91 protein-coding genes, 4 tRNA genes and 2 pseudogenes (1 of these 97 cut by a window edge) are annotated in these 115,343 nt (G+C 36.1%); 21 read left to right on the top strand and 76 right to left on the bottom strand.

The features are described from left to right. Positions 1 to 642 carry the 3' portion of an RsmE family RNA methyltransferase gene (locus AC3WV0_RS08610; protein ID WP_488845716.1) on the top strand. Its footprint begins 66 nt before the window's first position, so the window shows 642 of its 708 coding nt (coding positions 67-708); its start codon lies off the left edge, out of view; it ends in the stop codon at positions 640 to 642. A 46-nt stretch (positions 643 to 688) separates the two neighbouring features. Here AC3WV0_RS08610 and AC3WV0_RS08605 read toward each other — a convergent pair whose 3' ends face one another. The 22 genes and pseudogenes from AC3WV0_RS08605 to AC3WV0_RS08500 all read right to left on the bottom strand — a co-directional run bounded on the left by AC3WV0_RS08605 (position 689) and on the right by AC3WV0_RS08500 (position 20,779). Further along, positions 689 to 1,054, bottom strand: a complete 366-nt coding sequence (locus tag AC3WV0_RS08605; protein WP_488845714.1) for an RHS repeat domain-containing protein — start codon at positions 1,052 to 1,054, stop codon at positions 689 to 691. Between the two features lie 368 nt (positions 1,055 to 1,422). Further along, on the bottom strand, positions 1,423 to 2,427 hold the full coding sequence (locus tag AC3WV0_RS08600) for an RHS repeat-associated core domain-containing protein (protein ID WP_488845712.1): 1,005 nt from the start codon (positions 2,425 to 2,427) through the stop codon (positions 1,423 to 1,425). Positions 2,428 to 2,598: 171 nt separating this feature from the next. Continuing rightward, on the bottom strand, positions 2,599 to 2,964 hold the full coding sequence (locus AC3WV0_RS08595) for a hypothetical protein (protein ID WP_488845710.1): 366 nt from the start codon (positions 2,962 to 2,964) through the stop codon (positions 2,599 to 2,601). A gap of 735 nt (positions 2,965 to 3,699) precedes the next feature. Beyond that, positions 3,700 to 4,069 (bottom strand): annotated as a pseudogene (locus tag AC3WV0_RS08590) (RHS repeat-associated core domain-containing protein); the annotation flags it as partial. Between the two features lie 182 nt (positions 4,070 to 4,251). Further along, positions 4,252 to 4,683, bottom strand: a complete 432-nt coding sequence (locus tag AC3WV0_RS08585) for a hypothetical protein (RefSeq protein WP_488845708.1) — start codon at positions 4,681 to 4,683, stop codon at positions 4,252 to 4,254. Further along, positions 4,665 to 5,345, bottom strand: a complete 681-nt coding sequence (locus AC3WV0_RS08580) for a hypothetical protein (protein ID WP_488845706.1) — start codon at positions 5,343 to 5,345, stop codon at positions 4,665 to 4,667. The genes AC3WV0_RS08585 and AC3WV0_RS08580 overlap by 19 nt, the downstream gene beginning before the upstream one ends. Before the next feature lie 7 nt (positions 5,346 to 5,352). Further along, on the bottom strand, positions 5,353 to 5,625 hold the full coding sequence (locus AC3WV0_RS08575) for an RHS repeat-associated core domain-containing protein (protein ID WP_488845793.1): 273 nt from the start codon (positions 5,623 to 5,625) through the stop codon (positions 5,353 to 5,355). Positions 5,626 to 5,627: 2 nt separating this feature from the next. After that, the gene (locus AC3WV0_RS08570) at positions 5,628 to 5,966 is read right to left on the bottom strand and encodes a hypothetical protein (protein WP_488845704.1); all 339 of its coding nucleotides are present in this window, start codon (positions 5,964 to 5,966) and stop codon (positions 5,628 to 5,630) included. Between the two features lie 136 nt (positions 5,967 to 6,102). After that, positions 6,103 to 6,600 (bottom strand): hypothetical protein, encoded by a 498-nt coding sequence (locus AC3WV0_RS08565; protein ID WP_488845702.1) that lies wholly within the window; start codon positions 6,598 to 6,600, stop codon positions 6,103 to 6,105. 3 nt (positions 6,601 to 6,603) lie between these two features. Next, entirely contained in the window at positions 6,604 to 7,077 is a 474-nt protein-coding gene (locus AC3WV0_RS08560) for a hypothetical protein (RefSeq protein ID WP_488845700.1), read from the bottom strand. Continuing rightward, positions 7,074 to 7,571: a hypothetical protein gene (locus AC3WV0_RS08555; RefSeq protein ID WP_488845698.1), complete on the bottom strand. Its 498-nt coding sequence runs from the start codon at positions 7,569 to 7,571 to the stop codon at positions 7,074 to 7,076. The genes AC3WV0_RS08560 and AC3WV0_RS08555 overlap by 4 nt, the downstream gene beginning before the upstream one ends. Before the next feature lie 3 nt (positions 7,572 to 7,574). Continuing rightward, on the bottom strand, positions 7,575 to 8,042 hold the full coding sequence (locus AC3WV0_RS08550) for a hypothetical protein (RefSeq protein WP_488845696.1): 468 nt from the start codon (positions 8,040 to 8,042) through the stop codon (positions 7,575 to 7,577). Between the two features lie 2 nt (positions 8,043 to 8,044). Next, on the bottom strand, positions 8,045 to 8,473 hold the full coding sequence (locus tag AC3WV0_RS08545; RefSeq protein WP_488845694.1) for a hypothetical protein: 429 nt from the start codon (positions 8,471 to 8,473) through the stop codon (positions 8,045 to 8,047). A 26-nt stretch (positions 8,474 to 8,499) separates the two neighbouring features. After that, on the bottom strand, positions 8,500 to 9,144 hold the full coding sequence (locus tag AC3WV0_RS08540) for an RHS repeat-associated core domain-containing protein (RefSeq protein WP_488845792.1): 645 nt from the start codon (positions 9,142 to 9,144) through the stop codon (positions 8,500 to 8,502). A 73-nt stretch (positions 9,145 to 9,217) separates the two neighbouring features. Further along, a complete protein-coding gene (locus tag AC3WV0_RS08535; RefSeq protein ID WP_488845692.1) occupies positions 9,218 to 9,613 on the bottom strand; it encodes a hypothetical protein in 396 nt (131 codons plus the stop codon). Between the two features lies 1 nt (position 9,614). Next, positions 9,615 to 10,427: a hypothetical protein gene (locus AC3WV0_RS08530; RefSeq protein WP_488845690.1), complete on the bottom strand. Its 813-nt coding sequence runs from the start codon at positions 10,425 to 10,427 to the stop codon at positions 9,615 to 9,617. A 196-nt stretch (positions 10,428 to 10,623) separates the two neighbouring features. After that, the gene (locus AC3WV0_RS08525) at positions 10,624 to 11,034 is read right to left on the bottom strand and encodes a hypothetical protein (RefSeq protein ID WP_488845688.1); all 411 of its coding nucleotides are present in this window, start codon (positions 11,032 to 11,034) and stop codon (positions 10,624 to 10,626) included. Positions 11,035 to 11,037: 3 nt separating this feature from the next. Then, the gene (locus AC3WV0_RS08520) at positions 11,038 to 11,862 is read right to left on the bottom strand and encodes a hypothetical protein (RefSeq protein WP_488845686.1); all 825 of its coding nucleotides are present in this window, start codon (positions 11,860 to 11,862) and stop codon (positions 11,038 to 11,040) included. 46 nt (positions 11,863 to 11,908) lie between these two features. Continuing rightward, the gene (locus AC3WV0_RS08515) at positions 11,909 to 12,304 is read right to left on the bottom strand and encodes a hypothetical protein (protein ID WP_488845684.1); all 396 of its coding nucleotides are present in this window, start codon (positions 12,302 to 12,304) and stop codon (positions 11,909 to 11,911) included. Positions 12,305 to 12,312: 8 nt separating this feature from the next. Continuing rightward, complete coding sequence (locus tag AC3WV0_RS08510) at positions 12,313 to 16,011, bottom strand: DUF6443 domain-containing protein (protein WP_488845682.1); 3,699 nt, start codon at positions 16,009 to 16,011, stop codon at positions 12,313 to 12,315. A 21-nt stretch (positions 16,012 to 16,032) separates the two neighbouring features. Then, positions 16,033 to 18,978 carry a hypothetical protein gene (locus tag AC3WV0_RS08505; protein ID WP_488845680.1) on the bottom strand — a complete coding sequence of 982 codons (2,946 nt, stop codon included), beginning with the start codon at positions 18,976 to 18,978 and terminating at the stop codon, positions 16,033 to 16,035. 4 nt (positions 18,979 to 18,982) lie between these two features. After that, positions 18,983 to 20,779: a T9SS type A sorting domain-containing protein gene (locus AC3WV0_RS08500; protein ID WP_488845678.1), complete on the bottom strand. Its 1,797-nt coding sequence runs from the start codon at positions 20,777 to 20,779 to the stop codon at positions 18,983 to 18,985. A gap of 478 nt (positions 20,780 to 21,257) precedes the next feature. On the opposite strand from AC3WV0_RS08500, the gene AC3WV0_RS08495 reads away from it, so the two are divergent. Next, entirely contained in the window at positions 21,258 to 21,428 is a 171-nt protein-coding gene (locus AC3WV0_RS08495; protein WP_488845676.1) for a hypothetical protein, read from the top strand. 121 nt (positions 21,429 to 21,549) lie between these two features. On the opposite strand, the gene AC3WV0_RS08490 is transcribed toward AC3WV0_RS08495, so the two are convergent. Beyond that, positions 21,550 to 22,230 carry a TrmH family RNA methyltransferase gene (locus tag AC3WV0_RS08490; protein WP_488845675.1) on the bottom strand — a complete coding sequence of 227 codons (681 nt, stop codon included), beginning with the start codon at positions 22,228 to 22,230 and terminating at the stop codon, positions 21,550 to 21,552. A gap of 80 nt (positions 22,231 to 22,310) precedes the next feature. On the opposite strand from AC3WV0_RS08490, the gene AC3WV0_RS08485 reads away from it, so the two are divergent. Then, complete coding sequence (locus AC3WV0_RS08485) at positions 22,311 to 23,327, top strand: asparaginase (protein WP_488845673.1); 1,017 nt, start codon at positions 22,311 to 22,313, stop codon at positions 23,325 to 23,327. A 54-nt stretch (positions 23,328 to 23,381) separates the two neighbouring features. Continuing rightward, positions 23,382 to 23,468: transfer RNA gene (locus tag AC3WV0_RS08480), tRNA-Ser, on the top strand. A gap of 390 nt (positions 23,469 to 23,858) precedes the next feature. Here the strand turns inward: AC3WV0_RS08480 and AC3WV0_RS08475 are convergent. The 17 genes and pseudogenes from AC3WV0_RS08475 to AC3WV0_RS08395 form a co-directional block, all read right to left on the bottom strand. Continuing rightward, positions 23,859 to 24,554, bottom strand: coding sequence for a hypothetical protein (locus AC3WV0_RS08475; protein WP_488845671.1), 696 nt, complete (start codon positions 24,552 to 24,554; stop codon positions 23,859 to 23,861). A gap of 416 nt (positions 24,555 to 24,970) precedes the next feature. Continuing rightward, the gene (locus AC3WV0_RS08470) at positions 24,971 to 26,506 is read right to left on the bottom strand and encodes a M20/M25/M40 family metallo-hydrolase (RefSeq protein ID WP_488845670.1); all 1,536 of its coding nucleotides are present in this window, start codon (positions 26,504 to 26,506) and stop codon (positions 24,971 to 24,973) included. Between the two features lie 473 nt (positions 26,507 to 26,979). Continuing rightward, positions 26,980 to 27,729, bottom strand: a complete 750-nt coding sequence (locus tag AC3WV0_RS08465; RefSeq protein WP_488845668.1) for a hypothetical protein — start codon at positions 27,727 to 27,729, stop codon at positions 26,980 to 26,982. A 245-nt stretch (positions 27,730 to 27,974) separates the two neighbouring features. Continuing rightward, positions 27,975 to 29,518, bottom strand: a pseudogene (locus tag AC3WV0_RS08460) (IS1182 family transposase). A gap of 104 nt (positions 29,519 to 29,622) precedes the next feature. Continuing rightward, positions 29,623 to 30,213, bottom strand: a complete 591-nt coding sequence (locus tag AC3WV0_RS08455) for a hypothetical protein (RefSeq protein ID WP_488845666.1) — start codon at positions 30,211 to 30,213, stop codon at positions 29,623 to 29,625. A 12-nt stretch (positions 30,214 to 30,225) separates the two neighbouring features. Then, a complete protein-coding gene (locus AC3WV0_RS08450) occupies positions 30,226 to 37,086 on the bottom strand; it encodes an RHS repeat-associated core domain-containing protein (RefSeq protein ID WP_488845664.1) in 6,861 nt (2,286 codons plus the stop codon). Positions 37,087 to 37,112: 26 nt separating this feature from the next. Continuing rightward, complete coding sequence (locus AC3WV0_RS08445; protein WP_488845662.1) at positions 37,113 to 37,586, bottom strand: T9SS type A sorting domain-containing protein; 474 nt, start codon at positions 37,584 to 37,586, stop codon at positions 37,113 to 37,115. 5 nt (positions 37,587 to 37,591) lie between these two features. Further along, positions 37,592 to 38,824, bottom strand: coding sequence for a hypothetical protein (locus tag AC3WV0_RS08440; RefSeq protein ID WP_488845660.1), 1,233 nt, complete (start codon positions 38,822 to 38,824; stop codon positions 37,592 to 37,594). A 585-nt stretch (positions 38,825 to 39,409) separates the two neighbouring features. Then, a complete protein-coding gene (locus AC3WV0_RS08435; RefSeq protein WP_488845658.1) occupies positions 39,410 to 39,694 on the bottom strand; it encodes a hypothetical protein in 285 nt (94 codons plus the stop codon). A gap of 430 nt (positions 39,695 to 40,124) precedes the next feature. Beyond that, positions 40,125 to 47,066 carry an RHS repeat-associated core domain-containing protein gene (locus AC3WV0_RS08430; protein ID WP_488845656.1) on the bottom strand — a complete coding sequence of 2,314 codons (6,942 nt, stop codon included), beginning with the start codon at positions 47,064 to 47,066 and terminating at the stop codon, positions 40,125 to 40,127. Between the two features lie 26 nt (positions 47,067 to 47,092). Continuing rightward, complete coding sequence (locus AC3WV0_RS08425; RefSeq protein WP_488845654.1) at positions 47,093 to 47,566, bottom strand: T9SS type A sorting domain-containing protein; 474 nt, start codon at positions 47,564 to 47,566, stop codon at positions 47,093 to 47,095. A 5-nt stretch (positions 47,567 to 47,571) separates the two neighbouring features. After that, the gene (locus AC3WV0_RS08420) at positions 47,572 to 48,423 is read right to left on the bottom strand and encodes a cell wall anchor protein (protein WP_488845652.1); all 852 of its coding nucleotides are present in this window, start codon (positions 48,421 to 48,423) and stop codon (positions 47,572 to 47,574) included. 311 nt (positions 48,424 to 48,734) lie between these two features. Further along, positions 48,735 to 50,402, bottom strand: a complete 1,668-nt coding sequence (locus AC3WV0_RS08415) for a helix-turn-helix domain-containing protein (protein ID WP_488845650.1) — start codon at positions 50,400 to 50,402, stop codon at positions 48,735 to 48,737. Between the two features lie 614 nt (positions 50,403 to 51,016). Then, complete coding sequence (locus tag AC3WV0_RS08410) at positions 51,017 to 52,459, bottom strand: TolC family protein (protein WP_488845648.1); 1,443 nt, start codon at positions 52,457 to 52,459, stop codon at positions 51,017 to 51,019. Next, positions 52,446 to 55,640 carry an efflux RND transporter permease subunit gene (locus AC3WV0_RS08405; RefSeq protein ID WP_488845646.1) on the bottom strand — a complete coding sequence of 1,065 codons (3,195 nt, stop codon included), beginning with the start codon at positions 55,638 to 55,640 and terminating at the stop codon, positions 52,446 to 52,448. Before AC3WV0_RS08405 ends, AC3WV0_RS08410 begins: the two co-directional genes overlap by 14 nt. Before the next feature lie 89 nt (positions 55,641 to 55,729). Next, a complete protein-coding gene (locus AC3WV0_RS08400; protein ID WP_488845644.1) occupies positions 55,730 to 56,809 on the bottom strand; it encodes an efflux RND transporter periplasmic adaptor subunit in 1,080 nt (359 codons plus the stop codon). A 136-nt stretch (positions 56,810 to 56,945) separates the two neighbouring features. Then, complete coding sequence (locus tag AC3WV0_RS08395; RefSeq protein WP_488845642.1) at positions 56,946 to 57,338, bottom strand: hypothetical protein; 393 nt, start codon at positions 57,336 to 57,338, stop codon at positions 56,946 to 56,948. A 507-nt stretch (positions 57,339 to 57,845) separates the two neighbouring features. Here AC3WV0_RS08395 and AC3WV0_RS08390 point away from each other — a divergent pair. Beyond that, positions 57,846 to 58,244, top strand: coding sequence for a hypothetical protein (locus tag AC3WV0_RS08390; RefSeq protein WP_488845640.1), 399 nt, complete (start codon positions 57,846 to 57,848; stop codon positions 58,242 to 58,244). 84 nt (positions 58,245 to 58,328) lie between these two features. On the opposite strand, the gene AC3WV0_RS08385 is transcribed toward AC3WV0_RS08390, so the two are convergent. From AC3WV0_RS08385 to AC3WV0_RS08345, 9 genes are all read right to left on the bottom strand, one after another. Beyond that, positions 58,329 to 58,589, bottom strand: a complete 261-nt coding sequence (locus AC3WV0_RS08385; protein ID WP_090000320.1) for a SemiSWEET transporter — start codon at positions 58,587 to 58,589, stop codon at positions 58,329 to 58,331. A 54-nt stretch (positions 58,590 to 58,643) separates the two neighbouring features. Then, positions 58,644 to 59,684, bottom strand: a complete 1,041-nt coding sequence (locus AC3WV0_RS08380; RefSeq protein ID WP_488845638.1) for an NAD(P)/FAD-dependent oxidoreductase — start codon at positions 59,682 to 59,684, stop codon at positions 58,644 to 58,646. Between the two features lie 55 nt (positions 59,685 to 59,739). Beyond that, positions 59,740 to 60,678, bottom strand: coding sequence for a type IX secretion system ring subunit PorN/GldN (porN, locus tag AC3WV0_RS08375; protein WP_488845636.1), 939 nt, complete (start codon positions 60,676 to 60,678; stop codon positions 59,740 to 59,742). Between the two features lie 16 nt (positions 60,679 to 60,694). Beyond that, positions 60,695 to 62,287: a type IX secretion system motor protein PorM/GldM gene (gene porM, locus AC3WV0_RS08370; protein WP_488845634.1), complete on the bottom strand. Its 1,593-nt coding sequence runs from the start codon at positions 62,285 to 62,287 to the stop codon at positions 60,695 to 60,697. A gap of 51 nt (positions 62,288 to 62,338) precedes the next feature. Beyond that, positions 62,339 to 63,031 carry a type IX secretion system motor protein PorL/GldL gene (porL, locus tag AC3WV0_RS08365; RefSeq protein ID WP_488845632.1) on the bottom strand — a complete coding sequence of 231 codons (693 nt, stop codon included), beginning with the start codon at positions 63,029 to 63,031 and terminating at the stop codon, positions 62,339 to 62,341. 58 nt (positions 63,032 to 63,089) lie between these two features. Continuing rightward, a complete protein-coding gene (porK, locus tag AC3WV0_RS08360; protein ID WP_488845630.1) occupies positions 63,090 to 64,508 on the bottom strand; it encodes a T9SS ring complex lipoprotein PorK/GldK in 1,419 nt (472 codons plus the stop codon). A 108-nt stretch (positions 64,509 to 64,616) separates the two neighbouring features. Next, a complete protein-coding gene (glmS, locus tag AC3WV0_RS08355) occupies positions 64,617 to 66,470 on the bottom strand; it encodes a glutamine--fructose-6-phosphate transaminase (isomerizing) (protein ID WP_488845628.1) in 1,854 nt (617 codons plus the stop codon). Between the two features lie 42 nt (positions 66,471 to 66,512). Beyond that, positions 66,513 to 68,084: a DUF4270 family protein gene (locus AC3WV0_RS08350; protein WP_488845626.1), complete on the bottom strand. Its 1,572-nt coding sequence runs from the start codon at positions 68,082 to 68,084 to the stop codon at positions 66,513 to 66,515. Between the two features lie 15 nt (positions 68,085 to 68,099). Next, complete coding sequence (locus AC3WV0_RS08345; protein ID WP_488845624.1) at positions 68,100 to 68,870, bottom strand: glycogen/starch synthase; 771 nt, start codon at positions 68,868 to 68,870, stop codon at positions 68,100 to 68,102. Between the two features lie 181 nt (positions 68,871 to 69,051). Here AC3WV0_RS08345 and panC point away from each other — a divergent pair, with 181 nt between their 5' ends. Continuing rightward, a complete protein-coding gene (gene panC, locus AC3WV0_RS08340; protein WP_488845622.1) occupies positions 69,052 to 69,900 on the top strand; it encodes a pantoate--beta-alanine ligase in 849 nt (282 codons plus the stop codon). A gap of 202 nt (positions 69,901 to 70,102) precedes the next feature. Here the strand turns inward: panC and AC3WV0_RS08335 are convergent. The 3 genes from AC3WV0_RS08335 to AC3WV0_RS08325 form a co-directional block, all read right to left on the bottom strand. Beyond that, positions 70,103 to 70,175 (bottom strand) — tRNA-Lys (locus tag AC3WV0_RS08335). A gap of 73 nt (positions 70,176 to 70,248) precedes the next feature. Then, a tRNA-Leu gene (locus AC3WV0_RS08330) sits at positions 70,249 to 70,331 on the bottom strand. Positions 70,332 to 70,366: 35 nt separating this feature from the next. Next, a tRNA-Lys gene (locus tag AC3WV0_RS08325) sits at positions 70,367 to 70,439 on the bottom strand. Between the two features lie 114 nt (positions 70,440 to 70,553). Between AC3WV0_RS08325 and AC3WV0_RS08320 the strand changes: the two genes are divergently transcribed. After that, a complete protein-coding gene (locus AC3WV0_RS08320) occupies positions 70,554 to 71,069 on the top strand; it encodes a shikimate kinase (protein WP_488845620.1) in 516 nt (171 codons plus the stop codon). Positions 71,070 to 71,082: 13 nt separating this feature from the next. Here AC3WV0_RS08320 and AC3WV0_RS08315 read toward each other — a convergent pair whose 3' ends face one another. After that, positions 71,083 to 71,520, bottom strand: coding sequence for an RNA-binding S4 domain-containing protein (locus AC3WV0_RS08315; RefSeq protein WP_090000310.1), 438 nt, complete (start codon positions 71,518 to 71,520; stop codon positions 71,083 to 71,085). A 54-nt stretch (positions 71,521 to 71,574) separates the two neighbouring features. Here AC3WV0_RS08315 and AC3WV0_RS08310 point away from each other — a divergent pair, with 54 nt between their 5' ends. Continuing rightward, entirely contained in the window at positions 71,575 to 72,336 is a 762-nt protein-coding gene (locus tag AC3WV0_RS08310) for a hypothetical protein (RefSeq protein WP_488845617.1), read from the top strand. Positions 72,337 to 72,374: 38 nt separating this feature from the next. Here AC3WV0_RS08310 and AC3WV0_RS08305 read toward each other — a convergent pair whose 3' ends face one another. The 4 genes from AC3WV0_RS08305 to AC3WV0_RS08290 all read right to left on the bottom strand — a co-directional run bounded on the left by AC3WV0_RS08305 (position 72,375) and on the right by AC3WV0_RS08290 (position 78,543). Then, positions 72,375 to 73,892 carry an FMN-binding glutamate synthase family protein gene (locus AC3WV0_RS08305; RefSeq protein WP_488845615.1) on the bottom strand — a complete coding sequence of 506 codons (1,518 nt, stop codon included), beginning with the start codon at positions 73,890 to 73,892 and terminating at the stop codon, positions 72,375 to 72,377. A 53-nt stretch (positions 73,893 to 73,945) separates the two neighbouring features. Then, positions 73,946 to 75,292 (bottom strand): tRNA (N(6)-L-threonylcarbamoyladenosine(37)-C(2))-methylthiotransferase MtaB, encoded by a 1,347-nt coding sequence (gene mtaB / locus AC3WV0_RS08300; RefSeq protein ID WP_488845613.1) that lies wholly within the window; start codon positions 75,290 to 75,292, stop codon positions 73,946 to 73,948. Positions 75,293 to 75,521: 229 nt separating this feature from the next. After that, entirely contained in the window at positions 75,522 to 77,615 is a 2,094-nt protein-coding gene (locus AC3WV0_RS08295) for a T9SS type B sorting domain-containing protein (protein ID WP_488845611.1), read from the bottom strand. Between the two features lie 130 nt (positions 77,616 to 77,745). Further along, positions 77,746 to 78,543, bottom strand: coding sequence for a hypothetical protein (locus AC3WV0_RS08290; RefSeq protein WP_488845609.1), 798 nt, complete (start codon positions 78,541 to 78,543; stop codon positions 77,746 to 77,748). A 199-nt stretch (positions 78,544 to 78,742) separates the two neighbouring features. Here AC3WV0_RS08290 and glgP point away from each other — a divergent pair, with 199 nt between their 5' ends. After that, a complete protein-coding gene (gene glgP, locus AC3WV0_RS08285; RefSeq protein WP_488845607.1) occupies positions 78,743 to 80,407 on the top strand; it encodes an alpha-glucan family phosphorylase in 1,665 nt (554 codons plus the stop codon). 42 nt (positions 80,408 to 80,449) lie between these two features. Here glgP and AC3WV0_RS08280 read toward each other — a convergent pair whose 3' ends face one another. Together AC3WV0_RS08280 and AC3WV0_RS08275 are read right to left on the bottom strand one after the other, a co-directional pair. Then, entirely contained in the window at positions 80,450 to 80,641 is a 192-nt protein-coding gene (locus AC3WV0_RS08280; protein ID WP_488845605.1) for a DUF6496 domain-containing protein, read from the bottom strand. A gap of 12 nt (positions 80,642 to 80,653) precedes the next feature. Beyond that, positions 80,654 to 81,127, bottom strand: coding sequence for a hypothetical protein (locus AC3WV0_RS08275; protein ID WP_488845603.1), 474 nt, complete (start codon positions 81,125 to 81,127; stop codon positions 80,654 to 80,656). 118 nt (positions 81,128 to 81,245) lie between these two features. On the opposite strand from AC3WV0_RS08275, the gene AC3WV0_RS08270 reads away from it, so the two are divergent. Then, positions 81,246 to 83,375, top strand: a complete 2,130-nt coding sequence (locus AC3WV0_RS08270) for a S9 family peptidase (RefSeq protein WP_488845601.1) — start codon at positions 81,246 to 81,248, stop codon at positions 83,373 to 83,375. A gap of 118 nt (positions 83,376 to 83,493) precedes the next feature. On the opposite strand, the gene AC3WV0_RS08265 is transcribed toward AC3WV0_RS08270, so the two are convergent. Both AC3WV0_RS08265 and AC3WV0_RS08260 read right to left on the bottom strand, forming a co-directional pair. Further along, positions 83,494 to 83,733, bottom strand: coding sequence for a type II toxin-antitoxin system RelE/ParE family toxin (locus AC3WV0_RS08265; RefSeq protein ID WP_488845599.1), 240 nt, complete (start codon positions 83,731 to 83,733; stop codon positions 83,494 to 83,496). Then, positions 83,723 to 83,977 carry a hypothetical protein gene (locus tag AC3WV0_RS08260; RefSeq protein WP_488845597.1) on the bottom strand — a complete coding sequence of 85 codons (255 nt, stop codon included), beginning with the start codon at positions 83,975 to 83,977 and terminating at the stop codon, positions 83,723 to 83,725. The genes AC3WV0_RS08265 and AC3WV0_RS08260 overlap by 11 nt, the downstream gene beginning before the upstream one ends. Positions 83,978 to 84,042: 65 nt before the next feature. Here AC3WV0_RS08260 and AC3WV0_RS08255 point away from each other — a divergent pair, with 65 nt between their 5' ends. The 5 genes from AC3WV0_RS08255 to recG all read left to right on the top strand — a co-directional run bounded on the left by AC3WV0_RS08255 (position 84,043) and on the right by recG (position 91,971). Continuing rightward, on the top strand, positions 84,043 to 85,698 hold the full coding sequence (locus AC3WV0_RS08255) for a peptide MFS transporter (RefSeq protein WP_488845595.1): 1,656 nt from the start codon (positions 84,043 to 84,045) through the stop codon (positions 85,696 to 85,698). A 134-nt stretch (positions 85,699 to 85,832) separates the two neighbouring features. After that, positions 85,833 to 87,587: a peptide MFS transporter gene (locus tag AC3WV0_RS08250; RefSeq protein WP_488845593.1), complete on the top strand. Its 1,755-nt coding sequence runs from the start codon at positions 85,833 to 85,835 to the stop codon at positions 87,585 to 87,587. Between the two features lie 140 nt (positions 87,588 to 87,727). Beyond that, positions 87,728 to 89,239, top strand: a complete 1,512-nt coding sequence (locus tag AC3WV0_RS08245; RefSeq protein WP_488845591.1) for a peptide MFS transporter — start codon at positions 87,728 to 87,730, stop codon at positions 89,237 to 89,239. Between the two features lie 40 nt (positions 89,240 to 89,279). Then, the gene (locus AC3WV0_RS08240; RefSeq protein WP_488845589.1) at positions 89,280 to 89,813 is read left to right on the top strand and encodes a thioredoxin family protein; all 534 of its coding nucleotides are present in this window, start codon (positions 89,280 to 89,282) and stop codon (positions 89,811 to 89,813) included. A gap of 73 nt (positions 89,814 to 89,886) precedes the next feature. Further along, positions 89,887 to 91,971 (top strand): ATP-dependent DNA helicase RecG, encoded by a 2,085-nt coding sequence (recG, locus tag AC3WV0_RS08235; protein ID WP_488845587.1) that lies wholly within the window; start codon positions 89,887 to 89,889, stop codon positions 91,969 to 91,971. 501 nt (positions 91,972 to 92,472) lie between these two features. Here recG and AC3WV0_RS08230 read toward each other — a convergent pair. The 4 genes from AC3WV0_RS08230 to dapA form a co-directional block, all read right to left on the bottom strand. After that, positions 92,473 to 92,916, bottom strand: coding sequence for a response regulator (locus tag AC3WV0_RS08230; protein WP_488845585.1), 444 nt, complete (start codon positions 92,914 to 92,916; stop codon positions 92,473 to 92,475). Further along, on the bottom strand, positions 92,913 to 93,485 hold the full coding sequence (locus AC3WV0_RS08225) for a helix-turn-helix domain-containing protein (protein WP_488845583.1): 573 nt from the start codon (positions 93,483 to 93,485) through the stop codon (positions 92,913 to 92,915). Before AC3WV0_RS08225 ends, AC3WV0_RS08230 begins: the two co-directional genes overlap by 4 nt. Before the next feature lie 295 nt (positions 93,486 to 93,780). Then, positions 93,781 to 94,287 (bottom strand): GNAT family N-acetyltransferase, encoded by a 507-nt coding sequence (locus AC3WV0_RS08220; protein WP_488845581.1) that lies wholly within the window; start codon positions 94,285 to 94,287, stop codon positions 93,781 to 93,783. A 133-nt stretch (positions 94,288 to 94,420) separates the two neighbouring features. Next, complete coding sequence (gene dapA / locus AC3WV0_RS08215) at positions 94,421 to 95,293, bottom strand: 4-hydroxy-tetrahydrodipicolinate synthase (protein WP_488845579.1); 873 nt, start codon at positions 95,291 to 95,293, stop codon at positions 94,421 to 94,423. Between the two features lie 182 nt (positions 95,294 to 95,475). On the opposite strand from dapA, the gene AC3WV0_RS08210 reads away from it, so the two are divergent. From AC3WV0_RS08210 to recO, 4 genes are read left to right on the top strand one after another with little or no spacing between them, the layout of a single operon-like run. Beyond that, positions 95,476 to 96,234, top strand: coding sequence for a 5'-nucleotidase C-terminal domain-containing protein (locus AC3WV0_RS08210; protein WP_488845577.1), 759 nt, complete (start codon positions 95,476 to 95,478; stop codon positions 96,232 to 96,234). Beyond that, positions 96,234 to 97,184, top strand: a complete 951-nt coding sequence (locus AC3WV0_RS08205; protein ID WP_488845575.1) for a bifunctional metallophosphatase/5'-nucleotidase — start codon at positions 96,234 to 96,236, stop codon at positions 97,182 to 97,184. The genes AC3WV0_RS08210 and AC3WV0_RS08205 overlap by 1 nt, the downstream gene beginning before the upstream one ends. Before the next feature lie 2 nt (positions 97,185 to 97,186). After that, entirely contained in the window at positions 97,187 to 99,472 is a 2,286-nt protein-coding gene (gene porZ, locus AC3WV0_RS08200; protein ID WP_488845573.1) for a type IX secretion system anionic LPS delivery protein PorZ, read from the top strand. After that, the gene (recO, locus tag AC3WV0_RS08195; RefSeq protein WP_488845571.1) at positions 99,472 to 100,158 is read left to right on the top strand and encodes a DNA repair protein RecO; all 687 of its coding nucleotides are present in this window, start codon (positions 99,472 to 99,474) and stop codon (positions 100,156 to 100,158) included. The genes porZ and recO overlap by 1 nt, the downstream gene beginning before the upstream one ends. Before the next feature lie 234 nt (positions 100,159 to 100,392). On the opposite strand, the gene AC3WV0_RS08190 is transcribed toward recO, so the two are convergent. From AC3WV0_RS08190 to AC3WV0_RS08160, 7 genes are all read right to left on the bottom strand, one after another. Further along, positions 100,393 to 103,050, bottom strand: a complete 2,658-nt coding sequence (locus AC3WV0_RS08190) for an MGH1-like glycoside hydrolase domain-containing protein (protein WP_488845569.1) — start codon at positions 103,048 to 103,050, stop codon at positions 100,393 to 100,395. A 730-nt stretch (positions 103,051 to 103,780) separates the two neighbouring features. Beyond that, entirely contained in the window at positions 103,781 to 104,590 is an 810-nt protein-coding gene (locus AC3WV0_RS08185) for a glucose 1-dehydrogenase (RefSeq protein ID WP_488845567.1), read from the bottom strand. Positions 104,591 to 105,033: 443 nt separating this feature from the next. Further along, positions 105,034 to 105,507 carry a GNAT family N-acetyltransferase gene (locus AC3WV0_RS08180; protein WP_488845565.1) on the bottom strand — a complete coding sequence of 158 codons (474 nt, stop codon included), beginning with the start codon at positions 105,505 to 105,507 and terminating at the stop codon, positions 105,034 to 105,036. Positions 105,508 to 105,510: 3 nt separating this feature from the next. Continuing rightward, positions 105,511 to 106,125, bottom strand: coding sequence for a DUF1684 domain-containing protein (locus AC3WV0_RS08175; protein WP_488845563.1), 615 nt, complete (start codon positions 106,123 to 106,125; stop codon positions 105,511 to 105,513). 225 nt (positions 106,126 to 106,350) lie between these two features. Next, positions 106,351 to 106,755, bottom strand: a complete 405-nt coding sequence (locus tag AC3WV0_RS08170; protein WP_090000279.1) for a hypothetical protein — start codon at positions 106,753 to 106,755, stop codon at positions 106,351 to 106,353. Between the two features lie 82 nt (positions 106,756 to 106,837). Next, entirely contained in the window at positions 106,838 to 108,343 is a 1,506-nt protein-coding gene (mqo, locus tag AC3WV0_RS08165; protein ID WP_488845560.1) for a malate dehydrogenase (quinone), read from the bottom strand. A 221-nt stretch (positions 108,344 to 108,564) separates the two neighbouring features. Further along, the gene (locus tag AC3WV0_RS08160) at positions 108,565 to 109,602 is read right to left on the bottom strand and encodes an NAD(P)H-dependent glycerol-3-phosphate dehydrogenase (protein WP_488845558.1); all 1,038 of its coding nucleotides are present in this window, start codon (positions 109,600 to 109,602) and stop codon (positions 108,565 to 108,567) included. A 227-nt stretch (positions 109,603 to 109,829) separates the two neighbouring features. Here AC3WV0_RS08160 and AC3WV0_RS08155 point away from each other — a divergent pair, with 227 nt between their 5' ends. Further along, positions 109,830 to 110,831 (top strand): M23 family metallopeptidase, encoded by a 1,002-nt coding sequence (locus AC3WV0_RS08155; protein WP_488845556.1) that lies wholly within the window; start codon positions 109,830 to 109,832, stop codon positions 110,829 to 110,831. A gap of 71 nt (positions 110,832 to 110,902) precedes the next feature. Here AC3WV0_RS08155 and AC3WV0_RS08150 read toward each other — a convergent pair whose 3' ends face one another. The 4 genes from AC3WV0_RS08150 to bamJ all read right to left on the bottom strand — a co-directional run bounded on the left by AC3WV0_RS08150 (position 110,903) and on the right by bamJ (position 113,768). Continuing rightward, positions 110,903 to 111,553, bottom strand: a complete 651-nt coding sequence (locus tag AC3WV0_RS08150; protein ID WP_488845554.1) for an NAD(P)-dependent oxidoreductase — start codon at positions 111,551 to 111,553, stop codon at positions 110,903 to 110,905. A gap of 59 nt (positions 111,554 to 111,612) precedes the next feature. Then, a complete protein-coding gene (locus AC3WV0_RS08145; protein ID WP_488845553.1) occupies positions 111,613 to 112,023 on the bottom strand; it encodes an Rrf2 family transcriptional regulator in 411 nt (136 codons plus the stop codon). Positions 112,024 to 112,266: 243 nt separating this feature from the next. After that, positions 112,267 to 113,217 carry a hypothetical protein gene (locus AC3WV0_RS08140; RefSeq protein ID WP_488845551.1) on the bottom strand — a complete coding sequence of 317 codons (951 nt, stop codon included), beginning with the start codon at positions 113,215 to 113,217 and terminating at the stop codon, positions 112,267 to 112,269. 116 nt (positions 113,218 to 113,333) lie between these two features. Further along, positions 113,334 to 113,768 (bottom strand): BamJ family beta-barrel-assembly machinery protein, encoded by a 435-nt coding sequence (bamJ, locus tag AC3WV0_RS08135; protein ID WP_090000270.1) that lies wholly within the window; start codon positions 113,766 to 113,768, stop codon positions 113,334 to 113,336. Positions 113,769 to 114,108: 340 nt separating this feature from the next. Between bamJ and AC3WV0_RS08130 the strand changes: the two genes are divergently transcribed. After that, entirely contained in the window at positions 114,109 to 115,110 is a 1,002-nt protein-coding gene (locus AC3WV0_RS08130) for a catalase family protein (protein WP_488845549.1), read from the top strand. Positions 115,111 to 115,343 lie beyond the last annotated feature (233 nt).

Raw genomic sequence — 115,343 nt, 5'->3', positions numbered from 1 at the left:
ATTGTAAAAGTTCTTCGGATGAAGGAAGGTGAAGAAATTCACGTAACCGACGGAAAAGGAAATCTCGCTTCCGGAAAACTGATGATTGAAGGCAAAAAAGCAAATATTGCTGTAGATCACATCAAAACCGATTTGCCAAACTTTCATCCTGCATTACATATTGCGATTGCTCCTACTAAAAATATCGACCGTATCGAATTTTTTATTGAAAAAGCGGTGGAAATGGGCATTTCAGAAATTACCATTTTACAGACTGAAAAAACAGAGCGCAAAAACCTGAATATCGATAAACTGAGAAAACAGGCAATAGCTGCTTCCAAGCAAAGTTTGAGATTTCATTTTCCGGTCATTAATGACAGCATTAAAATTCAGGATTTCTTAAAAAGCATCACTCCCGAAAATACTTTTGTAGCGCATTGTCATGAAAATCTTCATAGAATCACATTAAAGGAAATCCCCACACTCAACCACATCACTTTCCTTATCGGCCCTGAAGGCGATTTTTCCGAAAAGGAAATTATGCTCCTGGCTGACCGTCATGTAAAAGCAGTTTCTCTAGGAAATCAAAGATTGAGAACGGAAACTGCGGGCATTTTTGTTGCGGCGTGGAATTATTATAATTTGGATGTAAATGATAAGTAAGAATATATAGTATTTTTGTCAATTCCATCAAGCTATCACCTAATATTTACAATATTGAAACTCCACCACCATGGTTTTCAGCTAAAAAATCATCCCTTTCATCAAGTGAACTTCCATAGGCAAACCAGAAAGAATTTGAATTCTGAGCAAAAGAATCTCCCATAAAAGGAGACATAGCTTTTCTTCCGTCAGGATCTATAAAGCTAACAGGGTTATTTAAAGCATAGTTGTAAGGACTAAACCTTCTCGAGGTCTCTGCCAGTGGATCAATAACGCCCCATCTTGCGATATCCGACATATACATTCTCGCTCCATAATCGCTCCAGCCTGCTTCCTTCTGCAATTCCTTGCCATTATAAGCGTAATTATAGGCTGGATTTCCCGGCTGAGCATTGTATCCTTCATGCTTCAACCCAAAAGGATAATAATTGTTTTCTTCAAGAACTTCTGCGCTGCCACTGGTGTTTTTAAATTAACCACTAGTTATTTTACCATACTTTTATAGATAAAGTAATAATTAAACAATTTACTATTATAAGAATACCTATTAAAACTTGATTAATAATATTTCTCCTGTTTAAAAATCCATTAGCAAAAAGTGACATGATGAGAAAAAAATACACTAAGGATTTAATTTCTGGCATTTTATAATTAAATAAATTATAAATATTTTTAAAAATATTATTATTCGATGAACTATAAAAAATCCTAAAAGCAAAAATGATTAATGCTGTTATTGTATGTGATAAATATAATATTTTAATTTTCATTTTAATCTTATTATTTTCTATGGACAATTTGTCCCCCACTTAAATATCTGTGTGTAGATATATCAAATATAGAAATGTTAGTATATCCTCCTCCATTTGTCCCAATGATTACATTAACATTGACAGTTACACCTTTATCAAACATTGGATTGTGTTTATGTAGCTGATCATATCGATAATCAGCATTTTTATAAATATCCATTATTTGACCAAATCTATCGCCTTCTAAATTGATTGAAGTTCCAACGACACCTACTATTGCACCTACTACTGATCCTAAACTTGGATTAAATGCTTTAAATTTTTCAACAATATCTTTTACTGTTTTTAAATTATCAATAGCAAAACTACCGTAGCCAGCCCCTCCTAAATTATCACCTGCAGAGTCAAAGTATTCTTTCAGATTTCCTAAAAACTCCATTGTCCCTTGATATTCATCAGTCCAGTTTGCATGATCTAATTGATATTGATCTACACTTTCAATCGCTCCAAAATAAGAATTGGTTGTTTGTTGAAGATATTTTCTTTTCGGTGTTGGATCAATATTTCCAAACTTTGAAAAATCAATTCCTTGAAAATAGTCTGGTTCTGCAAGATAAGCCATGATGTCTTTGTACCATTGTGTTTCTCCGAAGGTGCCACTTGTTCCAGCCATTAAATTTCTAAATTCCTGCGTTTGCCCAAAAAGAGAAGATGTTGAAACTCCGCCACCATGGTTTTCAGATAAGAATTTTATCCCTTTCATCAACTGAACTTCCATAGGTAAACAGAAAGAATTTGAATTCTGAGCAAAAGAATCTCCCATAACAGGAGATGTAGCTTTTCTTCCATCAGGATCTATAAAGCTAACAGGGTTATTTAAAGCATAGTTGTAAGGACTAAACCTTCTCGAGGTTTCTGCCAGTGGGTCAATAATGCCCCATCTTCCGATATCCGACATATACATTCTCACAGGCTTCTCATCACCACCAAATCCCGAAAAATCAGATTGCGCAAAATCATACTCAGGGTTCACCACCTGCTGAAGGATATCATATGCTTCCTTCCCGGAATAAGTTTCGGGTGCTAATTCTGTATTATAAGAGCCTCTATCGCCACTTCCTGAAAGACCTCATCGTAAAATTTATGTACGGCTGTAATTTCCATCATATGATTTAAAGTCAAGAAGTATAACTCGACAAGATTTTTATTTACTTATATCTAGATTATTAAGTCTTTTATTATTAATAATCTCTTTAAATTTATCGATTGTCAGTTCCCTATATAAAATATTTTTATTAACATCATATATGTAATAAATTAAATCAGATTTATTAATCTTATTGGGTGTCATAGAATAAGTTGTATCTTTCGAAAAAACAATAAAATCACTATTGAATTTAAAGTCTACAGCTCCACTGTCTATGATTAGCTTGTTATTTTGCATAACTCTATTTTGACTGCCTCCTTCTGAAATAAATACATAATTTCTAGGAGCATTTTTATTTGAATCTGAATTATTGCAGCTATTACAAATAAGTAATAAGAGATAAAAAAAAATTATATTTTTCATATTTAAAATTTATGGGTAAACTCTTGTGGGTTTTAGTTGATGAATTATTGTATTACTTCCTTTGAAATTTATTTGGTATTGTATCCCGTCTCCAGCTTTCCATTTACCAAATACTGTTGCTGCATTTCTTATTGGACTGTCAAAAAAATCTCCATGTTGTTCAAAATTGTAAGTATCAGGAAAAATGATAACTTTATTATTTCCTAAGTATTTCATTGTTATATTACCTAATACACGGCCTTCACCAGAACTAAATAAGGTTTGAACAGTGTGTATTTCATCTTTTTTCCAACTTGAAGTATCAATAAAGTTTAAATCTAATTTACTTGCGTCTAAAGTTATAGGCTTACCTTTCCCATTTCGATACCAATTATTTGCTTCTTTTAAATTTATTCTTCCATCACCATCTAAGTCCCATTGTTCTTTTTGTTTTTTTTGCAAAGGTTCTTTCTCATCATTTCCAAATCCTGAAAAATCAATTCCTTGGAAATATGATGGTTGTGCAAGATAAGCCATGATATCTTTATACGTCTGTGTTTCTCCGAAAGTACCACTTGTTCCAGCCATTAAATTTCTAAATTCCTGCGTTTGTCTAAAAAGAGAAGATGTTGAAACTCCACCACCATGGTTTTCAGATAAGAATTTATCCCTTTCATCAAGTGAACTTCCATAGGCAAACCAGAAAGAATTTGAATTCTGAGCAAAAGAATCTCCCATAACAGGAGACATAGCTTTTCTTCCATCAGGATCTATAAAGCTAACTGGGTTATTTAAAGCATAGTTGTAAGGACTAAACCTTCTCGATGTCTCTGCCAGTGGGTCAATAACGCCCCAACGTCCGATATCAGCCATATACATTCTGGCACCGTAGTCACTCCAGCCGGTTTCCTTCTGTAATTCCTTGCCATTATAAGCGTAATTATAGGCTGGGTTTCCCGGTTGGGCATTGTATCCTTCATGCTTCAACCCAAAAGGATAATAATTGTTTTCTTCAAGAACTTCTGCGCTGCCATTGGTGTTTTTAAAGTAGCTAACTCTGATATTTCCTAAATGGTCTGTATAGCTGTAAATATATTGTTTTTCCAAAATCGTAGTAGCCTGCGGAAATCACTAACTTTGATACACACAGGAATGATTCTCAATCATTTGCATATGTTTTTATCGACAAAAAAAACCAAGAGTAGGGAATACCTACTCTTAATCTATATTAATTTATTATTGATTTTCAATAGGTTAATAATTGAAGACTATGCCATCACTAACTTTGATACACGACCCACGACCAGATTATTTTTTATTTATAAAATCTTTAAGCTGTTTCGGAACAGGAGGAAGCTTCTTGTAATTGTCAATGAAAACTCCTCCGTTTTGCTTTAGAATGAAAACGTTTGTTTCCTGATAATCTACATTATAGAACCATACTTGACCTTGATTATCAACATAAATAGCCCATTTCATATAATTGCTAATGGAATTATTAATATTTCTTTGATATAAAAGCTTATTATAATAATCAAAAATTCCATAAACAATAGTATTATCTTTAAATTCCTTTACAACAATACTAATATCCCTAAAATAATATATTCCAGGAGAAGATATAAATGTATTTTTTTTTACAAATACTGCTCTATCTTTATTAGTATTTCTGGTCAAATTAGAATTTTTATTACAACTAATAGCCAGAAATAAAATTATGATTAATGTAATTCTTCCCATTCTTTACTTTTTATTATAATTGTTTGAGTCCATTTAATTGTTATCCAATAATCTTTAGGGTGTGCAACTGCTCTTGTGAAACTATTAAAAGCTCTGTCTAATAAAACATTTTTATTATGATTTATTTGATCAGTCCATTTTAAATTATATTCAAAAATATATGAGTCACTCTTTTTATCATAAGTTCCATTTAATACATAACTAAAATATTTAGTCCCATGTAGCAAGCCATATCCTGTATTATATGTATTATCTATTTCAAAATGAAAATTACCAGATGTTTCAGAATATGTGCCTTTCTTCTCAGAGTACATCATATAGCTTCTTGCTAAAGCCCGTTTATATAATTCGTCCTTTATAAATCCATTTTTACTCATATAATTAGTCCAACTTTTATCATATGAAAAACTTAAATATTTCCCCGACCCTTCTAACCAATGATTCATTAATTGTTCTCCTTTCTTATCAAAATACCAAAAAGCTGCTGGATTTTCATGATTGCTTGTTCCTCCTCCAAACTGCGAAAAATCAATCCCTTCGAAGTAATCTGGTTGTGTAAGATAAGCCATGATGTCTTTGTACATTTGAGTCTGTCCAAAAGTAGCGTAGCCGCCAAAATCCGTACTCCAACCTGAGCCAGTGTTCCCGAAATAAGAATTCATTTCATTACTAAACACTTCCTCCGCCTGCAAAATAACTGGCCAGACCACCGCCGCCGCCGCTGTTTCTCCAGGCTCTATGCTCTGCTTCTAATTCTCTCAAATCGTTGCCTGCCCATTTTCTGCCATCGGGATCGGTTCTCATCACGGGGTTATTGCCTACATACGCATATGGCGAGAAAGAAGAATACATTTCAGAGAGTTGATCCATCCCAAACCATCTTCCGATGTCGCTCATATAGCTTCGCCATCCGTAATCATAAAACCCGGTTTCCTTAGCGATTTTTATTTATTAAGTCTAGGCAAAAGATCTATATAACACAAACCGTTTAAATTTGAAGTTTTATACAAGCCATACACTTTGGTTTTAGTAACATTACCAGATGGATCATGGATAACCTCCTTACAAACTTTAGTAGAATTGTCTAAATTTATACAGCTTGGAGTTAAATCTAAATAATTAATAACATTAAAGGCTTTTGCTCTTCTCTTATATTCTTCTTCATCAATTAACGGCTGAAACATAAAAGAAGGATATCTTTCACCTGCTTTTATAATATTATAACTGCATGCCGATTTCTCGGAAACTACTTTATAATATTCTTTTTCATAAGAAACATACACAAGATAATAATTGTTTACGGAATCTATTTTTTCTACTAAATATGATTAACTGATTCTCTATCCGCTATAATTACATTTTTATGTGTTTTGCAACTTAACAAGAAGCATAATATTAATAGGCTGAAAAAAATATGTTTCATGGTCGTTCCTGTATTTTCAAAGGAGGCAGGAAAAATTTGCCCTGTTTCTCTTCAGGTAATTTTTCATAACATAAACCTCTCAGGTTTTTGGTTTTGTATATATTATCCAGTCCCACGTCTCTGCAAACTTCTGTCTTTTCATCATCCATTTTAATGCAGTCGGGAACGTAATGCATTGAACCTATTTCATTATATATGTATTTCCCGGGTAAATAACTTTCTTTAATTATTAATTTTTCTAAGACAAACTCTGGATAACCTTTTCCAACCTCTATTTTATTACAATCAGATGTTTTTTCTTTTTTGGAAACGATCTTATACTTTGCGTCTCCTCCCTTTATATAGACAATATAATAATTGTTTATAGAATCTATACTGGATACTTTGTAATATTCGTTCCAAGCTGTTTTTCCTGCTAATTTCCATGTTTTGCAGGAAAAGAGCAGGAGTACAAATGCATTTAATGATAATAATTTAAGTATTTTCAGCGTCATCTTTTATTTATTAAGTCTAGGCATAAGATCTATGTAACACAAACCGTTTAAATTTGAAGTTTTATACAAACCATACACTTTGGTTTTAGTAACATTACCAGATGGATCATGAATAACCTCCTTACAAACTTTAGTAGAATTGTCTAAATTTATACAGCTTGGAGTTAAATAAGTGAGGTCATTAAAAGCTTTTGCTCTTCTCTTATATTCTTCTTCATCAATTAACGGCTGAAACATAAAAGAAGAATACCTTTTACTCGCTTGTATGATGTTAAAATTGCACGGTGATTTCTCAGAAATTACTTTATAGTATTTTTTCTCATAAGAAACATACACAAGATAATAATTGTTTATAGAATCTATTTTTTCTACTAAATATGGATTAACTGATTCTCTATCTGCTATAATTACATTTTTATATGTTTTGCAACTTAACAAGAAGTATAATATTAATAGGCTGAAAAAAATATGTTTCATGGTCGTTCCTGTATTTTCAAAGGAGGCAGGAAAAATTTGCTTTGTTTTTCTTCTGGTAATTTTTCATAACACAATCCTTTTAGGTTTTTGGTTTTGTATATATTGTCCAATCCCACATCCCTACAAATCTCTGTCTTTTCATCATCCATTTTAATGCAGTCTGGAACGAATCTTAATGGATCCGAAACTTTAAATATATAGTTCCTTGGAATATAATTTTCTTTAAGTATTAATTTTTCCAAAACAAACTCTGGATAGCCTTTTCCAACCTCTATTTTATTACAACCAGACGTTTTATCTTTTTTCGAAACAATCTTGTATTTTGTGTCTCCTCCTTTTATATAGATAATATAGTAATTGTTAACAGAATCTATACTGGTTACTTTATAATATTCGTCCCAAGCTGTTTTTCCTGCTAATTTCCATGTTTTGCAGGAAAAGAGCAGGAGTACAAATGCACTTAATGATAATAATTTAAGTATTTTCAGCGTCATCTTTTATTTATTAAGTCTAGGCATAAGATCTATGTAACACAAACCGTTTAAATTTGAAGTTTTATACAAACCATACACTTTGGTTTTCATTACATCACCCGAAGGATCGTCTACGGCTTCCTTACATACTTCAGTGGAATCATTTAATTTCAGACATCTTGGAACAAGATCTATATGGGGAGAGTTAATTATTGATTTGTAATCTGTTTCACTAATTAATGACTGAAATATAAAAGATGGATATCTTTCACCTGCTTTTATAATATTATAACTGCATGCCGATTTCTCGGAAACTACTTTATAATATTCTTTTTCATAAGAAACATACACAAGATAATAATTGTTTACAGAATCTATCTTTTCTACTAAATATGGATTAACTGATTCTCTATCTGCTATAATTACATTTTTATGTGTTTTGCAACTTAATACTAGGCATACTATTAGTATGCAGAAAAATATATTTTTCATGATTATTCTATTGTCAATATTGTTTTTCCGTTTGAGATATAGTAAACCTTAACGGCATCTGTAGGATGATTTAGCCAATTACTGGGAACAATAAGACCGTTTCTGTCCATAACATATTCATTTATTGCACCTGATTGAGGCCAAGCTTTATCATGTGATTGAAGATAAACAGAACCTGGATCTCCTGATTTGGGTGAAGATACTCCTGCACTTATTGATAGTAAAGCTCCTCTCAAGGCTTCATCCAGCTCATGCACGGCATCGTCTCCGTTTTTGCCATTAGCAGCAGACAGTTTTGCCAAAACCTCCGGGTTTACTTCCTGGTAGGCTTCTGCGGTATTTCCTGTTACTTTGTTACCCATAAATGCACCTCCTTTAAAAACATCTCCGGTAGAAGTTTTAAAGGTATTATTTGCTAAAACTTTTACCATCACAGAATGTTCGTCTATGGCGGCAACTATTCTTGCGGTAGCTCCGGTAAGCGGCCGCTTACATTTTTGGTATAGGTAAGATTTCCTGTTTCTTCATCATAATGCAGGGTAATACTGCTGCCTGCAGCAGCCTGCAACTGTGCTACATAAGCCTTTGCCAAATCACCTTTTATGTTTACATCTTTTACACCAGAAAGTGCACCCACAGAGAGCGTTCCCGAAGACTTTCCAAAACTGCTTCCAGTGCCCCAACCTGAGCCAGTGTTTCCAAAATAAGAATTCATTTCATTACTAAAACCTCTTCCTCCACTGGCAAAATAACTGGCAAGACCACCGCCGCCGCCACTGTTTCTCCAGGCTCTATGCTCCGCTTCTAATTCTCTCAAATCGTTGCCTGCCCATTTTCTTCCGTCGGGATCTGTTCTCATGATGGGGTTGTTGCCCACATAAGCATAGGGCGAGAAAGAAGCGTAATTTTCCGAGAGCTGATCCATCCCAAACCATCTTCCGATATCGCTCATATAGTTTCGCCATCCGTAATCATAAAAACCGGTTTCCTGAAGTTCCTTTCCATTATACTTAAAGTTATACAGGCTGTTTGTCCCAAAGACCGCTTTCTCTTCCCTTGGGATATTCATCCCAAAAGGGTAATAATCATTCTGGTCGGTAATCTCAATTCCGCTGTCTCCTTTTTGTATTACTAATTTCTAATTCGAAGTTACTCTTAATCATGCTCTAATATTTTTAATAATCATATTTTATTGCAAAAACCCAAAATAAAATACATAGGAATACAAAAATTAATACAATCCTTCTTGACTCTTTTACTATGTCTTTATTTGCATAAAAAGCATTTATTTTATCCGTTAAGTCATCATCGCCTATTAACCAAGAATCAAAATATAAATGACTATAAGCAATTGCTATCAATATAACATACATCCATTTTCCAATTTCAAATTTATTTCCAAAGAAAATTACAGCCGGGAAGATTGCCAAAAATCCTAGAACTCCTCCAAGAGTCATACCTGAATAAAAGTTTTTATTCTTATGTTCTTTATAATAAATATGTGTTTGAAGATAACATTCGTAATAAGCGTAGAGGTAAGCATTTTTAAGCTTATAAATTAAATTTTTCATATTACTCTTCAGGGTTTAAATAATCATAATGGTTACTTCCTCTATACATCGCTCCCCAAGTCCATATATTCCAATAATTTACATTGGTATTATCAATTCCTAAAGAAACTCCGGGTCCAACATAGGGAATAAAACCAGATGCAAAGCTAGCAATACCTCTAGTTATATAACCAGGGTGATGCGATACTCTAAATTGTTCAAATGAAATTAACAATCCCGCATAGGCAACTCCTTTTACTACTTTAGAATTATTTAATGCATTAATGGCTTTTACATTTTTTAAAAATTTCGTTCCCGATATATATTTATTACCATTCAAATAACCATTGCTCCTGTATAAATTATAAGTCTGGAAAATATTAGGTGCTTTTATCATCTTTCCTGCTTTTACAAGGTCATTAGATACTTGGGCGGTAGTTCCTAAGGTAATTCCAATTCCATTTGTTGCGTAAGATTGGAAAGTACTTGCGTTATTTAGTAATCCCCAATAACCAGATCCAATGTCATCTATATTCTCACTAGAATACGTCAGAGAATGCAGCACTCCAAAGTCTGAATCTGTATAGATCTCGTCTCCAATTCTGTAGTGTGTTTGGGTAATAGATCCCGACCACCATTTTATGGTATTCGATGCAAAAGAAGGAGCCGACATTGCCTGATAAAAATTCATTTTGGCATTTCCTGTTCCAAAATAAGAATTCATATCGCTGCTAAAGCCACTTCTTCCGCCTGCGAAGTAAGAGGCAAAACCGCCACCGCCTCCACTTTGGCTATCGCTTTTTAAGCTCCTCAGCACATCTTCCATCTCCTTCATATTCTCGTTATAAACAATCTTTCTTCCGTCGGGTCATTTGAATTCTGCACCAAAGCATTCGAATTTTCGAATGCTTTGATATAGAATCTCTTACATTATTTTAACTTTTGTAACTGTCTTCTTTTCAGAAGCTTGGTTGTTTCTCAAAGCCCTCTGTTTTTCATAGGGTTAATAGAGGGAGCCATCCTAATTTCTATTAATATGTCCCAAAATTAATTTTATGTAAATAGAATGTGGAAAAGAAAAAACTTGCCGTTATAAATAATATTATTATCCATACAATAATTCCACCAATTATATTTTTTCTTTTAGGCAATTCATCAAATTCTTTTTTATATCTTTTCCAAACACTGTCATAATAATCTAATGATATATAATTTGAGATTATAATAGCTAAACCCATTATATATAATAAATTTGAGTTTGATTCTGAACCACTTCCGTTAAGTATTTCATAGCAATTTTGAATTGTGAAAATAATCCAAAGTTCAAGAGCTATAAGTGCCAAGCTTGCTCTGAACTTACTGAAGAAATTTTCAAAAGGTGATGATGTCCATAACATTATTTTATATAATTTATAGAAAAAATAATAATACGCTTTTTTCATAATTTAAAATTTTTGTGATCCATAAGGGAAAATATATTGTCTAGGCATTTCTGGATTAGCATTGATAATACGGTCAAATTCTGCCTGTCTTCTTTCTGTATCTTTTATTGCTCCAGGATGCTCTGCATCACCTGCCCATCCACCTGGATAAAAAGCATCTACACCGAAGTACATCATCGCCGGTATTGCACCCACAGGAGTTAAACCATAAGCTCCCATTGCAGTATTAAAAATAAATTTTTCTCCTGAAATTTTTCCTTGTTTATAGGCATTATAGTCTAAAAATACAGCTAAACCAAAAGAAAACCTTCCAATTACACCCGCTACATGTGAGCCCTTAATAAAAGTTCTCCCGTTACCGTAAAATTTCGATCCTAAAAAATTTACAGGTGCATTAGGTCTTGCTGTTCCTATGTAAAATCTATTCACAAATGTATCAATTCCAGTTCCAGCAGCTCCAATGAACCAATTTATTTTTCCTGCATTAGAATACCAGTTTTTCGTAAAATCCTGCCATGCTGAGATCCCCACCGTATTCTCAATAGAATACGTCAGAGAATGCAGTATTCCAAAGTCTGCATCTGTATGGATCTCGTCGCCAACTCTGTAGTGTGTTTGGGTAATTGATCCTGACCACCATTTTATGGTATTCGATGCAAAAGAAGGAGCCGACATTGCCTGATAAAAATTCATTGTGGCATTTCCTGTTCCAAAATAAGAATTCATTTCATTACTAAACCCTCTTCCTCCACTGGCAAAATAACTCGCAAACCCACCGCCGCCACCGTTGCTTCTCCAGGCTCTATGCTCTGCTTCTAATTCTCTCAAATCGTTGCCTGCCCATTTTCTGGTCGTTTCTCATAAGGTTTTATAATTAAAAAGTATTTTTTAATGATCCTAAATAAAGACTAAAAAAAATAAACCCTAACAACGAGATAGTAGCATAAATAATTAATAGAATATCAGCTATCATTTTTGTCGTTTTACTTAAATTTTGTACCCTTTCTTTAATCTCTTCGTAAGAAGTAAATTTCCAATATCTTAATCCCATCAATAAAATAAAGGGTAAAGCATATGCTAATACAAAATATTTATTTGATGGTAAAGTCTTTGTACCACAAAAATGATCTAAAATCATTAATATAAACACTAAATTCAAAAATGGCAAACCAAGAGTCATTACAATTCCATATCCTTTTTCGGCTCCATCTTTATTGAAATGTTTATAAAAATTAACTATTTGGTAATATAAGTAATCAATAAATATCATATATAATTTTAATAGCCCATGGCCGCATTAAATTTTCTTTGCTCTTCTGCTCTCACACCATCGTTGTAGTATTGATTTACTGCCCCTTCAATATGTTGGCCAATATCTTTTCCTGTTACTAATGTTGTAATACCATTGGCTAGAAAATAGGTTCCAGCAATAGCTTGTCCCCAGCCTGTTGGTGAGACAGCCAATACCGACATTACAAGGTCTAATGAGTTAGATGTAGTTACTCCATTATTTTTAATATCATTTCCTGCTAAAGCTATTCCTGCTATACCTAATGCCGCCCCCGCAACTCTAGTCCCTACCGCTAATCTCTGCGCATTTTTAACACTCACTTCCATTATTGGAACATATATTTTTCTGGATCCTAATATCTTTGGTAGCGCTTTTTCAAAAACCAAATTAGTAGTAGAATAAGCTTCACCTGCTCCATATAATACCGCTCTTTCCGCAGCAGGCTGGAAAACAAACTTATTTGCAGAAAAAGCATAACCCGACCATGTTCTAAGTGTTTGAGAAGTTTTATGCATTTCGGAATCATAATTATAGCTTCCTATCAATTTAATCCAATCCATGTTTTCACTAGAATACGTCAGAGAATGCAGTATTCCAAAGTCTGCATCTGTATGGATCTCGTCTCCAATTCTGTAGTGTGTTTGGGTAACAGATCCCGACCACCATTTTATGGTATTCGATGCAAAAGAAGGAGCCGACATTGCCTGATAAAAATTCATTGTGGCATTTCCTGTTCCAAAGTAAGAATTCATTTCTGCAGAAAAACCACTTCCTCCGCCTGCAAAATAACTCGCAAACCCACCGCCGCCACCGCTGTTTCTCCAGGTTCTGTACTCAGTTTCCAACGCCTGCATATCGTTGCCTGCCCATTTTCTTCCATCGGGATCTGTTCTCATCACGGGATTATTGCCTACATACGCATACGGCGAGAAAGAAGAATATGCCTCAGAAAGCTGATCCATCCCAAACCATCTTCCGATATCGCTCATATAGTTTCGCCATCCGTAATCATAAAACCCGGTTTCCTGAAGTTCCTTTCCATTATACTTAAAGTTATACAGGCTGTTTGTGCCAAAGACCGCTTTCTCTTCCCTTGGGATATTCATCCCAAAAGGATAATAATCATTCTGGTCGGTAATCTCAATGCCGCTGTCTCCTTTTTTATAGCTTACCCGTACGTTTCCTAAATGGTCTTTATACTGATAAATGTACTCCTTTTTTTCATAATCATAAAACCCTTCAGCAGTAGGAAAAAAGCTCAGCTTAGGAGCAGGATTATCGGGTGCCGTATACTTAATGAAAGATTCCTGTTCGTAGGCGTATTCTATAGGATCAAGCTCATTGGGTTTGTTTCCTGCTGTGCTCAGGTACTGGAATCCGTCCAGGTAATCTGTAATGGTAGTATATACCGAGCCGTCCTTTTTCAGGAAGTTAAATGTCTTTCTCAGCTTAGTTCCATCGGCACGGTAAAGGTAGATCATCTGTTTTTTATTTTCTTCTATTCTAAACGCATTGGGAAGGTTAAGATAATTGTATCCGATATTATGAATTTTCTTGTCCGGCATGGTTTTCATATTCCCGTTGGCATCATATTCTATAGGATTGCCACCTCCCTCATAGCCTGTAGGGTTACCACTCTCGTCGATAACACGGTTCAACCGGTTCCCCGAATATTCGTAATTCAGATCATCTATCACTTCTGCGGTGCCACTGTACAGACTCCTGGCATTCCTTTTGAGACGCGTAATATTCCCATTGATATCATAATTTACGGTTTCATTATTCCATTTGTTTTCAGGTTCGGCATTATCAGGATTTAAAAAGATCCCTTTTGTAAGACGGTTCAGCGCATCATATTGGTAGGCATATCTCTTTAGTATTCCGTTTGAAGCGGTCTTCCAGCTTACTTCAGAGATGTTTCCATTATACCTTTTGGGAGACACCTCAGCGTTTGTGGGATTCTGGTAACGGATATCGTAGCCGAAAAGCTTATTATCCATGGATGCTGTTGCCTCCAGGTTGATGCCAGTCATCCAGCCCCGGATGTTGTAGGCATAATCAATGCTCTGAAGATCATTTCCAACTTTTTTATTGATGAGCTGCCCTTTTTCGTCATAGCTGTTTTGAGCCAATAACTCTTCAGGATTATCATCTACCTGGTGATAGTGCTTCAAAAGCATATTCCGGGCATTATAAACAAAGCGCTGTTTTATCTGAACTTCTTCAGCGCCCTCTCTGGAATGATAGGTATTGGTTTTTTGTGGTACACCGGTGAAGTCTAGTAAGATTTCTGTCTTGGTATATCCACCCAAATGGTTGATGCTGTGGGTTCCTATTACTCTGCCTTGGGTATCATACCAAATATAATTTCTAGTCCATTCATCGTTTTCTATATTTTTGATGTAGGAAGCAGTAGGCAGATTTTTAGTAGTGATATTGGAATTCTGAGCCATTACAGCCTGTTCTAGAATCTGAGAAGGCAATGTGGGGCTTTCCGGAGGATAGGTATCATAATAATTGACAGAGAGAATATGAATAATATTAGTAGGATAAGCCGTATTTGTATAATATAATTCCGTATTGCTATAAGTAAGGAAATTAGTGCTTCTGTTTTCATTATTCTGAGTGTTAGAGGTGTTTGCGTAAACTGCCTGCTGCACAGAATTCCTGTCGCCACCTGTAGTAATGCCCGTATAAGCTATCCTTCCGAATTTATCATATTTCGTGAAAAGCCATAGGTTGCTTCCCCAGTTAATGGCTCCGTTTTTCATATTGGTATCCTGGGTCATGATCAGCCGATCCTGCTGATCGTATACAAAATATTCCCACCCTTTTCCGGGAAGCTTTTTTTCCACCAATTTCCCCCAGGCATCATAGCGGTACTGGTAGCAGAGGGCATCCAGCGTAGAGGAAGATAAGGTTTGAGAAAGTGAAGCAAGGGGCGGGACAATAAGTACCTGCTGTCCAAATTCGTTATATATGTAATAAGTGTCTACATTTTGGGATCCGTTATATTTTCGGGTCAGGATTATTTGCCCCAGCGTATTTGTAAATTCAACCGTTGTATTTCCATCTTCATCGGTTACCGTGTTTTTAGTAAGAGTGTTTGCGGGATGGTTTCCAGATGGAGTAATAGCATCACTTGTCCTGTTCTCAATCCATGTAGTGGTTACAGTATATTTTTTTACGGCATCACTATCAGTATTGGTTTCATATGCAAAAGTTACCGGTTTACCATTCCAGTCATTGCCCGTTCCATAACTCTGTTTGACCCTCTGAAGCGGAGAGTTTTCTATAATTTTTTCAGAATATATTTTTTCCGCTCCGTAATGAGTAGAAGCATTAGAGAGTGGAGAGGTATAGACCGCTCCGTTTTGCGTTCCGTTTTGAGGAATAGGAAGAAAAGTCTTTACCTGTCTGCCCAGCGCATCATATTCAAAATACTGCACCACATCTTTACCCTGAGGCGAAGCTTTTACTGCTATGGTCTGTTTGGGGCGTCCTAATCCGTCAAGATACTGCACGGTTTCAGCAACCTTGGGGGTGGGAAGCGTAGGATCTGAAAGATAAGTTTTGGTATATACATAATTCTCTATAGTACTGGGGAGAGTTTGAGACAAAGCCTTTCCACCACAAAAAGAAAGGATAAAGAGTGTTATATATCTAAATTTTCTGTCTGTTTGCATTTTTTTATTTTTTTTAAATCATTATGGTGTTTGTATGTTATACTTTGTTTCGCGTAAGATTTTTCCGGCAGCATCATGAATGGCTTTCAGGCGATTACTTTCATCATATTTGTAATATTCCCGGATTCCCGACGGAGAGGTGACGGAGGTTACACCCACCATAGGATCGTATGTATAAGTCGTGATTCGGAAATCTCTAAGAGCGGGATTACTCCTAAAAGTATCCAGAGCACTGATGAGCGTATTTTCTGATGTGGCATCTATATCTGTATCAGACTTGGATATGATATCCGCTGCAAGAGAGCCAACATCCGAAATTCTCGCCCCTTCAATCCTGGCGATCGGCAGAGTCTGGTTATAGCCCCAGATCACAGTGGTAGAAAACCCTTTACCAGATGTATCGATATTAGCTGTAAACTGTTGCAGATTTCCTTTGGAGTCATAGCTGTCATATCGTACAGCTGTTTTTACCGATCCGTTGATGGGATTGGTAAGGATCTGCGAAGACGGCAGGAACTGGTTGGTAACATCATATTTAGTCTCCGTTTTTCCCATCGCTTTTCCGTTGATCTTATTTTCCGTCTCCAAAGGGATACTTACTATATTGGCATTAATTAAACCTAGATTTCCTTTATCATGGGCGTATTTTGTAAACTGCTCGGTGATGTTTCCTCCCGATGATGTAGTTTTAGATGACAAAGGCGCATAATTAAGAGAACTATAGGTATTTTCCGTTTTGGTTTCAATATAAGTTTGGGTGGTGGTATTATATAGCCTGTCGGTTAATTTATCATACTTCAGCCATGCCGGTTTTGAAGTGTAAGTACTGGAAATACCATATCCATTATTTTCAGACAAGGTATATTCAGGAGCTGATGTTAGCGTTTCATATTCATTCTCAAATAATTTTGCATTCACGAGATTATTCTGCAGGTCATAAGTTTCCATCTTATCCAATACCCCTGCTTTAGTAAGATTATAATAAGGGATGTTTTGGACTGCAGATCCTGCGGAAATAAAATCCTGCGGAGCTTTAAAATAATATTTAGTGTACCCTTTGCCTATTTGCGTTACCTTTACATTCTTATAGAGAACTTGCTCCGGGCTGTCATCCGCTAATGCTCCATCCTCAACATACTCTTTTAGCATAAACTGCCCGCTGGAGTTTTGAGAATTCCCAAAATCATTATACTCATATATTGTTTTGCTTTGAACAGCTCCGCCGTATTTTTTTTCATACGTAGTAATGCTTTTTATCCTTACCCCCATATTCTCCATGCTGCTTGCATTCTTATATGGTGGCGAGATGTTTTCTACAGCATAAATATCCATATCGCCTTCTACGAAGCCTGCGTCTGTATTAATACGAAGCATATAAGCACCAGGGTATAGAGTGACGTATTTTGTGCCTAGCAAACAGCTTGTAAGATAGCCAACAAATGCATTCTGAGTAGAACTGATGGTATAGAAATTAAAATTGGGAGGATCTGCTAATATAGGATCTCCTGAAGAACCATGATGGGGATTGGTGGGTGAGGGCCCGGTAATAGCCCCTTGGAAATATACTTTCTTCGGTACTCCGGGAGTTCCGGTTACCTGAAAAGTATAATCTCGTGTCTGATAGCTGTCAAAATGAATATGTTTGATGTTTTTAAGGTACTGTATTTCAGGATCTGCAATATCGCCTGAAAGAGAATTAAGTCCCGACAAATAATCCGGTGTGTTTTTGTTGACGTAATGCTGGTTTGCCTCGTAGCTGTATTCTGTAAAACCTCCGGTGGGCAGATGAACTGCCTTCAAAACCCCTCTGCTTTTCATTTTCGGATTTATCACAACAGGAGGATGCGCCGGATCGTAGTCGTGGCTACAAAGATAATCTCCGAATGGCTCGGACGAGGGTGCATATTCTGTATCAGATCCTGTTATATCATACTCAAAGTTTGTAACTTCCGCCTTAGTACTAGTGCCTTCATATTTTGCTATGTATGATAAGATTCTCTTATTCTGTATTTCTCCGGGATAATGAAAATCTGTAGAGCCGTAAGTAAATATATATTTTGCGATTTGTCTGTTTTGAGTGTTCTGTATAATGATTCTGCTGAGACTGTAAGGATCATTCATAAGTTCTTCCAGATTGCTGTAGCTGTAATCCAGCTGTACAGAGCCGCATCCAATGGCATTTATTGTTTTTAGCTTACAACTTTTATACAGTAATCTTGAATTATTAGGCGCATATCTTGGATCTTTCTGATAGGTAAAATTAACCAATTCAAGACCTGACGGATTAATAATCTTTGATAGGAAAAAGGCAGATTTATATTCTTTTGAGAATTGATCGATCGAACCATATTCTCTGGTTGAAACACTATAATCATTAAAAATATATCTGTAACCTCTTCCGTCGGTTAAAGTAAAAGATGCAGGAATAAGGGTTGCTGCATTGTTTTCGCGTGTATATTCTATTTTGATATTATCAGGGGTAAATTTTTCTATACTAAAAGTATTGTTGGTAACATCCCTTACAAATCGAAATTTTCCGGAACCTCCCTGAAAGTTATAGTAATAGAAATCATCAAATGTATTTTTCTGATAGTCCGGTTTTGAGGTATCATCAAACCATTCGTCCACCCATGATGAAATCTGTCTGGAAATCACTCCGCCTGTAACGAGTGTCCATCCTGCTCCTACATCGCTTGCGGCTTCATATCTTCCGGTATTTCCAGCATGATAGCTTAATCCAAGACTTATTTTTATATTATTATCATAAGTCGGAATGTCTGCCAAAGGAAAACCAATTTCAGGGATTCCGGTTGCTAGAGAAGAAGGAGTATCTATATAAGTAGATAGAGAAGAGACCGATGGTACTGGTTTGGGCTGTTCTCCAAAATTGATCCCATGAATAGTTTGTGCGGATATGATGTTACATAAGGAAAGCAACATTACTGCTGTTATTATATTTTTCTTCATTCGTTTATTTCTTAATCAGTTTAGCATTTGCTGTTTTATTATCATTAGTTTTTACAGTGACCAGATACGCCCCTTGAATCAAGTTTAGCGTATTAATTTTGGTGACTTTATTCTTCGTTTTCAGACTTTGCAGCTGCCTTCCGCCCATATCATACACGGCAATCTCCGCTTCAAACTCTATGGAGACCTCTGAGCTTGGAGAAGAGGTTCCGATCTCTACATACGCATAATAACTCACCGGATTCGGATAAATCTTAATATCCTGCTTCTCGATCAGCTGATCGATCTGTTTATCACCCAGCTTCACAATCTTCCAGTTCTCTTTTCCTAATTCTTCAGCACTCGTTCCTGCCAACACAATTGAACCATCCCTGTTAAGTTTAATATCCGAAAGCCTTTCCTCCTTTTTCTTTGATTCTCCCTTCACATGCTTTCTCCACTGCTCATTTCCATTCTGATCCAGGTACAGCATCCAGAATGTCTCATCGTCACTTTCTATTCTTCCTTCCGCCTGCGTGTAACCGCCCAGCAAAATGCCTTTAGACTTCCCGTTGATCACACTCATTCCCATCAGCACATCCCGGTTTTTAAAATTGTACGACTTCTGCCAGATTTCTTCGCCTCTTTCATCGAGTGAAATCAACCAAAGATCCGTTCCTTCTTCAATGCCGACGGTTTTATTTCCTGATCTCTCTGATCTTGATTCTCCTCCGATTAAGTATCCGGTAGAAGTCAACGCCAACGTTCTTAAATGATCATCTCCTTTTCCTCCGAAATTCTTTTCCCATTCTACCTTTCCATCTTTATTTAGCTTAATAATCCAATAATCCCCCTCACCGAAATTGCCGGTAGCTTTAGCATGATTGATAATTGATAATTGATGATTGATTCCTGAATTAGAATTTGTGTTCTGAGAACCATCATTCATCATTGATTGCTTATCATTTATCGTTACCGCACTGCTTCTTGAATACACACCCAATAAGGCACCACCATCTTTCGTTGGAATCATTTTCTCCACCTCATCCAATCCATTTCCACCCAAAACCAGTTGTGATAACTCCTTTCCGTTTTTATCCAGTCGTACCACCAAAACATCCTTTGACCCGTAACCTCTCGTTCCCTGCGTCCCAGACGTTCCCTGAGGCTCTCGAAGGGAACCTTGTGCCGTTCCCTGAGCGGAGTCGAAGGGAAGAGAGCCGAAGGCAGTATTCCCCGCCACAAAAAATCCCATATCGGTAGTCTGAATCACTGCTCTGGCTTCTTCATCCGAAACGCCGCCAATGGTTTTCTGCCACAGCTCATCACCATATTCATTGATCCGGATCAGCCAGATATCAGATCCGCCTTTGGAGTCTTCTTTTTTATCCAGACCTTTCCCACTGAAACTCGTGCCCGCCAGGAGAAACCCACCTTCCTGAGTATTTACGGTTGCAGAAAGAAAATCATGGTTCTGTCCAGAGAAATATTTCTCCCAGACCTCTTCACCTTGCTGATTTAATTTAACCAAATGGAAATCGTAACCGTTGTTCTGTTTTTCCTGAGATTGCCCCGGCCACTGAGCCAGTTTACCCTGAGCGGAGCCGAAGGGAAGGGTGCCTCCTGCTTTCGAAAGGGCGGTCCCTGAGGTTCTCGAAGGGATGCTGCTTCCGGTTATCAGATACTGCTGATCAATGGTTGTGGTAATCTGAGAAAGAAAATCCTGCGTGGAAGATTTAATGTCTTTCTGCCAGATGACTTCTTGGGCAGAAACGCTCAGAATAGAGCATAAAGCCAATGCGCTGGAATAGAGTCTTTTCATACGTTTGTGTTTAAATAATTATGTTATTGTTGTGTTTATGGTATTTATTTTAAGTAAACAGGGATTTGTTTATTCTTAAGAAGTAGAACAATCAAGAGAAATTGCCTGAATAGAATAGTTGTCATCATGGTTTTGTTTTAATATTTTTTAAATTCTTGTTTTTAATAATACCTATAAATTAATCCTTACAGATAATAAAAATTCGCATTAAAATATAAGTTAATATTTTTCTTCAGATTGAAAAATTATTCTTTATGAGCGAAATTATAAAAAAATAGGATACCAAAATCACAGATTACAAAGAATTTACAGTAACAACAGAATGCTTAAAAAAAAGACCTTGTGAATAATATTTACAGCTTAGCATCAGCAGATTATTTTTATTCTTATTCAAGTGACTTTTAACAAAAATTAATCTCTCATAAAGCCATTTCAATAAAAACAGACCAACGAAAAAAATTATAAAAATTTTCAAAAGATGATCATATTTCTTCGACAATCCTTCGGAAGCTCTTCGGAAGCTCTTCGGAAAAAGTACCGTTTTTCCGAAGCCGACCCGAAGGTGATCCGAAGAAGACCCGAAGAAAGCACCTTTAAAATACGTCAAATCCCGTCAAAACGCATCAAATCCCGTCATAGTTTTCATTAGTGATTGAAAATGGGAAATTTCATTCTATCTTCGTTTAGTAATCTTAAAACGCAATAAGAATGAAAAAGGAACACAATAGAAAGAGAATCTCAGAGAGTTGTAGAGAAAAACAAGAAAAAAGTTATTCAAAAATTTCAGAAAGCTGATGATCCTTCAGATACTTCTCAAAGATCTCCTGCCCGCTTCGTATGGAATTGACAGCCCATCGAATTTTCATTTTCAGCAGCTTCTCTTCATTGAGTTTATAATCGAGATCAGATTTTATAAGCTTTTGTTTCAATTCGTACATACAGATGGACGCAGCAACCGAAACATTAAAACTTCTGGTAAAACCATACATCGGAATAGCCAGAGTTTCATCCGCAAAATCAAGAATTTCCTGGGAGACGCCTTCCATTTCGGTTCCGAAAACCAAGGCAACAGGCTCAGTAATTTGATAGTCAGGAAGCATGGTTGCATTATTCTCCAGTGAAACAGCCAATATTTTATACCCTCTATCCTTAATTTTCTGAAAAGATTCCATATTTCTGGGAAGCTTTTCCACTTCAACCCAGGTATCGGCACCTTTTGTAACACGAAGATTCGGCTCAAAACTGTATTCTTCCTGTAAAGCAACCACTTTATGAAAACCGCACGCCTCTACAGAACGCACAATGGCGGCTGCATTTCGGAACTGATAAATATCTTCTACCACAGGCAGCACAAAATCTGAGCTTTCACGGGAAAAATATTCAATCTTTCTCAATCTTTCTTCCGTTAAAAACTGTTTTAAATATTCAAAAGTTTTTGCTAAATCTTCCATTCATTTTCAAATCTTTGCAAATTAACGTAATTTTGAGGAATCATCCTGAAAGAGGTATGAAATTCTAATAAAATTCATATATGAAACGAAAAGTCCTTTTGATCTATACCGGCGGAACCATCGGTATGGAGAAAGATTATGAAACCGGAAGCCTGCGCGCATTTGATTTTGGAAATATCTTTGAAAAAATGCCTGAAATGACGCTGATGGAATGTGAAGTTTTCGTTCATCCTTTTTCAAAACCATTGGATTCCTCTGATATGGGTCCAGAGGAATGGAAAATCATTGCTCATTATATTCATAAAAACTACAATAATTATGATGGTTTTCTGATACTTCACGGAACAGACACCATGTCTTATACCGCTTCAGCACTGAGTTTTATGTTGAAAGGACTTAAAAAACCGGTTATCCTTACGGGTTCACAGCTCCCGATCGGAGATCTTCGTACCGATGCCAAAGAAAATCTGCTGACAAGCCTGTATTATGCCAGCCTGTATGAAAATGATGAAGCCGTTATCCAGGAAGTTGCGATTTATTTTGAATATAAATTATTGAGAGGAAACCGTACCCTTAAATATTCTGCGGAGTATTTTGATGCGTATGCCAGTCCGAATTATCCTATTCTTGGACAATCCGGGGTTCATTTAAATATTATAAAAGAGAATCTTCACCGTGCTGATCCTGAAATTGATTTCCATGTTGATGATCATATTTCGGAAGATATTATTTTCTGGAGAATTTTTCCGGGAATGAATCTTAGCCATTTTAAAGAAATTTCAACAATGAAAGTTCTGATTCTTCAGGTGTTTGGATCGGGAACTATTTTCAGCAGTGAAAAAACGGTGGAAACTCTTCAACAAATCAGGAATAGCGGAACAGAAATCGTCGTCGTAAGTCAGTGTATTTCAGGAGGTATATCATTCGGAAAGTATGAAAACAGCAATATTTTTTCCAGAATAGGTGCTATCAGCGGAAGAGATATGACGGCTGAAAGTGCTATTACCAAAGCCATGCACCTCATCGATAACCCGAATTACAAAGGGAATTTCGCGGATAATTTCAGCAGAAGCCTTTGCGGAGAAATTTCATACTAATTTCATTATTAATTTGGAAATTCAATAAATTCCGTTATTTTTGCAGTCTCAAATAGAGAGGTGTCCGAGTGGTTGAAGGAGCTACCCTGGAAAGGTAGTATACGGGTAACTGTATCGAGGGTTCGAATCCCTTCCTCTCTGCAAAGAAAAAGCGTTGATTATTTCAATGCTTTTTTTTATTTATCTAGATTATAATCGTAATGATTCAATAAAAAAGGCTGTCCAAAAAATTTGGATAGTCTCTTTATTAAGACTTTCCAGTTTTTAGTAATAGTTTTATAGCATACCGCTTGACGTAATACCAGAAATCCTTTTGGAAGTCTATCTTAACATAGCACACCTACGGCGTGCTTACGATATTGTATTATTTTTTTGCTACACAGATATTGCTCCTCCGGAGCATAAAAAATACTTGTTCATTTTCGTTGACGAAAAAGAGGCTGTCCAAACATTTAGGTCAGCCTCTTGCGTTTGAAAAGTCTCAACCCCTTTTCAAACTATAATTTAGCTATATGATGTTGGTGTATTAGTTCAATTGCAAATGGTAAGGAACTGATGGTTCATCTGTATTTTGAATTTAGCATCAGATTTCAGCTTTGAATAGATTGTGCTGTCGAAGGCGTATACTTCTTTTAATTTATGATCGATATATTCTGCGATCTGAACGATTGAGAATAGAAAATCTCTGTAAACGGCCATATTAACTGTTTGCCCGTAAACAGGAAGATAGGCTTTCAGGAAGGGCAGCGTCGACTGATGTTGGCTGTAATTCACGCAATATCCAGCACCTTCTCTGGAAGTAATGACATCATAATTATTGATTAAACTCATGACATCTTTATCTTTTTTATCCTTGTTTGCGGAAATATGTCTGCTGATCTTGTCTAAAATGTGCTGGGCATATTCCATCATGGTAATGGTTTTCCATTCAAACACATGATTCATATTTTTAGAGGTCTTCGGAGATTTACTATTATCACAACCTGTACAGAAAGAAAGTCCGATTTTGTCATAAGAAGGAAAAAAGCAGTCTTTGATCTGAATGGAAGCGTCTGCCTGAAGTCTGTCATTCGCAAAATTATAATACAGATACGGGCTGTACAATGCTGCAAGTGCTTTCAGGTAATCCGTTTCGGATGTATTATGATATTCTTCAAACCATTTTTCAAGGTTGTCGTAATAGTGATTTTCAAATTCATTAAAACTTAAATATAATGGCAGTTCCATAGCTTCATTGTTTTGATATGACAAAGCTAATTGGGTAATGCGTCAAAACTTGACGTATTATTTTTTATTGAAAAACTTTTTTTTAAGTGGTTTGTTTTGAACGCAAAGGAGCGCTAAGCTTTTCTTTTAAATGATTGAGGATATTTTCGTTCGCAAAGGCGCTTCACTCAGCAAAGGCCGTGAAAATACTTTTGTCGCACTCAAACAGTGGGATTTTCTTTATGTTCATAAAATTATTTTTCCTTAATGCTCAGCTTTCTATGTTAGTTTTAGAGTGTGTTATTGTTTGAGATCCTTCGACTGCTGTACGCTCAGGATGACATGTTGCTAATACTAACTGTGTTATTTATTATTTATCATTCACTACTTATTGCTTATTGCTCATTACTTATTGCTCATTGCTTATTACCCATCATCTACTGTTTATCATAGTTTCTCATGATGTATTCAAAGTAGTGGATCATTTTCATGTAATTTTCGATGCTGAGATATTCGTTGGTGCTGTGGATGGATTGTTTTTCGGCGTTATTTATTTTGATGGGCATGAACCGATAGATGTTTTTGCTCACAATCTGATATTTGTATGCATCTGTTGCGCCAACGGTGAGGTAAGGGGTAGCAACTGCCGATGGATGAATTTCTTTAATGGCAGATTCTATTAATCTGAAGCCCTGTGTATTGGTTGGCGAAACGGCAGAAGCTTCTTTAACAGTATCAATTTCCTCTATTTCGACATCAAATCCTTTGGTGGCTTCGGCAATATGCTGTTTAACGTCTTTTACGGTATTCCCGGGAAGCAGCCTGAAATTAACGACAAATTCGACTTCAGGAGAAAGGACATTGGGAGCATCACTGCCTTTCATCATGGTGAGGACGGTCGTGGTACGTACCAACGCATTGGTGGAATTATTTTTGATGAGCTGGGAAAGAAGGATGGGCTTCAACAACCATTGGTTGGCGATGGCCATCCTGTTGACGAAAGACATTGATCCGCCAACGTTGGTGAAGAACTGATTAATAAGTGGTGTCACGGTCGGCTTCATCTGGTCTTTTTCAAGACGCTGCATGATGATCGCCGCTTTTCCGATGGCGCTTTCTGTGGGAGGCATTGAGGAATGTCCACCGAGACCTTTGACTTTTATTTTAACAGAAAGGAAACCTTTTTCTGCACACCCGATCACGGCGACATCTGAGTTGATTCCATTGACACTCCCCTTTTCAAGAATTAAACCACCTTCGTCATATATTGCATCAAACTCAATATTTTTATTTTTAAAGTGCTCAGCTATTTTCACAGCGCCTTGCTGTCCGCCTACTTCCTCATCAAATCCGAAGGCAAGGTAGATATCTCTTTGAGGATTATGTTTGGTTTTAATTAAGTTATTCATCGATTCCAGAAGGGAGAAGAGCATTCCTTTCATATCGATGGAACCTCTTCCATAGATCCTTCCATTGGCTACTGCGCCAGAGAAGGGTCCGAAATCCCATTCTTCGGAGACTTCTGATACGGCAGGCAAAGGCTTATCATCAGGTCTGAAAATATTTTCACTTTTATCTTTCACCTCAGCATCTCCGGGAGGAACAACATCGGTGTGGGAAAGGAACAAGATGGGGTTAAGGGAAGGATTGCTGCCTTTCAGTCGGAATACCAAGCCGTAAGTATTTACTTCTACAAATTCTGTATTCTGATAAATGAGTGGATAAGAAGCTTTCAGATATTCTTTAATGGTATCGAAGGGTGAGTAATTAAAATCTCCCAACTCACCAGATGAAACCGACGGAATCTTCAGTCCACCTGATAATCTCTGAATAGCGGAATCGTCTTTTACCATTTTCCATCCGCTGGAAGTATTGGCATTAATTTTTTTAAAGGGATAGGTAAATGTTTTGATTAAAATAATAATGATGAGGAGAAGAATAATGCCGACTATGATGAAGATGAGTTTTTTCATGGAAATTCCGGATTTGGTTATTTTAATTATATAATACCTTTTCTGTTGTGTAGTTTAATAGTTTTGAACAAAGCTTATCAAGCTTTTGATTTCAGCTTCTAAATTATCAAATTACTGAACAATATTCTAAAAGGTATTCTTCAAGTTGATTACATTTAAAACAAAGTTCAAAACATTTTACCTGAAGTTGCTAAAATACTAACCGCAGTTCTTAAAATCATAAACAAAGTTGCTCACATTTAAATTAAAGTTAAGAAAAGTATAACCGAAGTCGTTCACATCACACTTACAGTTACAAGAATATTCATCGCAGTTGCTCATATTATACTTAAAGTTGCTCGTTTTGATCACAAAGTTTGAAAAATATAATTCGAAGTTGACCATATATACTTTGAAGTTGCCATAAACAATAATTCCTGTCTGAAAATTATTTTCATGACAGGAATTGGTTCGCGGATCTTTAAATTTTAGATTTATGATTTTACCTTAGTGAATAAGATGCCGGAGATCTGTTTATACTGGGGGCTTGTGGCTCCGAAAACTGATTTTACATACTGCTTTACTTCCTTTGCAATCTGACAAAGGCCTGTAAGATTATTATATAATACCTGATCTCTGGATAACCTTGCATTAGAATATTCTGTGTTGGCATGAATAAGAGCAGTGTTCTTGCCTTTCATATCTGCCAACTTATCCTTTAAAGCAGTGGTTTTTAATTCCTCTTCATTCGGATTGTAGGCAGCGCTTTGCTCAAGCACCTGAATTAAATTGGAGAAATGATTGATCTTGCTGTCGTAGCTTTGTTGGGAAGTCGAGATGGTTCTTGTTGGATTTTCGGTTTCTTCTTCTGATTTCCCGGTTTCCTGTTTTACTTTTGTTCTCCCCTGCAGCTTTTTGTTGTAAGATTTAGCATTGTTGAGCATTAGCGGATTTGTTTCTGAGACAGCCAATGCATTAACCACTTTTGTTGCCAGCGGATTCAATTCTTTAAAGACTTCGGCGCGCTGATTGGTCGCATTGTCAAACAGCGTTTTTTTAGTTTGTGCTTCGTTTAATTTTAACAGAGCATCTTCATAGAGTGCTTCCAGACTGGAGATTTTTAATTCTTCTTTTACGGGATTGTATTTGTCGCCATAGGCTGTACAAAAAGAGATAAGATCCTGAAGGTTAGCGATGTTTTTGGAGTGTCCTGTTTCGCTTACAGAGCTTTTTGTGTTTTTCATATTTATGTTTTAAGTTACTGTACAAATATATATTTTTATTTTATTATTTTACGGAAAACGAAAATTAATCGTTTGATTTACAGATTCATATAAAATATTTAATCTTTTATTTCAATTTAAAGAATTGTTTTCATGGGAATTGAAAAGAAGCCGTCTCATTTCACGAGTCGGCTTCATTTTTTCATATTATAGTTCTACTTAAATTATTTTGGAAATTTTTCTTTACGATATTTGAAAATGTCTTATTATGCCACTCTCTTTCTTAAATTGTGGGCTAAAGCATGTAATCCGAACTCAATTTCTACTTTTTTGAGAGATTTTAGCATAAATCTCTTAAAATGATGATTATGTTTGAGATGGGCAAACACAGGTTCTACATCGTAACATCTTTTTTTACGCTTTTCTATGCCTTCTTCACTTTTTAAGCGTTTTTTGACAATTTCTTTATGACGCTCCAGGTTATGATTGCGCTCTATCACCCGATTATCTTTAGATTGATGACAGACACCCCGCAGTGGACAACCTTCACAGTTTTTTGCCCGGTAATGGGATTGCTTTTGTTTAAAACCGTTTTTTGTGCTCGTGGTACTTTCGTAGCTTTTTTCCATTCTTTGTCCCATCGGACAAACGTAAAAATCCCGCTCCTGATTGTAATGCAGATGCTCTTTGCTAAAGGTTTTATGCTTGTTTTGATAATGCAGGTCCTGCTCTTTATCAAAGGTATTGTACTTTACGAAAGCTTCTATCTCAAGCTCTTCTAACAATTGATAATTTTCTTCACTCCCATAGCCCGCATCTGCGGTCAGAGATTCTATTGCAGAGAATTTTTCTTCGCCAATATTTTTTTTAAATTCTTCTAAATGCGAAACTAAAGTCGTGGTATCCGTGGGATTTTGATGAAGCGTATAATTGAGAATAAATTGATTTTCAGTAGAGATTTGTGCGTTATAAGCCGGCTTTAATTGCCCATTCTTCATATGATCCTCTTTCATTCTCATAAACGTTGCATCTTCATCCGTTTTGCTGTAAGAGCCTCTTTCTTTCAAGATTTCTTCTTGTCGTTCGTATTTTTCAAGGTTTTTTTCAAAATTGTTTTTGATATAATTGAGTTTTGCTTTTGCCTTGGTTTTGCCTTTGTCCGAACTGGTATTTCCAGAAAGTTTTCGGTTGATATTTTCAACGGTTTGCTGGATCTTTTCTTTGCTGATTTCCTTAAATTCTGGCGGCTCAGGATCTTTATCCTCATCAGAGGCTACACTCTGTGCATAATTCCAGAGCTCTTCCAACTGCTTTAGCATTTTTTGTTTGTTGGTTTTGATGGATTTTCCCCAAACAAAGGTGTAGCGATTTGCTTGCGCTTCTATCTTGGTTCCGTCTGTATAAACCTGTTTTAAAGTGATTAATCCTTCTTCTGCTAAAAGCAAAACCACTTGTGTAAATATATCTTTAAATGCAGACTGTAATTTCTGGCTTCTGAATCTTGCAATAGTGTTATGGTCGGCAATATTCATATTAGAGAGCCACATGAAGAGTACATTTTCACGCATCGCTTTTTCTATTTTTCTGGAAGAATAAATATTTTCCATATACGCAAAAACCATCACCTTAAGCATCATCAGAGGATGATAGCTGGGATTTCCTTCTTTACGATAAGCCTTAACTAAAGTGCTGATATTTACTTTATCAATCACATTATTCACGATTCGACCGGATGATCCCTGGAAATCAAATCATCAAAAGTGTGCGGAAACAAAACCAGCTGATTTTGATTATAATGTCCAAATCCCATATATACTACTGATTATCAATTAAATATACAAAATTCTCACAAATATTACAACTTTTTTAATATAAAAAAACCGCCTCAGTTGTGAGACGGCTTCCTTTTTATTTTTATTCCCATTTACCGGTTTCAACCCATTTGTCTGTTTTCTTTTTCTGATTATAATATTCTTCATTATCTTCTCCATATTTCAGATAAAAAAACTTTTCCCTTCTAAATCCTTCTTTGCTCCCAAATATAAAATTTGGAAATGTTGAATAATATTTGTTAAAATCTAGAACCTTAGCATTATATTCATCAACAAGCTTATTTAGCTTTTCTGCATTTGAATTCAAAGAATCAATTTGAGCTTTGTTACTCGATTGCTCTTTTAAACAATTTTCTAAAGTTAAATAAGCTTTATTGGTAGCGTATTCTAAATTCCATAATTCGTCTATTTTATTTAGATTTCTTCTACTTTTATTTTCAACAATAATACTGTCAATTGAAATTTTATCACAATCTGAAAGGTTCTTAATGTTTTCAATCATCAATAATCTATCCGAACTTTTCTTATATAATAAACCCCACATTTCTTCAATATGGTCATCCTTTTGTCTTAATTCCCTTAAAACTGAAGTTTTGTATCCAAAAAATACGACAAAACAAATTGTTAAAAATAAAACAATGGCTAAAAGAAATATTAACAATTTTTTTTTCATTTTTCTATTATTTTACCATTTCCCTTTTGCTCCACCACCTCCAAAACCTGAATATCGAACAGGAGGACGTATATATTCATAATAAACACTTTTACTTAAATATTGGATTCTATATTCTAAAAACAAATTCCTTGCTTGTAAACTAAGTACATCTGCTCCCAAACCAACAGCAATTTTTGCTTTAACAATATCAAAACTTTTGCTTGATTTATTAGCTATATCAAAACTTTTTCCGACAAGTTTTTTACTAGCTTCGCCAAACACATCACCTACTGTAGAATAGATTTCATTTAACCTTTGTACATCGTGGTCTCCATATGTGGCTAAGACTTTTTCCCTTACCGCTTTCAAAGTGAATTCTCCTACTTCTGTTGATTCTAAAAGTGTTTCCGCAACCAAGCTTTCAACTACCATACGATCTTCATTAAATTTATACTCTTTAGCAAGTTTTCTAGCCTTAGCATCATCACCTGGTCCACTAATCTTATGCATCAAGTCATTCAATCCCGCAATAATACCTCCAATCACAGCGCCCTGCCAGAAATTTCCTCCGGAAAGCTCGGCACCAACCCCTCCAGAAAATGCACCGAAGAGTACGGTTCCTAAAGTGCTGTTAGCAGCATCTCCAGCAATTTTGCCAAAAGCTGATGCCCCTAACCCCCCTAAAAAACCTGAAGCCGCAGCAGTTAAGAACCCTTCACCCTGTACAGCGCTTAAGATACCCTGCGCTATCGCGTGAGTTCCTGCCTTTACCATTATAAGTCCTCCCTCACCAATAGTATTCTTAAGAAATGTGCCCAGCTGGGTAAACCCGCTAGCACTCGAAAATAAACTTCCTATTCCGAAAGTAACCGCTCCCGAGACGGCCCCTGTAAAGGTTGCCTTGAAGGCTCCCAATAAGTTCCATTGGTCAAAATTACCTGTTACTGCAAGACTTACTGTATACGCTGCCAATCCGATTGCTGCACCAATAATGATAGCCTTAACGATCGCTGCCATAGTGATCCCCAATAATGTCACAGGCTCTTCGCCTGTCGGATCATTAAACATCAATGGATTATTCATTACATATCCATATTTGTTGTAATTCTGTGTATTGGTAGGATCCGATATATTTTCATCTGCATTTAAGAATCTTCTAAGTAACGGATCATACAATCTTCCGTTCATATGAATGATGCCTACTTCTGAAAAATGTTCATGGCTGGTGTACCCTCTTTCTACTAATAACGAGGAATTATCAATAATATTTTTATCCGTAATAATTGCCCCAGAGCCTATCTGGAGGTGAGTAAAATTACCCCAAGCATCAAAATGTCTTTGTTCCAGCTTATTTCCTGCTTCGTCACTAATGGCTAAGATACTTCCTAAATAATCTTTATGCAAGAATTTATATGTACCAGCCGTCTCATTATAATTTTTCAGGTAAATAATATTACTTTCATACGGGGTTCCTCCAATGTAAAGAATATGCTTTTCTTTTCCTGAAGTATTGTCTTTGATAACCTCAAAGCTTCCATCTTCACTATAAAACTTAGTAAATTTCCCATCTTTATCCGCATCAAAATTCCCTCCATAGGTAACTCTTTGTCTCATGCTTGTAAGCCCATATTGGAAAGCTACATCACCTTTTTCACCATTTATAAAAACAGGATCATTATTTTCATTATAGACAATGCTTTGTATAAGATCATTGTTATAATTCTGGGTTCCGGCTGCATTAAGCGTCATTCCTGTTGGCTGATAGATCTTAGCAGTGTTTTCATATTTTATGGTACCTACCTGATCATTCTCAAGAATCCGTCCTTTGGCATCATAAACATTTCTGTTGGCCGGTTTATCTCCGGTTACAGGGTTTGTCCAGCTCACCAATCTGTTGTTATTGTCATAATCAAACTTCTCGATGATGTTGAAATCTCCCATGGTTGTCCTGGTCTTCAACTCATTCTTAACTCCATCGAATGTGTAGCCTATGTCAAGAATTCCTGCTTTCACCTGTGAGGAATGGTTCACTTTTGTTAAAAAGCCACTGTTGTCATACGTATTTGTAATGGCAGCTGCTCCTAACTTTGCATTAAGAATCAATCCTTTAGCATTGGTATTCTGAAGTTCCCATAGTACCTTCCCTGAATTCTTGTCCTTTACCCTATATAATTCCCCACTCCATTCGCTGTAAACGTTTTCCACATTGACTTTAGTAAGAACCCCTGATGAATATAAGCTTTTTTCATAGGAAATAACTCTTCCTTTGTCATCATAAGTGATCCCTTTCTGGATAAAGTACCTGTCATTACTGCTTTCAGAAGATGACAATACTCTTCCCTGCTGATCAAAAGAAGTATTTGAGCTGTATGTTTTTCCTTTAGAGGTTCCATTTTTCGAGGTAAGCCTGCCTTTGTTATCATACGTATAAGTAATGGTTTTATCAGTTGCCTGACCTCCATCCAGAGTAGAAAGTTCTTTTTGAGTAATAATCTGCCCCAGATTATTATAAACAAATTCTTTTGTTCCTTTAGGACTGATTATTTTCTTAGGCTGACCGAATCCATTATATTCATATTTATACAATCCGTTGGAAGGATCATTAAATTCTGATTTTCTACCCCATGTATCATATTTAGTTGTTACAATGTTCTCAGCATATTGAGCCTTAATTTGCTCTCCTGCTGCATTATAGGAAAATTGTATCGTTCCTCCTTTATCTGTTGTAGTAACTACATTTCCTAAAGCATCAGTGGTTTTGGTCGTAATTCTTCCATATCCGTTAACTTCTTTTACCGAAGTTACATTTCCTGATATGTAAGACTCCATTTTTTTACCTATAAATGATGTGATAAGTCCCTGCCCATCTATTTTCGCCAAGCCTGTGGTGGTTACTTTAGTAGGATAAACACTATCATCATAGGTATTAACATTCCACTGAATATCGCTTGGCAATTCTTCTGTAGCCTGATCAAAGTAAGGTTCAGTTTCACGGACTTTTCTTCCTAATTTATCATATACAGAATATTTGGCAATGTAGGTGCTCTGGCCAAAACCTTTAGTCACGACTTTATAGTCCTGTCCTAATCTGTTGGTGTACTTTTTTGTTATATTTCCATTAGGATTATATTGGATCAAGGTTATATTGGAATTAGAATCTCTTATATACTGATAAGTGGTAGTACCTTCTAAATTTGTTTTGGATTTTAAAAGTTTGCCCCAAGCATCATAGGTATTGTCAAGGGTATTTCCTAAAGGATCAGTCTGAAGCTTTATCTGCCCGAAATCGTTGTAAACAATATTGATTTCAAGTCCAAGATTGTCTATTTTCTTTACAACAAATCGTCCTTTTGTATCATATAGAGCAGTTATTGTCTGTGTTAATGCATCAATACTATTGCTGGTGACTGTTTTTACGATATTACCAAATCCGTCATAATCGTATGTATCTAAAACATAACCTGTATTATCCCTGTTCCATGTTTTCTGGGTTTTTATCAGATTCCCATCATAAGTATATTCTACTTTTCCTGCTTTTGTATCTCCATAGGCCTGGATAGTCTCGATCTTTGATTTCAGACGGCCAATGAAATAATCTGATCCGACACCTGCAGGGTTATGATTATATCCGAGAACTGAAGTTGTTATACTATAATTGTTATTAACTTTTGAAACAGTCTGCTGTGGCAGATAGTAATCTCCATAAGTAATCGTGCTTGCTGTGGTTGTACCCGTTAAGAATTCTTTTGCAATTGTGGATATTGGAAGCATTGCCGTTACAATTTTCGCCTTATCTACCCCATTTGTGGTTGTAAGAACCTGCCCATTTAACAATTCATCCTTTTTATATACTATTGATTTGAAGTTTAAAAGTTCGGTGTTGTTTTCAGAAATATTGGCAGGAAAAACCTTATTATCGTCATTGGTTTTGATAGACCATTCTTTAAGAGTTACTCCTTCATTTAACGGATCTATTTCTGCCCCTGACCATATTTTTGTATTTTCAAAACCATCTGCATACCATGTAGAACGTGCGGTCTGCCTGTATCCGATAACTCCCTTACCATGTAGATTAATAACCAAATCACGGTATTTAAAGTCCTGCTTTCTACCCTCTTCCCTAAGCTGGGTAACAATAAAGTTTTGTGGCATATGCTCCACCTGAACATATGGATACGTTTGGATGGTGGTTGGTTTATAAAAATTAGCTGTTGCCGGATCGTTTGCATCAAGCTCATTATATTGGATCTCCGTTTTTATACCTCCCTGATTGATGGCATAAATTCTTTCTCTACTTTTTATATCATAATAGCTGTAACGTGACAGGTGGTTATCAACCTTCACAAAAAAGACATTATCTTCCTTATTGATCCGTAGTGAAACGTTCATCGGAATCCAGTGTGCTCCGATCTGAGAATACATTCCCCACGGATCTTCCTCATACTTGGTTTCAAATTTAATATTCCCATTGCTGTCGACCCCTGCAGATTCCATCACCTTGAAGCCTCTTCTTGAATCTAAGTCTTTACAACATTTATGAGCTTTAAAAATCTGGGATTCGAAACGAACGAGATCACTTTTCCCGTCTCCATTCAAATCTTTAGCAAAATGCCAGATGGCAACCTGTCTTTGATAGGTATTATCAACGATAACAGGATCTTTGGTATAATAAGAGAAGTTATTAAGATTCTGTATTATGAATGTCGGTGCACTACTTCCCGGAGCAAGTGTTTTGCCTGGGTTTATATACAATTTCCAATTGGATGTATCGGTACCCTGAGGGACCATGTAATCCATCTTGCCGTCTCCATTGAAATCTCCAAAAACAATCCCTTCCTTTACGCCACTGAAACCGTAATAATTAGTTTGCATGACATATTTATTCTCTTCATTAACAATAAAGAAATTACTATTAACCCAATTACCTGTAACTTCTATCAGATTTTCTTTACCATCTCCCTCAAAATCCATCGTTATTCCTTCTTTTAAGAGATCTCGTGGACCAGAACCAACTAAATAGGCGTCATTTACTGAAGTATTTGGGTTTAGAATATAAAAATCATAGTGTGAGTAAGATATCGGTTGATTAGTACTAGGGTCAGGAAATCCTATTAACCCTGTATCCGGATCTACGACAGGACCTGTATCCGGATACATCGTTGTCATATTTTCTACAGAAAACATAACCTCCGAAAGACCATCTCCATTCACATCCACTTCTCTGAACTCCCGAACGTATGACTTTATTGCATAATAAGCATCTGTAGGATGCTCTTTAGGCTGAGTATATGTTTTGTCATACAATGATGATGGAACAGTTTTAGTCTGACTGAGAATATATTGACTATTTTCAAGAACATACTTATCAAATTTGATTTGATTCGTTTCTGTTTTATGGGTATACAGCGACTTCACAGGTCTCATCTTATCATTTACCAGTGTGGCATTAATAGCTAATGCACCGGTAAGATTGAGGTCTGAAACTTTCACCGAATTAGGTCCGAAGAAATTGTTATAAGTAATGTATGTACCGGCCAGAGTAGGTTCCACATAATCTCCCTGCATCTCACAATTTCCATAATCGTCATAATCCAAACATTCGTAATGACCATCGGTAGCTGTCTGATAATACAATAAATCGAGATTTCCATCTCCATCGAAATCAGAAATATTTTTATTATCTAAATTCAAATTATTAGAAATGGTACTTGACTTTATTGTTGAATTATCAATCTTCCTGTCAAATTTGATAGGATTTGCTGATTCTCCATTAGCGTTTGTTTCGGTAATGGTATCAACAAACTGATAGTTTGTATTATTGTTGGTATAGGCTATCTTATAACTTTTAAAAACAGATGAATTTGCTTTGACAATTATTTCAGTCAAAAGTTTATCCTGAGTGTAATAATACCCCTGATGATACGAAAGTTCTTTAATAGTTCTGTCCAGATTATAGTTAAATTGAATTTCATTAAAATGAGGTTTGTTTAATTTTTCATTGCCTCCCCATTTAATTGTTTTAATTTTTGTAACCTCTCCTGACGTTGCAGTTAATGATGTTATGACGGCATTTTTTTCATATTCATAAGTAATATAATTACCTTGAACATCCATCCATTTTACCATATTGTATTCCATGGTAGTTCTTCCTGCGCTAACATGTGCCGGATCATTGGATACGGTATCTCCGTACCATGCCTGGGAGCCATCTTCAAACGTTATATGGAAAAGCATAGGTCCCTGAATATCATTTCGGGTACCCATTGACTTAATTTTAATATTTGAATATTTTTCAGTGACATATTCTGCCCCGTCTTTACCATATTCTCCGGATTTCAAAATCAATCTTTGACCATTCAAGCTATAATAATCTGAATAATCCATTTTAATTTCCCGAGCTTCTTTGTCTCTGTCAATATTTTTCCCCATTCTGGAAACAGAGGTTATCCCCATTAAACTCCACCCATATCCTGCAATTCCATTCCCACTACCACTAGAGTATATAAGATTTAATTGGGGAGCTACTGTTTTTACACCTGGAGGCAATGCAATGGGTAAAGTAAATTGCACTTGACCAGCTCCCGTTATCTCAATATTTCCTTTTGTATCATGGAATTTTTGGTCTGCCGAAGATGTTGTCGTTCCCGAAGGATTACTCGCTCCCGCGTTTGAATTCGTCGGTCCGCCACCCGGGTTTTCCGTTCCGGGGCCAATCTTTGCCACAAAGGGATTCGATACACTCCCTGATGCCTGAAATCCCTGTGCCAAAACGACCGTCTGCGGATCCTGAACTGTTCGGGTGGTTGTTTCTGCCTGATACAGAATGGTCTGTGAAAAGCCCATGACTGCACACAAGGACAGTATAAATGATGAAAATAATTTCATTTTCATTGTTAGTAATAATTTGGTTAAAAGTTTTATCGTTTGGTAATATTTTTACTGAATGACCTTCCGTCTTTTAGCGTAAAGCGTATTACATATACTCCCCATTCATAACCAGTCATGTTGATTTTTAATTTCCTGTTAAGATCAGGGATATTCTGCTGCTGGAATTTCCAGTGTACGGTACTATGCTGATAGAGGGAGACGGATTCGATAAGGCCATCCACCTCTTCTGTCCAGTCTACAGTAAGGTAGTCATTAACCGGAACCGGATATAATCTGATCTGCTTCCAGAAAGATTTCTCATCCATTAAGGGCTGCTGTTTCGCAACACTTGCTGTTTTTGCTTCTTCTACTTTTTTTACTTCAGTGGATGCTGTTTTGCCAGCTGAGTTTGTTCCTCTGTATCTCTGGTTTCCGGCTTCATCGTATTTAAAATACACTTCCGTTTGTGAATATCCCAGAAATCCTATCAGTAAAGAAGATAGAGACAGTATTTTCTTTTTCATACCTATTATTTTTTTGCAGATATTAATTGCTGTACTTGTTTTTTAAGTTCTGTGATCTCATCAAATTTTGATTTTAACTCCTTATTTTCTTCATTAAGTTGCTTGATTCTTTTATCCTGCTCAATCGTATACAAAGTAAGCTCTTCAATCTTCTGCAGAAGTTTAATTTGGAATTCACCTACATTTACCCCTTCTTTTTCCATTTCTTTGGCAGAAGCAATTTCCGGAAGGTGTTTTTTCTCTTTAATGTGTTTTTCTACCTCTTCAAGTTTTGGGAGATTGTAATCATTTTCAAAAACAAAATCGGCTGTTGGAGTAAGGGTTACCTTTATTTCTTTGGCTTCAAACTTTCCCTGAAGAGCAGCATTGCCTGCAGTTGTTATTTTCATCACCTCAGTCATCGTTACCGGAGAATTGATTGCTGTCGATTGTTGATTTGCTGATAAAAAAGAAAAACCTCCGTTGCCCATTGTCATCGCGAGTCTGCTGTTCAGAGATGCGTCGCTGGATAACCAACCGTTAGAAACCGTATTGTCGGCTTTTACTCCGAAACTCATAAACGTGGCAGAAGAGCTTCTTAATGAGCCCCAATTGTTCAATGATCCACTGCCATAACGAATCGACAATGCGTTAATACCTTCTGTGGAATTGGTGCTTCCCGTACGAAGACTTCCTAAGACATCAAGCTTCTCTGTCGGAGTATTAACTCCAATTCCTGTATTGCCGCTTACAAACATCTGTCCGTCATGTCGTAATGAGAAAGTAGTATTCTCAGTTCCGGTTCCGGAAGTAATATTTTTCATAAAATAATGATCTGTATTGCTGCTAAGATTTGTTCTTAACTCAAACTGGTTTGATCCCGAAACTCCACCTGTATTATTATATACAATAAGCTTACCTGTTGATGGCCATTTTCCTATTTCTACGGCTCCTCCATTGGTTTCCATTACCACTCTTTTCCAGTCTTGTGTAGCATTTCCATTTGCTTTTCTGAACCATAAATCCTGATCGTCAAAACGCCCTGCAAACTGCATTGCGAAAATACTACTGACAGTATGCCTTACATCAAGGAGATGCCACCAGCCTCCGCCTCCGGGATAATTGACAGGATTACTTGTTTGGAAAAATCCACTTTGATTTGTTACAGCACCAGCATCATCTCTTGTCATTGTGTTTATGGTTTGGGCATAAAAAAAGGCACTTGATAGCAGACCTATTAAGAATAGTTGTTTTTTCATTTCTTAGTTATTATAATTTAAATTGTATAGAAGTAAATAAAGTTTTTATTACTGAGCCTGATTCAAAAGAATATGTCAATTTCTATCCAAAAACAGACTTATAAAACAGGTAAATACTGACTTATTATGTTGGGATTGTTGTAAATAGAATAAATAATGCACTGAAGGCAAAAAAGATTTTTTCATATTTTGAATTTTCACATTATTAGTTTATCACACTTGGGTGCAAAGATATTATTTTTTTTAAAACCGACTTTTTGATAATTGTTTATATTGAACAAAATTATATAATTGACACAAAGCATATGTCGAATTAACTTTTAATTGACGTAAAATTAATTCTACATGACGTCAAATCTTGTCGTGTTATTTTAAAATAAATCATATAAAAAGTTATAATGGATAAAATAAAAGATGAGATTACTATAGTAATAGGATTTTTGCTATATGAGTTTATAAATTGTTAAATAGATTAAAAACCACTACATTTTTTGCAGTGGTTTTGTTTTGACTTAGACGAGCGAGACGCTTGCGCTAGCGTGGAGAGTATAAAGTATAATCTTTTTATCTCAAAAAAACTTTGTTCTATTTTAATTTAAAATGCTTTATAATAAAATAAATTCCCGGAGCACAAGCTAATAAAAAAAATAAATAAAAGCTCATGCCCAAATCTAAAATAATAGATGTTATTAAGCTTAAAAGAGGAAGTATTAAAAACAAAAACCCATTCACTAAATAATTAGGTGTTTTATTAAAAAAGGGTGTTTTATTTTTAAATCTATACTCATCACTATATTTGCGAGAATGCCAGTCTTCAAAGTCATCTATGAAATCATTCTCTTCACTATCCTTACAATCTTTATTATCCATTTCTAAATATTTAATTTTTTAGCAATCACATTAGAAAACACTAGTAAAAATAGAGAAATAATTATACTAATAATTTTATTGAACATATTAAAATCAATCTTAAAAACAGAAAAGATGCTATTTATCAGGGAAACCCCTGTCATAAAAATAATATAGTAGGAACAAAGAATAATTGACATTCTAAAAATTTCCGAATCATTTAAATAATTCTTTTTTTTGAAAAAAATTCTATCTACCAAACTATTGCTGAATTTAAACAATAGAAAAACTATCAATAAATTTATACAGAGATATAGAAATACATTCATTATCCAATTTCCCATTAAAAATGAGTTGTATATCTTTTCAGGAATTATAGATACACTATCTACAAAAAGTTTTACAGCAATAAAATAAATGCTTGTTTTTAATAAATCTCGATATATCATGTTTATTTATATATAGGATATTGATTGAGGTTATTTGCATCACTTCCAAAATGATAGTTATAGCTGGTTGTTCGTGGAAAAGGAGCTCCAACTCCATAACCAGGTAGATTAAATGTATATCCTGCCTTAATTCTAACATTTACACTGCTGGTTCTTGGAGGAAGAGTATATTTAGCAGACCCAATTTCTCTATATCCACTTTCAATTGCACTGTATCCATAAGATCTAGATAAAGACATTGTAACATCAAATGTTGTAAGTCCATACGGACTACTTCCAACTATATTAACTTCTCCAAAAAAGTATGGACTAATTTGGGTATTTGTTACAGAACCAATAGCTGATACTGTTAACTCGTTCCCTGTGAGGGTCATAGTACCTTTTACCGTATATACATCAAGATCTATTGTACTTCTACTATCTTGCTGAATAAATAATGCAGCACTCTGTTCTACTTTGAAATTCACAGTTCTTTTTATTTTAACATTCGCACCTTTCTTTGCTTTGGACTTAGAATCATCTCCTGGCTCGCCATCCATTTTATGCAATCCGTGATTCAATCCCGCAACAACACCTCCAATAACCGCACCCTGCCAGAAATTACCTCCGGTAAGTTCAGACGCTACCCCTCCTAAAACCATACCAGACATTACTGTTCCTGCGGTACTGTTGGCAAAACTACCAGCAAGGCCTCCGAATAAAGAAGCACCCCAACTTCCGGAAGCACCACTTGCAAACCCTTGAGTAAAATTTGTTCCTTGCATCATCGATAATACACCTTGCGAAAAACCATGTACTAATCCCTGAGCCATAGCACTTGCCACCTTATCTGTTAAAGTAAGTGCCGTTCCAGCGGCGGGAGTAAATGCACTTCCTATTCCAAAGGTAACAGCACCGCTAACACCTCCCCAGAACATCGATTTAAGAGCTCCTCCCAATTGCCACTTTCCTCCACTTATAGCCACTCCTAAAGAATATGCAGCCAAGCCAACAGCTGTACCAATAATTGCTGCTGTAATTACTCCACCCCAAAAAAGGCTAACTCCCCACGCAGCCACAAATGCAAAAACAAACTCGCCACTCGGGTCATTAAACATCAGGGGATTATTCAATACATACCCATACTTGTTGTAATTCTGGGTATTGTAAGGATCCTGAATATTTTCATCTGCATTCAAGAATCTTCTTAATAACGGATCATACAATCTTCCGTTCATATGAATGATGCCTACTTCTGCAAAATGTTCATGGCTGGTGAATCCTCTTTCTAATAATAACGAAGAATTATCAATTATATTTTTATCTGTAATAATTGCTCCGTTTCCTATCTGTAAGTGAGTGAAATTACCCCAGGCATCAAAATGTCTCTGTTCTAATTTATTTCCGGCTTCATCACTGATGGCTAAGATACTGCCGATGTAATCTTTATGCAAAAATTTATAAGAACCACTGCTCTCTGTAAAGTTCTTTAAATATATAATATTACTTTCATAAGGATTTCCACCAATATATAAAATGTGTTTTTCTTTTCCTGTCGTATTGTCTTTTATAATTTCAAAGCTTCCGTCCTCACTGTAAAACTTAGTGAATTTTCCTTCTCCATCACTACTGAAATTCCCTCCGTAGGTTACTCTCTGTCTCATTGAAGTTAAACCATACTGGAATGCCACATCTCCTTTCATTCCATCAATGAAGACAGGATCATTATTTTCATTATAACTAATACTTTGGATTAGATCATTGTTGTAATTCTGGGTTCCAGCGGCATTTAAGGTCATTCCGGTTGGCTGATATATCTTAGAAGAATTTTCAAATTTGATGGTTCCCACCTGATCGTTTTCCATGATCCTGCCTTTAAGATCATAGACGTTTCTATTGGTGGATGGTTTAATACCTGTAACCGGATTTGTCCAATTTACTAGCCGGTTATTGTCATCATAGTCGAATGATTCTACAATATTAAAATCACCTCCAGTAGTTCTGGTCTTCAATTCATTCTTAATCGCATCAAAAGAATAGGAAAGCTGAAGAATACTCGGTTTAATAGCTGATGAATGGTTGACATTCGTTAAGAAACCAGTAAAGTCATAGGTATTGGTAATATCTACTGCACCTAATTTAGCTTTTAGTACCTGGCCATGAGCATTAATTTCTTTCAATTCCCAAAGGCTCTTGCCTGATATTTTGTCTTTTACTTGGGTAAGTTCTCCATTCCAGGCACTGTACACATTTTCTATTTGTACTTTAGTGAGTACGCCAGAAGAATATAATTGTTTTTCGTAAGAAATTATTCTTCCTTTATCATCATAAGTGATCCCTTTCTGGATAAAGTATTTTCCGTTGCTACTTTCGGAGTTGGATAATATTCTTCCTTGAGAATCATAAGAGATATTTGAACTGTAAGCTTTACCTTTTGATGTTCCTGCTTTTGAAATGATCCTTCCTTTATTATCATAAGTAAAGGAAATTAATTTATTAGTTGCTTCACCACCATCTGCTGTGGAAAGTTCATTTTGAGAAATTAGTTGTCCTAAATTATTATATGTGTAATCTTTAGTTCCTTTAGGACTGATAATCTTCTTAGTTTGTCCAAATCCATCATATTCATATTTATAGATTCCATTGGATGGATCATTGAATTCTGATTTTCTTCCCCAGGCATCATATTTTGTTGTCACAATATTCTCTGCATATTGAGCTTTGATTTGTTCTCCTGCCGCATTATAAAAAAATTGTATTGTTCCTCCTTTATCCGTGGAAGAAACCACATTACCTAATGCATCTGCTGTTTTAGAAGTTGTTCTCTGATAACCGTTGAGCTCTTTTATTGTAGTTGTTAAACCTGAAGCTGTTGTTTCTAATTTAATACCCTTATATGAGGTGGCAGTTACCTTTGTAGGGAATACTGTATCATCATAAGCAATGACATTCCAAGGACCACCTAAACCATCAGGACTAAATGTAGGTTCGGATTCAGAAGTTTTTCTTCCCAAAGCATCATATAAAATAGCTTTGGTAAGATATTGTCCTTGCCCAAAAGCTTTAGTTGAAGCTTTATATTCCTGTCCAAATTTATTAGTGAACTTTTTCGAAATATCTCCATCAGGATCGTTTTGAGTAACAATAATATTAGAGTTATTATCTCTTTCGTACTGATATGTGGTTGTCCCTTTTAAATTAGTTTTTGAAGTTAATATTTTACCCCAGCCATCATAGGTATTGATAAGAATATTTCCTAAAGGATCAGTTTGCGTTAAAATCTGTCCCCAATTGTTATAAATGATTGAAGTCTCTAATCCCAGATTATCAGTTTTCTTTATGACAAACCTACCTTTAGGGTCATATTGACTTGTAGTGACTTGGGTTTGAGAATCAACACTATTGCTTATTGTTTTTCCAGTGACATTTCCAAATCCGTCATAGTTATAGCTTTCCTGCAAATATCCTGTATTATCCCTGTTCCATATTTTTAGAGTCTTTACAAGATTATTTTCATAAGTGTACTCTTCCTTTGTTGATTTGGTATCTCCATATGCCTGCACTTCGTCAATCTTTGATTTTGGACGCCCTATATAATAGTCTGCTCCAGCTCCTGAAGAATTGTGAATATATTCAGAAATTGATGTTGTTACAGCATATCCATTATTAACATTCGATACACTTTGTGCCGGGAGATAGTAATTCCCATAGGTTATGGTGCTTTCAGTAATTATACCTGTTAAAAAGTCTTTGATTTTGCTGGTTTTAGGGACAACAGCGGTTACTATCTTTGGCTTATCAGAGTCTGTAACTGTAGTCACCACCTGCCCATTTAACAGTTTATCTATTTGGTAATTAGTAGATTTAAAGCTCAAAAGCTGTGTATTGTTCTCTGAAATATCCGCAGGGAATATTTTTGATTCATCATTAGTCCTTATTGACCATTCTTTTACCGGAACCCCTTCCTGTAGAGGATCCATCTCTGTTCCTGACCATATTTTTGTATTTTCAAAGCCATCAGCATATGATGAAGAACGAGCAACCTGACGAAATCCGATTACTCCTTTCCCATGCAAATTAGCAATGTAACCTCTGTATCGGAAATCTTGTTTTCGAACAGTCTGTCCATCGGTTTGGTGAATTTGAGAAACCCCAAAAGTTTGAGATAGTCTGTCCATTTCAACAAATGGATATTGCTCTTTCTTTACAGGAGCATAAATTGTAGCATTAACAGCAGGATCAAGTTCTGTATAATCTATATAATAATTTTGTGATCCCTGTAATATTAATGAGACGTTTTTATCAGGATTGAGGCTATAATGCTTGTAGCTTATAATTTTTCTTTCATTATTGCCATTAATACCTTTTACTAAGAATAGTATTTTAGAAGAAAAATTACCCATTCTAAAATCTCCAAATAAAGGACTTACCACTACCTCATTCCTTGTGGAGCTGTAAATAGTTTTCTGAACGAATGACCATTTGAACTGAGAGTTATTAGGATCATAGGCTGCTTCACTATAACTTTCTACATTCCATTTAGAATGATAAGAGCCATTGCTTGGAATAACATCCGGACCAAATGACACTTGCGAATTGATAATTTCACTTTTACCATCATTATCTAAGTCAATTAATTTAGCATTGGTGTATGAATAATTATCCGTAGCTGCGGCATTATAAGGTATATAAGACATTAACCCTTGAATACTTTCTTCCAACCCATTACCTGTGTTTAAATAAATAGACCACCCTTGAATAGTATTCATCGTAGGCTGGCGTACAGGGAGCAAAATTTCTATATTTTTGTCTCCATTCAGATCACCAAACTGTAATCCGTCTGCCATTCCTTTTACAGGAAATATTTTTTTTAATTCAATTGTATAATTATTATTTGTCTTTTTTAATTCATACTGGTTAAGATTATTTAATGGAGTATCACCACCCACTTGTATAACCGTAGAAGAACTGCCTGTATTAATCGTTTTTGTATAATATGTAATATTAACATTTGAATTAGCAGGATCAATAAACATAATATCCTGCTTTCCATCATTGTCAAAATCTATAATTCCTCCTTTGCTTAGAATATTTTTAGATGTCGTATTAGGAATAATATGAACTGTATTATTCTGTATATCATTCTGATCTACTACAACATACCTATACCCTAATGTGGTACATCTCCATATTGTTTTAAGAGGATCCGGAACAATGACCTGACTAAAACATTTAGCATCTTGCACAGCGAATAATAGTTCTGATATTCCATCAGAATCTATATCAACTTCTTTAATATTTTGAAGAGCTGATCTATTTGCTATTCCATTATAGTCATAAGTAGGACTAGGTACAGGCGGATATATAGAGGTATTAAATACATAACTAGAAGATGGAATGGTTTTAGAATATTCAAGAACTAGCGGATTATTGAATGTATTTAATACTGTGGCATCACTTTTTATAGAATAGTATTGTAGTTCTATATTTCCTGTTGACGGTGGATTATAACCTGTGTTATCTTTCGTTATAACAAGCCCTTGCTTTGGTTTAATATAATTATCAGAAGATTTTATATTGAAAGAAGTTAAAGACTTAGTTGGGAAATATGTTGTTGAAGCCCCTAGATATACGAACGATGGACTGCTGTTATTAATAGCATCGAAATAAATATAATATCCCTCTGGTCTTCCATTTTGAGCAGGCTGCATCACAACAAAATCCACTAGTCCATCGCCATTATAATCCCCAGTTGTAATAATATTATTATAATCACCAAAATCAAACTCATTAGAGCTGGTAAGCATTGAATTTGTTGAGAAAATAATAGGGTTAGCTTCTTCTCCTGATGAATTTATCTCAGTAATTTTTTCAACAAAATCGTAATTAATTTTATTGTTTACATTATTATTAATAATATTTTGGGTTGTTGTATATTGTATTGAATAGCTTTTGAAGGCTATCCCATCAACCTTTACCTTTATTAAATCTAAGATCTTATCCTGTTTGAATAACATTCCTTTAAGATAAGATGTTTCAATAATCTTTCTGGGTGAATAAGTAAATTCAATGGTGTTAAAATGAGATTTACTCAAAGTTTCATTTCCACCCCAATTTATACTTGAAATTACTGCCACATTATTAGAAGTATTCTGAATGTAATTATAAGTAATATAATTGCCTTGAGCATCTTTCCATTTAACAATATTATACTCCAAAGGCGTTCTAGCTAAACTGTTTCCCGAAGCTGTAGACCCATACCACGATTGAGAGCCATCTTCAAATGTCACTTCCCAATATTGAGGGCCTTGCCACGTTTGTCCAGTTATAGTTCCAATGGATTTAATCTTTATGTTAGAATATTTCTCTGTCACATATTCAGCTCCATCTCCTCCATATTCTCCTGATTTCAAAATTAGTCTCTGTCCGTTGAAACTGTAATAATCAGTATAGTCTAACTGAATCCCTTTAACTTCTCCATCTTTTTCAATAGTTTTTCCAATTCTAGAGATAGATGTTGTTCCTGAAATATTCCATCCGTATCCAGCGATACCGTTGTTGGAGCCGCTTGTATAAACTAAATTTATTTGTGGTGCAACGCTTTTCACTCCCGGAGGCAAAGCAATGGGTAAGGTAAACTGTAATTGCCCAGCTCCGTTTACTTCAATATTTCCTTTTGTATCGTGAAATTTTTGGTCTGCTGAAGACGTTGTCGTACCCCACGGATTATTTGCTCCCGCATTTGAATCCGTAGGTCCGCCGCCCGGGTTTTCCGTTCCGGGGCCAATCTTTGCCACAAAGGGATTCGATACACTTCCTGATGCCTGAAATCCCTGAGCCAATACAACCGTCTGCGGATCCTGAACCGTTCGGGTGGTTGTTTCTGCCTGATACAGAATGGTCTGTGAAAAGCCCATGACTGCACACAAGGACAGTATAAATGATGAAAATAATTTCATTTTCATTGTTAGTAATAATTTGGTTAAAAGTTTTATCGTTTGGTAATATTTTTACTGAATGACCTTCCGTCTTTTAGCGTAAAGCGTACTACATATACTCCCCATTCATAACCAGTCATGTTGATTTTTAATTTCCTGTTAAGATCAGGGATATTCTGCTGCTGGAATTTCCAGTGTACGGTACTATGCTGATAGAGGGAGACGGATTCGATAAGGCCATCGACTTCTTCTGTCCAGTCTACAGTAAGATAATCATTAACCGGAACCGGATATAATCTGATCTGCTTCCAGAAAGATTTCTCATCCATTAAGGGCTGCTGTTTCGCAACACTTGTTGTTTTTGCTTCTTCTACTTTTTTTACTTCAGTGGATGCCGTTTTGCCCGCTGAGTTTGTTCCTCTGTATCTCTGGTTTCCGGCTTCATCATATTTAAAATATACTTCCGTTTGTGAATATCCCAGAAATCCTATCAGTAAAGAAGATAGAGATAGTATTTTCTTTTTCATAGCTATTATTTTTTTGCAGATATTAATTGCTGAACCTGTTTTTTAAGGTCTGTAATTTCATCAGCCTGCTTTTGTAATTGTTTGTTCTGTTCTATAGAATAAAGCGTTAGCTCTTCAATTTTTTCTAAAAGTTTAGCATCCATCTCTCCAAGATTAATTCCATTTTTTTCAACTTCTCCAGCAGATGGAATGTTGGGTAAATGACCTTTTTCCTGGATATGTTTTTCAACTTCAACCAGAGTTCTCAATTTGTAATCTTTTTTAAATACATAATCTGCCCAACCATTAGCTGCAGGATTTTCTACTTTAATCTGTTCAGCTTTAATTCCTTTTCTAACATATAAAATAAAATTAGGATCGTTATCATATTGATCTGTACCCACAGTTACTTTCCCCATGTTATTGACAGTAAGTATATTATTGTGAACTCCATCCGTAAACTTTATTCTAGTAATTCCAGAAGAATTTGGAGTACTTGTATCTATATTTGGATCCGCTGAATTGTTATTCCCCATTAAAAACTCAAGATTTCTCATTCCTCTGGTTTTAGCAACAAAATCTCCCGGTGATGCCCAGCTTGAAGCACACCCCTGACAAAGAATACTCACCAATTCTAATCTCGCTCCTCCAGTAGCATATCCATCTGTTTGGTTTCCAATTGAAATACCATTAACATATGGACCTCCAAAAATTCTAAGTCTTTCTTTATTATTGGTTTTAAAGATCATATCTTTATCATCAACAGTTCCCAAAAAGTTAGTTGGAGCACTTGTACCTGTATTACCAGTTAAGTTCCAAGTTTGTGCAAATGTAAATGTTGAAGCCAGCATGGCTAACGATAATAATGTTGTTTTCATAAAATATTTAAAAGTTAAAATATGTTAAAATCAAATAAGCTGCAAAAGTATATTTTTTATTTCACTTTTAAAAGATTTAATTATTATGCTTATGTGAAATTTATCTCCTTATTGTGTTTTTAAAGTTTAATTATTCTATTGATACATGATAAATAGTATTGTTTAAAACGAAAATATGATAAAATTTGTAATTAAATACTTTGTATTTATTGATATTAATTGTAACAAATACAAAAAAGGATAACCATGTTAACATTAAAAATAATTAACATTGCTTTAAAAACTCACAGTAACAAATATCAGAATCAAAATTAATTATTCTTGTTTTCAATTTCCTGCATCCTTTTTTTAATAAAATCTGTAGGGCGTATTCCGTTGATTTCATAGAAGAGATCGGAGAAGTTTTGGCGGGAAGCAATTCCGCATTCCTTGGCGAGGGTTTCTATATTATATTTGAGATATTTTTTGTCTTCAAACAACAAATTGGTGATATAATTGATGCGAAGCTGACTGAGATATTTATTGAAATTTCCACCTTTGTGTTCATTAATTACCTGGGAAAGATAGCTGGAATTAGTACCCAACTGTGCCGCTAATTTACTAATGGTAAGTCCTTTTTGAGTAAAGCCTTTTTTATTTTCAAAAGTTTTCAGCTTGCGTAGAATTTCTTCGACCTTTTTTTCGTGAAGATTTACTTTTTTCTCTTCTATGAAAATATGGGGTACTTCTAAAGTATTGGGTACTACGTCATGATTATCTTTTACAAATTTTTCTTCAAGCAAAATATATTGCTGCTTTATTTCCTTTGCCTTTTTTTGCTTTTTTGCAAAGAGCATAATGAGACCAATAGCCCAGATGATGAGAAGAATAATAATTACCGTAACCAGATAATTGATTTTCTGAAGCTTGTTTTTTTCTTCCAGCAGTGTTTTTGTATCGTAATCTTTATGGATCTTCGGCGAGAGGTAGCTGAAATCTTTTGCCATGATACTGTCGGCTTTCAGCAACTGGCTTGTATAATACAGCTGTTTTGCCTGATCATTATGCTTTTTGCTGTAGTTGATAAGGATTTCATAATTTTCCCTGAGCTCGGGTAAAATAAACTGATGCTTATTGAAAATAGAATCAATCTTTTTGAAGTAAATAACGGACTGTTTAGAATCTTCGAGTGCGAGGTAACTTTTCCCTATGAAAAAATAATTAACTGAAAGCCGTGCAAAATCCCTGCTGTCCCTGATTGAAGGAAGAGATTGAGTAAGATCTGATAAAGCCAGATGGAACTGTTTGTTGGTATACTCTGCAATGCCTTTTGAGAGTAGAAAATACGCTTTTTCCTGAGCATATTCAGGATTATTTCCCACTTCTGAAAGCCCCTGCCGGATTGCAGCATCCAATTCCTTATATTTTCCTGAATGCCTGTAGCAGATCATCAGCTGATGGAGACTGTTGAGATAGCCTTTTTTATTGTTGTATATTTCATTAGGATGAAGTTTTAATCTGGATTTTTCTCTGTAGTAAACCAAACATTTATCGAATAATTCAGCAGCTTCATCATAATATCCCAAATAACTTTTTACTACACCAATATGATATAGATTTTGGTATTTAAGATAATCATTTGTTGTATTTTTTGAATATTGGTAGGCTTCCAGATATTCGTTAAGCGCCAACTGGTATTTCTTATAATTGTAGTAATAGATGACCCCTTTATCAATATGGGCAATAATAAGAAGATCTTTATCATGGGAAAGATTGGCAGCCCATACCATACTATCTGCATATTTCAGCTTTTGATCGTCAAGAAAAGAATAAAAAACAGCATCCTTATATCCCTGAACCAGTTTTTCATAGTTTTTCTCTTTCTTGGCTTTATTGATGTATGGCTGAATATAAGGAAAAGCCTTACTGTCATTTTCCGCGAAGTCTTCGTATTTATTTCTCAGATGATAATAGTCGCTATATAATTCCTGCGCAAGCATGAATTGAAATCCTATAGTACATAGTATAAGAAATATTTTTTTGACCACCTTAGTATAATTGGTTATAAGACTGGTCAAAAGTACAAAAAATGACTGGTATTTCTCAAACAAGTTTGAATTAATATTCAATATCGAACTATTTCTATTTTACAAATATAAAAACTGACAATCAATACATTAAACTTATTTTGTTTTTAAATTAAGCGGTCATAATTTACGAATAGAGACAACAAACATTTTTATATCTGAGTTGAAGCTTATAATTTTGAGCTCAGAACTAACAAAGAAAATAAAAAACCAAAACCATAAAACATACGCTACAGGGTAAAACTAATAACCGACAAAAAACATGATGATTCAATAATCTTTACCACCTTCCTTTAACAGGGAAATTACTTTTAAGGAAGGTTGGTTTTTTAAAATTTAATTTCGGGCTAATAACCATTTTCTTAAACTAATAACCATATCATACAATTAACTGCCCCATATCCTGCAGGTGAATTAAGAGGTTCTTCGTGAACCTTTTTTTAATAATTAACGTTTCAATTTAAATCGAAAAGAGACTGTTCCATTGCGGGCAGTCTCTTTTCTTTTAAAACATTAAAGATCTATAATCACTTCCAGCCTCCGCCTAAGCTCTTATAAATATCCACAACTGTACTCAGCTGTTTTTGTTTAGCTTCTACCAGTTCCATTTTGGCATCTAAGGCATCTCTTTGGTTCAGAAGAACTTCCAGATAATCTGCCCTTGAGTTTCTGAATAACTGATTCGCTATATCTATTGATTGTTCCAAAGCCTTGGTTTCTTCAGACTTTAGTTTATAATACTGATCTATATTCTTTACTTTAGACATGAGGTTGGCAACATCCAGGTACGCATTCAGAATGGTTTTATCGTATTCATACAAAGACTGGATTTGTCTTGCATCAGCGGTCTGAAAATTGGCTTTAATCGCACTTTTGTTAATAAGCGGACCCGCAAGCTCACCAACCAGGCTGGCAGCCATTGATTCCGGTAATTTAACGAGATAAGAAGGCTTAAATGCTTCCAATCCTAATGTTGCAGAGATTTCCAGTGAAGGATAAAATTCTTTTCGGGCAGCTTCTACATCTAGTTTTGCTGATTTTAATTCCAATTCAGCCTGTTTGATATCCGGACGATTGGCCAAAAGCTGTGAAGGAATTCCTGTATATACCGTTTGCGGAATCATCGTCATGAAATCTCCTTTTGATCTTATGATAGGCTGTGGATATCGTCCGCATAGCGCATTGATTTCATTTTCTTTTTCAGTAATTTCCTGGCGGATGGTGTATTCTGTAGCTTTTGATTTTGCTAATTCAGCTTCGAACTTTTTCACAGCCAGCTCAGTTGCCGCCGCAGCTTCTTTCTGAATTTTGGAAATTTCCAACGCTTTTTGCTGTAATTTAATATACTGCTGAATAATATCAAGCTGATTATCCAAAGCCAACAATTCGTAATAATTATCCGCAACTTCTTCAATTAAATTAGAAAGAACAAAATTCTTTCCTTCCACTGTTGAAAGATAATGGGCTATTGCCGATTCCTTTTCCGTTCTCAGCTTTTTCCAGATATCGACTTCCCAGTTGGCCATTAATCCTCCTTCAAAATTTCCCAGCGGATCAGGCATTTCTTTTCCGGGTTCGATTTCTGTAGTAGCATCTCCGGCCCCCTCACTGGTGTAGCGTCCTGCCTTTTTTACACCAGCACCAATTCCTGCAGAAACAGTAGGTGTTAATCTTCCTTTTTTAGCCAAAACACCACTTTTTGCAATTTCTATTTCCTGCAAAGTGATCATCAGCTCCTGATTGTTTTTTAAAGCTGTTTCAATTAAAGAAACAAGATTAGGGTCAGTAAAAAACTGTCTCCAGGGTGTTGTTCCGCTGTTATTATTTGCGTCACCCTGGTCTTCCTGATTAAAGTTCTGAGGTACATTTTCTTTTACCTCGTCTTTTATTACGGTCGCCATAGGCGCCTTACAACTTGCCAAAACAAGCGATACGGCGATGGCTGCTATATATTTATTATAAATCTTCATGTTTGTCATCGTGTTGGTACGGTTCTGTTTGTTCTGTTAAAGGATTTTCTTCTTCATATCTTGCCAGTCTCGACTTTTCAGCAATCGTTCCGAAGATGTAATACAATCCAGGGATAATCATCAATCCGAAAATGGTTCCGATTAACATCCCCCCTGCTGCGGCTGTACCGATCGTCCGGTTTCCGATAGCTCCCGGTCCTGTGGCCATCACCAATGGAATCAAACCTGCAATGAATGCAAATGATGTCATCAAAATCGGACGGAAACGGATCGCCGCTCCTTCGATTGCTGCCTGAGCAACAGGAATACCTTCCTCGGCCTTCTTCTGTACGGCAAATTCTACGATCAATACGGCATTTTTACCTAAAAGACCAATCAACATAACCATGGCCACCTGAGCGTAAATGTTGTTTTCTAATCCTAATAATTTTAAACATAGGAAAGCTCCGAAAATACCCGTTGGTAACGATAAAATTACCGGCAATGGGAGAATAAAACTTTCATACTGTGCGGAAAGAATCAGGTAAACGAATCCTAAACAGACTAAGAAAATAAAAATTGCTTCGTTTCCTCTGCTTACTTCGTCCTTTGAAATACCCGCCCAATCGATACCGAAACCTCTCGGAAGTGTTTTATCCGCAACTTCTTTGATGGCTGCAATGGCTTGTCCGGAACTATATCCCGGCGCAGGAGTTCCACTTACTTCGGCAGAATTGTACATATTATGTCTGGTGATCTCAGAGAGTCCATATACCTTTTCCAAATGCATGAAATCTGAATACGGAACCATCTGTTCTTTGTCATTTTTAACATAAAGCTTTAATAAATCACTCGGTAACGCACGATACTGCGGCCCTGCCTGAACAATTACTTTATAAGGCCTGTCAAAGCGGATGAAACTCGTTTCATAATTGGATCCGATCAATGTGGATAAATTATCCATCGCATTTTCAATGGTGACCCCTTTTTGCTCTGCAAGGTCGTTATCCACTCTCAGCATATACTGAGGGAAACTCGCGGAATAAAAAGTAAATGCAGATCCCAGCTCCGGACGTTTTTTTAATTCCCTTACGAAATCATTACTTACCTGCTCCATCTTGTGATAATCACCACTTCCTGCTTTATCTAAAAGACGAAGTTCGAAACCACCTGCTGCACCATAACCAGGAATTGACGGCGGTTGGAAAAATTCAATATTCGCTCCCGGAATATTTTTAGCTTTTTCTTCAAGTTTTTCAATAATTTCGGCAGCAGATTCTTTACGATCTTCCCAGCTTTTAAGGTTAATTAAGCAAGTACCGGAATTGGAACCTGTACCTTCTGTCAGAATTTCATATCCTGCTAATGAAGAAACAGATTGTACGCCGTCAATATCTTCGGACTCCCTTAATAATTCCCTGGCAATCTGATTGGTTCTCTCCAGTGTAGAGCCCGGCGGAGTCTGGATAATCGCATAAATCATCCCCTGATCTTCTGCCGGAATAAATCCTGAAGGAAGTGAATTACTTAAGAAGAAGGTACAGGCACAGAACGCTAATAATAAAGGTAAAGTGATTGTTTTTTTCTTCACCGTTTTATTAAGCATTCCCTCGTATTTATTTGCTCCTTTTGTGAATAATCCGTTGAATTTATCCAGGAAAATAGTAATCGGCGTTCTTCTTTTCGGTTTTCCGTGGTTGTTTTTTAAAATTAAAGCACATAAAGCCGGTGTCAACGTTAAAGCTACAACCCCTGAAAGAATAATTGCAGAAGCCATTGTAATGGAGAACTGACGATAGAAAACCCCAACCGGTCCGGACATAAACGCAATCGGAATAAATACAGAAGCCATTACCAAAGTGATTGCAATGATCGCTCCGCTGATTTCATGCATCGCTTCTTCTGTTGCTTTTAATGGAGATAAATGCTTTTCTTCCATCTTGGCATGAACGGCTTCAATTACCACAATCGCGTCATCTACCACAACTCCGATTGCCATTACGAGGGCAAAAAGTGAGATCATGTTTAAAGTAATTCCAAATGCGGACATGACAGCAAATGTTCCTACCAACGATACAGGCACCGCCAATGCCGGAATTAACGTTGAACGCCAGTCACCTAAGAAAAGGAATACTACAATTGCCACCAAAATGAAAGCTTCAAATAAGGTATGAACAACTTTTTCAATAGAAGCATCCAGGAATCTTGATACGTCATAACTGATGTCATAATGCATTCCTTTTGGGAAAGTAGTTTTCTGCAATTCAGCCATCAAAGATTTTACGTTTTTGATAACGTCACTTGCATTGGAACCATATGATTGCTTCACTGTAATCGCGGCAGAAGGTTTACCATTCAATGTAGAATAAATATCGTACATCGAAGAACCAAACTCAATATCTGCGACATCTTTCAGCCTGATAAATTCTCCGTCTGGCTTCGCTTTAAGAATGATATTTCCGTAGTCTTTTTCATTATTAAAACGACCAGGATATTTTAAAATATATTCAAATGACTGAGATCTTTTACCTGAACTTTCTCCCGTTTTACCAGGAGATGCTTCCAAACTCTGCTGATTCAGGGATTCCATTACTTCATCTGCTGAAATACTGTATGCCGTCAGACGGTCAGGCTTCAGCCAGATACGCATTGCATATTCTCTGGTTCCAAGGATATCTGCGAAACCAACCCCACTTACTCTTCTCAATTCAGACATCACGTTGATATCTGCATAGTTAAAAAGGAACTTTTGGTCGGCCTTAGGATCGTCACTATACAAGTTAATATACATCAACATGTTTGGTTCCTCACGAGTGATTTTCACTCCTTCACGAACTACCAATGGCGGCAATTTATTTACAACCGAAGATACACGGTTTTGAACGTTTACGGCTGCTACGTTAGGATCGGTTCCCAAATCGAAAACCACCTGAATAGAAGCTTCCCCATCGTTTCCGGCATCGGAAGTCATATATTTCATCCCAGGCACACCATTTAACCCTCTTTCCAATGGAATAACTACTGATTTGATCAGCAATTCGTTATTAGCTCCCGGATATTCTGCAGTGATATTTACTTTTGGAGGAGAAATAGAGGGAAATTGTGTGATGGGTAATTTTAGCAAGGATAAAACTCCCATAAATACGATAATCAAAGAGATTACGATAGACAGAACAGGTCTGCGAATGAATTTCTTAAACATGTAATATTATATTTTTTAGAAAATAGATAATAGACGAAAAGATGGTAGATAGCGAGTCAGCATCATTATCGCTTATCAGTTATCGTATTTTACTCTGCTTTTAATTTTAATGAATGAAGAACTTTTTTCGGATCCTGGAACTTCGTCTGAACTTTCTGATCGTCTTTCACTTTCTGTACCCCTTCCAATAAGATCTTATCTCCGGTAGACAATCCTGAGCCCACTACATAAACATCAGGAAGCTCATAGGCCACTTTGATGTTTTTAGATCTCACCACCCCATTTTTATCAACGACAAAAACGTATTTCTGGTCCTGGATTTCATAGGTTGCTTTTTGAGGAATAATCAAAGCATTTCTAAGCGGCAAAGTCATTCTCACCTTTCCTGTTTCACCGTTTCTTAAGAGTTTATCAGGATTTGGAAATTTTGCCCTGAAAGCGATATTCCCTGTTTCACTGTCGAATTCTCCTTCAATAGTCTGAACTTCACCTTTCTGCGGAAATATATCACCATTGGCCATAACCAGATCAACCAGCTTACTTCCTCTTGAAGCCACATTTCGCTGATAATTTAGATATTCCGGTTCTGATACATTAAAATAAGTGTACACATTATTGTTGTCTGAAAGGGAAGTCAATAGATCTCCCTCATCAACCAAACTTCCCAGTTTTAATGGAATTCTGTCAATAATTCCTGAGAAAGGAGCTTTTATATCTGTGAAAGACAGGTGAATCTGGGCTAATTTGGCTTCAGCATTTGCAGCGTCAAGCTTTGCCTTAGCCATTGCTCTTTCGTTTTTGGAAACAATGTTGTTGGTAGCCAATGTACTGGCATTTTTCAATTCAATCGTGGCCTGGGCAACTTCTGCCTGAGCTTTCAGCAATTCCGCCTGATACAATTTGGGCATAATCCTGAATAATGTCTGTCCCTGATGCACGAACTGACCTTCATCCACAAAAATTTTCTCAAGGAAACCTTTTTCCTGTGCACGAACTTCAATGTTCTTTACAGATCTGATCTGAGCTACATACTCTTTGTCAATCACAGTATCCATGACCACCGGCGAGGTTACGGGATAAACTGCAGCTTCTTCTTTCTCTTCTTTTTTCTTGTTACAGCTGAACAATAAAAGACTGCTTAGCGCAATGCTTGCGACAACTCTTTTCATAATTTTAGAGTTTATATAAATCGTTAATGTTTTAATAGGAAGTGGTAATAAGAGTGTACACGATGTATGATTACCAGCAATACAACGCAAAATATTTCCCGCAAATAAATGCAGAAAATACATCGGAAAATGAAATTTAAATTCTGATAGAACGAATCAGAATGAATCTTTTATTATTGAAAAGGTCAGAAAGAAAGCCATGAATGACAGGCTTTGATTTTTTATAACTCTCTAAACCATATATATATATTAGCGTAAAAACACAAGCTAATACTACAACCGAATGTAAATTATCTGAAAATTGAAAATCCTCTTCTGCAAGCTCGAACGAGTAAATATCACTGATATCATCGAAACCTTGCTGTATAGAAAGTTTTTCATAGGTTTGGTTTAACCGATTGGCTCTTTTAGGAAGTTTTTGAGAAGAATGAGAGGTGTAATTGCTGTTCAGTGTTCTGACGTTAATTTTACTTTCTACTACGAATAATAGAAAGAGGGCCGTCAAAAAATACACTATATAATTTCTCATGATTTTCAAGGCACAAATGTATACTATTACACGGATTATTTATCAGAAGAAAATAATAATAGTTCTATTTGTTAACAATATTTAACACTCCTTTAATTTAGCTGAATTGTAGCAAACTCACTAAACCATCATGAATTAATTAACTAATTTTCATTGTTTTATATTACAATATACAATATTTTTCACTTCATGGTATCAAATTTGATTAAAGTAGAAACATTATAAATCAAGTTAAAATGTTAATAAATCATAATTTTAATAAATTACTTAACAATCATTAAAAAGTTGAAATAGTGAATTGTGTAAAATATTGCTTATTTAAAGCTCTGGAATCTTTTATTGATCATGTTAATTTAAATTATAATAAAATTCCACAAATGTTGAGTTATTTATTCAGCCGTAATTATTATCAATATTTTATAATTAATTAACAGATTATTTTTAATTTAATCGTACATTTATAGGTAATTAACACCACATAAATGAATTGCACTAAAATCACATCCTATGAAAAAGTTACTTTACATTATCACCATTTTTATGGTTTTTACCTTAACAGCATGTAGTCATCAACCTAAAGAGGAAGAGGTAAATCTTGAAAATATCAGTGAAAAAGTTAACGCTCCTAAGGATAAAATTACTAAAGATGTTTTTACAGATGACTTTGGTGATCAGCTCGAAGTTGCCGTTAATGAAACACAAAATACCGTTATCATACGATTAGACGGAAAAACTTATGAATTGAAAAAAAGTCATGAATTACCGGAATATACTGCTACTGACGCAGATTATCAATATTCTGATGTGAGAGGAGAAGTAACTTTTCTCAGAAAAGGTTATAATATTGTTTTATTTCACCATAAAAAAAATAAAATTTCATCCGGTACAAAAATGGCATCCTATTAGTCTTCTGGAAGATTTAATCAAAAGAATAAATAACACATTACCATAAATGAGAACACTTTTGCGTTTTGCAAAAGTGTTCGTTTTTTATGATTTCTTTTTGTAGATCATGCAGCATATAAGCAAAATGACATTGACAATAACAGCAAAAGCATTAGAAAGTATTATAGGCAGCTCATTTTTTAAAAATCCATACCATACCCACAGTGAAAGTCCCGAAATGAGTACCAAGATCATAGTCCAGGAAAGATCTTCAGCATTTTTCTCTTTTAGCACTTTAACCAACTGCGGAATCATGGAAACGGAGGTAAGAATTCCCGCAACAATTCCCAGAATATTCTCGTTCATAATTTATCTTTTATTCAAGATAAGAAATTTTGCACAGTCATACAATGATTTGAATTATTTGCTCACAAATCTCTCGAGGGATACTTCCTCCGGTAAAGGAATATTTTTTTCAATATAATCGAATAAGCTTTTTGAAAAATAACAGCCATTGAGAATTCCCCGTGCTCCAAGCCCGTTAAAAACATACATATTCTGGAATTCACGATGTTTTCCAATAATAGGGCGGCGGTCCTTAACTGTCGGTCTGAAGCCGAAGTTTATTTCTGCAATACTAAAATCATAAGGGTAAAATTCATTCAATCCTTTTTTTAATTGCTCTACTGCAGAATCATCAATCTCGTGATGAAGCTGTTCTCTATCATAGGTTCCTCCATAAAAATATATTTTCTCATTTAGAGGGAAAAGAAAATGTTTCTTTTTAATAGTAATATTCTGAGGGATTGATTGAGAAAGATTTACTTTAATATGATGCCCTTTATTTGCATTAACAGGGATATCCGAAAAAAACGGATTTTGCTGCACTCCCATACCTTCGCAGAAAAGTATATTTTTATAGTTAAAATCTTTATAAGTATTTACAGAACTATCCAGATCAGAATATCTGAATTTTTGTGTAATGATGCAGCCTTGATTTTCTAAAAAATCAAATAGACCCGTGAAAAATCCATTAACATCAAGCCTTGCTGATTGATTGACCTTTCCTGTAGAAAAGTCATTTTTTACCACCTTTAAATGATCAAAATTTTTATCTAAAAAAAATTTCAGTTCATCATTTTCTGATTTTTTGAGCCAGAGTTCCTTTTCTTTTTCATCATGGAAAATTCTGTGGATCGGGGTATCAATTAAATAGTTTTGTCCGGTATAGCTTTCGATCTCATGTAAAGTTTGCTTTAAAAAATCGATTTGTTCCTGAGCCTTCCAGAAGGTAGTAAACTTTTTAAGAACTACAGGATTGATAATACCTGCGGATATTTGAGAAGCACTCTTTTTTTGTTCTGAAAACAGTATGAATGATTTGTTATTTTTTATAAGCTGGTGAGCAAAAAAAAGGGCAGCATAGCCATCTCCTACAATGATATAATCTACATTTTTCATAATAAAAAAACCTGAGTAAAAATACTCAGGTTTTCTATAATTATCAAGTGAAATCTTAGTAATTCCACATATCATTTTCCATTTGAAGAATCTGCGCTTTGATTCTGTCGCTTTCTTCCATCTGCTCATCGGCATCTCTTGGGATATAGTCTTTGATAACTCCGTCGCCAAGACCGGTAGAAGATTTGAAGATCACAGAAGAAAATCTTCTTGCATTAATTAAATCATCAAAAGAAAGGTCTGCAGATGTATTTTTTCTGTTGTATACATAGTTATTAGCCAAAATCTCTCTTGCATTCGGATAATACACCCAGAAAAGATCAATAAGATCATTTGCACCCTCGATAGGCTGTCCGTCAGGACCAACTCTACCAATCATCTGTGGATCAGGACCCATTGCAGCAATCCCGAGAGGTCTGTACTTTAACTGTCCATCTCTCTTATCAATAAACCACATTCCGAATACTTTTAAAACTTTCACCTTATCGGTAGTTGTTTCATAAATGTCGGTAAGCTCTTTTTTCTCCTGCTCAGTCAATTGACGTCCGCTATTGAGGATGTTTACAGCTTCATCATCAACACGAACACTTACCAATCTATCCTTGATTTGCTGAGGAGTAAGTCTTACAACGAAATTCTCATCATCATAAACTTCAGTGATATCACCATTCATCGCACCATCCAGCAAAAGCTTATATAAAGATTTTGTTTCGGTAGATAATAACCCGTCCGGATTATTGTAATAGAAAGGCTGATTGATTTTATCATTCATATCAATAACCTCCCAAACAAACATGCTTTTAAGGATATCTTTTTCATCAACATAACCATATTCCAAAGGTTTTACTTTTTTGTCGATAACAGTATCTCCTACTTTCATTTTGTTCTCAGCTCTCATTTTTCTGAATTCTTCCGGAGAAGAAGCATTCAGGATAGTCTGGGAGAATGCGAATCCCGAAACTAATACTAAAAAACTGCTAATATATTTTTTCATAATGATCGAATTAATTTTATTGGACATTAATTAATACAGGTGAGATATTTCCAACTTTATAATCTCCTAAGCCAACAGCCGTAGCCTTAATATCAAAGATATATACACCATCACCAGGTCGTAAGTTTCTGAATAATCCTGCTGCTTCTTTCAGAGAGTTACCCTGAACCTGCAACGCAGCTCTACCCGGAATTCTTACCATGAATGAAGTCACATTAAATGATACCGGGAAATCAAAGTCAGGAATAACTGCCTGAAGCTGTTGATTTTCAACCGAAGTAGCCGGCATTGGTAATGAATTTTTACCTCTGATCTGGCCTTGCGGAGGAGGAATATTCTTGATCCTATACTCAAATACCTGAGAAATTGATTTTCCATAAGGATCAGTTCCTGATAAAGTAAGTTTAAGAACATTTCCTGCACCCGGTTTTACATTCCACTTGCCAGGACCAGTACTTCTAACAGCTGCTCCAGGAGCAGATAATGAAAGCTTGGCATTGTCAGCACCTAAAATAGATCCTGAAACAGGGTTCTCAAGACCTCTGTACATTACATTCATTTTATCCGCTGAAAGCAATAAACCTTTCTGAAGTTTCACTTCCTGAGGACCAGCGATTACGTTATATGTATGCGTAAACGGATAGTTTGTAACTTTACCAGTAGCATCAGCTAGAGAAATACTTCCACTTAAAGTGTGAGGACCTATTCCGCTTGTATTTAAAGTTGCATATCCTTTACCATTTTCCTGTCTTCCTACACCTGAAATACTGATCTTATTACTGTTTGAATAGTTTCCTAACATTACAACCGCTTCAGCAGGTTTTCCTGCAACAACATCAACTGGTGCTGATACAATAGCTTCGTAGCTTGTAAATTTAATGTTTGCATCCACTTTTTCCTGTAATAATAATGCTAATGCATCAGACTGAACATTTCTTGCATCATTCTGAATAATCTCAAGATTAGACAACGCTGCAATAAGTGGCTGATGATAGAATTTATTCTGGAGCCATGTTTTATTATTAGGAGACTGTCCTTTAGGATATTCAGCGATTAATGATTTATTTGCTCTGTCAATTAAATCTTTAAGCTGAGAGTTTCCTCCGAAAGTCGCATTAATAAAATTCCTTACATCATCAATCTTAGCTTTTAAATCTTTAGCTCCTTTAGACGCAGAATTTTCGTCACCGTCTTTAAAGAAGTATTTCGTGGTCGCTTCATTGTTATTCAATGCAGAGAAATTTTCGCTAACATCAACTAATTTTTTTGTTTTAGGATCTCTCTCTACAAATTCAGATTCTTTTTTTAGTTTATCTTTTATTTGATCTGCATGTTGAACCAAAGCATTGATTTTCTCTTTCAGCTGCTGATACTGTTGCCAAGGCTGAGCATAGGTATCAGGTACCTGCTGAGCTTTAGCTTCAAGAGTTTTCTCGAAAATATCTTCGTTTTTCCTTTCTGTTAATAATCGAGTTTCCTTTAAAGCCACTGTAGAGTCATAATATGATCTTATGATTTCCGCATCAATATTTAGAGCCATCATCGCGATGAACACCAAATACATCAGGTTGATCATCTTCTGACGAGGTGTCTGTTTTCCTTGTGCCATTCTTTTCTTTTTGTTTTAGATTAAGTAGTTAAATTTAGAAATGGTTAAGGATTAAGACTTCATAGCAGTCAACATACCACCATAAACTCTGTTTAAGTTATTTAAGTTAGATGTTAAACCTTGTAATTCTTGGTTGAATTTTTCTGAATGTTCAACAGATTTTTGCATATCTTCTACATACTTTTTAGCAAAATCAGACTGTCTTTGTCCGTTTTCCAATTGCATTGCATAAAGTGCATTCATACTTTCCATATGTTGAGCTGCTCTGTTCAATTGCTCATTATATTTGTGCGTAGAAGCAGAAACGTCTACCGTTTGGTTGATCTGATCTACAGAACTTGAGAATTTATCGATTCCTGTTCTCAATCTTTCGAATAACTGAACATCCAATTTAGCATCCTGAAGCATTTTATCTAATTTTCCTGAAAGAGAATTTTCAAGTTCAGCAAAATGATCTACTGTATTTTTTGAAGATACATTAGAATGTAAAGGATTCGGGTTTGCATGTTTATCTAATAATTCCGGATATACGTTTTCCCAAGCATAAGATTCTTCAGTTTTTGGCGGGTCGAAAGCGAAGATAATGAAGATGATCGCTTCTGTAATAAGTCCCACTGTAAGAGCAACGTTACCAGTAATCGGTCCAATGTTGATGTGAGTAATTTTAAGCCAAGCTCCAAGAATTACAATTGCAGCACCGAATGAATAAAAGAAATTCATCCAAGCATCTTTAGTCTTAAACATATAAGTTAGTTTTTTTTAATGTTAAATAAAAAATATTGAAAAATAAGGGTTTGATAAATTATCTGTTAACTTTTCTTGGCTTAACAGCAGCTTCAGGAATATCCTGTACAGTTCTGAATCCTATATAGCTTCTTGCTGAATCTTTTCTTTCCCAGTCTCTGGCACCAGTCATCAGCATATATCCTACATCTTTCCAAGAACCACCTCTGACTGATTTTTTCATATCAGCTAAATCTTTTGTAGAAGGATTTAATGTAGATGAGAACCCGTATGAAGAGTTGTTGTAAGCAGATAATGTCCATTCAGAAACGTTTCCAGCCATATCATATAATCCATAACCGTTTTTCTTAAATTTCTTTACCGGAGCAGTATATGTGTAAGTACCTTTTTTGTTGTCTTCCATGTAATCACCTCTCTTAGGTTTAAAGTTTGCCAGGTAGCAACCTCTGTCGTCCATTAAATATGGTCCTCCCCAAGGATAAGTAGCATTTTGCATTCCACCTCTTGCAGCGTATTCCCATTCTACTTCTGTTGGAAGTCTGAATTGCAATGGTCTTTGCTTTCTTCTTTTTAAACTTTCGTTATAATCAGATTTCAGTTTTGATCTGAAGTTACAGTAAGCTCTTGCCTGATCCCAGGTAACTCCAACTACCGGATAATCTTTGTAAGCTTTGTGCCAGAAATATTGTTCAAACAATGGTTCGTTATAAGCAAAATGGAAATCTTTTACCCAAACGGTAGTATCAGGATAGATTGCGATGCTTTCGCTTCTGAGGTAATTTACCCCTCTTTCTTTTTCAGCAAGAGCAATATCCATATCTCCCCATCTGTAAGTGTACTTAAGTTTACTAACATCAAGGATTCTTTCATTACCAACTCTTGAAGAAGCAGGTAAATACATTGACTCAAGAACTTCTGCATATTCTACGTCTGGATATTTAGACGTATTCCAATGCAATGGAACTTTCCAGTCAATTTTTTTGGTAGGATCGAAAGAGCTTTCATCACCTCCACCCTGTGCTTCTAAATATTCCTGATATGGTGTTAAGTTTTCTTCTTTTTGAGCAAGATATGCATAATCTCCTATGCTTGTTCCTCTTCCTTTACCTTCACCACCTTCTCCGGCAGCTTCAGCAAGCAGCGTTCTTGCGATAGAATCTCTTACATAATTAATAAATACTCTATACTCAGCATTAGTAGTTTCTGCCTCATCCATGAAGAAAGAAGAAACAGTAACAGTTTTAGCCTGAGCTTTTTCAGGACTGTCTGTAAAATCCTGATCAGTTAGCCCCGCAACAAATGATCCTGCAGGAATTGCAACCATGCCGTATGGTCTTTCCGCAACAAATGATTTTGTTTTTTCTCTTGGTATCAACTCTCCTTTTGTTCCTGGTTTCCCCACAGAAGAAGTACCACCACCTGAACAAGATACCGACGCTACTGACGCAGACAATAATAAAAGAAATATCCTTTTCATGTTAATTTTTATAATTAAGCCGTAAATATATAATTTTTTTAAGAAACTTTTAAGATTTTTTTTGAAATAACGAAAGAAATCTAAATTTATTTTATTTACAAGTATTTTTTATTCCACAGTTACAGATTTAGCAAGGTTTCTCGGCTGGTCAACATTTGCTCCTCTGTATACCGCAATGTAGTATGCTAACAGCTGTAATGGCACAGATGCGACGATCGGTGAAAAACATTCTGAAGTCTCAGGAATCTCGATAACATAATCTGCCATTTCGCTTACCTGAACATCTCCTCTGTTTACCACAGCGATTACTTTTCCTTTTCTTGCCTTGATTTCCTGAACATTGCTCACAATTTTATCGTAATGTCCTTTTTTTGGTGCAATGATAACGATTGGCATATTTTCGTCAATCAGAGCAATCGGACCATGCTTCATCTCAGCTGCAGGATAACCTTCAGCGTGAATATATGAAATTTCTTTTAGCTTTAAAGCTCCCTCAAGCGCTGCCGGATAGTTGTACCCTCTTCCTAAGTATAAGAAATTTGTTGCCTGTACGAAATCTTTAGCTATATTTTGTACAAGCTCATGGGTAGCGTCTAATACATCTTCGATTTTTTTAGGAATAGCATCTAATTCTGCAATCAAGCTCATGAAATCTGCATTTCCTAAATTTCCGTTATGTTTACCTAATTTAAATGCAATTAAAGTAAGAATAGTGAGCTGTGCAGTGAAAGCTTTTGTTGAAGCAACACCAATTTCCGGACCTGCGTGCGTATAAGATCCAGCATCGGTAATTCTTGCAATAGAAGAATCTACTACGTTGCAAATACCATAAATGAATGCGCCTTTTTCTTTTGCCAGTTTCAAAGCGGCCATTGTATCTGCCGTTTCTCCTGACTGAGAAATTGCGATTACAACATCTTTATCTGTAATAATTGGATTTCTGTATCTGAATTCAGAAGCATATTCTACTTCCACCGGAATTCTTGCGTATTCCTCAATAAGATATTCTCCAATTAATCCTGCATGCCATGATGTGCCACACGCAATAATAATGATTCTGTTGGCATTTTTGAATTTTTCGATATGATCCCAGATTCCGGCCATTTTGATAACGCCTTCTTCAACCAGCAATCTTCCTCTCATCGTATCATGAACAGATTTTGGCTGTTCAAAGATTTCTTTCAACATAAAATGCTCATATCCGCTTTTTTCAATTTGCTCAAGACTTAATTTAAGCTTCTGGATTTCAGGCACTATTTTAGAATTTTCAGTAATAGTTCTGATATCTACCCCATTTTCCAATGAAATAGTTGCCATATGCCCCTCTTCAAGATAAATAGCTTCTTTTGTAAATTCTACGAAAGGAGAAGCATCTGAAGCAATAAAATATTCTTTATCGCCGATTCCGATGGCTAAAGGAGAGCCTAATCTACCAACAACCAATACCCCAGGATAGTCTTGATGCATTACTGTAATAGCATACGCACCATAAACTTCGTTCAAAGCATATCTTACAGCAGTAGGAAAATCTGTTTCGGCATTAAGATCCATAAAATACTGAATAAGGTTGACCAACACTTCAGTATCCGTTTCAGATTTGAAAGTAAATCCTTTTTCCGTAAGCATTGTTTTAATGGTATCATAGTTTTCAATGATCCCGTTATGAATGATAGCCAGCTTACCGTTATTAGACAAATGCGGGTGAGAATTTCTGTCACTTGGAACACCATGGGTGGCCCAGCGTGTATGTCCCATTCCGATTTTAGCTTTACCTTTCAACTGACTGGAAATATTGACAAGATCTTCTACCTTACCTTTGGTTTTTTCAACTTCCAGCTTATTATTTCCATCTTCCAAAACGATTCCGGCACTGTCGTACCCTCTGTATTCTAGTCTTCTAAGACCGTTAATTACTATATCGTAAGCGTCTTGAAAACCTGTATATCCAACGATTCCGCACATAATTATATCAAGTGTTTAAGTGTTTCTTTAAGTGTGTAAGTATTATTTTGTTCCGTAAGTAACCAAAAGCTGAACCCTATTAGGATTGTTGATATTCGCAGCATCATTAATGAACACTGCTCTGACTGTATTATAGGAAGCTGACGTAAATTTGTATCCGGCCAGTGATGTCTGATCGGAATTTAATTCAAAACTTCCTAAATCTATTTTAAAATATTTAGTTTCAGTTTTATCAGTATCTAATTTGCTATTAGGCTCAATCAGCTCTTTTATTGATTGTGTGACTGAAAAATCATAGTATGTTTTATCTGCACCATTATCATATGCTTTGAAGATTGTAAATCCAGGAACTCCTCCAAGTTTTAACAGATCATTGGTAAAGCCCGCTCTCACCTTCGTAGGCCCCGTAGTACTTGGGTCTACATATTTACGCAGTAAAGTAAATTCTTTAGGCTTTGGATAATTCGTGTTATACCAAGTAGGATCAAGGTAAAGTCTTATTTTAGCACTGATGATACCTGCCTTTTCTGTTTGATATAATTCTTTAAGTTTAATAATGGTCGATTCTGGAATCTTAATCCCTATGGAAGGACCTCCCATACCCTGGGCATAAAGCCGCATATTGCCAGCAAGATTACTTTTGAACGAATTTCCTCTTTGATACTGATACTGACCAATATGCGCATTTCCAGATCCCATTACAAATGAGTAAGAGGTTTGCGTTTTCGTCGTACTGCCCGTAGTTTCATATTTATAATACATGATCATCTCCATATCGTTCGGAGAAAATTGGAAAAGATATCCATCATTTTCAGCAACAGAAATTCTTAAGCCTTTTAGATATCTGATAAAATTTGATGCATCCGAAAGTTCAGTCTGATCTTTTTTAGCAATAATCTTATCCTGAAAAAATTGCTTATCCAATGGAATTCTGATACCCGGAGTGGATGCCGTAAACAAGGCAGTTCCCCCATCATCTTTTGTAATTGCGACTGAACTAACATTACCGTTAAATACTTTTGAACCAAGTTCTCTTGTGTTATCAAACTCAAACGAAGCATTGGATTTTACCGTATCTGAAGCTGATTTTAGGAACGTAGTAACTTCATGTACTTTGATGGTCAAATTTCTTTTTGCCTTTCCGAATTTTAAGGCAGGATAAGTATTTACGACTTTCTTCGCATTTACTGCACCATCAGCTGCAGTAGTATATGTATAGTTATCATCTACCGTATTTGTAGTCACAGAATCACTGGCGAATCGTGGCTTTATAACCAAAACTACAGAATCAACCACTGCGTTTGTCCCGAAATCCGGATCGTAGGTTGAAAGTTTTACCTGTGTTAAATATGATGCTTTCTGCATTCCAAACTGACTTTCATCGAAAGCTCCCAGCACGCCATACGCAAGTTTAGCCGCATCGGTTCGGATTGTATCGTTGTTATCAATATTATAAGCAATTACAGGGAAAGCTTCCTCTTTGCCCTGCGCTGCACCATTCAGAAACAGTTGTTCTCCAAGGCTGTCCGGATCCGGCTCACAGTTATAAAGCAATACACTTCCCAAAATCACCAGACATAATGCTGTGATTGTCTTTTTAATAGTATGAGTCATTAAAAATGTGTTTTTTTAATAAAGTTGATTAATAGAATCTACGTCAAGGTATTCCGACTTTGAGGTGGATGTTTCGTTAAAAGCCTTATCCAGGTCTTCGTCAAGGAATTCGTCTCCTTTTACGACCATATCCACATAGTCCATACTTTCGATAACAAAAGTTTTTACACTTGGATTATCTAACGCTTTTAATCCTGAAATATTATCAAATTTCAGCTTTTCGTCAATATTTGCAGCTAAAGCAGCATCCTTTTCATTGTATAAAGAAAGGACAATTTTTGCATCTTTGAAATAGGTATCTGATTCGTAATACGTTTTAAGATAAACAGGAACAAAAGAAGACATCCAGCCGTTTAAATGAATCACGTCCGGAACCCAGTTTAATTTTTTGATGGTTTCGATTACACCTCTGGCAAAGAAAATCGCTCTCTCGTCATTATCCTCAAAAGGTTTTCCTTCATCGTCAAAATAATATTGTTTTCTTTTGAAATATTCTTCGTTATCAATAAAGTAAACCTGAAGTCTTTCCCCCGGAAGAGACGCTACCTTAATGATAAGAGGCTGATCAAGATCATTAATAATAATATTCATTCCGGACAGACGGATCACCTCATGAAGCTGGAATTTCCTTTCACTTATTTGTCCAAATCTTGGCATAAAAACTCTTACATCATTGCCTTCATTGTGCATCTTAAGTGCCATTTTGTTTACCACTGCAGCCATATTTGTATCTTCCTGATATGGATACATCTCTGTAGTAATGTACAGTATTTTTTGATTCGGCATAAACTTCTATCTAATTTTTGTAAAAATGCTTTAATGCGCAAAATTACGAAAAAACATTCAACATTAGTTTAATTAACATTTTTTTACGATAATTAGCGTGCTGAAATTATTAAAACAGTCTCTAAGTGTATCATTACTATATGATATTTTTAGTATTTTTGAATTACTATTAAAATAAACTATGGAAGTTTTAAAAAGCAAGAAGATTCTTCAGGATTTCATTGAAAGACAGAAGGAAATGGGAAAGAAGATAGGTTTTGCACCTACGATGGGAGCTCTTCACAATGGCCATCTATCGCTTTATAAAAATGCAAGAGAAGAAAATGATTTAGTGATTTCATCAATTTTTGTTAATCCTACCCAATTTAATAATCCGGAAGATCTTGAAAAATATCCGAGAGATATCAATAGAGACATTTCAATTCTTGAAAAATCAGGACTTGTAGATGCGGTCTATATTCCTGAAGTAACCGATATTTATCCTGAAAAAACGGAAAGCCAACATTATAATTTCGACGGACTGGAGGATGAAATGGAAGGCAAATCCCGGCCAGGACATTTCGATGGCGTAGGAACAGTTGTAGAAGAACTTTTCCGACAGGTAAAACCCGACAATGCCTATTTTGGCGAAAAAGATTTTCAGCAGTTGGCTATTATCAGAAAAATGGTTGAAAAGAAAAAACTTCCGGTCAAAATAAAAGGTGTTCCAATTTACAGAGCAGAAAACGGATTAGCTTTAAGTTCCAGAAATCAAAGGCTTGATTCAGATCGGCGAGAAGCATCAAAAGTTATCTATGAAACCTTAAAAAAAGTCAATGAATGGTTTCGTGTCATCACGATTCCCGAAATCAAACAGAGGGTACAGGATATTTTCGACAATCAAAGAGGAATGCAGCTTGAATACTTTTTGATTGCTGATGAAGAAACGTTAAAAGAAACAGATTTTTTCTATAAGGACAGAAATTTCAGAGCGTTTATCGTAGTGATTGTAGACGGAGTACGATTGATTGACAATATGCATTTGGATTAAAAAGAATAGGCTGAGGTTGAGGCTTAGACTAAAGATTTGAGACATTTACGGTAAGATACAGGCGTTACTTTCGGGTAACGCTTTTTTTGAAAGAAAATAATAGTGAGCATATAAAAAAAATCAAAGGCCTCCTGAAGGAAGCCTTTGAAACACCAAATCACAAAATATTAATATGAAAAAAATTTACTTTTCAGTAAACTTGTGACCCGGCTGGGATTCGAACCCAGGACCCATACATTAAAAGTGTATTGCTCTACCAGCTGAGCTACCGAGTCGGCCACAATTAATAATGATAAATATAAAACAAAATTCTTATTTTTCAGTATTAATTATTTCAATTTTCTGCAGTGCCTGCGACTGGACTCGAACCAGCACATCCTTAGGAAACCACCCCCTCAAGATGGCGTGTCTACCAATTTCACCACGCAGGCAATAAAATTACAAAAATCTAGTAATTTTTCGCTTGTGACCCGGCTGGGATTCGAACCCAGGACCCATACATTAAAAGTGTATTGCTCTACCAGCTGAGCTACCGAGTCGGCCACTTTATTATCAAGTTTTCATTTGAATAATGTCCCTTGTTTTAAGTGGTGCAAAGATATAGCTTTTTTTTATTTCTCAAAACTTTTTTGCAAATTTGTTTAAAAAAAATCATGATAATTTCACTGGTCGGATACATGGGAAGTGGCAAATCTCACATTTCCAAAATATTAAGCGAAAAACTCAATTTTAGGCTCATTGACCTCGACAAAGAGATTTCTAAACGAAATAAATTAACCATTCCTGAGATATTCGAGAAAAAGGGAGAAATATACTTTAGAAAGCTTGAACGGGAGACGCTTGAAGAAATTCTGGCTACAGAGGAAAATGTGATCCTGAGCCTTGGTGGCGGAACTCCTGCTTATTACAATAATATGGAGATCATTAACAGTAACTCAAAAAGTGTTTTTTTAAGGGCTTCTGTAGGCACTTTATCAGAAAGGCTCAGCAAGCAGAAAGAAAAGCGTCCTCTGATTGCCAATATTTCAGATGAAGATCTCCCGGAATTTATTGCAAAGCACCTGTTTGAGCGGAATCTTTTTTATGGCAAAGCGCAGTTTAATGTAATTACTGATAACAGAGAGCCTGAAGAAATCGTTGCTGAGATAATAGAAAAGCTCTATCACTAGAGCTTTATGTTTGTTAATCATCTTCGGAATTGTCACCATCTTTTTCACCAAAAAAGTCATCCCAATCGGTAAAATCAGAAGAAATATCATTTTCTACATAATCATCCATATCTCTTCTGTCTTTTTTCGTGGGTCTTCCTTCACCTCTGATTCTGTAATAATCCTGAGACATTTTGCGCATTTTCAAAAGTTCATACTGCTCTTTATCCGTCACATCTTTTATGTGAAGCGGAACCAGCTTCGCTCCTATTCTGCTTTTTGGGATCTGTATAACTTTTATTTTATAGTCAATCTGATTTTTACGGATCTTGATCACATCGCCTTCTTTCACCTCCTTAGAAGACTTCACCACCGAATCACCAATAGAAACCCTGTTTTTTTTAATTTCCTCAGTAGCAATGGTTCTGGTTTTATAAAAACGAATGCTCCATAAAAATTTATCTATTCTCATAATTTTTTATACTTTTGTCGTTATATTATTTGTAAAGTAATTAAAGTTTTTGAAATGAAAAAAATATTTTTATATATCCTTGCGGGATCTCTGTGTTTTTCTGCTTGTAAAAAGGATGATGAGGTTGAAACTTTTGTAGAACCGGATGACATAGCAGTAAGAAATTCATATGATGATCAGGCTATTCAGAAATTCATGGATGAGAATTATCTCGATGCACAAGGAAATATAAAAGCTTTCAGCTCAACAGATACTGCTGATGATAATGAAAAAAAACTTTCTGAGCTTAGCCCTGTAAAGCTTCCTTCGGGGGTGATCTACATTATAAGAACCGGCGCTCAACCATCTGCAGGTGTAACATTGGAGACTAATCCTACCGCAGATAATGCAACACAGATCAGAACAATGATGAGAGCGAACTATTATCTAGCTACAGAAAATGACGGAAAAGTTTCTTTTGGCAGTGCAGGAACACTTTTAAACACGATTAATGGCTCAGGATCTCCTGTGACAGACCCCGCATTTTATTATGTTAAAAAATCTATAGTAGATAATACCAACAATTCTACTGCAGCAAAACAGAGAAGCTATTACGAAATCGAAGGGCTTCAGGAGGGATTAAAATATTTTAAAGGTTTTGCCGACAAAGCTGACGGTGATGCTTACAATTTGCAGGGGGTTATTATTGTTCCGTCAAGAGCTGCCTTTGCAAGAGATACACATTATAATTATACCGGATATTCTCTCCAGAATAATTGTTTTGTATTTAATTTTGAAATTTATAAGGCTAATGTAAGGCCTGAAGGTGATAAATAACAAAAAACGCTTCAAAAAATGAAGCGTTTTTTTTATGTTTAAAAATTTGATTTACTTTTTACATTCCCTAAAATATCCGGGAAATAGAGATCCGAAAGATGGTCAAATTCATCACCCCTCATAAACATGCTGGCATCTACTTCCTCATAAGAAGATCTTCCGGCAGCAGCTATGAGCTCATTACAGGTATGAAGCGTATTCTTATGGAAATGATAGACCCTTTCCGCCTTATCAGTAACATCCAGACCTTTGATAAGCATTTTATCCTGAGTCGCAACGCCTGTCGGACAATTATTTGAATTACATCTCAAAGCCTGTATACATCCCAATGAAAACATAAATCCTCTCGCATTATTACACATATCCGCACCCATAGCAATAGCTCTCAGAATATCAAGACTTGTCAAAACCTTTCCGCTGGCAATCACCCGTAATTTATTTCGTAAGTTGTAATTTTTCAATGTTTTGTTGACAAAAATTAATGCAGGTTCCAACGGCATTCCTACTCCATCAGAAAATTCCGGTGGTGCAGCTCCTGTTCCTCCTTCCGCACCATCAATGGTTATAAAATCCGGATAAATTTTAAGCACATTCATCTGAACACACACATCTTCAAACTCTTTTGTATCTCCTATACAAAGTTTAAATCCAACAGGCTTTCCTCCTGAAAGCTCTCGCAGCTGCTGTACAAACCTCAGCAATCCTGCAGCATCAGAAAACGCTGAATGTGATGGCGGTGAAATAATAGTCATTCCCGGGGTGACGTGACGGATCTTAGCAATTTCAGGGGTGTTTTTAACGCCAGGCAATACTCCGCCGTGTCCGGGTTTAGCTCCTTGTGACAATTTAATCTCAATCATCTTCACGTTGGGAAGATTGGAATATTTTGCAAAAAGCTCAGGATTGAATTTTCCTTCGTCATCTCTACACCCAAAATATCCGGTTCCGATCTGCCAGCAGAGATCACCTCCTTCAAGATGATAGGGAGAAATCCCCCCTTCTCCTGTATTATGATAAAAGTTTCCTTTTTTTGCACCTCTGTTAAGAGAAATCTGGGCCCTGTCACTTAATGATCCGAAACTCATTGCTGAAATATTAAATAAAGAAGCATGATAAGGCTGGCTACACTGTTCTCCTCCCACCCATACTCTCGGAAGTTCCTCTGAAGGAGATTTTGCATAAATGGAATGTTTGATTCCCTCATATTTGCGGTGATTAACTTCCAGTTGTGTCCCGAAAGCGACAGTATCACCTAAATTTTTAGCTCTTCGGTATACTGCAGAACGCTGATTTCTCGGAAAAGGCTTTCCGTCCGTTTCCCGTTCAATAAAATACTGTTGCATTTCCGGTGAAATACTTTCAAAAAAATATCGGAAATAGCCTAATACAGGAAAATTTCTCAGAATAGCATGTTTTGTCTGATAGGTATTATGCACACCCAGCGCATAAATTGCCGTCAGGAGAATGGGTATCCAGTAATGCGCCCTGATCAGCAACGCCACAACCCACGTAGCAATTACCAATACAATCCCCCAAGATAAAAACTTATCTCTCATGAATGTAAAATTTAAAGTTAAAAATTAAATGTAGTGGAAATTTAGCAGAAACCCTAGGCTTTCGCTAAAAAACTTTCGTAAGAAGATTGCACAGAAACCGTGCCATCTGACAGTATTTTTTCTAAGTTCAGGAATTCAATCTGATTGACACATTCAGGATCAAAATCTTTTTGTACCCTCACATAATTTTCTGTGAAGCCAAACATTTTCCCGTCCTTATTTTCATGTTCCCAAAGTACAGGAAGTGTTTTTCCAAGCTGCGTCTGGTAGAATGCCATCTTTTTCTTTTCGGAAAGAATTCTGAGCATTTTATTGCGTTTTTTTCTTTCAGGAATAGGAACTATGCCTGCCATCTCGGCAGCTTCGGTATTTTCTCTTTCAGAATAGGTAAAGACATGGAGGTAAGTAATAGGAAGTTCATTAAGGAAATTATAAGTTTCCATAAACAATTCTTCTGTTTCACCGGGAAAGCCAACAATTACATCAACGCCGATTGCTGCATGAGGCATCACCTCACGAATTTTAGTAACCCTGTCTTTATATAATTTAGTAAGATAGCGACGCTTCATTTTTTTCAGAAGCTCATCGCTTCCGGATTGCAGCGGAATATGAAAATGCGGAACAAAACTTCTGCTCTTAGAAACCAGCTCAATACTTTCGTCTTTCAAAAGATTCGGCTCAATGGAAGAAATTCGGATTCTTTCTATTCCTTCTACTTTGTCGAGCTCAGAAATTAAATCCAAAAAAGTATGCTCATGTCTTTTGTTTCCGAATTCACCTTTACCGTAATCCCCAATATTTACTCCCGTAAGAACAATTTCTTTAATATTTTTCTGAGAAATTTCTCTGGCATTTTTAAGAACATTTTCAATGGTATCTGAACGCGAAATCCCTCTTGCTAAGGGAATTGTACAGTAAGTACATTTATAATCGCAGCCATCCTGAACTTTCAAGAAAGCTCTTGTTCTGTCCCCTATGGAATAACTTCCTATGAAAAAGTCAGTTTCTTCAATTTCACAAGAATGAACAATACCTTCACTTTCAGATTTCTCAAGATCATCCAGATAGCTAAGAATATTGAATTTTTCTTTAGCTCCAAGAACTAAATCAACTCCTTCGATTTGTGAGATCTCTTCTGGTTTAAGCTGTGCATAGCATCCGACAATCACGACAAGCCCTTCGGGATTGGCCTTCATTGCTCTTTTTACATGCAGTTTACACTCACGGTCGGCATTTTCCGTAACTGAGCAGGTATTGATCACATAGACGTTTGCTTTATCATCAAAACTCACCTTTTCATATCCTGCATCTGTTAATTGACGGGCAATAGTAGATGTTTCCGCAAAATTTAATTTGCAGCCCAAGGTATGAAATGCGGCAGTTCTGTGAAATTGAGACATTTATTGATCCTGAATTTTGTGGGTGCAAAGATAATCAATTTAATATAAATTGTAAATTGATTCACTCTATTGTTTGAATTCATCCCTGAGTTCCGGGCTTTTACAATGTAAGAAAACGGATATTATGTGCTAAGAAAATGAGTTTTATTGTATGTTTGAACTTGTAGGAGCTATTTAACCAAGCATTTGATTTTCATAAAAAACTGCCACTTTCGCGGCAGTTTAAATTTTATTCCCTGTTTTTTACCATCACCCAACCGGAATATTTGATCGGGGTGTTCTTTTTATCATTTTCATTCCAGGTTACAGAGTACCAGTAAGTGCCGGTAGGAACTTTTTTACCTTCCATGGTTCCGTTCCACTTGTAGCCTCTGAGTTTATCTGCCTGAAATACTTTATTGCCATATCTGTCAAAAATATTAAATACCAGATTCTGTTTATTTCCCAGTGCAGAATAATCAATTACATCATTGATTCCGTCTCCATTCGGCGTAATCACATTTACTAAGTTGGGAACAACGACTGTGATCGTAATAGGCTCGCAGTCATAAGCATCTTTAAGGAAAACATGATTATCACCTCTCGGCATGTTGGCAAATACGTTAGATTCCTGCCAGTTGATGCCATCCGTAGAATATTGGTAAGGAGCCTGTCCGCCTGCAGCATTTATTGTAACTGTATTATTGGCAATATCAACAGACGAAATCACAGGTTGTTCAGACGCATATACCGTTACCGTTTGCTGCGTTATACAAGTTCCTGTTTTCAGCTTTACCCAGTAGGTTCCTACTCCTACATTAGATATTGTCTGTGTAGTAGCCCCAGTACTCCATTCGTAGGAAGCAAAGCCCGGCCCTGCGTCAAGCGTGGTTTTATCTTCCATGCAAATCGTTTTATCCTTCAAAACATCCGAATATACGGGCGGAATGACAATCAGATTGACTTTTGCAATGGCGTAGCAACCATTTGCATTAGTAACTTTTATAAAGACCGCTCCATTAGATGAAATATAGTTTGCGAAATTCAGAATTGGATTTGTATTATTCTGTGCATCAGTTAAAGAAGGAAAATACGTTTTAGTTCCTGTCTGAGTGGTTACCGGCGCTGTTGTAAGATTAAACAAAGCCGTTGAAGGATTAGATTCAATAAAGCATGATCTTAAAGTTGCTTCCGAAACGACAACCTGAGGATAGAACTTCAGGGTAATCTGTGCTGTTGCCACACAGCCGTACTGAGAGGTAATTTTCACATATACAACTCCTTCAGCAGAAACAAATGTATCAGCATTGGTAATTGGATTAATCCCAGCATTAAGATCACTCATCGTATGGTAATATTGCTTTACAGCAGTAGGATCTCCGAATACGGCAGCTGTAGTAAGGTTAAAAGTTGCAGTCCCTGCATTATTATTGTTACATCCGTAAATCGTGACATTATTCCCAGTAATAGTCCCCTGCTTAAATTTGAAAGCACCTACCTGTCTGCAGGAGTTTATCGGGTTATTAGGATCTGCAGGATCCTGGTAGTGAATACTGCAATAATAGGTCGCAGTAGTACTCACCGTCTGTGGTGTAAGAATAGGATTTGCTCCTGAAAGCGCATTATTCTGTGTTGTATGATAACTTATCTGGAAATTGGCATTTCCATTCAGTATACCCGCTGATAAAGTACTGAAATCAAAAACAGCCGGATTCTGGCAGATGATAATTTCTCTTGGATCTGCAGGGTTTGCTGCAGGAGCTCCTGGCGGAGTGAATGGCTGCGTCTGAATATTCGGGTTCGTAAACGGCGAAGCAAGTGTTGCGGTTCCGCCCCATGTCAGTGAGAAAGGGGCCGTGATGGGATTAAAAACGTCCACCCAGTTGTCTATGTACAGATAATAAGTCTGGCCCGGCAACACATCAAGATATTTACAATAAGGCGTAAGAGAACCTCCTGCCGCACTGGTAATAGTACTAGTCATGTTGAGCCCGGTAGCAGCTCCAACTCCTATAACCGTTGCGGCATTGCATCGTATGGGCGCCCCAAGATTTCCGCAAGTCGCATTAGGACCATATACTGCCCAGTCGTAATCTGCATCCGGATCACTGGGAACAAGATTAAAAGTTAATGTTCCGCCAGTTGCAATGGTAATTTTATACCAGATCGAATTATGCTCGCCACTTATGAGGCAACCACCTAAATTTTCATTGGTTGCACCAATACCAGACGGAGAATAGGTAATGTCTGAATTTCCGCATACTGAAAGCGCTGTTGCGCAGTCTGCCTGAGAATATAATGCTCGCGAAAGTAAAAGTAAAAACAGGAGTAAATATTTCTTCATGCTTTTTCAATTTGGTTATGATTAGTAATTACTTAGAGTATTTCAAATATAACCATTTTGCAGCAATTTATCTTAATTTATTTAAAATAATTCATTAAAAATGAAATAAAAATCAAATATTCTCAATAAATCATTTTATACTGGTGATATTTCCGCAAAGGTTTTCGAGATGAAAAATTTTATGGAAAGGGCTTTTTACCTGATGCAGATGTTCCTTATCCCGGATAAAAGTATAGCGTGAAGCAATAGAATTCATATCCGAAACAATCACCAGCCAGCATTCATCGACAGAAGTATCGTAATAAGGGAATTTTTCGTTCTTTTTTTCGATGAGCTCTAGAATTTTTTCAGAACATAATTCGTCAAAGAGATTCATATTGTACTCGTGCGTGATGAAAACATTTCTTCGATGAAAAGATTTTCTTATGCTCTTGACACAGCCAACCGGTTTTCCGCGTCTGATACTTTTGTAAATATTCAGAATAATTTCCTGTTGATTTTCGAGAGTATCGGGTCGGATATTTGAGTGAAATTCTAAAAAATAAACACCACGATATTTCGTAGTGTCTTCCTGTTCCAATAATATTTCTGCCTGACGGAAAATTTTATTTAAGCTGCTTTCGATCTTTTTCATTTCAAGATGATTGATCACTTCGGTCAATTCTATTCCGATTTTTTTGTCATTGAATTTTGCAATAAAATCCGGACTTTCACAAGTCAGATCTTCAAATTTAACATCAGGAAAATGATGCATAAAGGAATTAAGAAGCAAGATCTCTGTCTTTTTCTTGTATTTTTCACGGTCGTGAAGCGGGGACTGATCTATTGTACGGTGGTATTTCTCAATCGGCTTCTTTTTCAAATGTCGATTCAGATAATAAAGGCTTAGATTTTTAATTAAATCTTCATCAGAAAATGCTTTTTTCATGTGCTTGCTTTTTATTATTATGGAACACATAAAACTTCAGCTTTCAGGTCATGAAGTTTTGATTATCAAAAATTTATATTTTAAAGGTAAGTAAAAAAATGATTATTATTATTCTTTTAAACATAATTATCCAATAATTAACATATTGTTTACTTTCATATTTAATACCTTTGACCTTTCAAATATAAAACTGTGATGCATGGATTTTAGAAACTTTACAATGCCTTTCGGCGTTAATCCCAAATATTCTAAAAAAGTAGCTTATTTTTCAATGGAATTTGCCATAGAGCAGGTTTTAAAAATATATTCCGGAGGTCTCGGATTTTTAGCAGGATCTCATATGAGAAGTGCTTACAATCTGAAACAGGATCTTGTAGGAATAGGAATTCTGTGGAAATTCGGCTATTACGATCAGGCCAGAAATCATGATCAGACCTTACAGCCTGTCTGGACAAAAAAAATGTACAGCTTTCTTGAAGATACCGGTATAAAATTCCAGATTGAAATCCATAGTGCGCCGGTTTGGGTAAAAGTATGGTATCTTGATCCTGAAATTTTCCATACGGCGCCCATGTTCTTTCTTTCCACGGATGTTCCGGAGAATGATCATGTATCAAAAACCATCTGCCATAAACTGTACGATGCCAACGAGTCTACTAAACTGGCACAGTACATACTTTTAGGAAAAGGTGGAGCAAAACTTCTGGATGAAATGAATCTTGACAGGGATATTTATCATCTGAATGAGGCTCACGGACTTCCGGCAGCATTTCATTTACTTAAAAAATACAATGGAAACCTCAACAGAGTTAAAGAAAAACTGGTTTTCACAACACATACTCCCGAAGAGGCTGGAAATGAAAAGCACAATCTTAGACTTTGCTATGACATGTCTTATTTTTCAGGCTTCAGCATGGAAGATGTAAAAAGAATTGAAGGTTCCAGCGACGACCGCTTCAACCATTCGCTTTGCGCTTTAAAAATGGCCCGCATTGCCAATGGCGTTTCGCAACTCCATGGTGTGGTTTCCAGAACGATGTGGAGCAAATATGAAGGCATCTGTGAAATAACTTCCATCACCAATGCACAGGAATTTAAATACTGGTCGGATAAAGTACTTTATAATGCCAAAGATGTGAATGATGAAACTATTTTCGACTATCGCAAAAAACATTTAAAGAAAAGATTATTCAATATCGTTGCCGACCAGACCGGTAATCTTTTTAATCCGAATATTTTCACGATTGTCTGGGCAAGAAGATTCGCAGGTTACAAACGGGCAGATCTCCTTCTACAGGATAAAGAAAGATTTTACAAACTCTTAAATCACCCTAAATATCCTGTACAGATTATATGGGCAGGAAAGCCCTATCCGATGGATTATTCGGCAATTTCTATTTTTAATTCCCTGGTGGAAGAAAGTAAAAACAACAAAAACATGGCGGTACTCACCGGCTACGAACTTTCTTTAAGCAAATCTTTAAAGCAGGGCTCTGATCTTTGGTTAAATAACCCAAGAGTTCCAAGAGAAGCATCCGGTACTTCCGGGATGACTGCTGCCATGAACGGATCAGTAAATCTATCAACGGATGATGGCTGGATCCCTGAGTTTGCAAAACATGGGGAAAATTCTTTCGTGGTTCCGAAGGGTGAGTATGAGAGCATGAGTATTTATGAGCAGGATAATTATGACATGAATAAACTATACGAAATTCTTGAAAATGAAATTCTTCCTGCTTATTATGATAATCCGAATAAATGGAGAAAAATCCAGTATAATTCGATGAACGATGTGAAAGACCAATTCAACAGTGACCGAATGGCGGATGAGTATTATAAGATTCTTTATAACTATAACGGATAAATACAAAACCGGCTTGAAAAATTTTCAAGCCGGTTTTATAAATTAATCTTTTTTCTTTTTTTCTTTAGGTACTTTCAAACCTTTTTCTCTTGCTTCAGAAATACCTATGGCAACCGCCTGTTTTCTGCTTGTCACCTTTTCTCCGGAAGAAGATTTCAGTTTTCCTTCCTTGAATTCGTGCATTACCTTTTCTACTTTGTCCTGAGCTTTTTCTGAATATTTGGTCTTGCTCATAATATTTATATTTTAAGATTTTGGTACTGAAACTCCTATTTCATACACTTTTGCGTGTTTCAGATATTTTGAACGTTCCCTTGAGGTAACTGACTCAAAATGATCATTTTTAATGACAACAATAGGATCTTCCGTGTTTTCTATTTCGAAATTAGCCAGATATCTTTCATCCGGTGGCGATTGCTGTAATTTTGCTTTTATTTTCTGTAATTCATCCGCATACTTTCTGAATCCCGGGTCAGAAGAATGAATGAATTTGTATTCATCTCCGGCATCTACTAAAAAATGCAGTTTTTTATCCAGTAAATGTGCTTCATTACAGATTTCGGGATTATCATTTCCATCCTTAAATCCTACCTCCACCAGTTCACCATTTTTCTTCTGAGCGCATTCTTCCGCATCTTTATAACTTGAAAATCCTGTATATACAATGGTATCGTTTAGTTCGTACCGGTTCAGTTTTTGGTTAAAGGCATTCGTTTCCATAATTATTATTTATAATTTGATTATGCTTATCAATATTCAATTCTTTTGCCAAAGCTTAGTTTTAAATGCTTTTTTTGCCATCCATAAAATTATTATATTTGAAAGCTTAAAATAAAAAATGAAAAGATTTATATTAACACTTACCATAGCTGCTGTATTTCAAAATTTAACTGCGCAGGAGATCACTTTAGACAAAATATATTCAGGATATTACCGCGGAAAAGGCATTGCCGGCATTACTTCCATGAAGAACGGTGAAAATTATCTGGTCATCGAACAGGGAGGAATTGCAAAATATTCTTATAAAACCTCGCAGAAAGAAGGAAATATTGTTGATGGACGGTTTGAAAGCTATGAGTTTTCTGATGACGAATCTAAAATTCTTCTGTTAAAGGAAAGCGAGCCTATTTACAGACATTCTTTTCTTGGAAAATTTGAGATTAAAGATTTAAAATCAGGAAAAACGGTTACTTTATATGATGGAAAATTTGTTCAGGAGCCTAGATTTTCACCGGACGCTACAAAAGTTGCATTTATCGCTGATAACAATTTATTCTATCAGGATTTAAATTCGGGAAAAATTACACAGATTACAACAGACGGTAAGAAAAATTCAATCATCAACGGACTTGCAGACTGGGTATATGAAGAGGAATTCGGGCATGCCAGACAATATGAATGGACAAAAAATTCTGATGCGATCGTTTTTGTAAAATCAGATGAAAGTGAAGTTCCGGAAATTTATATTCCTATTTACGGTAAAACGCTTTACCCATCTGAAATGCGCTATAAATATCCGAAAGCGGGAGAAAAAAATTCTAAAGTTTCGGCACAGCTATACCGTCTAGATAATGGAAAAACAACACCTTTGAATTTAAGCTCGTTTAAAAATTATTATATTCCAAACGTTATTCAGACCGCAAAAGCTGACGAAATTGTTTTGATTACTTCGGAGAGAGTTCAAAATGCTTCCGATGTTCTGAAAGTAAATACCAAAACGGGAGCTGTTCAGAAACTGTTCACCGAAACGGATGACAAATGGATTGATACCGACAGTCCGACTTTGGAATTTTTAGAGGATGATTCTTTCCTTTGGGGCTCCGAGCGTGACGGCAACCGACATTTGTACTGGTATGATAAAGACGGAAAGCTGAAAAAACAGGTTACGAAAGGAAACTGGGAAGTAACCGATTATTATGGATTTAATCCAAAAACAAAGGAAATTTACGTTCAGACAACAGAAAAAGGAAGCATCAACAAAGTGGTTTCTAAGGTAAATATTGAGAACGGAAAATCTCAGCTCATTTCAAATGCGGAAGGGAATAATTCTGCAAGCTTCAGCAAAAATTATAATTACTTTATTGAAACATCATCTACGGCTGCAAAGCCCTATACTTTTGTTTTGAAAGACGGAAACGGTAAGTTGGTAAAAGAACTTCAGAACAATGAGGCACAGCTTCAGAAACTGAAAGCAGATAATTTTGTTGAAAAAGAATTCATCACCATCCCGAACGAAGCAGGTGACCAGATGAATGCATGGATCATTAAGCCTAAAAATTTTGATAAAAATAAAAAATATCCTTTGTTTATGTTTCAGTACTCCGGTCCGGGGTCTCAGCAGGTTGCCAATTCATGGGATAACGGAAATGCTTTATGGTTTGAAATGCTGGCACAAAAAGGATACATCATCGCTTGTGTAGACGGACGCGGAACGGGCTATAAAGGAGCTAAATTCAAGAAAGTAACGTATATGAATTTAGGAAAATATGAGATTGAAGATCAGATTGCAGCGGCAAAATGGTTCGGAAATCAATCTTACATCGACAAATCCAGAATCGGAATGTTCGGATGGAGTTTTGGAGGTTATATGACCAGTTTGGCTATGACAAAAGGTGCAGACGTTTTCAAAATGGGAATTGCCGTAGCGCCGGTTACCAACTGGAGATATTACGATTCGGTATATACGGAAAGATTCTTAAGAACTCCACAGGAAAATCCTGATGGATACGATAAAAATTCGCCAACTGAATATGCCAATTTATTGAAAGGAAAATTCTTATTGATCCACGGAACTGCCGATGACAATGTACATTTCCAAAATTCTATGGAATTCTCGGAAGCATTGATTCAGAACAAAAAACAGTTTGATTTCATGGCTTATCCTGATAAAAACCACGGAATTTACGGTGGACAGACAAGACCGCAATTGTATCAGAAAATGACTGATTTTATCTTGGAGAATTTATAATTTCAAGTAAAATTTAAATATAAAAAATCCGAATCTTCTAAAGTAGATTCGGATTTTTATTTTCTTTCCATCCATTTCTCGGGATCTCTGGAAGTATGAAAAATGGAATATATTTCAATTAAATTTTTGTTTTCATTGTAAAAATAATGAACCCATAAGGAAATTTTTTAAGGTAAGCTATTCTGTTATCATCATATTTGATTTCTGCAGATAAGGGATTCTCTTTAATAAAAATGATTTTTGTACGAAACTCTTTAATAAAATTGTTTGAAAGTTTTTTATCTATTTTCCTATACCAATCGTTTATCTCTTTTAAATCCTCTTTTGCAAAATGACTATAAATTAATTCAATCGCCACTTTCTAAATCCTTTAAATAAGTATCCATTTCAGATTCGGAAACAAAACTTTGTGGGTTTTTTCTTGCGTATTCCGCCCGTCTTCTCACCTCTTCTTTCTGCCATTCAGGAACTTCGTATTGTTTTCCTTTAATATGTTTATGTTTCAAAAAATCAATAAAATCATTTACTTCCTCATAAAAATTTTCAGGAAGCGTTCTGATATTATTTTCTAAATCTTTCAGTGTAATTTCCATTTTTTTCATCTTATTTAATTCAAAGTTAATAAATTTTAAAATTCTATATTTGTGAAATTTGAAATTTATCAACTATGAAGACTAAACATCCTAAGGGACTGCCATTCCTCTTCTTTACGGAAATGTGGGAGCGTTTCGGGTATTATCTGATCCTCGGAATTTTTGTATTGTATGTGATCGAGCCGACTGGCGCAAAAGGTGGCCTTGGGCTTCCAGACAAAACAGCAGATGACATTTTCGGGACTTATATTGCCTTGACTTATTTAACGCCTTTCATTGGTGGCTTTTTGGCAGACAGAGTGTTAGGATATATCAAATCTATTTATTTAGGAGGCATTTTAATGGCTGCCGGATATATCGGGATGGGTGTTTTTAAAGACCTTACCTTGTTTTATTCTTCTTTAGCATTAATTATTATCGGAAACGGTTTCTTTAAGCCTACTATTTCTACTTTATTGGGAAATTTATACTCTGAAGAGCCATATAAAGCCAATAAAGATTCCGGATACAATATTTTTTACATGGGAATTAATATCGGAGCTTTTATCTGCAACATTATTGCAGCATTTATGCGGAATAAGTTCGGATGGGGCGAAGCCTTTATCACTGCCGGTGTCGGAATGCTGGTCGGACTTATTATTTTTACCATCGGTAGGAAACATTATATCCATGCAGCCCAGATGAAACCTGTACAGGAAGGAGACACCAAGCTTTCTGAAATTTTGGTGAAAGTATTCTTGCCTGCAATTATTGCCGGAGCCATAGGTTGGATACTTCCCGGAAATATTTTCGGAAGTGACAGTACAGACGCCTTTATTTTTGCCTGTATTCCTGTGATTTATTTTTATGCATCACTTTATTTTAAAGCAAAACCGGAAGAAAAATCTTCTATCGGGGCCTTGCTATCAGTTTTCATGATCAGCATGTTTTTCTGGGCAGTTTTCAAACAAAACGGAACAGCTTTAACGAGATGGGCAAATTATTACACCGACAGAAGCGTCCCCGCGGCTTTGGAAAAACCTTTGGAAGGAATTTATATGGTTGAAGGGAAAAGCTATGAAAACAAGGAAGTTCCTGTTTATGACGATCAGTTCCAGTCACAGAAAGACAATGACGGTAAAGCTATTAAAGTACAGGGAAAAGATGTGTATTTTAAAAATATTTCTCCAGAAAAAAGAGCTGCATTAGAAAAAAATCCTGAAGCCAAAACATATTTATATAACACCGAATTATTCCAATCCATCAATCCGTTTTGGGTAATAGCCTTAACGCCTGTTGTGGTAGGATTCTGGGCTTTTTTAAGAAGCAGAGGAAAAGAGCCTTTGACACCAACGAAAATTGTTCTGGGATTATTTATTTCAGCGCTGTCATGTCTGGTCATGGTGTTGGCTGTCTGGGCGGGAGACAATGGGGCTGTGAAAGTTTCTCCATGGTGGCTGGTGGCTGGGTATGGAGTGATTACGGTCGGAGAATTATGCCTTTCACCTATGGGTTTATCATTTGTATCAAAACTTTCACCGGCAAGAATCACAGCACTAATGATGGGTGGATTTTTCCTTGCGAATTCTGTTGGGAATAAGCTTTCCGGAATCCTGGCAAGTACTTGGTACAGTTACGATAATAAGATGAATTACTTTCTGGTAAATTTTGCGCTGTTGATATTTGCAACACTTTTAGGGCTTTCGATGTTAAAAAGGTTAAATAAAATCATGAAGGAAAAAGGACATTAATTTCCTTCAATGATAATGAAAACAAAGCTGTAGAATCATTCTGCAGCTTTTTTATTTAAATATAAAATTAAAACCTTGCCGAAAACACAAAAAAAACTATATTTGTCAGTCTTAACAAAAATTAACAATAAAAAATGGATAATACTGAAGCATTAAGTCCGAAACAGGATGAATTTGTAGAGAATAAAGGTTCCAGACATCCGAAAGGTTTATGGGTTTTATTCGGAACAGAAATGTGGGAGCGTTTCAACTTTTATGGAATGAGAGCACTTTTGACGCTCTTTATGGTAAATTCCTTATTAATAAAAGAAGCTGATGCAGCGATCATCTATGGTGGATTTTTAGCTTTATGTTATCTTACGCCACTTTTGGGTGGTTTTATTGCCGACAAATACATCGGAAACAGAAATGCGATCCTGATTGGTGGATCATTAATGGCCATCGGACAGTTTTTGCTATTTATCAGTGCTTCTACTTTTTCAGGAAGTATTGACAGCGCAAAAATGTTTATGTGGCTGGCTTTATTCATCATTATTTTTGGAAACGGTTTTTTTAAGCCGAATATTTCATCAATGGTGGGAAGCCTTTATCCAAAGCAGGAAAAATCAAAATTGGACTCCGCATTTACCATTTTCTATATGGGAATTAATATCGGGGCATTTTTGGGACAGTTCATCTGCCCATATTTAGGAGATGTGAAGGATGCTACCACAGGAGTGAGAGATATTTTTGCATTCAAATGGGGATTTCTTGCCGCTTCGATTGCGATGGTTATCGGTACAGTAACATTCTTTATCCTTAAAAACAAATATGTAGTAACCCCGGAAGGAAGACCGATCGGAGGATTACCAAAACATAATACAAGTGCAGATTTCGAAGAGGGAGAAACACAGACTGCTAAATTCTCAGGAACAGCATTGGGAATCACAGGAGGATTATTTGTAATCTTATTTTTTGCCTTCAGATATCTTTTGGTAGGGGAATTCGGATTCAATGCTGTGGAAATGGGCCAGCTGATCAAAGGGATCATATATCCTTTCATCTATGCAGCCGGTATTTCACTTGCATTCCTGATTATGACTTCTGCTGAAAATAAGGTTGAAAGACAGAGAATCTGGGTAATCTATATCGTATCATTCTTTATTATCTTCTTCTGGGCGGCATTTGAGCAGGCAGGATCTTCATTAACATTTATCGCAGATAACCAGACTGACAGAAATATCTTCGGATGGAATATGCCCCCATCAATGGTGCAGATTTTCAATGGTATTTTCGTTGTTTTATTAGCAGTTCCGTTCAGTTTGATCTGGGATAAATTAAGAGCGAGAGGCAAAGAGCCGGTTTCTCCGATGAAGCAGGCGATGGGTCTTGCATTAATTGCTTTAAGTTACTTCATTATTGCTCATAACGTAAAAGATCTTGGAAACTCTGGCTTATTGGCGATCAAATGGTTGATGCTTCTATATTTCATCCAGACTTGTGGTGAGCTTTGCTTATCTCCAATCGGATTATCATTGGTAGGGAAGCTGGCTCCAAAAAGATTTGCTTCATTATTATACGGAGTATTCTTTATTTCCAATGCAGCAGGATATGCTTTGGCAGGTTCATTGGGAGCTTTGATTCCGGCAACAGGTGATAAATTTTCCAAGGCACAGGAAATCGGAGTAAACCTTCAGGATGTTTTAGATAAAAAAGTAACGTTAACTGCCGATCAGGTGGCTGCTTTTGAAAAAGCTCAATTACCTTTAGAGAATCCTACTTTTGCAGGATTTGAAATCCATAATTTATTTGAATTCTTTATGGTATTCGTTGTATTGTGTGGTATTGCAGCTGTAATTTTGGCTTTAATCTCACCTATTTTAAAGAAAATGATGCACGGTGTAAACTAATGTGTACTAAATAAAATATAAACCAAACCTCTGCCAAGTCGGAGGTTTTTTTTATTTTCGTATGTTCTTGCAATTTATGACGCATTACGTCCTGAATTGAATGTACAATAATCTCCAATAAAACTTAATCATATATCATTATGAGTTTAACTTTAGACGAAATACAAAATTTTAAAGGAAAATATCCAAGACAGATCTGGAGTCTTTTCTTCTCAGAAATGTGGGAACGTTTCTGTTTCTACGGAATGCGTGGAATGCTCGTGTTCTTTATGATCTCACAACTTAATTTTCATGAAAGAGAAGCCAATCTTCAGTATGGTGCCACACAGGCTTTCGTGTATGCATTTACATTTGTCGGCGGACTTTTCGCTGATAAAATATTAGGCTTCAGAAAATCTCTTTTCTGGGGCGGATTGTTGATGATTATCGGAAGTTTAATTCTGGCAACAGATCCACACAAATTCTTTTTTCTGGGAATAGCATTTACCGTTGTCGGAACCGGTTTCTTTAAGCCCAATATTTCCTCAATGGTAGGACAGCTTTACAAACCTAACGACTCAAGGGCAGATGCAGGATTTTCATTGTTTTATGCGGGAATTAATCTCGGAGCTTTGCTTGGAGGATATCTTTGTATTGCCATTGGAAAAGGTGAAATTTTATCTCACCTGATTCCTGAAGCACTAAGATGGAATATTGCTTTCGGATTAGCTGCGATCGTAATGGTGGTGAGTCTCATTAATTTCATATTTACTCAAAGAAGCCTCGGAACCATCGGCCTTCAGCCGGGACATCCTATGAATGAAGTGAAATCTGCGCCGATTCCCAAATGGCTGGAATACGGGGTATATGTTTTATCACTGATCTTTGTTCCGATCATTATGGTTATGGTTGCTAAAACACAATATACCGATTATTTCATGCTGATTATAGGACCATTGACGTTGATTTATCTGTTTTATGAAATGACAAAAGTAACCCCTGCCGAACGTAATAAACTTTGGGCTGCTTTAATTTTCATTTTATTTTCCATCCTATTCTGGGGAATTTATGAGCAAAGTGGAGGTTCTCTAAGCATTTTTGCAGCAAAAAATTTAAATAATGATCTTTTCGGATTAGATCCGAATGGGGTTAATAATTCTGGTGGTGCGTTTTTCATTATATTTTTGGCTCCTTTGCTCGGACTGCTTTGGATCTGGCTTAACAAGAGAAAAATTGAGCCCAATACCATTGTAAAGTTCGGACTGGGATTTGTTTTTTTGGGATTAGGATATTATGTTCTGTTTGCAACAAGGATTTTTGTAAACGCTGCTGGAATCACTTCACTTAATTTCTTTACTTTAGCCCTGCTTATCATTACATTAGGGGAATTATGCCTTTCTCCCATCGGTTTATCAATCATGACAAAGCTTTCCACGAAGAATCTTCAGGGGATGATGATGGGAATGTGGTTCCTTGCTTCAGCCTATGGACAGTATGTTGCCGGAATTATCGGCGCAGGATTAGCAGATGCGAAAGAAGGCACATCCAATTACGATGCTTTTATCACTTATACCGATGGATATAAACAATTGGGATTGTATGCAGTAATTGCCGGAGTAATCTTAATTTTGATTTCTCCATTTGTGAAAAAATTAATGCAGGAGGTAAGATAGAAATAGGTAATTATGCTTATTTTTACATAAATATCAAATCATGAAGAAAATTATAAGCATAATTTGTCTTTTCATTATCACTCTGAATTTTGCGCAGGTAAAATGGCTTACTATTGAAGAAGCCTTAAAAGCACAAAAAGAAAATCCGAAAAAAATACTGATCGATTTCTATGCAGACTGGTGCGGCCCCTGTAAGATCATGGATAAAAAGACGTACGGAAATCCCATCATTGCGGACATCCTGAATGAAAATTATTATGCTGTAAAATTTAATGCAGAAGAAAAAAATACGGTTCATATTTTTGGAAGAAAATTCTCAAACGCAAATACAGAGCACAAAAAAGGTCGAAACTCTTTACATGAATTCACTCAGTATATGAATGTTGGAGCTGTACCAAGTACTGTATTTCTCGATGAAAAAGGCGGCCCCATTACCATCCTTCAGGGAGAATTGTCCGCAAAAGAGCTGGAACCTTACCTGGAATTTATTTCAAAAGATATCTTTAAAAAAATCCGGAACAGAGAACAGTGGGAGGACTATCAGACAAAATTTAAATCTAAAATAAAAGATTAAACAAATACAAGGCTTTCAGATTTGAAAGTCTTTTTTAATTTCTAATTTTTCCCGAAATTCGTGGCTGCTAAAAATGACTTTAGAAACTTCCATAGAATACGTAAAAGGTGTAGGACCGGAAAAAGCCAAGCTCATCAGAAATGTGTTGGGAATATCCACCGTTGAAGATTTTCTGAATTTCTTCCCGATCCGCTATCTGGATAAAAGCAAAGTTCATAAAATTTCCCAGCTTCATGATGTGAGCACAGATGTACAGCTGAAAGGCAAAATAACAAGTGTACAGGAAGTGCAAACCGGAAAAACCAAAAGACTTTCCGCAAAGTTCAATGATGACACCGGAACGATGGATCTTGTCTGGTTTCAATATTCAAAGTGGATGAAAGAACAACTTCCGATTAATCAGGAAATTTTTATATTTGGAAAAATCAATGTTTTTAACAATCAGTTTTCTATGCCGCATCCGGAAATAGAAGTTGAGGAGAAAAAAGATAATGACAATCGCCTGAGACCGATTTATCCGAGTTCAGAAAAACTGACCAAAAGAGGTTTGAATCAAAAGTTTTTTCAGAATGTTCTGAAGAATATCTGCAAGGAAATTCCCAATCTTATTCAGGAAAATTTCCCAGAATATTTAATGAAAGCTTTTAAATTTTTATCCAGGCAACATACTTATCTCAATATTCATTTCCCAAAAGATATGGAGCATTTTAAAAAAGCAGATTACCGGTTAAAATTTGAGGAATCTTTCTTTTTCCAATTGGGTTATGGTTTAAAAAAACTTCATCATAAAAGTCATACTGCCGGAAATCCCTTTCCTATTGTCGGCGATTATTTTAATGATTTTTACACCAATCATCTTCCTTTTGACCTTACCGGCGCCCAAAAAAGGGTACTGAAGGAAATCCGTCAGGATATGAGGCGTCCGATCCAAATGAACAGGCTTTTACAGGGAGACGTAGGTTCCGGCAAAACAATGGTTGCTTTACTCACCATGTTGATTGCAAAAGACAATGGTTTTCAGAGCTGTATCATGGCACCTACCGAAATACTTGCTCAACAGCACTACAACGGAATTAAAGAACTTTTAGAAAACACTGAAGTTAGTGTCAGATTATTAACAGGATCTACAAAAAAATCTGATCGTAAAATCATCCATGAAGAACTTGAGAATGGCGAGCTTTCCATATTGGTGGGAACCCATGCTGTCCTCGAAGATAAAGTGAAATTTAAAAATTTAGGACTTGCCATTATTGATGAACAGCACAGATTCGGGGTTGCCCAGAGAGCCAAATTGTGGGCGAAAAATAAAATACCTCCTCATATTTTGGTTATGACTGCCACTCCTATTCCCAGGACACTGGCGATGAGCTTTTATTCTGATCTTGACGTTTCTGTGATTGATGAAATGCCTGTAGGGAGAAAACCTATCGTGACTGCTCACAGAAGGGAAAAAGACAGGGCTTATGTGTACAATTTCTGTCGTGAAGAAATCCGGAAAGGAAGACAGGTATATTTCGTTTATCCATTAATTGAAGAATCCGAAACTCTTGATTATAAAAATTTAATGACCGGATTGGAAAATGTGATGGACAATTTCTCCAACTACAACGTCACCATGCTTCACGGACAAATGCGCCCTGAGGAAAAAGATGCGGCAATGAGTTATTTTGCTTCGGGAAAAGCTGAGATCATGGTGGCCACAACCGTGATTGAAGTAGGTGTTAATGTTCCCAATGCTTCCGTAATGGTGATTGAAAGTGCAGAAAGATTCGGTCTTTCGCAGCTTCACCAACTTCGGGGACGCGTCGGGCGTGGTGCGGAGCAAAGTTATTGTATCCTGATGACTTCAGATAAATTGTCAAGTGACAGCAGAACCCGTATTAAAACTATGGTGGAGACCACTGATGGCTTTAAAATTTCTGAAGTAGATATGCAGCTTCGTGGTCCCGGAGATATATTGGGTACCCAGCAAAGCGGCGTGGTGGATTTTAAAAGACTTGATCTGGTAAATGATTCCGCAATCATTAAAATCACTAAAAATACGGTAGAAAAAATCCTGGAAACCGATCCATTATTGTCCAGACCTGATCATCAGATCATAAAAAACTATTATCTGAGGTATTATAAAGGTAAAAACAAATGGAGTAAAATTTCATAAAAAAACCGCGAAAAGAACTTAATCTTTACGCGGTCCCCCTTATAAAACTGTTATTTGAAGAAATTACTTTACTTGTTTCAGCTTAATACTTTGTGATGTGGTGTGTTGTTAATATGTGTAAATAATGTGGTGTTCAGCTTACAAAAAAGTAAAAACAAAATGAATTATGTTTCCAATTGCTTATTTATAAAAACTAACTTGGCATGCTAAAGAATAAATTAATCTCTATTCTTTAACTTTCGAGTTTTCATGATTGTACCGTTTTGTTTAAAGATCTTCTGCGCTTATCATTGGAAATGTATATAATTCATTTTGTTTAACTAACATTGTGATTTATATAATTTAGTTTATCTTGAATCGGCTGTTATTCAATCAGTTCATCCATTAATTTTACTGATCTTATAAAATAACTTAGATTTAATTCTTATCACCTTTCTGTGAAGATTGGTTTACAAATATAGAACTTTAATTCTAATCTCAAAATAATTCGGGTACTTTTTTTCACACTTTCATGATAAAATTATTTTTATTCAGTCCCGCAGTATGATATTGCCAGGTGACAGACATTATTTCTGATGTACTTTTCTTCATGTCTTTATAATTATCAGGCATTTTCATCACAACATTTGCTCCTGTTACAAAAGTTTCCTCTTCCTGGTCATTTGATAAATTCTTAGAGTAAATAATGACAGTCATATGATCAAATCTGCGGTCAGCCTTAATTTCCGATAAAAAATCCAGACACTTTTTTCCCGGAATGTGATAATTCATAAACAGAACTTCCGGAATTAAAATATTATGCTGAAAATAATCCATCAAACTATTTACGGTGCTGAAAGTTTTAATTTTAGAATGAATCTTCAAATCCTGCAATATTTTCTCTAAAAGTATAAGCTTCCCTTCATCATCGTCCGCTAAAAAAATATTAAGATATTCTTTATTCATATGACTTGAGAATATTGATGACCATATTGCTGGACTTTCCTTCTCATTGCAACAATTTTCTGAAACTGGGAAGGAGTGATTCCTGTTGTATTTTTAAACTGTGTGCTCAGATGTGCTACGCTGGAGTAATTCAGCCTTTGAGCAATTTCTGTAAGATTCTGCCTGCTGTTGAGGATCAAGTCCTTGGCATATTCGATCTTTTGAATAATGATAAAATTTTCTATCGAAGTATTTGCAACCTCAGAAAAAAGCGTAGAAAGATAACCGTAACTATGATTGAGCCTTTCCGCTATGTAGATCGAGGCCTTCACTGGAATAATGTCATCAGATCCGACAAGTTCTGCAATGGCATCTTTTATTTTCTGAACCAATGCTGTTTTCTGACTTTCAATAATTTCTATTCCATAATCCTCCAGGTTTTCCCTGAAAGCTTTGCATTGTTCCTCTGTAAGAGATTCGTAAAGCTCTACTTCTCCGAAGTTGAGGAGCCTGTATTTTACTCCCTGAGCCTTAAGTTTTTCTTCCAATACCTTCCTGCAGAGCGTATTGAAATCGAATTTTACATACATTTTCATCCCTATTTTATGTATTTAATGTTTATGGTAAATATAACATTTTTATATCAATTACAAGTGATATAAAATAAAAATAGTATTCTTTACATATGTATAAAAAAATTCCTGCAGTAATACTACAGGAATTTAAACACTAAGGATGAAAAAAAATATACTGATAAAAAGCTGAAAACAGCTCAAAATCAAGCATATGAATATTGTTATACATGATTTGGCTCTTTTACAAAGATGAAAAAAATAAATACATCACATTTTATAGAATTATAATGGAATATTACAGAATTTTAAGTCATATGTAGGTGATATAAAATTCCATTTCATAATCATCCATTACAAAACCTTGTCCAATATCTACAACTACCTCATTATAAACACTAAAGCCTTGAGATTCGTAAAATTTTCTTGCTTTATTTTCTTTATTTACATTAAGGATTATCCTTGTATCCAAGCTTTCCACTACTCTTTCTTTTAAAAAGTGAACTGCCATTTTACCAATTCCTTTTCCTTTGCTTTCCGGAACCAGATAAATTCTGTGTAGCTTTGTAGTTTTTTCTTCGTAGCCATGCTGATAACCTAAAAAACCATCGAATGAATTATTGACTTCATCAAAAATCAAATAATAATGATAGTCCGGATTCTGTAAATGATTTCCGATTTCTTTCTCAGAATACATCGTATTTAGCATATATTCTATTTGTTCCGGTGACAGTATTTCTGCGTATGCATGCATCCACGATCTTCTCGCAAGATCCTGAATGAGTGGAATATCTTTTTCTGTTGCTTTTATAAATTTCATGATCTTAAATTATGATTAAAAAAGGTGAAAAGACTTTGCCTTTCCACCCGTTATAAGTTGTCATTGTCCGTTTAAAATAAATCGTTATTTAAATTTTAAATGAGATTCACCATTAAATTATTGACACATGACCTTAAATATTTGCCATTTCAGCTTTAATTTTTGCATACAATCCTTCTGATGCAGGAACTAACGGAAGTCTCAAATAATTTTTAATAATTCCTTTTTCGGTTAGAATAACTTTGATTCCGCACGGATTTCCTTCTGCAAAGATGAGCCTTGTAATTTCAACCAGTTTATTATGAATTTCATAAGCCTCTTTTACTTTTCCGTCAAAAGCCAGCTGAACCATTGTTGAAAATTCTTTAGGATATGCCTGGGCAATTACGGAAATCACCCCGTTTCCGCCCGCCAGAGTTACCGGAAGTGTAAATTCATCATCTCCTGAAACCAGATTGAATCCTTCAGGTTTCTTTCTCAAAATATCAAAATACTGTAAAATATTTGGTGCAGCTTCTTTAATTAAAAACAAATTCGGGAACTCTTTTGCCAGACGCAAAGTTGTTTCAGCCTCAATATTTTGTCCGGTTCTTGACGGAACATTGTAAATAATAATATTTTTTCCTGTGGAAGCCAACACTTTATAATGCTGATAAAGACCTTCCTGATTAGGTTTATTGTAATAAGGGGAAACGGAAAGTACCGCATCAAATGCAGAAAGATCTGCCTCTTCAATCTGTTTTTTTACTTCAAGAGTATTGTTGCCTCCGATTCCTAAAACCAATGGCAGGCGTTTGTTATTAACCTTAATGATATGCTCAATCACCTGTTTCTTCTCTTCAGCAGAAAGCGTTGCAGCCTCGGCTGTAGTTCCCAAAACAACTAAATAATTGGTTCCGTTTTCGATGTTGTATTCAACTAATTTCGTTAAACTTTCGAAATCTACGGATAAATCTTCATTAAAGGGTGTCACCAACGCAACACCTACTCCTTTTAAAATGCTCATCTGTTAGAATAATTTTTTCCAAATTTAATAATTTACCCTAAGAATTTGTCATAAATAATAATGTTTTATTATACATATAATTATATTTGCATATACTAAAAGATATTATGGATTGCTATGTCCGAAAATTGTTTTTTATAAAAACATGCCGGTATACAGTTCATGATAATAATTTGATGCATATGAAAAATAAATTCTTGTTATTAGGAATTGCTCTGACTGCTCTTTCTGCCTGCAAAACAGCTTCATCGCTGCAGGTAGCAGATGTACAGACCCAGAAAAATATTTCTATTAATAATGAGCTGAAAAATGATGAGGAGTTTGTAAAAGTTATTGAACCCTATAAACAGAAACTGGATAAAGAAATGAATCAGAAGATCTCCTATACAAATGTAGATCTTACCAAGCAGGGAGATAACAGTAATCTGGGTAATCTTTTAGCTGACTATACATTTGACGGAGCTGACGCATGGGCAAAAACAAATCTCAAAAAAGACGTTGATGCCGCTCTGATCAACATCGGAGGAATCCGTACAACAATAGGAAAAGGAAATATTCTGCTGAAAAGCGTTTTTGAGGTAATGCCTTTCGAAAATGAAGTAATTATTGTAAAAATGAAAGGAATTGATTTACAAGGACTTTTTGATTATTATGCAAAAACTCAGGTGAATAATCCTGTTTCTCATCTATATATTGAAACTAATAACGGGCAACTAACCAAAGCTTTAATCAACGGAAAAACAGTAAATCCTGATCAGGAATACTACATTGCCACTTCAGATTATCTGGCTTTAGGTGGTGACAATATGAAATTCTTTTCTAAAGGAGAAATGATTCCAACCGGAATTAAACTTAGAGATTTGTTTATCGATTATTTTAAGAAATCTCCTGAAGTAAATCCAAATACAGATATTCGTTTAAATTTTATTGGTAAAAAGTAATGGATAGAAAAAGTTTTTTAAAAGCAATAGGCGGCGGAACTTTGGCAATGGCTTTAGCTCCCAATATGATGATGGCGGAAGAATTAAAGATTTTTGATCTGAAATCCGCAAGCAAACTTACCATTCTTCATACCAATGACCAGCACAGCAGAATTGAGCCTTTTGATGCCAGCTATACCAAAAATCCCAATCAGGGAGGCTTTGCAAGACGGGCAAGTCTGATTCAGCAGATCAGAAATCAGGAAAGTAATGTTCTGCTTCTTGATTCAGGGGATATTTTTCAGGGAACTCCTTATTTTAATTTTTTTGGAGGTGAGCTGGAATTCAAATTAATGTCCATGATGAAATATGATGCTTCAACCATGGGAAATCATGATTTTGATAATGGTCTTGACGGATTCTTAAAAGTGTTACCAAACGCTCAGTTTCCATTTATCTGTTCAAATTATGATTTTAAAAATACCGTTCTCGACGGAAAAACTTCACCTTATAAAATCTTTAATAAAAACGGAATTAAGGTAGGAATTTTCGGGGTAGGCATTCAGCTTGACGGGTTGGTAGGAAAAAAACAATATGGAGAAACGGTATATTCAGATCCTGTAGATGTTGCTCAGCATTATTCTAACTTCCTTAAAAACGAACAGAAATGTGATCTTGTGATCTGTCTTTCTCATATCGGATATGATTACAAAGATGAACCGGACAAAATAAACGATAAAATCTTAGCCGCTAAAACAGAAAATATAGATCTCATTCTGGGTGGCCATACCCATACTTTTTTGCCTGAACCCCAGACTTTCACCAACAGACAGGGCAAAAATGTTCTTGTAAATCAGGTAGGATGGGCAGGTCTTTTGTTAGGCAGAATAGATTTTTTCTTTGATTCCAATAAAAATATAAAACATATTGCCTGGAATAATCAGGTAATCGACAGCAGCATAATAGCATAAGTATGAAAAAACTCTCTTTAATTTCTCTTGGTGTTTTAGCATCCCTGCAAATGGCAAATGCACAAACTATTTCTTCAAAAAAATGGGCCGACCTTTTTTCTTATAACAATGTCACCGCCATGAAAGAAGACAATGGAAAAATAGTTGCAGCTGCAGAAAACGGGATATTTTATTATACAATTTCTTCGGGTGAAATTACCAAGCTGTCTAAAGCAAACGGCTTGCATGAGGTTAAAATTTCAGCATTTGATTACAATCCACAGAACAAGATTGCCCTTATAGGGTATCAGAATGGTTCGCTGGATGTAATTACTCCTGATGGTATCACTTATGTTGTAGATATTCCTATTGCTACAGGATATAATGGAAGTAAAAAAATTAACCATATTTCGATAACGGGAGACCTTGCCGTAATTTCTGTAGGTTATGGAGTTTCTATTTTTGATTTAAAGAAAAAAGAATTCAAAGATTCGGCTTTCTTCTTAACAGGAGGAATCTATGAAGCGAGCAACGAAGCAACTATTTTCGGAAATAAAGTATACGCGGTCACGGATACTGCCCTAAAAAGCCATGAAATGAACACCACATTTCCTGTTTTTACAACATGGAATACAGAAATGGCAGGATCTTTCAGGCATATTGATTCGGAAGGGGTTTTAAGTTTTTCATCGGCAACAACAGCATATCTTTATAACGGCGGGGTTTCATCTCCCCTATCCCAGACTTTCGGTAATGTAAGAGATGTTGTTGTAAACAGTAATAATATTGTTGTAACAGATGTAAACAGAGTTTACACATTTAATACCAACGGAAACTTTACTAATACTGTCAGTTTCGGCGAAGAATGCAATACGGCAACAACTGTCGGAGGCAACGTATATGGCGGAACCGTTTTATCAGGAATAAAAAATGAAAGCAGTAATTCCTTCAAGCCAGATGGCCCTTATTTTAATTATGCTTATAAAATGAGTCTGTATGGTGACAATCAAATTCTGGTATCTACCGGAGGAAGAGAAGGAAGATTTAATACAGGTATTTACAATCCGAAGAATCCTGGGTTCTATTATTTCAATGGTATGGAGTGGATTTATCCTTCATATTTCATAGGAAGTACAACGTGGTTCAACATTTTGGATGTGGTTTCAGATCCGGCTAATCCGGATGATGTTTTCTTCACAAATTACACGACTGCAACTGGGCGTGGTGTATATAAGATGAAGTATAATGCTACTAATAAAGATTTTATATTTACTAAAAATTATAATTTAGGAACCGACAACATTCTGGCAAGACGAGCAGTAGGTTTAGCTTTTGATGATGGAAACAATCTTTTCGTAACCATAGCTTTCTCCGCTGATGGACCCGAAGTTGGGCAGTTTACAGCAATCGGAGCTTATGATAGAGCAACCGATAATTTTCTTATAAAAAATACAAACTTAAATTTTGGTGCCGCACAAAAACCTTTATTTTATGAAGGTTTATTATGGATACCAATTCCGAGGGTTAATAGTTTTATTGCTTATGATGCAAAAAAAACAGTAAATACGTCTGACGATACAGCCTATATTTTAAATCAATCCAATGGTTTTGCGACAAATTCAGGAGGAACAATTTCTGTAGCTCTTGACAAATCAGGAGATGCGTGGATTGGTGGAGATATGGGATTAAGAATTTTACCGGATGCTGTTTCAGCTGTTAAAACACCTGCTACTGCCACGGTAGAGCCAATCATTATCGAACAAAACGGCTTGGGAGAAGAGCTTTTCAGAGATTCTCAGATTTTGCAGATTGAAGTAGACGCAGGGGATCATAAATGGGTTTCTGTAGACGGCGGTGGTGTTTATTATTTATCTGCTGACGGACAACAGACGGTAAAGCATTTTACGAAAGAAAACTCTCCTCTTCCTACCAATAGCATTACAGATATTAAAGTAGATAAAAAAACAGGAAAGGTATATTTTGCATCTTATGACGGAATTGTAACTTATCAGGGAGATGTCGCCGATGTAGGTTCAGGCTTCGGAAACGTGCTTGTTTACCCGAATCCTGTTGTATATTCTAATTTTAAAGGGAAAGTGACCATCAAAGGGCTGGCAGAAGTAACGAATATCAGAATTGCTGATGCTGCCGGTAATGTAGTGCATTCTGCAGTAGCAAGAGGTGGATATTATGAATGGGATCTTAATAATCAGAGAGGGACAAGAGTGGCTTCCGGTGTGTATTTTGTCCTGATGACTAATGAAGACGGTTCCGACAAAGCAACAGCAAAGATTGCGGTAGTTAATTAATGAATTCACAGAACGGATTTTTATTATCATATATCAAATACGGTGAAAACGATGCAGTTCTGCACTGTTTTACAGAAGATGAAGGCTTTCAGTCTTATTTTTTAAAGGGAATCTATACCCGGAAAAATAAAAAAAAGGCATTGCTTCTGCCATTAAGTAAGCTTAATTTTTCTCTACTTCCGGCGAGAGGAAACGGAATACAGACCATTTCTAAATTTGAAATGATAAAAAGCAACGATATCTATTCAGACATCCGATGTAATTCTGTTGTATTTTTCGTTTCAGATTTTTTAAATCAAAATTTAAAGCATGAGAATAAAAACCATCATATTTTCTTCTGTCTGGAAGAATTCATTGATGAACTGGAAAACCAGAACTACCAGTCACATCTCATTTTTTTGATTAAAGTTTTAAAAATTCAGGGCGTTGCACCTTTATTAAACAACGGCAAATTTCTTGATCCTGAAACAGGAACCTTTTCAATAGAGATCATGCATCAGATTTTTACGGAAGAAATTTCCGCAATATGGCAAACGCTTTTGTCTTCAGAAAATCCTTATCAGATAAAAATTCCTTCCGCATTCAGGAAAGACTTTCTGGACAGTTTGCTGGTCTATTATCATTATCATATCACCGATTTCAGAATTCCTGCTTCGCTTGAAGTAATACAGCAGATATTTGAATAAAAGTGTAAGAGCCTGTTTAAATTTATAAATTATTTTTAACATTAAGAAATTAAGAGTCTTTAGCTTAAAAAACTTAGTAAAATCAATTTATTGAGTCCTTATGGAACAAAGTCTAACTCACTAAAATTCTTAATGTTAAATTAAAGAATAAACAAAGTTTATTTAATTAAAGAAATTAAGAAAAAACTATAAAAATTTAAGCAGGCTCTAAGACAGGCATTAAAATATGGGGTTTTACGATTTTGTTTCTTCTGGCATCTCTGTTTCAGACTCTGCAATTTTCTTTTTAGAAAATCTCGGCATCAGAATCTTTGCAATGAGGCCTGTCCATCCGGTTTGGTGTGACGCTCCTACTCCACGGCCATTGTCACCGTGGAAATATTCATAAAACAAGATGTAATCTTTAAAATCAGGATCAGACTGAAATCTTGGATATTGCCCGTTGAAAGGTCGGTTTCCATTTTCGTCCTTTAAAAATATCTTTGCCAGCCTTTTGCTCAGCGCATCAGCAATCTGATCCAAACTTGAATAATTCCCGCTTCCGGTAGGATATTCAACCAGAAAATCCGGGCTGTAGTAGAAGAAAAAGCGCTGCAGACTTTCAATAATTAAAAAATTAACCGGAAACCATATTGGTCCCCTCCAATTGCTGTTTCCACCGAACAGACGGCTGTCACTTTCGGCAGGAGTATATTTTACGGTATAATCTGTACCATTCAGATTGATGTTGAACGGATTTTTTTCATATTCTTTGGAGAGGGCACGAACCCCAAACTCACTGAGAAATTCATCAGCGTTGAGCATTCTGTTAAGCAGTCTTTTCAAACGGTGGCCACGCAGAAGAGAAAGCAGATGTTTGGATTCTTCACCTTTCACTTCCCAATGCGATACAAGAGCGGCAAGCTGAGGTTTATTATCTAACACCCACTGCATTCTTTTCTTAAAATTTGGCAATCTCTCGATCATTTCATCATCAATCACCTCTACGGCAAACATCGGGATAAGACCAACAATCGTCCGCATTTTTAAGTACATATGTTTGCCATCGCCAAGGGAAAGGGCATCATAAAAGAATTCGTCCTGTTCGTCCCATAAGCTAAAGCATTCGTCGCCCATATTATCCAGCGAGTTGGCGATTGCGAGGAAATGTTCGAAGAATTTTATAGCCATTTCTTCGTAGATATTATTGTATAGAGCAAGCTCCAGAGCAATTCTCATCATATTGAGAGCAAACATGGCCATCCAGCTGGTACCGTCCGACTGTTCGAGATGCTCACCATTAGGGAGCTCAGTATTACGATCAAATACCCCAATATTATCAAGTCCTAAAAAGCCTCCCTCGAAAATATTGTTGCCGTTATTGTCTTTTTTATTGACCCACCAGGTGAAGTTCATGAGTAATTTCTGGAACGCGCTTTCCAGAAACCGGATATCCGGCTTATCTTTCAGGTATTCGTCAATTTTAAACACTCTGAAGACCGCCCATGCATGCACCGGTGGATTAACATCATTGAAATTCCATTCGTAGGCCGGCAGTTGGCCGTTGGGATGCATATACCATTCAAAAAGAAATAATTTCAGCTGATGTTTTGCAAAATCAGGATCGATCAGGGAAAAGCTTATTGTGTGGAAAGCCAGATCCCACGTTGCATACCAGGGATATTCCCATTTATCAGGCATGGAGATAATATGTTCATTGTTGAGGTGCTTCCACTGGAAATTACGGATTTTCTCACGCGACTTTGGCGGCGGAGCTTCTGAGGGATCTCCTTTCAGCCATTTTTCTACGTTGTAATGATAAAACATCTTACTCCACAACATCCCGGCAAAAGCCTGCCGCTGTATCATCTTTTCATCTTCAGACTCTATTCCTTCCTGGATCTCTTTATAAAATTCGTCAGCTTCCTTTTTTCTGTTATTAAATATTGTGTCAAAATTTTTAAATGGCTGTGAAAGTTCCTTATCAGTAAGTCGGAATTCAAAAGTTTTGGTTTCTTTTGGATTAAAGTTTTCATCTATCACAAATGCGGCTTTGGTTCCGGTGTGATTCGGATTGACAGACTGTGAATTTCCGTTGATTATAAAATCATTGATTCCGTCTTTGCTGTAACGGGTTTCATTGGCACACTGATAAAGCTTCTCATTGTTTGTTTCATTATCACAGAAAAGAACTTTTTGGGAGTGTTTTGCATATAGGTTTTTAATTTGTACATCCTGATGATTAATTTTTATGGAATCCGACTCATCGGAAGTCAGCTGTGGAAGATAATCATCATATCCCCATCGCCATGTGTTCCTGAACCATAATGTCGGAAGGATAACCAATGGTGCTTCACTCCCGGATTTATTAATAATGGTCAGCCGGATCAGAATATCGTTTGTGTCGGCCTTTGCATATTCGATGAATATATCGAAATATTCATTGCTGTCGAAAATTCCGGTGTCAATTAGTTCGTATTCTGGTTCCTGCTTGCTTCTTCTTGCGTTTGTCTGGATGAGATCTTCATACGGAAATGCATTCTGAGGATATTTGTAAAGCATTTTCATATAAGAATGCGTAGGTGTGGAATCGAGGTAATAATAATATTCCTTCACATCTTCACCGTGATTTCCCTGTCCATTGGTAAGGCCAAAGAAGCGCTCTTTTATCATCTTATCTTTTTTGTTCCAGAATCCTACCGAGAATACCAGCTTCTGGACATCATCACATATTCCGCAGATGCCTTCTTCTCCCCAGCGGTATGTTTTGGCTTCGGCTCCATCATGGGTGGTATAGTTCCATGCATCACCATCGGCACTGTAATCTTCACGTACCAATCCCCATTCCCGGTTACTGACGTAAGGTCCCCATTTTTTCCAGGCGATATCAGAGAGTCTTTCTTTTTCTTTCATGCTTTTATAAATGATGATTGATAAATGATAGTTGATGGTCTAAATTACAAAGCTCTTTCGAGAAATTGTGTGGTTTTTAAATTATAAGTTTAAAAAATAAATCTTCATTGCTTCTGTCATTATGAATGGAACGAAGTGGAATGAAGAATCTCAACATACAATAGATTCTTCCTTCGTCAGAATGATAAATAAAACAATTATTTTTTAATCACAAGCCTTTTTCTAGAAATTGCATAGTTTTTAAAAGTTATATGGTTCAAAAAAGAATTACGCCTGTCATTCTGAATGGAACGAAGTGGAATGAAGAATCTCAACATACAATAGATTCTTCCTTCGTCAGAATGACAAATAAAACAATTATTTTTAATCACAAGCCCCTTTCTAGAAATTGCATAGTTTTTAAAGTTATATGGTTCAAAAAAGAATTACGCCTGTCATTCTGAATGGAACGAAGTGGAATGAAGAATCTCAACTTACATAGATTCTTCCTTCGTCAGAATGACAATTAAAACAATTATCTTCGACATCCTTTTAATTGACAGTACAACGAATTCACTTTTCACCATTGACTATTTACCGCTGACTTCAAATGTCTGCCATTTCTGTTTTGTCTAAAATGCGCCCCGGATTGAACGGCCTGTTTGAGCTTTTTTTGGTTTTCGGCGGCGGCTTCGCCGCCGCCGAAAACCAAAAAAGCGAGTAGTGAAAGCCGGAAATGTGCGCCCAAATATTATCCTCCTGAAGCAAAACTTTCGAAAGTGGTCATTCCACCGTCTACAAATATGCTTGCTCCGGAGATGTAGTCGGAAAAATCACTGGCCAGGAATACGGCGAGGTTTCCGATATCTTCCGGTTTTCCGATCCTGTTGTAAGGGATAAGGGTCATCAGGGAATGTAAAGCCTGTGGCGTGTCCCAGGCATCTTTATTGATCGGGGTCTTGATGGCTCCCGGACAGATGGAATTGACACGAATCTTATCGGGGCCGTATTCCTGGGCGAGGGTCTGCATCAGCATACGGATGGCCCCTTTACTGGCTGCATAGTTGGCATGTCCCGCCCATGGAATAACCTCATGAACCGAGCTGATATGAATGATTTTCCCGCAGGCTATGGATCTTGAAGGATCAACGCCACGTCGCAGAAATTCTTTGATGGCTTCCCGCGCGCAGAGGAACTGACCGGTAAGATTGATATCGATTACGGTATTCCACTGTTCCAACGTCATTTCCGTAAATTTTGCATCTTTCTGGACACCGGCGTTATTAACAAGAATATCCACTGTACCGAATTGTGAAATAACATCCTGGAACATGCTGATGACCTGATCTTCCTTTGAAACATCGCATTGATAAGTAATGCCCTGTCCGCCTGCGTCGGTGATCTGTTTTAAAACGGCTTTTGCTTCATCGATTGAATGTTCGGATGAGTGATTAACGATTACGATCGCACCGGCTGTGGCAAGTGATTTTGCGATTCCGGAACCTATTCCGCTTGAGGCTCCGGTAACAACGGCAACCTGATTATTGAGAGAAATTTCCATGCTTTATTATTTGATGTTACTCAGATACTGCTGAAAGGATCACGCCAAACACGAAAATTTTCACTTAAAAAATTCTTAAAGTTGCAGGGATAATAGCGATTGACTGGCGGCGGTTTTTGTTCTTTTTATATGATTAAAGCTGTTTTGCATATGGTTAAAACCGTTCTGCATATGATTAAAGTTGATTTTCATAGGATAATGGCTTACTTCACATGATTAAAGTGAATTTGCAGATGGTTAAAACCGTTTTGCATATGATTAAAGTTGATTTTCATAGGTTAATGGCTTACTTCACATGATTAAAATGAATTTGCACATGGTTAAAACCGCTTTGCATATGATTAAAGTTGATTTTCATAGGTTAATGGCTTACTTCACATGGTTAAAGCAGTTAATACAGAATTAAAAGCTTTCTTCTGATGAAGTAATATTTCTTTTCTATATTATAACTTTTTAGACATGAGATATTGCGGTCCGCTTCTCCCTATTCTGGTTTTTCCTTCGTATTGATAACCGACTGCGAGATAAAGCCGGTAGGCGGAAATATTATTCTGGTTAACGGCAAGAACAATCTCATCGCAATCTTTGAAGTTTTCTCTGACGAATTCATCGACCTGAATCATTGCTGCTTTCCCGATTCCTTTTCCCTGAAGTTCAGGGTTTATAGAAAATGACCGTAACAGCATAGAATTATGATTTTCCGTTAATTCCAGTTTATCATTCCCGAAATCCAGCACAAAAAAGCCTGCAGGATCATCATTCTCAAAAATAGTGATCGGAAAGGCAAGGGTATCCTTGCGTTCTTCAATTCTTTTTAATGCCTGCTCAGCAGTTGCCGTATATTGCAACTGACTTTCGTCCCGAGTATAGCTTACTCCGGGAAAATCTTTCTGTTCAAAAAACTTTAATTTTACCATATTTTAATGATGATAGATGTCTTCATACATAACCCCGGCACGGATCTCAACCGGCAGCCTGTTTTCTTCCGGAACCACCGGACAGTTATAATCGTAAGCATTATAGGCACAATAAGGCTGGTAAGATTTGTTGAAATCCAGAATGATTGTATTTCCTTTTGGGATCTTTAAATCCATATACTTTCCGCCGCCATAGGTTTCTTTTCCGTTGGTCAAATCACGGAACGGCAGAAACAGATAATCTCTGTACTTTTTTTGTTTGATTAAATCTAAACTTTGATAAAGGGTTAAAGCATATGTTTGTCCGTCAAGTTCAAAGGTTGCCTTCCCATATTCTCTGTAAGATTTTGTTTTCCCGGAAGAGGTTGGCAGATCAAAAGGTTCTGCATTTTCCGTTTTAGTAAATTTTGCAGTTACCCTATATTTCAGATCAACCGGAAAGAAGGGATGCTGTTTGAAATTGTTGAAATTATCTCCACGCAAAGGTGTTTCTTTGGGGTTGAGATATTCCGCATTCAGTTCCCGCTGGAATTTTTTTATTTCAGATTCTTCTCTGGAAGTCTTTTGTGAGAAAACCAGGACAGGCAAAAGTAAGAGTATGAATAAATAGTTTTTCATGATAAAATATTTTTAACCATTAAAAAAATTACCTGCAACAAAAAGATCAACAAACCTCAATCTTAACCTTTCTTTGAACACAAAGTCCACAAGGTTTCTATTTGCTTATTGCTTCAAGTTTCACAAAGCCGTTACACTTATAAGAGAGTGCAGAGATCTTCTACAATATCATCAGGCTGAAGTTATAGGATCTTCACAATCTTAGTCTTTATCTTAGCCTCAATCTTATACATACGATTCTGAAATCTTCACCCTGTAAATATCAGAAGAATTTCTTTTGATGGACTCTACGAAAAATCCGCCTTCTTCGGGTATTACTTCTTTCAAATCAAAACTTTTGCAATCTTTCGGCAGTCCTGAAAAAATCAAAGTAAACCAAAAATCACGCATGAAAGGCACCGGTGTCCAGTTGGGATAAATGGTAATATTTTCCGCATGAATCAGCCTGCTTTTATGATCCGACTGGTTATCGAACAAATACGTGGAATGCCATATCCTGATAAGGTTTCCCAGAAATGGTGACGCCGGAAAACAACAATGCACGATGACCTGCTGTTCTTCCTGCACATCAGTCTGAAGCGATTCAAGTAATTCTTTAACGATAACAGGTTTGACAATGGTTTCTGACATAATGATGAGTAATGAGCAATAAGTAATGAGTAATTTTTAAAAGGCATATGATTACTCATTACCAATTACTTATTGCTTATGATTAATATTCTAGTTCTAATTTTTCTTTGGTGTAATTTCTCATCTTTTCGGTAAGCTCTGGGTTGTCCGCCAATTTTTGTCCGTAAGACGGTATCATTTCCATCAGCTTATCTTTCCATTCTCCGTGGAGTTTTTCAGGGAAACATTTTTCAAGGACATTCAGCATGGCATAAACTGCAGTTGATGCTCCCGGTGAAGCTCCCAATAAGGAGGCAATGGTTCCTTTTTTGTTGACAACTACTTCAGTTCCGAATTCCAGTTTTCCACCATTTTTTTCGTCTTTTTTAATGATCTGAACTCTTTGCCCGGCTACTTTAAGTTCCCAGTCTTCTTCTTTGGCATCTTTAATAAATTCTCTCAAATGCTGAATTCGCTGAGCTTTGGTCATCGCTACCTGCTGAATAAGATATTTGGTTAAAGGAATATTGTGCCACCATGCTCCGAAAAGAGATCGTATATTTTTTGTATTCACACTTTCAGGAAGATCCAGATAACTTCCCTCTTTCAGGAACTTTGTTGAAAATCCTGCAAAAGGTCCGAAAAGCAAAGCTTTCTCCCCATCGATAATTCTGAGGTCAAGGTGAGGAACTGACATTGGTGGAGCATCTACGGTTGCCTGGGTATAGACTTTTGCATGGTGTTTCTCTACCAGCTCCTGATTGTGACTCACCAGCCATTCTCCGGAAACAGGAAATCCTCCGTAGCCTTCACTTTCTTTAATATCTGAGCTGTCCAGCAACGGAAGTGCATATCCTCCGGCACCTATGAATACAAAATCGGCTTCCACTTCCTGCTTATGGTTGTGTATCCTGTCTTTTACTTTCATTTCCCAGGTTCCGTCTTCTTTAGGATCTATATCTTTTACTTCATGATAAAGGAAAACCTCAACATTGGAATCTTCCAGCAAATGCCTTCCCATTTTTCTGGTAAGCGTTCCGAAGTTAACATCCGTTCCCAGATCCATTTTGGTTGCTGCCATTACTTCTGAAGTATTTCTTTTTCTCATGATGAGCGGAATCCATTCCTGTAGTTTTCCGTGATCCGTTGAAAATTCCATTCCTTTAAACAGGACTGATTCCGACATTTTCTGATGGCGTTTTTTAAGGTATTCAGCGTCTTTTTCGCCAAAAACCAGACTCATGTGCGGACATGAATTGATAAAGTCTTTTGGCCTTTGAATGTATCCTTTGGTGATCAGGTAAGACCAAAACTGCTTTGAAATCTCAAACTGTTCTGCTATACTTTCCGCTTTTGAAATATCGATGGTCCCGTCTGGTTTTTCGGGAGTATAATTAAGCTCACAAAACGCTGAATGACCTGTTCCTGCATTATTCCAGGCTGCCGTGCTTTCTTTGGCAAACCTTCCCAGTCTTTCGAAGATGGCAATCTCCAGATTGGGATCAAATTCATGTAATAATGTAGCTAATGTGGCACTCATAATTCCGCCACCTATGAGAACAACGTCGTATTTTGGTTTCGGCGTTCTGTTTGTAAGCGATTGTGACATAATTTAAAATTTATTATATCAAAGTTCGGGAAAAGTTCTTAGAATAAATGTCTGTTTATGGATATTTAACATCATTTTGAAGAGGGTTGAGGTTAAGGTTAAGGTTGAGGTTGAGACTAATGATGAGCCAACTGCATTTCTTGGTATGATACTAAAAAAACTAGCATGATGTCATTTCATTATCTGTGATGACATCATGCTGAATCTTATGTAAGTAAGGATTAATTTAATTTTGTGGTCAGCTTTTTAAACTGTTTTTCAGCATTTTTTCCTTCGTACAGAATGCCGTAAATGGTATCGACGATTGGCAGTTTTAATCCTTTATCTTTTGATGTTTTATAAATAGAATCTGCAGCGTAATATCCTTCTGCAATCATGTTCATCGACTGGATCGCAGATTTTACAGTATATCCTTTTCCGATAAGGTTGCCAAGGTTTCTGTTTCTTGAGAATAAGGAATAAGCCGTTACGAGTAAATCTCCCAGATATGCGCTTTCATTAACATCTCTCGGTGCTTCGTAGATGGCTTCCAGAAAGGTTTCCATTTCACGGATGGCATTGGAAACAAATACTGCGGTGAAGTTGTCCCCATATCCTAACCCGCTTGCAATACCCGCACCTATCGCAAAAATATTTTTAAGAATTGCGCTGTACTCATTTCCCAGAATATCTTTGCTGGAATGAACTTTAATGAAATCGGAGTTAAAGATATCCAAAAGTTTCGCCGAAACTTCATCTTCTACCGTTGCCACCGTAAGATAAGAAAGTCTTTCCATAGCGACTTCTTCCGCATGACATGGGCCGGCAATAACGGCCTGGTTGCGGAAACCTATTTTAAATTCGTCTCTTAAATAGTGTGCTACGACATCATTTACCTTCGGAATAATTCCCTTAATGGCGGAGACAAAAATTTTATCTTTATAATCACAAGTCATTTTATCCAGAGTATCGGAAAGATAAATTGACGGTGTTGCCAGAACAATGGTATCACATGCGGAAACAAGCTCGTTGATATCTGTTGTGAGCTTTAAGTTTTTAAGGTTAAAATTAACAGCCGTAAGATAAGTCGGATTGTGTCCTCTTTGTTCAATAGCTCCTTTTACATATTCGTTTCTTACGCACCAATGCACGACTTTGCAGTTTTCAACCAGCATTTTTACGATAGCTGTTGCAAAACTTCCGCTTCCCACTACCCCTACAGCGACGTCATTCTTGCTTTTTTTCGGATTCGATTCTGTATTCGTTTTCTTTTTAGCCATAATAGAAATGTGAACTGCAAATATATTAAAACAAAGAAAGATGAGACCTTTTCATTACATGATAAAAGCTATTTTATTTTAAAATTAACACATGCAGGCAATTAAATATTTAATTATACGTTAATTATAGAAATATTTATTTTTTTGCTAAACATAAGTCCCAAAATTTATTTTTAATTAAATTTGCAGGCTTAAAATCGTTTTGTAATTATACTAAGAGAAGAAAAATGAAAAAATTTCTAAGCAGCAAAAAGAACGTAAATGTACTTTTGGGAGTCCTTTTACTTATTGTTTTTGCGCAAGGCATCTTCATTGCAAAGTTATATTCTGAAAAAGACGACAGGAACTATGAAGTAAACCTTGTAAAAATAAACACTGAAAAAGACAGTGTGGATTACTTAAAAATGAAGACCGATCTTGAATTGGTAGATCAGACCGTAACACAGCTTAATTCTTTCCTGAGATCCAAAGATGTTCCGAATGTAAAGCTGGCCGTTCTCAGCAAGGATAGTATTTCAAACTCTATTTATCTTGCCAAGCAGGCTAACCGATACAGCCAGTACCTGATGGATATTCAGAAAAAGCTTCTTCAAGTTCCTTTGGGGATGCCGACAGAAGGCTATATTTCTTCTAATTTCGGTGTCAGAAAGAACCCTATTCCTTTTAAAACCGTTTTTGCTTCGGTGAAAACCAATACGGGAAAACCTGCGGCAGTAGCTGCTGCTTCTGAAGTAAAGCCTGAACCTGTAGAAAAAATCATTGAAGTCACTGACAGCTATGGTGAAAAAAGACAGGTGAAAGTAATGGTAACACCAAAAGCTAATCCTAGTCCTGCTGCACAAGGCACTTCTAATGTAACTGCCGCCGCGAATTCAAACCAGACAGAGAAAAACAATGCGCCTGCAGAAGCTGATCAGATGCAGTTTCATAAAGGCTTGGATATTGCAGTTCCTTTTGGATCTGATGTGGTAGCCACAGCTGCGGGAACCGTGATTTTCTCCGGACAAAAAGGGGGCTATGGAAATTGTGTGATTGTTTCCCACGGAAATGGACTGGCAACACTCTACGGACATCTTTCACAGCTTGTTGCTAAAGTAAATGATAAGGTAAAAGTAGGACAAGTGATCGCAAAATCAGGAAATTCCGGTCGCTCTACAGGGCCTCACCTCCATTATGAGGTACATAAAAATAACAGCCCGGTCAATCCGAAGCTGTTTATGAATCTTTAATTTATGATTAATTGTATTGATATGAATTTCGGCGGCACCAAAGGTGCCGCCGAAATTTTTTATTTTCAATATTAATAAGCCGCAGTAAAACGTTCTCTGATGTGATTGTTTTGCTCAAGCTCATCGACAAGCACGACGGCAACGTCTTCAACAGAAAGAACGCTTCTTCCGTCTTCATCAAATACAGGATTTTCCAGGGCTGTTCTGTATTTTCCGGTTCTAATTCCTGCTGTTCCCTGATGCATTTCAATAGCAGGGCTGAAGAAGGTCCAGTCGAGTGTATTATTTTCTTTGATTTTATTTAAATAGTCTCTTGCCGCCGTTGCACCTGGTTTGATCTCTGCAGGGAAATCAGGGCCGTCAACCAGTTGTTTTCCGTCAATATAAAGACTTCCTGCTCCACCTACGGTAATGAATCTTTTTACGCCTGATTTTTCAACAGCCTTTTCGATGTTGACAGAACCGTTCAGGAAATCATCATATAAATTAGGGTTGGTCCAGCCCGCATTGAATGTATTGATTACGGCATCATTACCTTTGAGTGCTTCTGCTAACTCATCCACATTATTTACATCAACGCTTTTTGCTGTTACCTTTTCATTTTGCTGAACTTTTGAAGTATCTCTTGCGATAGCCTCCACTTCATACCCCCTGTTTGATAATTCATTCACAACCTGTGTGCCTACAAATCCTGTAGCGCCAATTACTGCTACTTTTTTCATAATATTTTATTTTTAAATTAAATTGTAATAAATTTTGTTACATTAATAGTTAAATTTTTTTATTTAAAATTATCCGTGAATTCCTGCAGCGTTTTATTTCCTAAAAACCTGATAACCAACTGATCCGTATCGGAAAACAGGGTCTGTAAATGCTTATTGATTTCTTTTCCTACCGAACATGCAGGATTAGGATTATTGTTTTTTTTACCTAACACTTCAGTATTTTTAACCGCTGAATAAATATCAGAAATCATAATGTCGCTTGCATTCTTTGCCAACTGGCTGCCTCCTACTTTTCCCTGCCGGCTGACAATCAATCCGGCTTCTCTTAAAACGCTTAGTTCTTTACGTATCATTACAGGATTAATATTAATACTTCCCGCTATCCATTCGGAAGTGAGCCATTCCTGCGGACTTTCCGCCAATAATGTCATGATATGTATTGCCGTGGCAAATCTTGTATTGTTCATTGTAATTACTGTACAAAAGTAGAAAAAAATTTTAATGTAACAAAATTTATTACAATTAAATTATTCAGCCTTTCTGCTTTCCATCTCTTTACATACTTGTTTTTGAAAGCAAATCGTTATTCATACCTGTAAAACTTTCCGTAATCTTCTACAGAAGTCATAAGATGATCTGCAGCACTTGGGAATTCTTCACGATATCATAAGGGTAAAATAGTGAATAAGAACAAATTTACATTTTAAAGACTATAAAATCAATTTATCCAAATCCAGCAACAGATAATTGATATTCTGGTTGATCGTCCGTGTCGCCGACTGCATCTGATTGAGCATAGCAGCACGGTTATGAAGATCTTCTGACCTGTAATAACCACCGTCACTGAAGATCACCGACTGATCTGCCTTTAGCTTATCATTATCAAACTGGTAATGCAGCCATCTTTCCTTCATACTGCTGATGATCGATTGTTTTTCTTTATTTGAGAATCTTTTTTCTGTATACATATACCATATAAAAGGCGGAAAATTAGGTGATTCAAGCTTTTCATTCCAGACATCTCTCAGCAAGTTTCTCTGATGAATAAATTCTACTTTTTTACCTTTCGGATTTAATGTGGCCAAGCCCAACCCCGCTCCCAAAGCACCTCCACCAATATCTATGGCATTGCTCCATCCGTTATCCTTTACAATTCCGCCGGCGATGGAAGCTGCTGCACCTGCTGCGATAGAATAGAGAATGAGCTTATTGTTGCGGGAATTATTTAGATTATCTACATAAGCACCGATCTGGGCCACTCTTTCTCCTTCACAGTCGAATTCTGCGGCAACAGCATCCAGTTCTGTGAGTGCAATGGTTATTTTACTGTTGATCTTACTTTTCAGCTGCAGTATCTTTACCTGAGATTCGAGTGAATTGTCTTTTTTAAGTTCCATGATATTGTGTATTTCATCCAGGTTATTAAGTGCATTCAGGATGAGAATGCTCTGATCCGAAAAATTGGCTTTCAATTCCTGATTGGCGGCAATGACAGAATCTGAATTGTAAGAAGGAAGCTTATTGGAATAATTATATTTAAAAGGAGCTTTGCAATAGCTGTCTTTCAGTGTCAGAATATTTTGTCTGATCGCCTGATTTTTCTTAGAAACACATGAAGTAAGCAGGTTTAATAAAACTAAAAAATAAAATAATTTCCTCATTCTCGCTGTTATTGGCTAATGATAAAGTAATACATGAAGACCAAACACTAATATACATTAAATAAAAAAATTTACCCGAAAGTCAGGTAAATTTTAATTTTATTTTAAAAAAAATATTATTTAATCTCAAGCAATTCCACTTCAAAAATGAGTGTGCTGTTGGGACCAATTTCTTTACTGATCTGCTGATCTCCATACGCCAGGTGCGGCGGAATGATCAATCTCCATTTGCTTCCCACGGGCATCAGCTGAAGTGCTTCCGTCCATCCTTTAATCACTTTATTCAGCGGAAAAGAAGCCGGAGTTCCTCTTTTTACAGAGCTGTCGAAAACTTTCCCGGAAATGGTTGTTCCGTGGTAATGGCATTTTACCGTAGATCTCGGTCCCGGTTTTTCACCGTCACCTTCTTTGATGATTTCGTACTGCAATCCGCTTGGCAGCTCAACCACCGTTTCTCTTTTCCCGTATTCTGCCATATATTCCTGACCGTCTTTCAGGTTTTTCTCTGCCTGCTCTTTTTTGCGTTTAAATAACATATCTGCTACTCCCATATTGATATTTTTTTACAAAGATAGGATTTTAGAGCTGGAAGATGGAAGCATGATGCGGTAAGTTTTTTAAGTACGAAAACAAAAATATAACTTTCATATATGGTGATTCATTTCGTCACTTTGAGTAGATTTTTGAAAAAAATCGTATCGAAAAGTTTATGATCTTGTGCGTTCCCGATACATTTTTTCTTCACTTTATTACGAAAAAAACACTCGAATCGAAGGATCAAATATCAAATTTTATCGCCATTCACGGACTTATTCAGAAAATTCAGATATGTTTAATACTGTGTTAACAGCATTTCCGAAAGTTGGCGTTATAATTGGATTTAAAAACTAAATGCCAAGTCCACTAAAATATAATAAGAAGTTTGATAAGCTGACTGACGAGGAAAGAGAACTCCTCGAAATCAATAAAAAAAGCATTGCCGATTTTGTTGAACAGTCACCTTCCGTGAGTGATGTAGAGTATGCTACCAGAAATGCTCACGCCAAAACATATGCCATCACCAGGGGAGAATTTATCATTGATAAAAACATTCCTGAAAAACTTCAGCCGTTTTTTGATAAGGATAAGTATGATTTGAAGATCCGCTTTTCTAACGCCCATTTAAAAATAAATAAAGGTAAAAAAGATCTTCCTGCTTACGGATTTGCCGTAAAGATCAAAGATGAAAACGGAATTCTACTGGCCAATTTTCCTTTGGTCAACTTTCCTTTATTTCCAATTAATTCTGTAAGCACCTTTTTAAAGCTGTTCACATCTGTCAATCGGTTTTTTGTGAAAAAATGGAGCTCTTTTTCTTTGATGATGCAGATGATTAAAGTGATTCCTTCAACACTTACAGGATCTTTTTTGAAAAATATAGTTAAGCTGTGGCGTAAAAGAAATGATTTTTTCCTGTCATTCGATTATCATTCGGTGGGAGCCTACCGATTGGGAGAATATATGATGAAGATTAAACTTAAACCAATATCTGTCGATAAGAATTTTGGGAAAAGATTAAAAACAAAGGACGCACTGGAAGCTTATTTAAAGACAGAAGATTTTGCAGCAGATGTTATGATTCAGCTTTGTTATAACCTGGAAGACCAGCCCATCAACAAGCTCAATGTCGAATGGAAAAATGCACCTTATATAAAAATCGGGCAGGTAAGAATTAAAAAAAATGATCTTCTGGATCCGGAAGCCTGCGAAAATGAACTGCTTTCATTTAATCCTTTTGAGAGTAAAATATTCTTCCAACCTGTAGGAAAAATTCAGAAGCTTAGGGATGAAGCGTATAAAGTTTCGATGCAGACAAGGCTTAAAATGAATAAGCTTTTGAAATATAACAGATGAAAAGTAAATTTGGATTAAAATATTTGTCTAAAAGTCATCATCCTATTTCAAATTGAATCTAGCCTTTTAAAATCGATATTAACCTCATATCATATGTGAATTCATTTTAATCATATGCAAAGCATCATTAACCTTTAAAAAATGCTATTAACCTATTGCAAAGCGCCATTTATCATGTGTAAACTCATTTTAATCATATGCAAAGCGTCATTAACCTTTAAAAAATGCTATTA

The sequence above is a fragment of the Chryseobacterium sp. 27AL genome (assembly GCF_057815395.1).
Note: the sequence above shows the minus strand (reverse complement) of the source record. Positions and strands in the feature narration are given on the sequence as shown.

What these genes read in the sequence shown, in the direction of transcription:
- AC3WV0_RS08595 (WP_488845710.1), bottom strand. Translation starts at nt 2,964, where the DNA reads ATGAAAAATATAATTTTTTTTTATCTCTTATTACTTATTTGTAATAGC.
- AC3WV0_RS08585 (WP_488845708.1), bottom strand. Translation starts at nt 4,683, where the DNA reads ATGGGAAGAATTACATTAATCATAATTTTATTTCTGGCTATTAGTTGT.
- AC3WV0_RS08580 (WP_488845706.1), bottom strand. Translation starts at nt 5,345, where the DNA reads ATGAATTCTTATTTCGGGAACACTGGCTCAGGTTGGAGTACGGATTTT.
- AC3WV0_RS08565 (WP_488845702.1), bottom strand. Translation starts at nt 6,600, where the DNA reads ATGACGCTGAAAATACTTAAATTATTATCATTAAATGCATTTGTACTC.
- AC3WV0_RS08560 (WP_488845700.1), bottom strand. Translation starts at nt 7,077, where the DNA reads ATGAAACATATTTTTTTCAGCCTATTAATATTATACTTCTTGTTAAGT.
- AC3WV0_RS08555 (WP_488845698.1), bottom strand. Translation starts at nt 7,571, where the DNA reads ATGACGCTGAAAATACTTAAATTATTATCATTAAGTGCATTTGTACTC.
- AC3WV0_RS08550 (WP_488845696.1), bottom strand. Translation starts at nt 8,042, where the DNA reads ATGAAAAATATATTTTTCTGCATACTAATAGTATGCCTAGTATTAAGT.
- AC3WV0_RS08545 (WP_488845694.1), bottom strand. Translation starts at nt 8,473, where the DNA reads ATGGTAAAAGTTTTAGCAAATAATACCTTTAAAACTTCTACCGGAGAT.
- AC3WV0_RS08535 (WP_488845692.1), bottom strand. Translation starts at nt 9,613, where the DNA reads ATGAAAAATTTAATTTATAAGCTTAAAAATGCTTACCTCTACGCTTAT.
- AC3WV0_RS08530 (WP_488845690.1), bottom strand. Translation starts at nt 10,427, where the DNA reads ATGAAGGAGATGGAAGATGTGCTGAGGAGCTTAAAAAGCGATAGCCAA.
- AC3WV0_RS08525 (WP_488845688.1), bottom strand. Translation starts at nt 11,034, where the DNA reads ATGAAAAAAGCGTATTATTATTTTTTCTATAAATTATATAAAATAATG.
- AC3WV0_RS08515 (WP_488845684.1), bottom strand. Translation starts at nt 12,304, where the DNA reads ATGATATTTATTGATTACTTATATTACCAAATAGTTAATTTTTATAAA.
- AC3WV0_RS08510 (WP_488845682.1), bottom strand. Translation starts at nt 16,011, where the DNA reads ATGCAAACAGACAGAAAATTTAGATATATAACACTCTTTATCCTTTCT.
- AC3WV0_RS08505 (WP_488845680.1), bottom strand. Translation starts at nt 18,978, where the DNA reads ATGAAGAAAAATATAATAACAGCAGTAATGTTGCTTTCCTTATGTAAC.
- AC3WV0_RS08500 (WP_488845678.1), bottom strand. Translation starts at nt 20,779, where the DNA reads ATGAAAAGACTCTATTCCAGCGCATTGGCTTTATGCTCTATTCTGAGC.
- AC3WV0_RS08495 (WP_488845676.1), top strand. Translation starts at nt 21,258, where the DNA reads ATGATCATATTTCTTCGACAATCCTTCGGAAGCTCTTCGGAAGCTCTT.
- AC3WV0_RS08490 (WP_488845675.1), bottom strand. Translation starts at nt 22,230, where the DNA reads ATGGAAGATTTAGCAAAAACTTTTGAATATTTAAAACAGTTTTTAACG.
- AC3WV0_RS08485 (WP_488845673.1), top strand. Translation starts at nt 22,311, where the DNA reads ATGAAACGAAAAGTCCTTTTGATCTATACCGGCGGAACCATCGGTATG.
- AC3WV0_RS08475 (WP_488845671.1), bottom strand. Translation starts at nt 24,554, where the DNA reads ATGGAACTGCCATTATATTTAAGTTTTAATGAATTTGAAAATCACTAT.
- AC3WV0_RS08470 (WP_488845670.1), bottom strand. Translation starts at nt 26,506, where the DNA reads ATGAAAAAACTCATCTTCATCATAGTCGGCATTATTCTTCTCCTCATC.
- AC3WV0_RS08465 (WP_488845668.1), bottom strand. Translation starts at nt 27,729, where the DNA reads ATGAAAAACACAAAAAGCTCTGTAAGCGAAACAGGACACTCCAAAAAC.
- AC3WV0_RS08455 (WP_488845666.1), bottom strand. Translation starts at nt 30,213, where the DNA reads ATGAAAAAAAAATTGTTAATATTTCTTTTAGCCATTGTTTTATTTTTA.
- AC3WV0_RS08450 (WP_488845664.1), bottom strand. Translation starts at nt 37,086, where the DNA reads ATGAAAATGAAATTATTTTCATCATTTATACTGTCCTTGTGTGCAGTC.
- AC3WV0_RS08445 (WP_488845662.1), bottom strand. Translation starts at nt 37,586, where the DNA reads ATGAAAAAGAAAATACTGTCTCTATCTTCTTTACTGATAGGATTTCTG.
- AC3WV0_RS08440 (WP_488845660.1), bottom strand. Translation starts at nt 38,824, where the DNA reads ATGAAAAAACAACTATTCTTAATAGGTCTGCTATCAAGTGCCTTTTTT.
- AC3WV0_RS08435 (WP_488845658.1), bottom strand. Translation starts at nt 39,694, where the DNA reads ATGGATAATAAAGATTGTAAGGATAGTGAAGAGAATGATTTCATAGAT.
- AC3WV0_RS08430 (WP_488845656.1), bottom strand. Translation starts at nt 47,066, where the DNA reads ATGAAAATGAAATTATTTTCATCATTTATACTGTCCTTGTGTGCAGTC.
- AC3WV0_RS08425 (WP_488845654.1), bottom strand. Translation starts at nt 47,566, where the DNA reads ATGAAAAAGAAAATACTATCTCTATCTTCTTTACTGATAGGATTTCTG.
- AC3WV0_RS08420 (WP_488845652.1), bottom strand. Translation starts at nt 48,423, where the DNA reads ATGAAAACAACATTATTATCGTTAGCCATGCTGGCTTCAACATTTACA.
- AC3WV0_RS08415 (WP_488845650.1), bottom strand. Translation starts at nt 50,402, where the DNA reads ATGCTTGCGCAGGAATTATATAGCGACTATTATCATCTGAGAAATAAA.
- AC3WV0_RS08410 (WP_488845648.1), bottom strand. Translation starts at nt 52,459, where the DNA reads ATGAAGATTTATAATAAATATATAGCAGCCATCGCCGTATCGCTTGTT.
- AC3WV0_RS08405 (WP_488845646.1), bottom strand. Translation starts at nt 55,640, where the DNA reads ATGTTTAAGAAATTCATTCGCAGACCTGTTCTGTCTATCGTAATCTCT.
- AC3WV0_RS08400 (WP_488845644.1), bottom strand. Translation starts at nt 56,809, where the DNA reads ATGAAAAGAGTTGTCGCAAGCATTGCGCTAAGCAGTCTTTTATTGTTC.
- AC3WV0_RS08395 (WP_488845642.1), bottom strand. Translation starts at nt 57,338, where the DNA reads ATGAGAAATTATATAGTGTATTTTTTGACGGCCCTCTTTCTATTATTC.
- AC3WV0_RS08390 (WP_488845640.1), top strand. Translation starts at nt 57,846, where the DNA reads ATGAAAAAGTTACTTTACATTATCACCATTTTTATGGTTTTTACCTTA.
- AC3WV0_RS08385 (WP_090000320.1), bottom strand. Translation starts at nt 58,589, where the DNA reads ATGAACGAGAATATTCTGGGAATTGTTGCGGGAATTCTTACCTCCGTT.
- AC3WV0_RS08380 (WP_488845638.1), bottom strand. Translation starts at nt 59,684, where the DNA reads ATGAAAAATGTAGATTATATCATTGTAGGAGATGGCTATGCTGCCCTT.
- porN (WP_488845636.1), bottom strand. Translation starts at nt 60,678, where the DNA reads ATGAAAAAATATATTAGCAGTTTTTTAGTATTAGTTTCGGGATTCGCA.
- porM (WP_488845634.1), bottom strand. Translation starts at nt 62,287, where the DNA reads ATGGCACAAGGAAAACAGACACCTCGTCAGAAGATGATCAACCTGATG.
- porL (WP_488845632.1), bottom strand. Translation starts at nt 63,031, where the DNA reads ATGTTTAAGACTAAAGATGCTTGGATGAATTTCTTTTATTCATTCGGT.
- porK (WP_488845630.1), bottom strand. Translation starts at nt 64,508, where the DNA reads ATGAAAAGGATATTTCTTTTATTATTGTCTGCGTCAGTAGCGTCGGTA.
- glmS (WP_488845628.1), bottom strand. Translation starts at nt 66,470, where the DNA reads ATGTGCGGAATCGTTGGATATACAGGTTTTCAAGACGCTTACGATATA.
- AC3WV0_RS08350 (WP_488845626.1), bottom strand. Translation starts at nt 68,084, where the DNA reads ATGACTCATACTATTAAAAAGACAATCACAGCATTATGTCTGGTGATT.
- AC3WV0_RS08345 (WP_488845624.1), bottom strand. Translation starts at nt 68,870, where the DNA reads ATGCCGAATCAAAAAATACTGTACATTACTACAGAGATGTATCCATAT.
- panC (WP_488845622.1), top strand. Translation starts at nt 69,052, where the DNA reads ATGGAAGTTTTAAAAAGCAAGAAGATTCTTCAGGATTTCATTGAAAGA.
- AC3WV0_RS08320 (WP_488845620.1), top strand. Translation starts at nt 70,554, where the DNA reads ATGATAATTTCACTGGTCGGATACATGGGAAGTGGCAAATCTCACATT.
- AC3WV0_RS08315 (WP_090000310.1), bottom strand. Translation starts at nt 71,520, where the DNA reads ATGAGAATAGATAAATTTTTATGGAGCATTCGTTTTTATAAAACCAGA.
- AC3WV0_RS08310 (WP_488845617.1), top strand. Translation starts at nt 71,575, where the DNA reads ATGAAAAAAATATTTTTATATATCCTTGCGGGATCTCTGTGTTTTTCT.
- AC3WV0_RS08305 (WP_488845615.1), bottom strand. Translation starts at nt 73,892, where the DNA reads ATGAGAGATAAGTTTTTATCTTGGGGGATTGTATTGGTAATTGCTACG.
- mtaB (WP_488845613.1), bottom strand. Translation starts at nt 75,292, where the DNA reads ATGTCTCAATTTCACAGAACTGCCGCATTTCATACCTTGGGCTGCAAA.
- AC3WV0_RS08295 (WP_488845611.1), bottom strand. Translation starts at nt 77,615, where the DNA reads ATGAAGAAATATTTACTCCTGTTTTTACTTTTACTTTCGCGAGCATTA.
- AC3WV0_RS08290 (WP_488845609.1), bottom strand. Translation starts at nt 78,543, where the DNA reads ATGAAAAAAGCATTTTCTGATGAAGATTTAATTAAAAATCTAAGCCTT.
- glgP (WP_488845607.1), top strand. Translation starts at nt 78,743, where the DNA reads ATGGATTTTAGAAACTTTACAATGCCTTTCGGCGTTAATCCCAAATAT.
- AC3WV0_RS08280 (WP_488845605.1), bottom strand. Translation starts at nt 80,641, where the DNA reads ATGAGCAAGACCAAATATTCAGAAAAAGCTCAGGACAAAGTAGAAAAG.
- AC3WV0_RS08275 (WP_488845603.1), bottom strand. Translation starts at nt 81,127, where the DNA reads ATGGAAACGAATGCCTTTAACCAAAAACTGAACCGGTACGAACTAAAC.
- AC3WV0_RS08270 (WP_488845601.1), top strand. Translation starts at nt 81,246, where the DNA reads ATGAAAAGATTTATATTAACACTTACCATAGCTGCTGTATTTCAAAAT.
- AC3WV0_RS08260 (WP_488845597.1), bottom strand. Translation starts at nt 83,977, where the DNA reads ATGAAAAAAATGGAAATTACACTGAAAGATTTAGAAAATAATATCAGA.
- AC3WV0_RS08255 (WP_488845595.1), top strand. Translation starts at nt 84,043, where the DNA reads ATGAAGACTAAACATCCTAAGGGACTGCCATTCCTCTTCTTTACGGAA.
- AC3WV0_RS08250 (WP_488845593.1), top strand. Translation starts at nt 85,833, where the DNA reads ATGGATAATACTGAAGCATTAAGTCCGAAACAGGATGAATTTGTAGAG.
- AC3WV0_RS08245 (WP_488845591.1), top strand. Translation starts at nt 87,728, where the DNA reads ATGAGTTTAACTTTAGACGAAATACAAAATTTTAAAGGAAAATATCCA.
- AC3WV0_RS08240 (WP_488845589.1), top strand. Translation starts at nt 89,280, where the DNA reads ATGAAGAAAATTATAAGCATAATTTGTCTTTTCATTATCACTCTGAAT.
- recG (WP_488845587.1), top strand. Translation starts at nt 89,887, where the DNA reads ATGACTTTAGAAACTTCCATAGAATACGTAAAAGGTGTAGGACCGGAA.
- AC3WV0_RS08230 (WP_488845585.1), bottom strand. Translation starts at nt 92,916, where the DNA reads ATGAATAAAGAATATCTTAATATTTTTTTAGCGGACGATGATGAAGGG.
- AC3WV0_RS08225 (WP_488845583.1), bottom strand. Translation starts at nt 93,485, where the DNA reads ATGTATGTAAAATTCGATTTCAATACGCTCTGCAGGAAGGTATTGGAA.
- AC3WV0_RS08220 (WP_488845581.1), bottom strand. Translation starts at nt 94,287, where the DNA reads ATGAAATTTATAAAAGCAACAGAAAAAGATATTCCACTCATTCAGGAT.
- dapA (WP_488845579.1), bottom strand. Translation starts at nt 95,293, where the DNA reads ATGAGCATTTTAAAAGGAGTAGGTGTTGCGTTGGTGACACCCTTTAAT.
- AC3WV0_RS08210 (WP_488845577.1), top strand. Translation starts at nt 95,476, where the DNA reads ATGAAAAATAAATTCTTGTTATTAGGAATTGCTCTGACTGCTCTTTCT.
- AC3WV0_RS08205 (WP_488845575.1), top strand. Translation starts at nt 96,234, where the DNA reads ATGGATAGAAAAAGTTTTTTAAAAGCAATAGGCGGCGGAACTTTGGCA.
- porZ (WP_488845573.1), top strand. Translation starts at nt 97,187, where the DNA reads ATGAAAAAACTCTCTTTAATTTCTCTTGGTGTTTTAGCATCCCTGCAA.
- recO (WP_488845571.1), top strand. Translation starts at nt 99,472, where the DNA reads ATGAATTCACAGAACGGATTTTTATTATCATATATCAAATACGGTGAA.
- AC3WV0_RS08190 (WP_488845569.1), bottom strand. Translation starts at nt 103,050, where the DNA reads ATGAAAGAAAAAGAAAGACTCTCTGATATCGCCTGGAAAAAATGGGGA.
- AC3WV0_RS08185 (WP_488845567.1), bottom strand. Translation starts at nt 104,590, where the DNA reads ATGGAAATTTCTCTCAATAATCAGGTTGCCGTTGTTACCGGAGCCTCA.
- AC3WV0_RS08180 (WP_488845565.1), bottom strand. Translation starts at nt 105,507, where the DNA reads ATGGTAAAATTAAAGTTTTTTGAACAGAAAGATTTTCCCGGAGTAAGC.
- AC3WV0_RS08175 (WP_488845563.1), bottom strand. Translation starts at nt 106,125, where the DNA reads ATGAAAAACTATTTATTCATACTCTTACTTTTGCCTGTCCTGGTTTTC.
- AC3WV0_RS08170 (WP_090000279.1), bottom strand. Translation starts at nt 106,755, where the DNA reads ATGTCAGAAACCATTGTCAAACCTGTTATCGTTAAAGAATTACTTGAA.
- mqo (WP_488845560.1), bottom strand. Translation starts at nt 108,343, where the DNA reads ATGTCACAATCGCTTACAAACAGAACGCCGAAACCAAAATACGACGTT.
- AC3WV0_RS08160 (WP_488845558.1), bottom strand. Translation starts at nt 109,602, where the DNA reads ATGGCTAAAAAGAAAACGAATACAGAATCGAATCCGAAAAAAAGCAAG.
- AC3WV0_RS08155 (WP_488845556.1), top strand. Translation starts at nt 109,830, where the DNA reads ATGAAAAAATTTCTAAGCAGCAAAAAGAACGTAAATGTACTTTTGGGA.
- AC3WV0_RS08150 (WP_488845554.1), bottom strand. Translation starts at nt 111,553, where the DNA reads ATGAAAAAAGTAGCAGTAATTGGCGCTACAGGATTTGTAGGCACACAG.
- AC3WV0_RS08145 (WP_488845553.1), bottom strand. Translation starts at nt 112,023, where the DNA reads ATGAACAATACAAGATTTGCCACGGCAATACATATCATGACATTATTG.
- AC3WV0_RS08140 (WP_488845551.1), bottom strand. Translation starts at nt 113,217, where the DNA reads ATGAGGAAATTATTTTATTTTTTAGTTTTATTAAACCTGCTTACTTCA.
- bamJ (WP_090000270.1), bottom strand. Translation starts at nt 113,768, where the DNA reads ATGGGAGTAGCAGATATGTTATTTAAACGCAAAAAAGAGCAGGCAGAG.
- AC3WV0_RS08130 (WP_488845549.1), top strand. Translation starts at nt 114,109, where the DNA reads ATGCCAAGTCCACTAAAATATAATAAGAAGTTTGATAAGCTGACTGAC.